This is a genomic window from Duganella zoogloeoides (genome assembly GCF_034479515.1).
Classification (GTDB): domain Bacteria; phylum Pseudomonadota; class Gammaproteobacteria; order Burkholderiales; family Burkholderiaceae_D; genus Rugamonas; species Rugamonas zoogloeoides.
In genome coordinates, this window is the sequence record NZ_CP140152.1 from 798,118 (window position 1) to 913,460 (window position 115,343).

General features: G+C 61.3%; 96 protein-coding genes, 1 tRNA gene and 1 pseudogene (2 of these 98 only partly in view). 40 read left to right on the forward strand and 58 right to left on the reverse strand.

All coding sequences use genetic code 11. The features are described from left to right. The 3 genes from SR858_RS03545 to SR858_RS03555 form a co-directional block, all read left to right on the forward strand. On the forward strand, window positions 1–635 hold the end of the coding sequence (locus tag SR858_RS03545) for an AAA family ATPase (RefSeq protein ID WP_019923115.1). It extends 1,006 nt beyond the left edge of the window; only the last 635 of its 1,641 coding nucleotides appear in the window; its start codon lies beyond the left edge, outside the window; the stop codon is at window positions 633–635. Then, a complete protein-coding gene (locus tag SR858_RS03550) occupies window positions 635–1,495 on the forward strand; it encodes a hypothetical protein (RefSeq protein ID WP_154819981.1) in 861 nt (286 codons plus the stop codon). The genes SR858_RS03545 and SR858_RS03550 overlap by 1 nt, the downstream gene beginning before the upstream one ends. Window positions 1,496–1,564: 69 nt before the next feature. Next, a complete protein-coding gene (locus SR858_RS03555; protein ID WP_322534404.1) occupies window positions 1,565–3,271 on the forward strand; it encodes an ATP-binding protein in 1,707 nt (568 codons plus the stop codon). Between the two features lie 284 nt (window positions 3,272–3,555). Here SR858_RS03555 and SR858_RS03560 read toward each other — a convergent pair whose 3' ends face one another. The 5 genes from SR858_RS03560 to SR858_RS27715 form a co-directional block, all read right to left on the reverse strand. Next, window positions 3,556–4,485, reverse strand: a complete 930-nt coding sequence (locus SR858_RS03560; protein WP_084670061.1) for a restriction endonuclease — start codon at window positions 4,483–4,485, stop codon at window positions 3,556–3,558. A 51-nt stretch (window positions 4,486–4,536) separates the two neighbouring features. Continuing rightward, the gene (locus SR858_RS03565; RefSeq protein ID WP_026637515.1) at window positions 4,537–5,670 is read right to left on the reverse strand and encodes a hypothetical protein; all 1,134 of its coding nucleotides are present in this window, start codon (window positions 5,668–5,670) and stop codon (window positions 4,537–4,539) included. Window positions 5,671–5,694: 24 nt separating this feature from the next. Then, the gene (locus tag SR858_RS03570; RefSeq protein WP_051120345.1) at window positions 5,695–7,629 is read right to left on the reverse strand and encodes a UvrD-helicase domain-containing protein; all 1,935 of its coding nucleotides are present in this window, start codon (window positions 7,627–7,629) and stop codon (window positions 5,695–5,697) included. Then, the gene (locus SR858_RS03575) at window positions 7,626–9,959 is read right to left on the reverse strand and encodes an ATP-dependent nuclease (RefSeq protein WP_026637514.1); all 2,334 of its coding nucleotides are present in this window, start codon (window positions 9,957–9,959) and stop codon (window positions 7,626–7,628) included. Before SR858_RS03575 ends, SR858_RS03570 begins: the two co-directional genes overlap by 4 nt. Window positions 9,960–10,327: 368 nt before the next feature. Beyond that, complete coding sequence (locus SR858_RS27715) at window positions 10,328–10,654, reverse strand: AbrB/MazE/SpoVT family DNA-binding domain-containing protein (RefSeq protein WP_407654686.1); 327 nt, start codon at window positions 10,652–10,654, stop codon at window positions 10,328–10,330. A gap of 380 nt (window positions 10,655–11,034) precedes the next feature. On the opposite strand from SR858_RS27715, the gene SR858_RS03580 reads away from it, so the two are divergent. From SR858_RS03580 to SR858_RS03590, 3 genes are all read left to right on the forward strand, one after another. After that, window positions 11,035–11,793, forward strand: a complete 759-nt coding sequence (locus SR858_RS03580; RefSeq protein WP_157094838.1) for an LEM-3-like GIY-YIG domain-containing protein — start codon at window positions 11,035–11,037, stop codon at window positions 11,791–11,793. Between the two features lie 219 nt (window positions 11,794–12,012). Next, window positions 12,013–12,672 (forward strand): hypothetical protein, encoded by a 660-nt coding sequence (locus SR858_RS03585; RefSeq protein WP_019923105.1) that lies wholly within the window; start codon window positions 12,013–12,015, stop codon window positions 12,670–12,672. A 200-nt stretch (window positions 12,673–12,872) separates the two neighbouring features. After that, window positions 12,873–13,721 carry a hypothetical protein gene (locus SR858_RS03590; protein ID WP_322534406.1) on the forward strand — a complete coding sequence of 283 codons (849 nt, stop codon included), beginning with the start codon at window positions 12,873–12,875 and terminating at the stop codon, window positions 13,719–13,721. 311 nt (window positions 13,722–14,032) lie between these two features. On the opposite strand, the gene SR858_RS03595 is transcribed toward SR858_RS03590, so the two are convergent. The 14 genes from SR858_RS03595 to SR858_RS03660 form a co-directional block, all read right to left on the reverse strand. Beyond that, window positions 14,033–14,296 carry a hypothetical protein gene (locus SR858_RS03595; RefSeq protein WP_154819979.1) on the reverse strand — a complete coding sequence of 88 codons (264 nt, stop codon included), beginning with the start codon at window positions 14,294–14,296 and terminating at the stop codon, window positions 14,033–14,035. A gap of 193 nt (window positions 14,297–14,489) precedes the next feature. Further along, window positions 14,490–15,569 carry a hypothetical protein gene (locus tag SR858_RS03600; RefSeq protein WP_019923103.1) on the reverse strand — a complete coding sequence of 360 codons (1,080 nt, stop codon included), beginning with the start codon at window positions 15,567–15,569 and terminating at the stop codon, window positions 14,490–14,492. Further along, complete coding sequence (locus SR858_RS03605; protein ID WP_019923102.1) at window positions 15,562–16,785, reverse strand: phage/plasmid replication domain-containing protein; 1,224 nt, start codon at window positions 16,783–16,785, stop codon at window positions 15,562–15,564. Before SR858_RS03605 ends, SR858_RS03600 begins: the two co-directional genes overlap by 8 nt. A 354-nt stretch (window positions 16,786–17,139) precedes the next feature. Beyond that, window positions 17,140–18,033 (reverse strand): AAA family ATPase, encoded by an 894-nt coding sequence (locus SR858_RS03610; RefSeq protein ID WP_084670059.1) that lies wholly within the window; start codon window positions 18,031–18,033, stop codon window positions 17,140–17,142. Window positions 18,034–18,101: 68 nt separating this feature from the next. Next, a complete protein-coding gene (locus tag SR858_RS03615) occupies window positions 18,102–18,458 on the reverse strand; it encodes a helix-turn-helix transcriptional regulator (protein WP_040377933.1) in 357 nt (118 codons plus the stop codon). A 203-nt stretch (window positions 18,459–18,661) separates the two neighbouring features. Then, on the reverse strand, window positions 18,662–19,843 hold the full coding sequence (locus tag SR858_RS03620; RefSeq protein WP_154819978.1) for a hypothetical protein: 1,182 nt from the start codon (window positions 19,841–19,843) through the stop codon (window positions 18,662–18,664). A 110-nt stretch (window positions 19,844–19,953) separates the two neighbouring features. After that, window positions 19,954–21,432 carry a ribonuclease G gene (rng, locus tag SR858_RS03625; protein WP_019923099.1) on the reverse strand — a complete coding sequence of 493 codons (1,479 nt, stop codon included), beginning with the start codon at window positions 21,430–21,432 and terminating at the stop codon, window positions 19,954–19,956. A 62-nt stretch (window positions 21,433–21,494) separates the two neighbouring features. Beyond that, a complete protein-coding gene (locus SR858_RS03630) occupies window positions 21,495–22,121 on the reverse strand; it encodes a Maf family protein (RefSeq protein ID WP_019923098.1) in 627 nt (208 codons plus the stop codon). 2 nt (window positions 22,122–22,123) lie between these two features. Further along, on the reverse strand, window positions 22,124–22,594 hold the full coding sequence (gene rlmH, locus SR858_RS03635) for a 23S rRNA (pseudouridine(1915)-N(3))-methyltransferase RlmH (RefSeq protein ID WP_019923097.1): 471 nt from the start codon (window positions 22,592–22,594) through the stop codon (window positions 22,124–22,126). 6 nt (window positions 22,595–22,600) lie between these two features. Beyond that, the gene (gene rsfS, locus SR858_RS03640; RefSeq protein WP_019923096.1) at window positions 22,601–23,284 is read right to left on the reverse strand and encodes a ribosome silencing factor; all 684 of its coding nucleotides are present in this window, start codon (window positions 23,282–23,284) and stop codon (window positions 22,601–22,603) included. After that, a complete protein-coding gene (locus SR858_RS03645) occupies window positions 23,284–23,955 on the reverse strand; it encodes a nicotinate-nucleotide adenylyltransferase (RefSeq protein WP_019923095.1) in 672 nt (223 codons plus the stop codon). Before SR858_RS03645 ends, rsfS begins: the two co-directional genes overlap by 1 nt. Continuing rightward, window positions 23,952–24,878, reverse strand: coding sequence for an oxygen-dependent coproporphyrinogen oxidase (hemF, locus tag SR858_RS03650; RefSeq protein WP_019923094.1), 927 nt, complete (start codon window positions 24,876–24,878; stop codon window positions 23,952–23,954). The genes SR858_RS03645 and hemF overlap by 4 nt, the downstream gene beginning before the upstream one ends. A gap of 2 nt (window positions 24,879–24,880) precedes the next feature. After that, on the reverse strand, window positions 24,881–26,158 hold the full coding sequence (purD, locus tag SR858_RS03655) for a phosphoribosylamine--glycine ligase (protein WP_019923093.1): 1,278 nt from the start codon (window positions 26,156–26,158) through the stop codon (window positions 24,881–24,883). 6 nt (window positions 26,159–26,164) lie between these two features. Then, on the reverse strand, window positions 26,165–26,890 hold the full coding sequence (locus SR858_RS03660) for a YebC/PmpR family DNA-binding transcriptional regulator (protein ID WP_019923092.1): 726 nt from the start codon (window positions 26,888–26,890) through the stop codon (window positions 26,165–26,167). Between the two features lie 200 nt (window positions 26,891–27,090). On the opposite strand from SR858_RS03660, the gene SR858_RS03665 reads away from it, so the two are divergent. The 5 genes from SR858_RS03665 (at window position 27,091) to SR858_RS03685 (ending at window position 31,843) form a co-directional block, all read left to right on the forward strand. Continuing rightward, complete coding sequence (locus SR858_RS03665) at window positions 27,091–29,613, forward strand: alkaline phosphatase D family protein (protein WP_040377932.1); 2,523 nt, start codon at window positions 27,091–27,093, stop codon at window positions 29,611–29,613. A 58-nt stretch (window positions 29,614–29,671) separates the two neighbouring features. Beyond that, a complete protein-coding gene (locus SR858_RS03670; protein ID WP_019923090.1) occupies window positions 29,672–30,058 on the forward strand; it encodes a methylglyoxal synthase in 387 nt (128 codons plus the stop codon). 39 nt (window positions 30,059–30,097) lie between these two features. Next, the gene (locus SR858_RS03675) at window positions 30,098–31,072 is read left to right on the forward strand and encodes a quinone oxidoreductase family protein (protein ID WP_019923089.1); all 975 of its coding nucleotides are present in this window, start codon (window positions 30,098–30,100) and stop codon (window positions 31,070–31,072) included. Next, window positions 31,069–31,560, forward strand: coding sequence for a DUF6328 family protein (locus SR858_RS03680; RefSeq protein ID WP_019923088.1), 492 nt, complete (start codon window positions 31,069–31,071; stop codon window positions 31,558–31,560). The genes SR858_RS03675 and SR858_RS03680 overlap by 4 nt, the downstream gene beginning before the upstream one ends. A 103-nt stretch (window positions 31,561–31,663) precedes the next feature. Further along, a complete protein-coding gene (locus SR858_RS03685; protein ID WP_019923087.1) occupies window positions 31,664–31,843 on the forward strand; it encodes a CsbD family protein in 180 nt (59 codons plus the stop codon). Window positions 31,844–31,932: 89 nt separating this feature from the next. Here the strand turns inward: SR858_RS03685 and SR858_RS03690 are convergent, their stop codons facing one another. Further along, window positions 31,933–32,619 carry a DUF4136 domain-containing protein gene (locus SR858_RS03690; protein ID WP_040377931.1) on the reverse strand — a complete coding sequence of 229 codons (687 nt, stop codon included), beginning with the start codon at window positions 32,617–32,619 and terminating at the stop codon, window positions 31,933–31,935. A gap of 209 nt (window positions 32,620–32,828) precedes the next feature. Here SR858_RS03690 and pepN point away from each other — a divergent pair, with 209 nt between their 5' ends. The 4 genes from pepN (at window position 32,829) to SR858_RS03710 (ending at window position 38,221) form a co-directional block, all read left to right on the forward strand. Continuing rightward, window positions 32,829–35,477, forward strand: a complete 2,649-nt coding sequence (gene pepN / locus SR858_RS03695; RefSeq protein WP_019923085.1) for an aminopeptidase N — start codon at window positions 32,829–32,831, stop codon at window positions 35,475–35,477. Between the two features lie 116 nt (window positions 35,478–35,593). Continuing rightward, complete coding sequence (locus SR858_RS03700; RefSeq protein WP_019923084.1) at window positions 35,594–36,595, forward strand: class 1 fructose-bisphosphatase; 1,002 nt, start codon at window positions 35,594–35,596, stop codon at window positions 36,593–36,595. Window positions 36,596–36,700: 105 nt separating this feature from the next. Further along, window positions 36,701–36,776: transfer RNA gene (locus tag SR858_RS03705), tRNA-Thr, on the forward strand. A gap of 194 nt (window positions 36,777–36,970) precedes the next feature. Next, on the forward strand, window positions 36,971–38,221 hold the full coding sequence (locus tag SR858_RS03710; RefSeq protein ID WP_019923083.1) for a tyrosine-type recombinase/integrase: 1,251 nt from the start codon (window positions 36,971–36,973) through the stop codon (window positions 38,219–38,221). Here the strand turns inward: SR858_RS03710 and SR858_RS03715 are convergent. Continuing rightward, window positions 38,169–38,489, reverse strand: coding sequence for a helix-turn-helix transcriptional regulator (locus SR858_RS03715; RefSeq protein ID WP_019923082.1), 321 nt, complete (start codon window positions 38,487–38,489; stop codon window positions 38,169–38,171). The two genes, SR858_RS03710 and SR858_RS03715, sit on opposite strands and share 53 nt — an antisense overlap. A gap of 404 nt (window positions 38,490–38,893) precedes the next feature. Here SR858_RS03715 and SR858_RS03720 point away from each other — a divergent pair, with 404 nt between their 5' ends. The 3 genes from SR858_RS03720 to SR858_RS03730 all read left to right on the forward strand — a co-directional run bounded on the left by SR858_RS03720 (window position 38,894) and on the right by SR858_RS03730 (window position 40,336). Beyond that, entirely contained in the window at window positions 38,894–39,016 is a 123-nt protein-coding gene (locus SR858_RS03720) for a hypothetical protein (RefSeq protein ID WP_322534412.1), read from the forward strand. Window positions 39,017–39,929: 913 nt separating this feature from the next. Beyond that, window positions 39,930–40,148, forward strand: coding sequence for a hypothetical protein (locus SR858_RS03725; RefSeq protein WP_322534413.1), 219 nt, complete (start codon window positions 39,930–39,932; stop codon window positions 40,146–40,148). Further along, window positions 40,109–40,336, forward strand: coding sequence for a hypothetical protein (locus SR858_RS03730; protein WP_154819977.1), 228 nt, complete (start codon window positions 40,109–40,111; stop codon window positions 40,334–40,336). The genes SR858_RS03725 and SR858_RS03730 overlap by 40 nt, the downstream gene beginning before the upstream one ends. Window positions 40,337–40,641: 305 nt before the next feature. Here SR858_RS03730 and SR858_RS03735 read toward each other — a convergent pair whose 3' ends face one another. Then, the gene (locus SR858_RS03735; RefSeq protein WP_084670057.1) at window positions 40,642–40,941 is read right to left on the reverse strand and encodes a Txe/YoeB family addiction module toxin; all 300 of its coding nucleotides are present in this window, start codon (window positions 40,939–40,941) and stop codon (window positions 40,642–40,644) included. Further along, window positions 40,904–41,191, reverse strand: coding sequence for a type II toxin-antitoxin system Phd/YefM family antitoxin (locus SR858_RS03740; protein WP_019923079.1), 288 nt, complete (start codon window positions 41,189–41,191; stop codon window positions 40,904–40,906). Before SR858_RS03740 ends, SR858_RS03735 begins: the two co-directional genes overlap by 38 nt. 261 nt (window positions 41,192–41,452) lie before the next feature. Here SR858_RS03740 and SR858_RS03745 point away from each other — a divergent pair. Further along, a pseudogene (locus tag SR858_RS03745) lies at window positions 41,453–41,977 on the forward strand (IS110 family transposase); the annotation flags it as partial. An 804-nt stretch (window positions 41,978–42,781) separates the two neighbouring features. Here SR858_RS03745 and SR858_RS03750 read toward each other — a convergent pair. Next, window positions 42,782–43,132, reverse strand: a complete 351-nt coding sequence (locus tag SR858_RS03750; RefSeq protein WP_322534415.1) for a transposase — start codon at window positions 43,130–43,132, stop codon at window positions 42,782–42,784. Between the two features lie 17 nt (window positions 43,133–43,149). On the opposite strand from SR858_RS03750, the gene SR858_RS03755 reads away from it, so the two are divergent. Beyond that, window positions 43,150–44,706, forward strand: coding sequence for a tetratricopeptide repeat-containing protein (locus SR858_RS03755; RefSeq protein ID WP_322534417.1), 1,557 nt, complete (start codon window positions 43,150–43,152; stop codon window positions 44,704–44,706). Window positions 44,707–44,813: 107 nt separating this feature from the next. Here SR858_RS03755 and SR858_RS03760 read toward each other — a convergent pair whose 3' ends face one another. From SR858_RS03760 to SR858_RS03785, 6 genes are all read right to left on the reverse strand, one after another. Next, a complete protein-coding gene (locus SR858_RS03760; RefSeq protein ID WP_051120344.1) occupies window positions 44,814–45,221 on the reverse strand; it encodes a TIR domain-containing protein in 408 nt (135 codons plus the stop codon). 625 nt (window positions 45,222–45,846) lie between these two features. Further along, window positions 45,847–46,710: a DUF4231 domain-containing protein gene (locus tag SR858_RS03765; RefSeq protein ID WP_051120343.1), complete on the reverse strand. Its 864-nt coding sequence runs from the start codon at window positions 46,708–46,710 to the stop codon at window positions 45,847–45,849. Continuing rightward, window positions 46,707–47,132: a TIR domain-containing protein gene (locus SR858_RS03770; protein WP_322534606.1), complete on the reverse strand. Its 426-nt coding sequence runs from the start codon at window positions 47,130–47,132 to the stop codon at window positions 46,707–46,709. Before SR858_RS03770 ends, SR858_RS03765 begins: the two co-directional genes overlap by 4 nt. Before the next feature lie 45 nt (window positions 47,133–47,177). Further along, window positions 47,178–48,215, reverse strand: a complete 1,038-nt coding sequence (locus SR858_RS03775) for a toll/interleukin-1 receptor domain-containing protein (RefSeq protein WP_084670053.1) — start codon at window positions 48,213–48,215, stop codon at window positions 47,178–47,180. 201 nt (window positions 48,216–48,416) lie between these two features. Then, entirely contained in the window at window positions 48,417–49,196 is a 780-nt protein-coding gene (locus tag SR858_RS03780; protein ID WP_051120342.1) for a DUF1883 domain-containing protein, read from the reverse strand. Window positions 49,197–49,922: 726 nt separating this feature from the next. Next, window positions 49,923–50,162, reverse strand: coding sequence for a hypothetical protein (locus tag SR858_RS03785; protein ID WP_154819975.1), 240 nt, complete (start codon window positions 50,160–50,162; stop codon window positions 49,923–49,925). Window positions 50,163–50,416: 254 nt separating this feature from the next. On the opposite strand from SR858_RS03785, the gene SR858_RS03790 reads away from it, so the two are divergent. After that, window positions 50,417–51,268, forward strand: coding sequence for an N-acyl homoserine lactonase family protein (locus tag SR858_RS03790; RefSeq protein WP_019923072.1), 852 nt, complete (start codon window positions 50,417–50,419; stop codon window positions 51,266–51,268). 1 nt (window position 51,269) lies between these two features. On the opposite strand, the gene SR858_RS03795 is transcribed toward SR858_RS03790, so the two are convergent. Both SR858_RS03795 and SR858_RS03800 read right to left on the reverse strand, forming a co-directional pair. Then, window positions 51,270–52,172 carry a LysR family transcriptional regulator gene (locus tag SR858_RS03795; protein ID WP_019923071.1) on the reverse strand — a complete coding sequence of 301 codons (903 nt, stop codon included), beginning with the start codon at window positions 52,170–52,172 and terminating at the stop codon, window positions 51,270–51,272. Between the two features lie 39 nt (window positions 52,173–52,211). Then, the gene (locus tag SR858_RS03800; protein WP_154819974.1) at window positions 52,212–52,799 is read right to left on the reverse strand and encodes a hypothetical protein; all 588 of its coding nucleotides are present in this window, start codon (window positions 52,797–52,799) and stop codon (window positions 52,212–52,214) included. A 72-nt stretch (window positions 52,800–52,871) separates the two neighbouring features. Here SR858_RS03800 and SR858_RS03805 point away from each other — a divergent pair, with 72 nt between their 5' ends. Then, window positions 52,872–53,909, forward strand: a complete 1,038-nt coding sequence (locus SR858_RS03805; RefSeq protein WP_019923069.1) for an alpha/beta hydrolase family protein — start codon at window positions 52,872–52,874, stop codon at window positions 53,907–53,909. A 13-nt stretch (window positions 53,910–53,922) separates the two neighbouring features. Here SR858_RS03805 and SR858_RS03810 read toward each other — a convergent pair whose 3' ends face one another. Beyond that, the gene (locus tag SR858_RS03810) at window positions 53,923–55,503 is read right to left on the reverse strand and encodes a methyl-accepting chemotaxis protein (protein WP_019923068.1); all 1,581 of its coding nucleotides are present in this window, start codon (window positions 55,501–55,503) and stop codon (window positions 53,923–53,925) included. Between the two features lie 153 nt (window positions 55,504–55,656). On the opposite strand from SR858_RS03810, the gene SR858_RS03815 reads away from it, so the two are divergent. After that, the gene (locus SR858_RS03815; protein WP_019923067.1) at window positions 55,657–58,704 is read left to right on the forward strand and encodes a sensor histidine kinase; all 3,048 of its coding nucleotides are present in this window, start codon (window positions 55,657–55,659) and stop codon (window positions 58,702–58,704) included. On the opposite strand, the gene SR858_RS03820 is transcribed toward SR858_RS03815, so the two are convergent. The 6 genes from SR858_RS03820 to SR858_RS03845 form a co-directional block, all read right to left on the reverse strand. Beyond that, window positions 58,693–60,849 (reverse strand): SWIM zinc finger family protein, encoded by a 2,157-nt coding sequence (locus SR858_RS03820; protein ID WP_019923066.1) that lies wholly within the window; start codon window positions 60,847–60,849, stop codon window positions 58,693–58,695. The genes SR858_RS03815 and SR858_RS03820 overlap by 12 nt on opposite strands. Continuing rightward, window positions 60,846–62,030, reverse strand: coding sequence for a VWA domain-containing protein (locus SR858_RS03825; protein WP_322534421.1), 1,185 nt, complete (start codon window positions 62,028–62,030; stop codon window positions 60,846–60,848). Before SR858_RS03825 ends, SR858_RS03820 begins: the two co-directional genes overlap by 4 nt. Beyond that, window positions 62,003–64,627 (reverse strand): DUF5682 family protein, encoded by a 2,625-nt coding sequence (locus SR858_RS03830; RefSeq protein ID WP_019923064.1) that lies wholly within the window; start codon window positions 64,625–64,627, stop codon window positions 62,003–62,005. Before SR858_RS03830 ends, SR858_RS03825 begins: the two co-directional genes overlap by 28 nt. Continuing rightward, window positions 64,618–65,715, reverse strand: a complete 1,098-nt coding sequence (locus tag SR858_RS03835) for an ATP-binding protein (protein ID WP_019923063.1) — start codon at window positions 65,713–65,715, stop codon at window positions 64,618–64,620. Before SR858_RS03835 ends, SR858_RS03830 begins: the two co-directional genes overlap by 10 nt. Window positions 65,716–65,727: 12 nt before the next feature. Next, window positions 65,728–69,504, reverse strand: a complete 3,777-nt coding sequence (locus SR858_RS03840; RefSeq protein WP_019923062.1) for a DUF4132 domain-containing protein — start codon at window positions 69,502–69,504, stop codon at window positions 65,728–65,730. A gap of 89 nt (window positions 69,505–69,593) precedes the next feature. Next, on the reverse strand, window positions 69,594–73,283 hold the full coding sequence (locus SR858_RS03845) for a DUF4132 domain-containing protein (RefSeq protein WP_084670049.1): 3,690 nt from the start codon (window positions 73,281–73,283) through the stop codon (window positions 69,594–69,596). A gap of 144 nt (window positions 73,284–73,427) precedes the next feature. On the opposite strand from SR858_RS03845, the gene SR858_RS03850 reads away from it, so the two are divergent. Continuing rightward, window positions 73,428–74,102, forward strand: coding sequence for a hypothetical protein (locus SR858_RS03850; protein ID WP_019923060.1), 675 nt, complete (start codon window positions 73,428–73,430; stop codon window positions 74,100–74,102). 29 nt (window positions 74,103–74,131) lie between these two features. On the opposite strand, the gene SR858_RS03855 is transcribed toward SR858_RS03850, so the two are convergent. Together SR858_RS03855 and SR858_RS03860 are read right to left on the reverse strand one after the other, a co-directional pair. Then, window positions 74,132–74,341, reverse strand: coding sequence for a hypothetical protein (locus SR858_RS03855; protein ID WP_019923059.1), 210 nt, complete (start codon window positions 74,339–74,341; stop codon window positions 74,132–74,134). Between the two features lie 59 nt (window positions 74,342–74,400). Beyond that, on the reverse strand, window positions 74,401–74,796 hold the full coding sequence (locus SR858_RS03860; protein WP_019923058.1) for a response regulator: 396 nt from the start codon (window positions 74,794–74,796) through the stop codon (window positions 74,401–74,403). A gap of 218 nt (window positions 74,797–75,014) precedes the next feature. On the opposite strand from SR858_RS03860, the gene msrA reads away from it, so the two are divergent. From msrA to SR858_RS03880, 4 genes are all read left to right on the forward strand, one after another. After that, window positions 75,015–75,515, forward strand: a complete 501-nt coding sequence (gene msrA, locus SR858_RS03865; RefSeq protein ID WP_040377982.1) for a peptide-methionine (S)-S-oxide reductase MsrA — start codon at window positions 75,015–75,017, stop codon at window positions 75,513–75,515. A 106-nt stretch (window positions 75,516–75,621) separates the two neighbouring features. After that, window positions 75,622–76,005 carry a DUF1842 domain-containing protein gene (locus SR858_RS03870; RefSeq protein ID WP_019923056.1) on the forward strand — a complete coding sequence of 128 codons (384 nt, stop codon included), beginning with the start codon at window positions 75,622–75,624 and terminating at the stop codon, window positions 76,003–76,005. Window positions 76,006–76,110: 105 nt separating this feature from the next. Beyond that, window positions 76,111–78,372 (forward strand): ATP-binding protein, encoded by a 2,262-nt coding sequence (locus SR858_RS03875; RefSeq protein WP_019923055.1) that lies wholly within the window; start codon window positions 76,111–76,113, stop codon window positions 78,370–78,372. A 13-nt stretch (window positions 78,373–78,385) separates the two neighbouring features. Beyond that, window positions 78,386–78,841: a response regulator gene (locus SR858_RS03880; RefSeq protein ID WP_019923054.1), complete on the forward strand. Its 456-nt coding sequence runs from the start codon at window positions 78,386–78,388 to the stop codon at window positions 78,839–78,841. Here the strand turns inward: SR858_RS03880 and SR858_RS03885 are convergent. After that, window positions 78,828–80,447, reverse strand: a complete 1,620-nt coding sequence (locus SR858_RS03885; protein ID WP_322534424.1) for a response regulator — start codon at window positions 80,445–80,447, stop codon at window positions 78,828–78,830. The genes SR858_RS03880 and SR858_RS03885 overlap by 14 nt on opposite strands. Window positions 80,448–80,607: 160 nt before the next feature. Between SR858_RS03885 and SR858_RS03890 the strand changes: the two genes are divergently transcribed. Continuing rightward, complete coding sequence (locus SR858_RS03890) at window positions 80,608–81,219, forward strand: biliverdin-producing heme oxygenase (protein ID WP_019923052.1); 612 nt, start codon at window positions 80,608–80,610, stop codon at window positions 81,217–81,219. Here SR858_RS03890 and SR858_RS03895 read toward each other — a convergent pair. Both SR858_RS03895 and SR858_RS03900 read right to left on the reverse strand, forming a co-directional pair. Beyond that, on the reverse strand, window positions 81,213–82,346 hold the full coding sequence (locus SR858_RS03895) for a branched-chain amino acid ABC transporter substrate-binding protein (RefSeq protein WP_019923051.1): 1,134 nt from the start codon (window positions 82,344–82,346) through the stop codon (window positions 81,213–81,215). The two genes, SR858_RS03890 and SR858_RS03895, sit on opposite strands and share 7 nt — an antisense overlap. A gap of 225 nt (window positions 82,347–82,571) precedes the next feature. Beyond that, entirely contained in the window at window positions 82,572–85,004 is a 2,433-nt protein-coding gene (locus SR858_RS03900) for a hypothetical protein (protein WP_020647636.1), read from the reverse strand. Window positions 85,005–85,183: 179 nt separating this feature from the next. Here SR858_RS03900 and SR858_RS03905 point away from each other — a divergent pair, with 179 nt between their 5' ends. From SR858_RS03905 to SR858_RS03925, 5 genes are all read left to right on the forward strand, one after another. Then, window positions 85,184–85,564 (forward strand): hypothetical protein, encoded by a 381-nt coding sequence (locus SR858_RS03905; protein ID WP_019923050.1) that lies wholly within the window; start codon window positions 85,184–85,186, stop codon window positions 85,562–85,564. A gap of 76 nt (window positions 85,565–85,640) precedes the next feature. Then, complete coding sequence (locus SR858_RS03910; protein WP_026637506.1) at window positions 85,641–88,070, forward strand: catalase; 2,430 nt, start codon at window positions 85,641–85,643, stop codon at window positions 88,068–88,070. 189 nt (window positions 88,071–88,259) lie between these two features. Beyond that, window positions 88,260–89,933, forward strand: a complete 1,674-nt coding sequence (locus tag SR858_RS03915) for an MFS transporter (protein ID WP_026637505.1) — start codon at window positions 88,260–88,262, stop codon at window positions 89,931–89,933. Window positions 89,934–89,948: 15 nt separating this feature from the next. Beyond that, window positions 89,949–91,127, forward strand: coding sequence for an HlyD family secretion protein (locus SR858_RS03920; protein ID WP_019923047.1), 1,179 nt, complete (start codon window positions 89,949–89,951; stop codon window positions 91,125–91,127). Further along, complete coding sequence (locus tag SR858_RS03925) at window positions 91,124–92,566, forward strand: efflux transporter outer membrane subunit (protein ID WP_322534426.1); 1,443 nt, start codon at window positions 91,124–91,126, stop codon at window positions 92,564–92,566. Before SR858_RS03920 ends, SR858_RS03925 begins: the two co-directional genes overlap by 4 nt. Window positions 92,567–92,627: 61 nt before the next feature. Here SR858_RS03925 and SR858_RS03930 read toward each other — a convergent pair whose 3' ends face one another. From SR858_RS03930 to SR858_RS03965, 8 genes are all read right to left on the reverse strand, one after another. Further along, entirely contained in the window at window positions 92,628–93,086 is a 459-nt protein-coding gene (locus SR858_RS03930) for an AraC family transcriptional regulator (protein ID WP_019923045.1), read from the reverse strand. Between the two features lie 10 nt (window positions 93,087–93,096). Next, window positions 93,097–96,237 (reverse strand): efflux RND transporter permease subunit, encoded by a 3,141-nt coding sequence (locus tag SR858_RS03935; protein WP_019923044.1) that lies wholly within the window; start codon window positions 96,235–96,237, stop codon window positions 93,097–93,099. Between the two features lie 8 nt (window positions 96,238–96,245). Next, a complete protein-coding gene (locus tag SR858_RS03940; protein WP_040377929.1) occupies window positions 96,246–97,409 on the reverse strand; it encodes an efflux RND transporter periplasmic adaptor subunit in 1,164 nt (387 codons plus the stop codon). 16 nt (window positions 97,410–97,425) lie between these two features. Continuing rightward, the gene (locus SR858_RS03945; protein WP_019923042.1) at window positions 97,426–98,991 is read right to left on the reverse strand and encodes a TolC family protein; all 1,566 of its coding nucleotides are present in this window, start codon (window positions 98,989–98,991) and stop codon (window positions 97,426–97,428) included. A gap of 20 nt (window positions 98,992–99,011) precedes the next feature. Beyond that, the gene (locus tag SR858_RS03950; protein WP_019923041.1) at window positions 99,012–99,698 is read right to left on the reverse strand and encodes a CerR family C-terminal domain-containing protein; all 687 of its coding nucleotides are present in this window, start codon (window positions 99,696–99,698) and stop codon (window positions 99,012–99,014) included. Between the two features lie 270 nt (window positions 99,699–99,968). After that, window positions 99,969–101,321, reverse strand: coding sequence for a hybrid sensor histidine kinase/response regulator (locus tag SR858_RS03955; RefSeq protein WP_019923040.1), 1,353 nt, complete (start codon window positions 101,319–101,321; stop codon window positions 99,969–99,971). 56 nt (window positions 101,322–101,377) lie between these two features. After that, window positions 101,378–102,124 carry a 2OG-Fe dioxygenase family protein gene (locus SR858_RS03960; RefSeq protein ID WP_019923039.1) on the reverse strand — a complete coding sequence of 249 codons (747 nt, stop codon included), beginning with the start codon at window positions 102,122–102,124 and terminating at the stop codon, window positions 101,378–101,380. 24 nt (window positions 102,125–102,148) lie between these two features. Beyond that, complete coding sequence (locus tag SR858_RS03965; protein ID WP_019923038.1) at window positions 102,149–102,634, reverse strand: MarR family winged helix-turn-helix transcriptional regulator; 486 nt, start codon at window positions 102,632–102,634, stop codon at window positions 102,149–102,151. Between the two features lie 118 nt (window positions 102,635–102,752). Between SR858_RS03965 and SR858_RS03970 the strand changes: the two genes are divergently transcribed. After that, window positions 102,753–103,880 (forward strand): HD domain-containing phosphohydrolase, encoded by a 1,128-nt coding sequence (locus SR858_RS03970; protein ID WP_019923037.1) that lies wholly within the window; start codon window positions 102,753–102,755, stop codon window positions 103,878–103,880. Window positions 103,881–103,883: 3 nt separating this feature from the next. Further along, window positions 103,884–104,942 (forward strand): CHASE domain-containing protein, encoded by a 1,059-nt coding sequence (locus SR858_RS03975; protein WP_019923036.1) that lies wholly within the window; start codon window positions 103,884–103,886, stop codon window positions 104,940–104,942. 4 nt (window positions 104,943–104,946) lie between these two features. Here the strand turns inward: SR858_RS03975 and SR858_RS03980 are convergent, their stop codons facing one another. Together SR858_RS03980 and SR858_RS03985 are read right to left on the reverse strand one after the other, a co-directional pair. After that, window positions 104,947–105,762, reverse strand: coding sequence for a sugar phosphate isomerase/epimerase family protein (locus tag SR858_RS03980; protein ID WP_019923035.1), 816 nt, complete (start codon window positions 105,760–105,762; stop codon window positions 104,947–104,949). Further along, window positions 105,762–106,601, reverse strand: a complete 840-nt coding sequence (locus SR858_RS03985; protein ID WP_019923034.1) for a phytanoyl-CoA dioxygenase family protein — start codon at window positions 106,599–106,601, stop codon at window positions 105,762–105,764. The genes SR858_RS03980 and SR858_RS03985 overlap by 1 nt, the downstream gene beginning before the upstream one ends. 109 nt (window positions 106,602–106,710) lie before the next feature. Here SR858_RS03985 and SR858_RS03990 point away from each other — a divergent pair, with 109 nt between their 5' ends. Then, window positions 106,711–107,643: a LysR family transcriptional regulator gene (locus tag SR858_RS03990; RefSeq protein ID WP_040377928.1), complete on the forward strand. Its 933-nt coding sequence runs from the start codon at window positions 106,711–106,713 to the stop codon at window positions 107,641–107,643. A gap of 82 nt (window positions 107,644–107,725) precedes the next feature. Then, window positions 107,726–108,850, forward strand: a complete 1,125-nt coding sequence (locus SR858_RS03995) for an acyltransferase family protein (protein ID WP_019923032.1) — start codon at window positions 107,726–107,728, stop codon at window positions 108,848–108,850. On the opposite strand, the gene SR858_RS04000 is transcribed toward SR858_RS03995, so the two are convergent. Further along, window positions 108,847–109,923 (reverse strand): M29 family metallopeptidase, encoded by a 1,077-nt coding sequence (locus SR858_RS04000; RefSeq protein ID WP_026637502.1) that lies wholly within the window; start codon window positions 109,921–109,923, stop codon window positions 108,847–108,849. The two genes, SR858_RS03995 and SR858_RS04000, sit on opposite strands and share 4 nt — an antisense overlap. Before the next feature lie 223 nt (window positions 109,924–110,146). On the opposite strand from SR858_RS04000, the gene SR858_RS04005 reads away from it, so the two are divergent. Together SR858_RS04005 and SR858_RS04010 are read left to right on the forward strand one after the other, a co-directional pair. After that, window positions 110,147–110,569, forward strand: a complete 423-nt coding sequence (locus tag SR858_RS04005) for a hypothetical protein (RefSeq protein WP_227012184.1) — start codon at window positions 110,147–110,149, stop codon at window positions 110,567–110,569. A gap of 77 nt (window positions 110,570–110,646) precedes the next feature. Further along, the gene (locus tag SR858_RS04010; protein ID WP_019923029.1) at window positions 110,647–111,015 is read left to right on the forward strand and encodes a hypothetical protein; all 369 of its coding nucleotides are present in this window, start codon (window positions 110,647–110,649) and stop codon (window positions 111,013–111,015) included. 12 nt (window positions 111,016–111,027) lie between these two features. Here SR858_RS04010 and SR858_RS04015 read toward each other — a convergent pair whose 3' ends face one another. The 3 genes from SR858_RS04015 to SR858_RS04025 all read right to left on the reverse strand — a co-directional run. Continuing rightward, window positions 111,028–113,211: a tetratricopeptide repeat-containing diguanylate cyclase gene (locus SR858_RS04015; RefSeq protein ID WP_019923028.1), complete on the reverse strand. Its 2,184-nt coding sequence runs from the start codon at window positions 113,209–113,211 to the stop codon at window positions 111,028–111,030. Window positions 113,212–113,345: 134 nt separating this feature from the next. Continuing rightward, window positions 113,346–115,160, reverse strand: coding sequence for an ABC transporter ATP-binding protein (locus SR858_RS04020; protein WP_019923027.1), 1,815 nt, complete (start codon window positions 115,158–115,160; stop codon window positions 113,346–113,348). After that, window positions 115,150–115,343, reverse strand: the end of a protein-coding gene (locus SR858_RS04025) for an ABC transporter ATP-binding protein (RefSeq protein ID WP_019923026.1). It continues 1,561 nt past the right edge of the window; only the last 194 of its 1,755 coding nucleotides appear in the window; its start codon lies off the right edge, out of view — the gene reads right to left on this strand; its stop codon occupies window positions 115,150–115,152. The genes SR858_RS04020 and SR858_RS04025 overlap by 11 nt, the downstream gene beginning before the upstream one ends.

A 115,343-nucleotide genomic window follows, 5' to 3' on the forward strand; every position in this document is an offset into this window, starting at 1 on the left:
GGTCCGACGGGATGGCAGGCTGGGAGACGTTGACGACCTGCAGCAAGGATTTGGTGGAACGCGTGAGCGATTGGATGCAGTCCTACGATAAGCTCGGCACGGGTTACGCGGTCGAACGCAAGACGTATCAAGAATTTGATCCCAGTCACCTTGTGCCTCAGCCTATCGGACCGATCCGTAAACGTGCACAGTTAGTGAATGATGCAGGCCTCGTGCTACACCCACAGGACGTAGGTGTTGGTATCTCTCAGGTCCTTCCCGTGGTTGTGGCCGCTCAGGACGGCTCAGCTAGCGTGGTGTGTATTGAGCAGCCGGAATTGCACATTCACCCGGCCGTTCAGGTCGGTCTGGGGGACCTATTCATCGACGGCGCTGTGAACCAAGGGCTGTCGTTTCTAATCGAGACGCACAGCGAGCATCTGATTCTGCGCCTACTCCGCCGCATCCGCGAAGGAGTTGAAGCTGGAGGCAAGGTTATTGATCAGCCTCTATCGCCAGCCATGATAGGTGTCTACTACCTAAGCAAGCGGAACGGGGCCGTGAAAATCGACGAAATTCCAGTAACCACGGACGGCGATTTCGCCAAGCCTTGGCCTCAAGGATTCTTCGACGAACGTGGCGCGGAGCTCTTTTGATGTTCAAGGAAATCGCTATAGACCCGGCTGCGGTCGCTGCTTCTTACCTTCAGTTTAACCACATTATCGATCGGTTTGGCGTTCCAGAAGGACGACTGATCGCTGCGTTCCCAAGCAAGTGGAAGCGCCTCGTTTATGAAGCTGCGAGCGCTCAATTGAAAGGACACTTGGATCTCAAACGGATTGAAGAACGGCTCCGTATTCTGCCGGCAACTGCCTTCCTAGCCCGAGAACGACCAGGGCAAGGATGTGCAGAGGATTGGGTAAGGGCTGCAATTGATGAACATCGTCGTCTGCCATTCGAAGCAGTTATCTCCGCTGCAGCGGTAGGTGAGGCGGGATTTCTGCAACCTGATGACGTTTCGACTGAACATCCGAGTTTTGTGACAAACCGACAGTGGCACGTAAAACGGGACGCCGTTTTGATGGCGAACTGTTGTGGGCCAGTTTTGTCCAGTTCGCTCCACGTCAAGCTCATCGATCCGCACTTCGACGCTCGCGCACCGCGCTTTAAGCGCCCTTTTTTAGAATTCATACGGCGGGCGCGGCCAGGCACGACCATCGACATTTTCCGCGGTGATCACATGGATCGAGTCTACTTCGTGACAGGCATCGAGCGGGTACTCAATGAATGGAAACCTTCGGACATTGTTATACGCCTATTCCTGCGGCCACAGGGTTCGATGCACAACCGCTTCATTATGAGCAGCGCAGGAGGTGTTTCGTTTCATATTGGCCTGGACGATGACGCCACCGGCGAACGGCCTGAAGATATCGTGACGATCCTGCAGGCGGACGTCTGGTCACGTGAATGGAACGCATACTCAGGTAACGACTTTGTAAAGCAGTTGAATCTCTAGATAAAGTGGGGAGTTGAAGGAATGGGAGCAAAGACTGCACGTTTCCAAGTCGATTCTCGGTTAGCTCGCTTGCTGAGCCAAGAATACCCGTCTACTGAAAAGGCGCTCAAGGAGTTAGTCGACAACGCGTGGGATGCGGACGCCGAGAACGTCCACATCTCGCTTCCAGCACCGATGACTGATGCGCCCATTGTCATCTCAGACGACGGCTCCGGCATGACACGGGCAGAGCTTGAATCGCACTACTTGGCTATCGCGAGGGACCGGCGCGACCATCGTGGTGAACGAACAGCTGGTAAGCAACGGTTGGTCAAGGGCCGAAAGGGCATCGGTAAGTTTGCCGGGCTGATGGCTGCCGCCGAGATGACGCTCGAGACCCGAGCGCGAGGAATGCTCAGTCGCTTTACGCTGCGTATGAAGGATCTTGCTGGTGTCGAGGATATTGAGCACCTGCCGATCCAAGTCGACACCGAGCTTTGCGACCCTGAATCGCACGGCACTACTATCACCTTGCACTCACTCCATGGTGAATTAGCGTTCCCAGACACTGCGAGAATGCGGCAGGTTTTGATCTTCGAATATGGACGCGCAATGGAGTTTGCGGTCTACGTCGATAAGAAGTTGCTGGGTGTCGACGATGTTGTCGGCACTTTCGCCAAGCAGACGCTGGCCGTCCCCGGCGTCGGCCCCGTTGAGCTCAGATTTGCAATTGCCGAAGAGCGGTCGGCACAACGGCAGGCTGGAATCGTCTTGCGCGTGGATGGCAAAGTCGTGGGTAAGCCATCATTCTTCGGGCTCGATGAGCGCGAGGACTTTCCGCAAAAGTTGAAGACCAAGCTATACGGCGAAATCGAAGCCGACGGCCTGCGTGACCATGTAACCGCAGGCTGGGATAGCGTGATCGAGAACAGCAGCCTCTTGTTGGCTATCACCGAGCAAGTCCAGCCCATATTAATCGCGGCTTTCAAAGAGCGATACAGCCGAGAAATTCAATTAGCACAAGCGCGTCTCAGTAGATCCATCAAAGACCGGCTTTCTGCCATGCCCGAGCATCGGCGCGAGTTCGCAGATAAAGCAGTGCGGCGTGTACTAGAGCGTTTTTACGGCGACGAACCCAGCAAGCTGGAGCAATACGTTCACGTTTTGCTCGACGCGATTGAGCACGCCGAGTACGGTGCGGTTTTGTCCCACATCCATGACGCATCTCAAAAAGATGTGGTGGCTATCTCGGCGGCGCTGGACGAGTTTGGTATGGCCGACATGGCCATGCTGGTCAGTCAGGCCAAAGCGCGCATGCAGTTCCTCGACGAGCTTGAAGCGCTCGCAAGGAATTCAGAAACGCGGGAGGTCGAGATGCACAAAGCCATCGAGCATAACCTGTGGATTTTGGGGCAGACTCTCACTTTCTTCCGCTCGAACCAGACGCTGAGGCGCACGGTGGAGGAGGCGCTGGGCCGCAAGTATGACGGCGCCAAGGCTTCAGAGCGCCCCGACTTGTTGCTGAACGAGGATCTAAATGGAACGTGTCTACTGATAGAGTTCAAGCGCCCATCGCATACTTTGAACCATGGTGACTATATCCAGGCCATCAGCTATCGACATGAGCTGTCTAAGCACATGACCAAGCCCATTCGGGTGCTGCTGATTGGAGGACGAAGGTCCTTGGACTTTCCGCACGGACAGCGTGAAGCTGAGGTTGAAGCATTGACTTTTTTCGATGTCATTGCGTCGGCACGGCGAGCCATCGATTGGCAACTTTCGGTCAGCCAATTTTGATGAATTCTGAAATCGATGATGGCCTGGGCCGGAGCCCCGCAACCTCGGACGGGCAGGAAAAATTCGTCCGTTAACAGGCCGTTATGTTGGTTTTCATTACCCATGCGTTGCCGCTCTTCATATCAAAAATTGTTGCTCATCCTTCAAAGCGGATAATAATGCTAACATTTGTTATTTAATATAATGATAGTGATACGCCACCATTATCGATAGTTAGTTGCAAAGTGCCATTTTGGAATTTACCAACCCTTCATTCGACCAAGCAGCTCCCGGCTTGAAGGCAGCTAGCTTTTCTTGAGTGGCAGAATAGCGCGGAGACGCCTGACGAAACCGAGAGTGTCATTTTGAATCGCTTCTCTGACATATAATTCGAGCGTCGGTATGGACCGTCTAAGGCCATTTTTTCTGAATTCATATTTAGGATCATCGCTGGTAGGAAAGAAAAGATTTTCTATTTGCGGATCAATCGAGATCACTCTATCTACCTTAGGCAGGTCTTTGAGCTCATCGTCTTGGTCTAGGTTGCCGTCAGTATCTAGTATTAGGATGCGTTTGCAATCTGGCAGCTTTGGCAGCGTGCTTGCTAAATGGATCGCATTGAGCTTACCTCCTGCCGTTACTACTATCCAGTTCTCGACGTCTAGCTCTCGCATGAATGCACCGATTATGTCAGCGTCTGTCGCCCCTTCAACATAGATCTCGACATTATGATGACTCGCTTCTTGCTCACTAATGGAATCTTGCGTTCTCAGAGGGGCGTAAATTAGCCCATACAAAGAAGCAAACATGAGTTTGTTGCGAAGGACCACTTTCCAGCCGACTAGCTCTGCCTGCTCGACATCTGCAGCGTCACACAGAATGACGTTCAATTCCTTACCGAGAGAAAGTGCATCACTGCATTCCTCCGAATAGCCTGACCAGGATATGAAAAAACCGCAGGTTCCGCTGAACTTGCCATCTACCTTACCGCGAAAACCATAGACCTCGGAAACAGGTAATGGTTTTGCATGCCACTTTGCCTCAACCAAATACCAGCGCCCATCAAAGTAAATTCCCCCGTCGATTTGTTCGCCCGGCTTTTTGAATGGACGTTTAGTCTGCAGGTCCTCTGCCTCAAAAGCATCGTAGAGATACCTCTCAAAGTCGTAACCGCGCTGTCGCTTTTGCTCTGCTGTGAGATGTGTTGCAGGATCTTTTAGTTCGTTAAGTGTCATATAGGTGTATTAGGACTGAAGTGGATAACAGGCGCTGTAGCAGAAGCGTGATCACTCAACCGGCATAGGGGGTGCACCGAGCTTGGCCCGCAGTTGCTGCTCAATCGCTACTCGTTCCGCTTTAAGATCGACGTACTCCGCAACTTGGACGCCGAATTCTTGGATCGCTTTCAAGGCTTGCCAAGTACGAAAATCATGGAATGGGTTAAGCCCCATTACGTTTCCAAGCTCTTGATTGGAAGAGCCTGCAGCACCCACAATTTTCATAAAGTCCGCGCGGGCAAAATCTTGATTCCAATCGCGGACGTACATCAGAAGTGCAGCCAGCGCAAGAACGCTCGAAACATTGATGACCTTGTTTGACGTCGTTAACTTTAGGGGTTTATAGTTTATCGCGATGAATCGGGCCAGTTCGCAAGTCTTTTCATACTCCTCCTCAAGCATTGATGGATCAAAAGCGGACCGGCCCTGAAAGCGGCGAGCAAGAGTGCCCATGCGACTGTACTCAAGAAAGAAAGGATTGGGTTTCTTGTGAAAGGCTTCCGAAAATGCCCTGTATTCGGGATGCCTCAAAAGCTGTTCTCTAGCTACAGCAGCCCGCCAGCTGAATTTAGGACTCGCAACTATCCCAAGAGTCAGCTCGACTTCTTTACCAGGTTTAGAGTAAAACTTTTCCCGATAAAGAGAATGCATCCACTTGGGAAAGCGCGGGTCGAGCGTAACGAGAAACATCGACTGAACCTTCTTGTTGAAGAACCACTCTCTCATGTCTCGAATCGACTTGTGGCTGAATAGCGCCAATTCGATACCCGTGCCAACGAGCTCTCGCACTGCCTTTGTAATTGGCGAGTTCGAATCCGAAAATGCAACCAGATTCTCGGGCACAGTATTGGCCTTTTCTGTACTGCCAAAATCGCAATGATCCCGATGTTTAGGGTTGTTGAAGCGGAAGCAGGGTTGACGCAAGGGATTCTTGCTAGCGGTTGAATATGCCGCCTTAACCAGTTCAGCACCCGTTACGAAGCAACATGGGCATTGGAGGTCCTGCCGTATAAATGCGCGCCATGTCTCTGGAATGGCCTCCGCAGCCGAAACACATTCGCCGAACAGAGTTGAGAGGCGCTTCAGAACCTGTTCAACGTCTTCTTCTTTTTCCGACGATATTGAATACGCAGTTAATGGCATGATTTTCCCTGTGGCAAAAGAAAGTTAGCTCCACCTAGAAGTTCCAGAAGATTCACTTAAAGACAGAGTCGCTTCAAGAAAGGCGTCGTCTACAATACTTTCTGGTGCAAAAAGTTCAGAGCGCTCGACGCAAGCCTTCGCTACCGCGATATTGTGGACGAACATAACAACAGCGAGGTCGCGTGTGGCACGTGAGCAGCAGACATAAAAGAGGCGTCTAGTGCGGTCAATTACGTTGTCCAGACCAGCCGCAATGTTTTCATCATCTGTATCTGACAGAGGCGCTATGCCGAAGTATTTTTCGTAGGAGAACAGCCGTTGACCTTGGCCTTCCGCATCATCGATTATGACTAGCACCCGCTCGAACTCTGCCCCCTTCACGCCTTGCTGGGTGGCATATGGCGAAAGATCTTCCAGGTAGTGATGGTAGGCGCCCAATTCCCCGATACGACAGTTTAGAAATGCCGTTACTGCTGGGACCTCAGGGTCATCATCGGCAGCGAGGGTCGCAGGATCAGCCTCCAAATATTTGGTCCATGATTCGTCGAGCAGCATTAACCCATTACGCGAAGCAAAGAGGAGCACATCTAGGAATGTCACATCACCCGACAGTACGAGGCGGGCAATTTCCTCTGTGGAGGTTTGCAGTGCCCTGAAAATATCGGGAGCGTTGCCACCCGCCAGTCCAGCCGAACTCAACTGGTGGCATTCAGCACGCAGTAAGCTCATCACCTCGAAGCCCTGATTATTCCTTACCGCGTTTGCCAAAGGTAGCAAGTAGGCTAGGAAAGGCTTTAGTGGCCATGAAGTGCCGTCCTTAAGTCCTTCCTTGATGCTGGAGGGGGCTCTGTCGTTTAACGCTGCGTACAAGTTGGGAAAGCCGAGTCGAGTTGCGGCCATGCGATGCACGACCACCAGTGCTCGGACGTCTGCTGCGCGATCTCCGCTCTCCCAACGCTCGTCATGGTTGGTCAGTCGCATCCATTTCCGAACCTTTGCAATCTTCGCTGAGCGGTCCTCGTCGACAGCAAGTAGGAAAATTCTCGCCGAACCTTCTAATGGAACCTGAACTCCATCGACGGACATCATCCGACCACGAGTCTGCACCAGTCCATCACCTAATTGGCGCACTGCGTTCACGACGCCAAGCACGCGCTGCGGGCATCTGAAGTTCTCCGGTTTCGTAATCCTTCGCCAATCATCGGGCGCATCAATCACGCCGGCACCATCCGCGTATATTTTCTGCATCGGGTCGCCAAAAAATCCTAGCGAGAATTCGACCGAGGTGGTCTCGGCTATGCCGCGCAAAGCGGCGACGATTTCCGGCCGGGTATCTTGACTCTCGTCGACGAACAGCACGGGGTAGCGACTTGCGATAATGTCGCGTAGCAGCTGGCTTTGGTCGATTAGCTTAACTGCTGCGGCAATGACGTCAGAGTGACCAAGAACACCACGTCCGAAGTCGCTGCCCGCACCATACTTGAAGTGTGTTTGGTCTTCTATAGTCTGAAGATGGCTCTGATAGCGGGCGATCTCTGCGAGTAGTTGAACGCGCGTGGCCGCACGAGTCCTAGGCTTGTCGTGATGTTCTTGTGCTTCGGCGATTTTTTCATGGATGCGTGCTATTACCCAGATTTTCAAGTCGCTTTGAAAAGGTCGCACTACCGACCACAAGAAACTGTGAATCGTCGATACGTGAAATAGCGGATCGTTCCCTACATCGCCCCAAATTTCATTGACTGCGACTTCCGTATAGGTGATACAGGCGATCCGCTGGCCGTGCGTCTTGAGTTCTTTTCTTCGCGTTTGTCCTAAATGGTCGAGTGCCTTCACAAGAGAGGTAGTCTTTCCTGAACCAGCACCAGCAACCATCACGAAGCTATGTGGGGGACGCTCGTCCAGACAGGCGCGCAGATCCAGATCTGCCTGCGTATCAGGCTGTCCGATACGCCGAGTCATGCTGCGGCATCCACATCGCCGGCGGCGACCTCTAAAGCGATAGGCGGTGAGGGTGCTACTTGTGCCTCAAGCCATACCAGACCCTCAGAGATGTAGCTCGGCACTTTCCATGCAGCGGGATCGTGGGCCAGCAACGCTAGCGCAAAGTCAGTTTTATGGAAATTCGCATTCTTGACCTTACGATACAGGCTCTCTGCGACTCCCTCGATGTTCAGCCGGTTGCACCCCTTGACGCGCAAACCAAGGTCTTTGCGGTCGGCATCCTGGCACCACGCCAAGTTTTCCAATGCAAAGGCTTCCTCTAAAGTTCTGCCGGTCCTGTTCTCTGTTGTCTCTTGCCAAGTCACCTCGATCGGTGTTTGGTAAGAGACGCGGACGAGTGCGTCACCGCCTTCAGCCCTCGGTTGGGTACGCTGATCGATAGTCGCAGCGAGCAAGTTGGCAATAGTGTGGCACCCTGGAAGCCATTTGATCAGCGTTTGATTCGACGTGAGAGCTCCTACTTCATGGACCATGCAAGCCTTGCGCCCACGTCGAACCGACTCGGCCTCTTCGGCTTCTTCTGTTGCGTTGGGAGCCGCGTTGGCGTAATCGTCATCGGCTGGCACCTCGTGTGGTAGCTGAGGAGCATCCGCACTTGGAGGAAACACGCTATCGATATCGGTCACAATCAGGGAAGTTAGGCCTAGAAAGTCGATAAGGCCTTTGAATCTATGGCCGAATGCGCCGCCGATCTCAAGAATGCTAAGGTATGTCGACTGCAGTTGCGGCGCAGCTTTTGCGATCATCTGAGGCATCAGAATCCGCTCAACATTTCCTTCCACCAGAATGGCCGCATCGGCAAAGAATATGTCGCAATGCGTTAGCCTTAGGTAGCGCTCAAGGAAGTCTCTGGTGCGGTCAGCAGGATCGCCCGGATCGTTGGCTATCTCGTAAAAGGCCGCCATACTGAGGACTTGAGACCGCTGCACGCCAGCATCAGCAGCGCGGCGGAAATACCGAATGGGCCGAAAGCCCCGCTCGAAGAGCACGTGCGGTGAATGTGTCGAAACAACCAACTGACTCGTGCAGTACGGGGCATCTTCCTTTGGCACTGCGAGTATATCCAGTACCTTCCGAATGAAGACCTGCTGTAGCTGAGCGTGCAGGTGTGCCTCCGGCTCCTCAATAAAGATCAGATGCAGAGGCGGACGGTTTTCCTCGATGTCCAACCATCTAGCATGAACGTCAAGCAGTTCGACGACCATATAGATCAGATTCTTGAAGCCAAGGCCGTTGTACCGATCCGGCAAGGTGGCTGTATTAACAGCTCTACCCGATGCCCCCACAGCGTAGTGGACACGAGCACCTTCATGACTGCTGAGGATCGTTGCGGGATTCAGCGCGGTCTTGATAAGAAGTCGAGGATTGTTGACGCCTGGATAGCCAAGGTGGGCAAGTCGTTCCAGCGTGGGTCCAAAGACTCGCTCCAAGTGATCGTTGAGCAACGTCTCGGACTGATACAGCGCACGTTGGGCTTCATGGTCCTCACCGCTCTTTTCAAGGTTTCGCTCGTAGAAACGACTCAAGCAACGGGATAGGTCTTCGGATCTGGCCCCTCCATTGGAATCGGACAGATGACGTTGGGCATGCAGACAGTCTACCTTCACTAGGCTGGCCAAGATGTCTTTACCACTGCGCCCTTTGTCTGGCATCAAGCGCAGAGGAGTGTAGCCTTCAGCGGAATTGAGATTGTCGTCGAACTGCGCACGGTCAAGAACGTAATAGCGTAACTCGAAATCTCGCCAAAGGCGATCGCCTGTAGCATCTGAAAGGAAGTCGCAAAGCGTGCGAGGTTGCGGGTCGTACCCAACTTCGTTCCCAGCAGGTGCCGCAGCAGGTTCTTGAGCTTGTCCTACAGGTTGCGCATTAGCGAGCCTGGCGCTCGCTCGCGTCTCTTGGAAGCTGGCTCTTAAAGCTGGCGCATCTAATGCGACGAGTTCCACTCGAACTCCAACTTGGCTGCCGTGCCACGCTAAGTTCGGTAACAGGTCAACAACCCGGTGAAGATCGGCTGCTTGGACGCCAAACCAAATATCGATGGAAATGGTTGGCAATTCGACGCCGTCGACTCCCTCACCAAATGCATTAATGGCATCCCAGCACTCGGAGCTGAAGTCATGAAGTGAGAATCGACTCCGAGAGGCGGCAGTGAACAATTGCAGGGCATGTGCCGCTGAAGTCTTGCCGCTATTGTTGGCTCCCACGAAGATGGAAATATCAGATGCTAGATCGATGCGGGCGTCTTTAAGGCGACGGAAGTTACGAATCCAGACGGTCTCGATGTGCATAATCTCGCTTTTCTCTGTGAGGAACGGCTAGTTCAACGATCTCTATCGATTTCAACGGTTGAAGGGCAGGGAAAACCAAGGCTGGCATCCAGGTCGATCACAAAATTGGTTGGAGATTCGTCAACGTCTACTCCTAGCCGTACGTGGCCAAGAGTCTAAGCATAACATCTTGCCCACGCGAAAAACTCACGAAATGTCACCTTTAGCAATTCGACAAAGGAATGTCTTATGCGCCTTAGCGATAGCGGATAAAGGACGGCTCGCGTCACCAAATAATCGGCATCACGCTCGGACAGAGTTGCTATACATTGCCATCGAATAAATTTATTACACCCGTTCTCCTTTTCTAGGTCCTGAAGTGAATCTTCTCACCACCTCGCATCTGGCTGCCTAATTTCCAGCGGCATTACTTGCCCTTCCGACATGTAGATGAGTCCGTTGCACGGCGTCAATCGGATGGTGCCGTCGTCCATTAGTCGGCAGGCAATCTCATCCCCAACCCGCAGTCCTGCCGCCTCTAAGATGGCCTTTGGTATGCGCAGCCCGCCGTCAGAGTTCCCCCAGCGCGTCAGTCTTGCCATAGTCGTCTCCAAGTGAAAGTATATACAAACCCTACACTGCGAAATTGGTTCGACCTGAGGGCGGCTGGCCTGCTGAAATGAGCCTCGAGCGCGGTAACGTTCGTTTAAGCGCATGTTGAGGTAGCAAACTTCAATGTTGGCCAGGCAGTCGACGTGGCGTAGACGACCATGACTAAATGATAGCCTTGCCTCGCCGCCCCTGACGCTTTGTGACGATGCCAGCGGTCAAGCTGGTGCCTATCCAGTCGATCAGTTCGGTTTCCGCCTCCAAGCGCCGCTTACTCCGTTGAAGTCGCTCTCATTCAGACGTAAACATCTCGTAATACCTCCATGACTGAGCTGTTGATACCCGCAACTCCAAGCCGCATTAAACGCAGCCTCAATAATATTGCCTAATAAACATATTGCCGATATGATTCAAGAGTGGTGCTGCTATGTTTCACTCGGCTGCCGCCTGCTTTCCGTGTTAACCATTCTTCCTTATACCAATGACCTTGAAGACATTTGAGCACCAGACCCGAACCCGGCTCGGATACTTTGTCTATCTGCTGGTGGACCCGCGTACTGGCGCCATCTTTTATGTCGGCAAAGGTGCTAAGAACAGGCCCTTTGATCACTTTAGGGCAACTAAGGGCGAGGGAAGCAAGGCCGAGATGATCAGGCGCATTCGCGCCGACAAGCTTGAGCCTGAGGTGCATGTATTGCGCCATGGCTTGTCAAGCTCCGAGATCGCCGAGGACGTCGAAGCCGCAGTCATAGATGCGATCGGACTGGAAAACCTTACCAATAGCTGTCGCGGAAAGGGTGTGGAAAAGGGGCGTGCGACTGTGACGGAACTGAACCAGCGTTTCTGTTCTCGTCCCGTCTCCATAAACACTATCAAGGAACCACTGATGAAAATCTGGATTAATCAGACCTATTCGCCAACGATGAATGCTCAGGAGCTATATGATGCGACGCGTCAGTACTGGTGCAACGTGGGCAAAGACAAGCGCACGCCGGATGCTGATGGAGCACTGATGTACCCTACCGTGGTCGCATTGGTGGGCAATGTGGTTGTAATGGCCTATCGCGTACAGGCTTGGTTTTCGGCGGGTAGCACGCTGTCGACTCGTAAATGGAGCGGTGACCCCAACCGCTGGGAGTTTGTCGGCAATGCGTTGCCAGACCATAGGTTAGTCGGCAAAAGGCTTGTAGACGACAACGGTAACAGCATTCGCGGGAACGCCCAGGGCTATGGCTATCTTAATTAGCGCCAGATATGACGAGTGCGCAAGCTCGCACACGTCAGCTTATCCACAGCCCAAAGGAGCCAGGGAGACTGATGCCATGCTGAGCCGAGGGGCCGGCTTCGGTCAAATACAGACGTTTTTCTCCATAAGGAAAAATGATTGGGTAGAGTTTGTTGCTAGAGCCTTGCTGACGAACTTCAGGTCTTGTGTGCTCACTTTCATGGTGAGGAGAAGCGGGCGTTGTTCTGGCTCGAAGTGTTCAAGGCGTTACGCAAAGTGCATGATATGAAGCGTTACGACAAGCCTTATTATTTATCGAAAAAAGCATCCGCAATGCACAGTATTTCCAAACAGATGGTCCCTATGCAGCCTCTGCTCGACCATCTGGCGAGCCACGCGTCCTGCATCCAAGTGGACTTCAACGATAAAGAGTGGCACACGCATTGGCGTATTCCGAACCGGCCGGGTTGGTATTTCTTCCATACCGATGCGCCGCTCGATGTGCTGCAGCGGCAAAATCTCTGGGCTAGGACGTATTTCAAAGCACGGGATAGGGCGGAGGCAAAAGTCAAAAATATCGATATTGCTTCCTATGCGTCTCGCTACAGCGAGGAGCTCGCCCCCTTTTGGAACATCAGTGAGGTCTATTCGGGAATGGCCTCTAATCTGCAGCAGCGGGCCAAAAGTCACACGTTCTCTGATCCTGGTACTGGATGTTTGGCATTGGCACGTTATGAGGAATTACGCGCCTACCAATGGACCTTCGGTTTTATTCTTCTAGACCGGTTCGATTCCTTAACCAATGTTTCGCTCTCGCCCGCTCAGAAGTACATGCTGCTGCGCTTTGGCGAACAAGCCTGGCGTAGCGCCAATGGGTGGCCCCTGTTGTGCAAGGACTGACTTGCTGTCGATATAGGTTGCCTTCTACCGTACAATGAAAAGCTGCGCCCTGCCTGAATCGAACATCTGTTCGCATGTGAGAAGAATACGTTGTTTATAGCGATGACTTAGTTTAAAGTAGGAATATTCACTGCGCCGCCTAGGCTACAGCACTATCGTTGTCGAAAGCTGTTATTTTTTAATTGGAAGAAGAGGCTAAGTTGACCGCATACGTAGTTATAGATAAATCGTACCTTCAAGGCGCATCCAGTAACGAAATATCCAATATGGCGTCTAGTCATGGTTTGCTGATGATTGAAGCATTACTCTATGAGCTTATAAAAGCAGAAAGCCCTAATAGGGCTAAACTTTTTTCCAAATTTCCCGCCAAGGAAAGGCCTTTCGAACTCGTACCTAACGCGGGAACGCTTTTTCGGAAAGAAATCTCTGAAAATAGGTCTTGCGGACTGCCAAGCGAGTATATTCGTCGCATCGACCACAGTACTACGCAACTATACCGCGATCCAAAATACGTTATTACGGAAAAACCTGAACTCGCCAATGCGCTCACTGTCCACAGGGAAGTTATTCAAGTGGATACGGATCAACTTGTCCTTATGATCGCTGATATTCCCAAGCTTTTTCCTGAATTGGCTTCAGTCCCGCCCGCAGATCGCCAGACCTTTCGTGAAGCCGCAGAGTTGAAGATTTGTAGTAATGTTGACTTCGTTCGAGCGCGTGCTACGAAGTTGGTCGTCGAGTCACCATACTTTGTCGGAAGCTCTCCTCCAACTGTTGATAAAACATGGATCACATTCAGATGGTTTCAGGTCAACGCGCTCTTTGCACTTGACCTCTGGTTTAAATATCCCCAGGGCCTAGAGTCCGTGGGGGGAGATAAACTTAAGGAGCGGTTGAGACACGATGCTCTTGATGCACAATATCTGATTCTCGGACTGCTAGAAGGCGCGTTTGCATGCAACGAGAATAAGCTTTGCAGATGGTGGGGCATGCTGAATCCGGAAGGCAAACTGTACCGTGTGCCACCACCATCGTTAGCCGTCGTGTAGGACGCCGACGTCGGACTGCAACAGTAAATCGAGCGTCCGCTTCGAGGTGGGGTCGCAGGTGAATGAACGCGTCCCGCAGTCGTCCCGTAACCCGTTCTCCTAACCAGACCATAAAGCGGGGGATCGATGTGAATCGCTGGTGGGTTCTCGATGCTAAACGGTGGTGGGTATGAGCAAAAATAGCCGTCCTGGCTGGTGCCCACATGTCATTTGCCACGAGCCTACGCGCGCCGACAATGCAGGGCAGGGCAAATTGCCGCTACAGCGCTACGGTCTGCTGTTTTGTAGCGCTGTAGCGGCACCCTCAAGGTTTAGTCATCCAGTTCGCCGTCAGCAATCGGGATCATACTGATACCCCTGCCGCGTTTTTCTGCTACAACCGCTACCGGAGGCGAGTAGTACTCGGTGCCGATGGCCCACGCCGGTACTTGCAGCACGTTCTCAGGCACGAAGATTTCGTCGGTGTCCACGGGGGGCGCCTTGGTAGGCAGGCCACCGCGAATATCTATGTTGACCTTGTCGCTGATAGACCTGGCGTACTTCCACAAGCTGGTGCGGCAGTAGTGGTTGTCCAAGTTCGCACCAGTCAACCACAAGTTGTACCGCTTGCGCTCCGTGTTCAGAGGAACTTCCGCATCATCATCTATCAGCCACCGCTACCTGCTCACACTAACCCGCCTCCACGAAAGCGGGGGCGGTTCAACTTTCCCACAGGTCGAGGTCGACGTGATTGTCGGCCTCGATCTCAGTTCTCTATAAAATTTCACACTAGACAGCGTTGTACTCCTGACTGAGCCTCGCTAGCAGCGCAGGCCATGCATCCGAGCAAAAGCAGGTAGAAACAGCCTTAACCTCAGGCGAGTAGTCGCCTGGATACTTGAGCTGTGCCGCAAGCGAATCAGGAAAATGCCACTGGTATTCAGTCCACTTCTTATTAATGTCGATTCCGGTTTGCGCGAGAATAACCTTCCGCGCATCCGTCCAACTCTTCTTTCTGCTCGCGTCAATGTTAGTGCGAACGAAAGCAAAACTGGAAAAAGTCGCGGAATCCTTTCCTCGCATGTAGTCGCGCAAGATGTGTTCGTTTCTCAATCCAAGCTGGTCCATGATCTGTTGGCTCGGCCCTGGGTACACACACCGAGGTCCGTCAAGTTGAAGGATTCCACGCACGACTTTATCAAAAACTCGGCCGTAGCGGTTCTCGTCATAGGCGTCCTTCCAACTCGCCACAGAATCCCACCCCTGTGTTTTGAGGTAGGGTTCGCTGAGGATTACATCGATCAGAACATAGCCCTCTACGAGGCGCGAGTCGACTGAAATTGCTGATCCGCGTGGATAAGAACCCACCTGATTTTCAGCCGCGTTCTTGGCATGGGAATAGTGAAATTCTCCCATCCGCGACTGACCACCCAATCCGATCAGCATGGCGTGCTGGTGAATCAGTTTCTTCAGCTGCGATGGGGAACTCCGACCCACACACGGCAGCATATAGGTAACGGTTGCCGCCGTGATTGTCACGTGATCGAGGGTGATTTCGTCGATCGCGGCCTTGGGTAGGCCAGCAGTAGCCAACGCAATTCGGACGAGTTCAAGCCCGACTTGGCCGGCAGCAAACACACTGGTTCCCATCGTAAAATCCGACAGGGAGAGCGCTTGGGGAATCACGACCTGAGCTGCCACGGCCGTCGCACGCTTTATTTCGTTCATGTCGGTCCAGATAGTCTTGAACACGGTCCCGGGGCGTTGATAAACCGTGCCAGGATCATCTTCCATGAAGTCCGGCACGCGAGCAGCGGACTCTGGGCCCAGAATTGTGAGGTCGACCAAGATCGATACCGACTTAGTCATGATGGCCGCCGTCTTCGTCTTCGTCTACATCTTGGTCGTAGTGGTACGGATCGACGTACAGCGAGCTGATGCCGCGCTGCCCCAGCTCTCTGGTTCGAGCCAGCCATTCCGCCTGCATATCGCGCGTGTAGAACAGCGACGGGTCGGCTTTGATTGCAGCCGGAACGGGCACGAAATTTTCCGCACGAAGGATCTCACCGAGTTCTACGGGAACCTCAATCGCGCGGGGAGAGGGGAGAAAAATGTCGATGCTGTACTCCTTCTTCAGCACGCGGCGATGACTCGCAAGCAGCTTTTCATCGCCCTTGAACACCTTCTTCAAGTCCACGCCGTGCTGCCAGAGTTCGACAGTAGACCGGTACGGCATGCGGACAGCATAAAGTTCTTCTTTGCTAAGCCAGCGGCTCATGAGTCCCTTCAAATCGTAGCCTTCCAACAGATTCAAAAACATGCAGGCGAGAGTCTTCGGGGAAAGCATGGATGGCGTAACTGGCTTGCCGCCAAAATGACGGCTCAAGTGCTTCAGGCGATACACGGCCTCGAAACGCAGCGTGTTTTCCGCGAGATAGATAAGCGCATCGGTATTCTCGCTTGCAGCAAGTCGGTGCTCGCGTTTCTTCTGCTTCAATTCCAGCGCCTTGAGGTACGCTTTCATTGAAGCCAACTGGGAATGCTGGTCGAAGTACACCGACTCGCCAGGGAAGATGCTGCATACCACACCGGCACGCAGGGCAGCAAACGCCAAGCCGTTGAGAACCGCCCCCGCGTCCAACCCATCTGGTATTTTCAGCATGGCTGGGGTATCGATCCTCGTGACTTCAACGAGCTCGCCCTGTCGGAATACCATTGGCTGCTGCAAGTAGCCGAATTCCAGCGGATACTGGCGCCGTACCGCATCCAGCATGGAAAAGGCCGTCATTACTGCGTTGTTGGAGGACACGATATTATGGTCCAGGTACTGCATCGAGTTACTGCCTTCTACCAGCAGCTTGCTACCCGATTTCACCGAGCGGACACGCAGCGGCATGTACTTGCCGGACTCCGATTTCAAATTGCCCTTTGCCCAGCTGGAGTTGTGCACAACGGCAGGGTCATCGCTAACCTGTGCGAATTTCTTGGGCAACTTTACGCCGGACACACCGTCAACACGCAGCCCCATGGTGTCGATCATTACGCAGTCCGTCATGTGCTGCAGGCCTTCGTTATCTTTCGTCATTTCTTTTCCTTTAGATGACCTCGCTATTTTTGAGCGATACTTCGCCTGCCGGCCATGGTATGGCAGCTCAGATATCGCTCAATGGAGATCGTTATAAACGGTATAAACAGTTATGCTCTAGGCATGGCAGATGGCAGTTGTATCAGTTGTCTGCACTAGTGACATGTAGATGTAGTTGCTATGTCTGCATATTGCTTACCACCGTCTGTAATGGTGTGTTTGTTGTCGTGTTGTATGGTATTACGCTAACCGGCCATCATTCCTCGCAAGCGGCAGCTAAAATTAATTCAAAGATGCCGCATATGTTGCAGGGTTGCGAGCGTATAGCACGCGCAACCATGCAACGTTTTGGCTTTACGATTCAGTCTCCGATGTTCGTTCACGAAGCTTTTTAAGCGTGCGGCTGACCGTAGATTTCGAGATGCCTAGTGCAAGTCCGATGTCCTCCATTGAGGTTCCATCGTCGCGCATCCTAAGCATTTCGATTTCATGCTGGGAAGGCATGAAGCCAGCCGGAACAATCTCAAAGTGCAATGACTCTCCTTCGTTCCAGACCGAGCACTCGTATTTCTGTCGTAGTTCAGGTAGATGATCACGTAGCTTCGTGTGCTCAATGCCGAATCGAGTGTCCTGCCGTTCCGTATTACTTTGCAGCGGGCTGAGTAAAATGGAATAGTCCAACAAGTCCTCGTGCATGCTGGATCCGCGCTGCTGACCATTCTTGCCGGTATGGTGAATGAGCAATACAGCGATGCCCCGCAAGCGCTTCTTAATGAGCCAGTTTTTTATCAGTGCCCATGATCCGCTATCTTCGCGACCACCGCTTGTCCATGCGGAGAGATTGTCGACGATAACGAGTTTCGCAGAATCAGGAATGAGTTCATCGATCCTACGTTGGCCCTCCTCATTATCAATTGAGCCGATTGGATCGCCTACAAAATCCCTGCTTATGATTTGTACATTCTTCTGAGCCAGTGCCTGGGACTCTGCGTCTGAGTTAAACGCATGCAGCAGCCTGAACCGTTCTTGCACACTGGCGGCACGCATTTCTCCATCAAGCAGTACGACGCCTGCGCCGATACCAATTCCCCAAGGGTGCAGCATCTTGCCAGCGGCAACGGAATAGGCAATGATCATTGCGAGCCATGATTTCCCGCCGCCCCGCGGACCGGCAATCAAGCCAATGGATTTTTCCAATATCATTCGTCCTAGAAGACTAGTTTCAGCCACCAGTGACAGCGCGAGCATGTCACCTAAGCTTATTAAGCCACGTCGAGTTGTGCAGTTCTTCCCCGTATTCACTTTCTTACTCCTGGTTATTCTTGAATATTGGTGACGTCGCTCAATGGCGCGGTAAGTAACGCTACAAAAAACTTGATGTCCACGCTAGTTTTGGTTCTGGACGCAAATACTCGCGCATCAATCCATGCTTGTAGTTCGACTTCGCTCCAAGCAACGGTCCGCGGCCCTATATTCACAGGCGGAGGAAGAACGCCATTTCGGACATCGTTCCAGATAGTCGAATTTGCTCGGCCAAGCTTCTCCCTGACCTGAGGGAGGCGTAGCATTCGGTCGCTAACTTTGGACCTTGCCCTGTGAATCAGTTCCATCATTTCAATGTTTAACGAGCCCTTCACCACTTCCCTCGTATGCTGCTCCAGCGGCGATTTCATTGCGTTCCTCATTTTTGAACTCCTGTCGGTTGCGAAAGATTCAGGCCCGAATCGAGTTGCTATTGTCTCGAATCGTCTGATGCTTCGCTTTTGTTAAGGATGCGGTTCTAAAGTGGTCGACAAAATGAAAAGCGCCCCTTGGAATTTGCAAAGGGGCGCAATTTGTGGTAGTGAATCTGGTAACGTTTTGATCTGCGTACGAGCTATCGGTTTGGTCTTTGTGTGTGAATCAATAGGCGATATCCACCATGTATCATCTGGTCTGCTTGCGCAATATAGTCTTCGATGCTTTCTTCAAAGACGCGCTTCCAGTTGTGAGAGTATCGGTTGCCAACACTGGGTCCTATAGTGATTTGGGATATCCGTCGAGTATCGTGTCCCCATTTGCTTAGCTCTGCCAGTATGACCAAAGCTTTAATGTACTTGCCACCTGAGCGAGAGCTGCCGTCGCTATCTTCGGTCTTAGGTAAGCTATTCTTAAATCGCTCATATAATGGCGCTGTGGCGAGACCTTTGGCTATAAGATCGCGATGGATTTCATTTAAGGCCTTTAATAAAAAATCCAGCTGGGTCACGATGGGGCCGAGTGCGTCGATTTGAACTGCGCGCCATACGGTTTTGAGATCGGCAACATCGCTTGTTGCGCTGGAGGCTCTGTTGAAATGCATATGATCAAACGCATCGCTTCCTGCGATGTCAAAGACTCCATATTCGCCAGATGCATCGTTCTCTGGCCAGTCGCTGCTCTTCAATTTCTCGCGGAGCGCTGATGCGAGGGTGCGAAGCGCTGATATTTGTCCCGCAGGTGGACTGCTACAGTCGATTGCAACCCAAATAATGCTCCATGTAGAGGTCGGGCTACTGTCAGGGAATGGAACATGCGGAGGACGGCGATATCCAAATAATGTCTCGTTAGAGAGAATGTGCCTATACCTGTCAAATTTTGGCGAGTACGGCGTCCAAGTACGCGAGTAGGGGGCTGAGCTTACTTCTTTTCGACGGTAATCTTCCGATACAGGGCGCTTCAGTGGGAAGAACCAGGAATCGCCACTGTTTGCGAACTTCGGTAGATTTGAGAGGGAAGGGGGGACCCAAGCAGCTAAGCCAAATCGTGCGGCACATGTTCCATCACTGTCCCTCTTTATCCCGGCTATATGTTGTCCCACTAGTTCACTGGCGAGGTCTAGATCCTCTTCGCCAGCGTGCATATCATAAGCGTCTCGATAGTCTTCGTTCATGCTGAGAAATATCCAAGCCCAGTCATCCGGGCCAAGATTTGGCTCGTCACCAACGAGTTCAAATGGAGCATCGTCGGGACCGAGCGGCAGTAGCAAACCTGCTCGAGCATCAACAAATTCCTCATTGTTTAACAAATTCGTGACCATCGTGGATATGCGCCGAATTAAAAGTCGGTTTATGTGTAGCTAGGCGTGTAGCTACAGCGGAATTTAAAATTATTCCTGGTGTAACCTGTTGAAATTAAAGAATAATATTTTCACATCAAAATGATGTCGTACTGCTCCTGGTGATAAGCCGTCTCCACCTGCAACGAAATCTTCTTGCCGATAAAATCGCCGAGCATGGCCAAATGCTGCGATTCCTCTTCCAGGAACATATCGACCACTTCCTGCGACGCCAGGATGCGGAATTCGCGCGGGTTGAACTGCTTCGCCTCGCGCAGCAGTTCGCGCAGGATCTCGTAGCAGATGGTGCGCGAGGTTTTGACCTGGCCCTTGCCGCTGCAGGCCGGGCACGGTTCGCACAGGATGTGGGCCAGCGATTCGCGGGTGCGCTTGCGCGTCATTTCCACCAGGCCCAGCGCCGAGAAGTTCGACACCGACACCTTGGTGCGGTCGCGCGCCAGCGCCTTCTTCAGCTCCGACAGCACGGCCGCGCGGTGCTCGGTGTTGTCCATGTCGATGAAGTCGAGGATGATGATGCCGCCCAGGTTGCGCAGGCGTAGCTGGCGGGCGATGGCGTGCGCGGCTTCCAGGTTGGTCTTGAAGATGGTGTCGGCAAAATTGCGGCCACCGACAAAACCGCCGGTGTTCACATCGATGGTGGTCATCGCCTCGGTCTGATCGACGATCAGGTAGCCGCCGGATTTCAAGTCCACGCGGCGGCCCAGTGCGCGCAGGATTTCTTCTTCCACGCCGTACAGGTCGAACAGCGGGCGTTCGCCCGTGTAGTGCTGCAAACGGGGCAGCACGCCGGGCGTGTAGGCCTGGCCGAATTCCTGCAGCATCAGGTGGTTCTCGCGCGAGTCGACCTGGATGGTGGCGGTGTGCTCGTGGACGAAGTCGCGCAGCACGCGCTGGGCCAGGCTCAAGTCCTGGTGCAGCAGCGTGGTGGCGGGCAGGGTGCGCGCACCGTGCGTGATCGCGCTCCAGGTCTTGCGCAGGTACTCGACGTCGGCGGCAATGTCGGCGTCGGACGCGTCCTCGGCCTGGGTGCGCACGATGTAGCCGCCTTTCTCGTCCGCAGGCAGCAGCTTTTGCAGGCGCGTGCGCAGCGCTTCGCGCTCGGATTCCTTCTCGATCTTTTGCGAGATGCCGATATGGTTATCCTGCGGCAGGTACACCAGCATGCGGCCCGCAATCGAAATTTGGGTGGACAGGCGCGCGCCCTTGGTGCCGATCGGGTCCTTGATCACTTGCACCGTCAGCACCTGGCCATCGAACAGGATTTTTTCAATCGGCGTGGGGATGGCGCCGGCGGTGGAACTGTTGGCGGCATCGTGCGGGCGCGCTTCCCAGATGTCGGCCACGTGCAGGAACGCCGCGCGTTCGAGGCCGATGTCGATGAAGGCCGACTGCATGCCGGGGAGGACGCGTACCACTTTGCCGGAATAGACATTGCCCGCCAGGCCGCGCGTGAGCGTGCGTTCGATGTGCAGTTCCTGCACCGCGCCCTGCAATATCAGGGCGACACGGGTCTCTTGCGGGGTGATGTTGATCAGGATGTCTTCGTTCATGTGTCTCCGCGGGCTGCGCTGGCTATTTGAACGACGATCATACACGCACGCCAGTGGGGCCGCTAGGGCAGCGGCAAACCCGCCTGGCGCAGCAGCTGCGCGGTTTCGTACAGGGGCAGGCCCATGATGCCGGAGTGGCTGCCGGCAATGTGTTCGATGAACTGCGCGGCCGGGCCCTGGATGCCGTAACCGCCGGCCTTGTCGTACGGTTCCTGGCTGGCGCAGTAGGCGGCAATCGCCGCCGGCGTCAGCACGCCGAAGCGCACTTCGGATACTTGCGTGACCTGCTCCTGGAAGCCGGCGCTGCACACGGCAATCGAGGTCAGTACCTGGTGGGTACGGCCCGACAGCTGTTCGAGCATGGCGGCAGCTTCCTGCGCGTTGGCGGGCTTGCCGAGGATCTGGCCGTCGATGGTGACGGTGGTGTCGGCGGTGAGCACGGGGCGCGGCGTGAGGTGGCGGCGCTTGAGCAGGTTGTGCGCGAACACGGCCTTTTCCAGCGCCACGCGCGCCACGTAAGCTAGCGGCGCCTCGCCGGGCAGCACTTCCTCGGTGACGTCGGCGCCGCGCGGGCCGTCGGCGCGCAGCAGCAGCAGTTCGAAGTCGATACCGACCTGGCGCAGCAGCTCGCGCCGGCGCGGACTCTTGGAAGCGAGATAAATCTTTTTATCAGCCGGCTTGGTTGTCATGATCAGACCCGGTGGTAGGGATGGTTTTGCGTGATGGTCCAGGCGCGGTACAGCTGCTCGGCCAGCAGCACGCGCACCATGCCGTGCGGCAGGGTCATGCTGGAGATGCGGATCAGGCCCTCGGCCCGCGCCTTGAGCGCAGGATCGAGGCCGTCGGCGCCGCCGATCAGGAAGGCCGTATCGCGGCCGTCCTGTTGCCAGGTTTCGAGCTGCTGCGACAGGCCCACCGAGGTGAGGTCCTTGCCGCGTTCGTCCAGCGCGATGATGCGCACCGATTTCGGCAACGCCGCTTCGATGCGCTCACGCTCGAGCGCCATCGCGGTGGCGGCAGTCTTGCTGCCCGAACGTTCGACCGGCTTGATTTCCTTGAGCACGATCTTCAGCTCGGGCGGCATGCGCTTGACGTATTCGGCGTAGCCGCTTTCGATCCAGGCCGGCATCTTGTGGCCGACCGCAGCGATGATCAGCTGCATACAGCGTTATTCCGCTGCCGGTTTCTTGATGCGCTTGATGACGGTCTTGGCCGGCGCTTCTTCGGCTTTTGGCTTGGCGGCCTTCGGCTTCGGCGTGGCTTTCAACGCTTTCACGGCGGCGACGGTCGCTTTTGGCTGGGCGACCTTGATCTTCTTGCCGGCTGGGACGGCGGCAGGCTTGGCGGCTTTCTTCTCGCCGGTAGCGGTAGCCTTGGCAGCGGCAGGCTTGCGCGCCGGGGTCTTTTTCTCGACCACGGGCGATGCATCGACCGCTTTTTTGCCGGCGGCCAGGTGGCTGCTGACTTTTTTCGGTGCTGCTTCTTCAGCTTCCACGGTACCCTTGCGCTTGGCAGCGCCCAGTTTGACCGGCTTGTCGCCCCAGATTTCTTCCAGGCGGTAGTAGGCGCGGATTGGCGCCTGCATGATGTGGACGATCATGTCGCCCAGGTCGACCAGCACCCATTCACCGGTGTCCTCGCCTTCCATGCCGTACACGTCGCCGCCGGCGGCTTTGACTTTATCGCGCACCGAAGCGGCCAGCGCCTTGGTCTGGCGGTTGGAGGTACCGGAGGCGATGGCGATGCGGTCGAACAGGCTGGTCAGGTGGGTCGTATCGAATACCGTGATGTCTTGTGCCTTGACGTCTTCGAGGGCGTCAACGACGAGGGCTTGCAATTTTTTGATGTCCATTAGCTTCTGTATAAATTATGTTGTTCAATATAGTCTAGCACTAGCGGCGGGATAAGCGAATTTGCCTGCTCCCCCCGTTGTAATGCCGCACGTATCTGAGTGGCGGAAATATCCACCGCGAAGTCTTGTGCCAGATACGTCAGACCGTGCGGCGTGTTGCGGATGTTGTCGGGCGTTCCCAGTCGACTGGAAAACGCCGCGGCGACGGCGGCTGGTAGCCCTGCGCCATCGATACTAAAACCTGGTCGCGCGGCCACGCAGATATGGGCGTGGTCGAACAGCGCTTGCCATTGGTGCCAGGTGTCGAGCCGCTGCAACTGGTCGGCTCCCATCAGAAAGGTTATCGAGGCCTGCGGCCCCAGTTCCGCGCGCACTGCGCGCAGCGTGTCGATGGTGTAGGTCGGCTGGCCGCGCGCGGCCCGCTCGATTTCCTGCATGTCCACCACCACCGGGAACGGTTGTTTTGCAAACGCCAGCGTCACCATCTCGGCGCGCTGTGCGGGCGTGGCCTTGAGCGTGGATTTTTGCCACGGCAAACCGGCAGGCACCACGCGCAATTGATCCACTTGCAGCAGCTGCGCGAAATGCGCGCCGAGCGCCACATGGCCAAGGTGAACCGGATCGTAGCTGCCGCCCAGCAGAGCGATCCGCTGTGCGTGCGGCCCGGTCACGCAGCCAGCCAGTCGCGATGCGGCAGGAAGTCGGTATACAGCGCCGCCTCGGGCGTGCCGTCCTGCGGCTCCCAGCGATAGCGCCACTTCACCACCGGCGGCATCGACATCAGGATCGCCTCGGTGCGGCCGCCGGACTGCAGGCCGAACAGGGTACCACGGTCGAACACCAGGTTGAACTCCACGTACCGGCCGCGCCGGTACGCCTGGAAGTCGCGTTCGCGCTCGCCGTATTCGCTGTCCTTGCGGCGCTCGAGGATCGGCAGGTAGGCCGCCAGGAAGGCGTCGCCCACGCTGCGCTCCATGGCGAAGCATTGCTCGAAACCGCTTTCGTTGACATCGTCAAAGAAGATGCCGCCCACGCCGCGCGCTTCCTGCCGGTGTTTCAGGTAAAAATACTCGTCGCACCATTTTTTGAAGCGCCCATGCAGGTCGGCGCCGAACGGCGCCAGCGCATCGTGGCAGGTCTGGTGGAAGTGCTTCGCATCTTCCACGAAACCGTAATACGGCGTCAGATCCATGCCGCCGCCGAACCACCAGACCGGCTCGCCTTCGTTGGTCGTGGTGCTGAAAAATCGCACATTCATGTGCACCGTGGGCGCATACGGATTGCGCGGGTGGATCACCAGCGACACGCCCATCGCCTGCCACGGCTGGCCGCCGAGGTGCGGGCGCAGCGCGCTGGCCGATGGCGGCAGTTTCGACCCCATCACGTGCGAAAAATTGACGCCGCCGCGCTCGATCACATTGCCTTCTTCGACCAGGCGCGAAATGCCGCCACCGCCCTCCGGCCGGTCCCACGCGTCGCGCAGGAAGGGCGTGCCGTCCACCGCTTCGAGCGCGCAGACGATGCGCTCTTGCAGGTCGAGCAGCCAGGCCTTGACGGCGGCGGTGTCGGGCGCGGCGGCGAGTGCAGCGGACATGATCAGTGCTTCAGGCCGCGCCAGCCGATATCGCGGCGGCACTGCATGCCGTCGAACGAGATCTGGTCGACCACGTCGTACGCCTGGCGCTGCGCCAGCTTGACGCTGTCACCCAGGCCGACGGAGCACAGCACGCGGCCACCGGTGACCACCAGTTGGTTGCCGGTCTCGCCACCGACTGCAGTGCCAGCGTGGAAGGTGACCGATTCCGGCGTTTCGGCCGGAATCGCGCTGATGACAGCGCCTTTCAATGGCGCATCCGGGTAGCCGGCAGCAGCGAGCACCACGCCCACGGCAGTGCGGCGGTCCCATTCCAGTTCGACCTGGTTCAGGGTGCCGTTGACTGCGTGTTCCATCACGGAGAGCAGGTCGGTTTTCAGGCGCGCCATGATCGGCTGGGTTTCCGGGTCGCCCATGCGGCAGTTGAATTCCAGCGTGCGCGGGTTGCCTTCGGCGTCGATCATCAGGCCGGCGTAGAGGAAGCCGGTGAACACGATGCCGTCGCGGGTCATGCCGGCGATGGTCGGGTTGATGATCTCGCGCATCACGCGCGCATGCATGGCCGGCGTGACGATCGGCGCTGGCGAATAAGCGCCCATGCCGCCCGTGTTCGGGCCTTCGTCGTGATCCTTGAGGCGCTTGTGGTCCTGGCTGGTGGCCAGCGGCAGCACGTTTTTACCGTCGCACATGACGATGAAGCTCGCTTCTTCGCCAGCGAGGAATTCTTCGATGACGATGCGCGCGCCGGCGTCGCCGAAGCGATTATCGGCCAGCATGTCGTCCACCGCGCGGTGCGCTTCTTCGAGCGACAGGGCAACGACCACGCCCTTGCCGGCAGCCAGGCCGTCAGCCTTGATGACGATCGGGGCGCCGTTGGCGTCGATATAGGCGTGCGCTTGCGCCACGTCCGAGAAGGTCTGGTATTTGGCAGTCGGAATGCCGTGGCGCTGCATGAACGCCTTGGCGAAGTCTTTCGACGACTCGAGCTGCGCCGCTTCCTTGGTGGGTCCGAAGATCTTCAGGCCACGGGCGCGGAACAGGTTGACGATGCCGCCGGCCAGCGGGGTTTCCGGGCCGACGACGGTCAGGCCGATGTGCTCTTTCTCGACGAAGTTCGCCAGCTCGTGCAGGTCGGTGATGTTGACATTGACCATGCGCGAGTCGTGCGCGGTGCCACCGTTGCCGGGGGCGACGTACACCATCTGGATGCGTTCGGACTGCGCCAGTTTCCAGGCCAGCGCGTGCTCACGGCCACCGGAGCCGACTACCAAAATTTTCATAAGTCCTCAGTCTTCAATCAGTGCGTTGGAATACACTTCCTGCACGTCGTCCAGGTTTTCCAGGGCGTCGAGCAGCTTTTGCATCTTGAGCGCGTCGTCGCCGGTAAAGACCGTCTCGGTGGCAGGCTTCATGATGATTTCGGCCACTTCGGCCTTGAACCCGGCCGCCTCCAGCGCATCTTTCACGCCGGCGAAGTCGTGCGGGCCGCACAGCACTTCGATACCGCCTTCGTCGTCGGTCAGCACGTCTTCGGCGCCGGCTTCCAGCGCCGCTTCCATCAGTGCGTCTTCGCTGGTGCCCGGGGCGAACAGGAACTGGCCGCAGTGCTTGAACATGAACGATACCGAGTTCTCGGTACCCATGTTGCCGCCGTTCTTGTTGAACGCGTGGCGTACTTCAGCCACGGTGCGCACGCGGTTGTCGGTCATGCAGTCCACGATGATGGCCGCGCCGCCGATGCCGTAGCCTTCGTAGCGTACTTCCTCGTAGCTGGCGCCGTCCTCGCCGCCGGTGCCGCGCGTGATCGCGCGTTGCACGTTATCTTTCGGCATATTGGCGTCGGCCGCCTTGTCGATGGCCAGGCGCAGGCGCGGGTTGGACGCGATGTCGCCGCCGCCCATGCGTGCGGCAACGGTGATTTCCTTGATCAGGCGCGTCCAGATCTTGCCCCGTTTTGCGTCGGTGGCAGCCTTTTTATGCTTGATGTTGGCCCATTTGCTGTGTCCAGCCATGTTCGGTCGTCCTTTGGCGGTAGATTTGAGGTATCCGGTGAGGGCGGTATTCTAGCACAAGACCCCTTGCCAAAACCGCCAGCGGGGGCGCGCCATTTCCGCTACCGTTTACTAGAGGCAACGCTCAAGTTCCTGTAGAGATGCTGTCATATACCGGTGTTAGCCTTTATTTTTTTATACTGTTGCAAAGGCGGAACGACATGGACAGAAGGCGGTTTTTGAAGTGGGGCGGTTTTATTACGGCGTCGGTAGCGACCGGCGCCGGCCTGGCCGGCTGCGGCGGCAGCGATAACACCGTCGTGGTGGGCGACACCGGCGCGCCGCTGGTTACGGGCGCCTGGAAATTCCCGCAAAGCGTGGCCTCGGGCGACCCGCGCGCCGACAGCATCCTGCTGTGGACGCGCGCCGTGCCGGCTGCCGCCGACAATGTCGCCGTCGCGCCTGCGGACCAGGACGGCGCGATCCGCCTGCTGGTAACCGCTGGCGACAACAGCGCCGCACTGGGCTCGAACGCCGTGCTGGCGGGCTCCCCGGTGGTGGACGTGCACCTGCCTTTGCTCGGCCAGTACGACAACACGGTGCGCCACAAGGTGACGGGCCTGGCGCCGGGCGCCGTCTATTACTACCAGTTCGTCGCCGGCGACAACCGCTCCAACGTGGGCCGCTTCAAGACTGCGCCAGCCGCCACCGCCGACGTCGCGCAACTGCAGTTCGTCTATATGACCTGCCAGGACTGGAGCGTGAACCACTGGGGCGCGATGACGTCGATCGCCGCCGAGCCGCTCGACTTCATTGTCCACTTGGGCGACTACATCTACGAGACCGTGGGCGACGATTTCCAGCTGGGCGCCGTGGAAAGCCGCCACGGCGCGCTGACGCTGCCCGACGGCGTGGCCAAGGCGGGATCGAACACAGCCAAGTACGCCAACACCCTGGCCGACTACCGCTACCTGTATAAACAGTACCGCACCGACCCGCGTTTGCAGGCGCTGCACGAGCGGTTTGCCTTCATCGCCGTATGGGACGACCACGAATTCACCGACGACGCCTGGCAGGACGCGCAAACCTACGACGGCAGCACCAATGCCGACGGCACCGACCTGCACCAGTCCAGCCGCCGCCGCAACGCCAACCAGGCGTGGTTCGAGTTCATGCCGGCCGACGTGTCGTTCGACGCGGCCGACAGCTCGTTCCAGAACATCCGCATCTACCGCGATTTCCAGTTCGGCAAACTGATGCAGCTGGTGATGACCGACCAGCGCCTGTACCGCTCCGACCATATCATTCCCGAGTCCAGCATCAATCCCGCTACCGGCAAACCGCTGGGGCGCATCGGCTCGCGCTACCTGGTGCCGCAGCAGACGCTGGCCGCTGTCGAAGCGCAAAAAATCGCCGGCGCCACCGCCGCAGGACAGGCGCCGCTGTCCGGTGTCTCCATCCTTGGCAACACCCAGCGCCAGTGGTGGATGGACAAGATGAAGGCCGCCACCAGCACCTGGAAGTTGTGGGGCAATGAAGTGTCGCTGCTGCGCATGGGGATGAACGGCATTGATGCGATTGCCACGCTGCTGGCCCTGAACGCCTTAACTGCCGTGGCCGCGCAGGTGGGTACCACGGCAGGCGCCACTGGCGGCAACGTGGCGCTGGCCGGCGCGATCGTCGCTGCAGCCATTGCCGGTGCGACTGCCGGAACCGCTCAAAATGGCGCGGTCGCCATCATGACGGCGGCCCTGTCCGGTGGTGCGGCGCAAGCGCAAGCGGCAGCGGGCGTTGGCGCTGGCTTGACCGCCGCCCAGGCAGGGCTGGCGGTGGCGGTATATGCGGCGGTGACCACGGCCGCCGCTGGCGGCGCTGTTACTGCTGCGCAGGCCGGCGCAGCGGCGCAGACCATCGCGTTCGGCTACATCAAGCAGGATGTGCAGGCCAATGGCGCCGCCTCGAGTTTCGTTGCCGCGTCGGGCAAGCAGGCGGCGCTGGCGCCGTTCTTCGCGCGCTTCCTGCTCAACTGCGACCAGTGGGACGGCTACAACGGCGAGCGCAAGGCGTTGATGGCCCACCTGAAGTCCAACAACATCGGCAACGTGGTGGCGCTCACCGGCGACATCCACGCCTTCTTTGCCGGCACCGTGAACGACGACTTCGACGCTGCCGGCGGCGGCACGCCGGTGATGGTCGATCTGGTTTCGGCCGGCATCAGCTCCGATTCGTTCTTCAGCTACCTGCGCGATGCAGCATCCGCGCTCGGCGACATCGGCACGCTGGTGTCGTACCCGCTGGCCATTCCCGTGCCGGGCGTGGGCACGGTGAGCCTGAACTTCAACCTGCTCGACTACACCATGGGCAAGGCCGCACCCACGCTGGCGCAACTGCTCGATCAATTGCGGGTGCAGCTGCGCGGCGCGCTGGCCGCGAAAGGCGTGGCGGAAGGCGTGCTGGAAGCGACCGTGACGGCGGTAATGGCCGGCCTGCAGGCCAGCAGCGACTTCAATACCAGCCTGCTGGCGCTGGCGCAGCAACTGGCGGCGCTCGGCAATAACGGCTGGATCAAGCACCTGAACACCGATGCGCAAGGCTACACGCTGGTCACGCTCACGCCGGGCCGACTGGTGGCGCAGTTCCGCCAGGTGAACAAGCTGGTGGGCACCAGTGCGCCGGCCACGCTGGTGGCGCGCACGACGACTGCCACCGTGACGGCGGGCGTGGCGGCAGTGGTCGTCGGCTAGCTGTCAAGAGGGCAATCCGGGCTGGTATCATCTGTAAATCATATAAACGGATGAGACCATGAAAACCCGTATTGCCCTGATTGCGCACGACAAGAAAAAAGATGACATGATCCTGCTGGCCGGCCAGTACCGCGCGTACCTCGCTACCTGCGACCTGGTGGCGACTGGCACCACCGGCGGGCGCCTGGCCAACGAGCTGGGACTGGCCGTGGACCGCAAGCATTCGGGCCCGTTCGGCGGCGACCTGCAAATCGGTTCGATGCTGGTGCAGGGCGAGATCGACTGCGTGATCTTCCTGCGCGATCCGATGACGCCGCAGCCGCACGAGCCGGACATCAACGCCCTGGTGCGCGCCTGCGACGTCCACAACACACCGTGCGCCACCAACGTCTCGTCGGCGCACCTGGTGCTGTCCCAATTGCAGCTGCGCGCTGCGACCGCGTAACGCGCGCTACACTGCCACCATTACATACTGGAGCAAACGATGACCAAGGCAATTCGTATTTCCCGCCACGGCGGCCCCGAAGTCATGGAACTGGTGGACGTGGACCTGCCGGCGCCGGCCCCCGGCGAGGCGCAAGTGCGCCACGAGGCCATCGGCCTCAATTTCATCGACGTCTATCACCGCACCGGCCTGTACCCGCAACCGCTGCCGGCCGGCCTGGGCATGGAAGGCGCCGGCGTGGTCGAGGCGGTGGGCGAGGGCGTGACCGAAGTGAAGGTGGGCGACCGCGTGGCCTATGCCGGCGGCCCGATCGGCGCGTACGCGCAGGCGCGCAATATGCCGGCGTCCAGGCTGCTGGTGCTGCCCGAGAACGTGGCGTTCGACACCGCTGCCGCCATGATGCTGCAAGGCCTCACGGTGCAGTACCTGTTGCACCGCACGGTCGCGCTCAAGGCCGGCGACACCATCGTGTTCCATGCCGCTGCCGGCGGCGTGGGCCTGATCGCCTGCCAGTGGGCCAAGGTGCTGGGCGTCACTTTGATCGGTACGGTGGGATCAAGCGAAAAAGCGGCGCTGGCCCTTGAACATGGCGCCGCCCACGTCATCAACTACAACACCGAGAATTTCACGGAACGGGTGCGCGAGATCACCGGCGGCAAGGGCGTGCGCGCCGTGTACGACTCGATCGGCAAGGACACCTTCATCGCCTCGCTCGACTGCCTGGCGCCGCTGGGCACCATGGTCAGCTTCGGCAACGCATCGGGCCCGGTGGAGTCGTTCGCGCTGGCCGAACTGGCCAAGCGCGGCTCGCTTTACGTGACGCGGCCGTCGATGGCGGCGTATCTCGCCACGCGTGAAGAACTGGAAGCGGCGGCGCGCTCGCTGTTCGGCGTGGTGACCAGCGGCGAAGTAAAAGTGGACGTGCGCCAGCGCTACGCCCTGGCCGACGTGGCCCAGGCTCACCGCGACCTGGAAGGGCGCAAGACCACGGGCTCGACCATCCTGCTGCCATGAGCCGCCAAATCTTCGACGAAAACGAAGGGCGCCATCGCCAGGAGGATGACGACGAGGACGACGGCGATTTTTCGGACATGCTCAGCGAAATGCGCATCCTGCTGCCGGGTGCGCAGATGCTGACGGCCTTCCTGATCATCCTGCCGTTCAACGGCGGCTTTGCGCGCATCGTCCATAGCGAAAAGCTGCTGTTCCTGGCCACCTTCGTGCTGTCGCTCACCAGCCTGGTGTTATTGAGCGCGCCGGCGGTGCAGCACCGCATGATGCGGCCCTTGAAGGACCGGGCCCGCTTCAAGCGCGTGGCCACCAAGCTGATGGTCAGCGGTTCGCTCACGCTGGCCATTGCGCTGGTGCTGGGTACCGATTTGGTGATCTCGGAGGTGTTTGGCGCCAAGGTGGGCATCATTACTTCCGGCCTGGTGGCGTTGTTGATACTGGTGGTCTGGTGGTGGATGCCGAGGTACCTGAAAAAGCATGCCGGCGTGTAGTCAAGGTTTTTGTACGCAAGCGTACAGACGGGTTTGCTAGCGGGAAGTATTCTGGTCTCAATGCAAAGCCATTCCGGCTGTTGCCCAGACCAGGAGTCACATCATGAACAAAGACCAAATCGAAGGCAAACTGAAAAACATCGGCGGCAAAATTCAAGAAGGCGTTGGCGACCTGATCGACAGCCCTGAGCAGGAAGCCAAAGGCCTGGCCAAGCAAGGCGAAGGCAAAGTCCAGGAAAAAGTGGGCGACCTGAAAGAAGCCGCTAAAATCGCTACCAAGTAATTGGTTGACGTAAAAGAAAAGCGCCTGTGTGCAGACACAGGCGCTTTTCTTTTGTCCGTCGTTCCCGCGCTGGCGGGAACGACTCAACCTCAATTTGCCTTGACGGCAGGCTGGCCAGCCACCACCGTATCGACCTTCGGATCGATGGTGATTTCCACCCGGCGCGGCACACCGCTCTGCCCCGGGAAGCCGGTGAACGCGCTTTGCACCAGCGCCGGCATCACGTGCGGCGTGGCAGCGACGTTGCTGGTGTTTTGCACCGTCACGTCATACAGCTTGCGGCCGCTGGTGGTGTTGATGGTCACGCGCAACTGGCGCTGGTACTGGTGGCGTATGCGTTCTTCCACGCCGAAACCGTTGTAGCGGAACGGATCGTAGAACGGGCTGTAGGCCCAGCGCGAATAGCCCCAGCCGTAGCGGCCATAGCCGGGACGGCCCCAGTACGGGCTGCCCCAAGGCGCGCCCATGAACGGATCTTCGCGGATCACGCGCACCGGCTGGTCGATGGTCAGGTATTTCATGCCGACCAGCAGGTTGGGCTGCTGGCCTTCGTCGGCCTGCTGGAAGCCCAGCTTGCTCAATTCATTACTCACCAGCACCTGGTAGCTGCGGAATTCCAGCGTATCGTCCACCCCGCGCGGCGCCTCGAAGGCATAGGTCTTGGCCTGCAGGTCTGTCGGCCAGGCGTTAAAAGCGGTAACGTCGCTGCGGATAGTGGTGGCGCAGCCGGTCAACAACATGACGGCGGCAGTCGCCAGGATGGCGAGATATCTCATGATAGGCCTCTTAAAAACGGAAAAACGCGGGAAAGACGGTATGTCCAGTACTACAGTTTACGTCGCACACACAGACTACGCACCATTATTACAGAATGTTACGGCGGCGTGGAAATCAGCAACTTTCGACCGGCCTTGAGGAAAATCAAGCGTCGGGCCGGCGCTGATATTGGTAAAATAGACTTTTGCCTAACGTCCAACACAATCCCATGCGCACCGATAGCAGCCCACTGACGATTTACCGCAAAGATTACACCCCTCCCGCCTTCCTGGTCGATACGGTTGAACTGGGCTTCGACCTGGACCCCAACCGCACCATCGTTGCCAACCGCATCACCATGCAGCGCAACCCGGCAGGTACGCACACTGATATCGTCCTGCACGGCGAGGAAATTGAGCTGGTGCAACTTCGGCTGAACGGCAAGGTGCTAGAAGCGGGCGAATACCAGATCGACGGCGTGCTGCTCACGATTAAAGACGCGCCCGAGCACGTGGTGCTGGAAATCGAAACCCTGTGCGCGCCGGTGGAAAACACCACCTTGTCCGGCTTGTATGTGTCGAACGGCAACTTCTTCACCCAGTGCGAAGCCGAAGGCTTCCGTCGCATCACGTATTTCCCCGACCGTCCGGACGTGATGGCCAGGTACACCGTGATGCTGCGCGCCGACAAGGCCATGTACCCGGTGCTGCTGTCGAACGGCAACCTGGTCGAAGAGGGCGACCTTGGCGACGGCCGCCACTATGCCAAGTGGGAAGACCCGTTCAAGAAGCCGTCGTACCTGTTCGCGCTGGTGGCAGCCAGGCTGGTGTGCCAGGAAGAGACCTACACCCTGAACTCGGGCCGCGACGTGCTGCTGCAAGTGTGGGTGGAGGACGGCAATCTCGACAAGACCGATTACGCCATGCAGTCGCTGAAAAACTCGATCCGCTGGGACGAAGAACGCTTCGGCCTCGAGCTCGACCTGGACCGCTTCATGATCGTTGCCGTGGGCGACTTCAACATGGGCGCGATGGAAAACAAGGGCCTCAATATCTTCAACACCAAGTTCGTGCTGGCCAACCCGCGCGTGGCCACCGACATCGATTATGCCGGCATCGAAGCGGTGGTGGGCCACGAGTACTTCCACAACTGGACCGGCAACCGCGTGACGTGCCGCGACTGGTTTCAGCTGTCGCTCAAGGAAGGCCTGACCGTGTTCCGCGACCAGGAATTTTCCGCCGACATGATCGGCAGCGACAGCGGCCGCGCCGTCACCCGCATCGACCAGGTGCGCACCTTGCGCCAGGCGCAGTTCCCGGAAGATGCCGGCCCGATGTCGCACCCGGTGCGTCCCGACTCGTTCGTCGAGATCAACAATTTTTACACCGTCACCGTGTACGAGAAGGGCGCTGAAGTCGTGCGCATGTACCAGACCCTGGTGGGCCGCGACGGCTTCCGCAAGGGCATGGACCTCTATTTTGAGCGCCACGACGGCCAGGCTGTCACCTGCGACGACTTCCGCGCCGCCATGGCCGATGCCAACGGCCGCGACCTGCGCCAGTTCGAACGCTGGTACAGCCAGGCCGGCACGCCGGTGGTTACCGCGCGCACCCGCTACGATGCCGTCAAGCGCAACTTCGACATCATCCTGAGCCAGCGCAGCAACCATCCCGACCAGCTGCCGTTCCACATTCCCGTGGCCGTGGGCCTGCTGGGCGAAGATGGCCGCGACCTGCCGCTCACGCTCGACGGCGGCACCCACGAGAAGGGCGCCACCACCGTGGTGCTGGAATTGACCGAACACGAGCAGATTTTCCGCTTCCGTAACATCGACGAGCGGCCCACGCCATCGATCCTGCGCGATTTTTCCGCGCCGGTGATCCTGGAATACGACTACACCGACGACGAACTGCTGCACCTGTTCCGCCACGACAGCGACCCGGTCAACCGCTGGGAAGCAGGCCAGCGCCTGGCCATGGCGCGCCTGCTCAAGCTCACCGCGCAGGTGGCAAGCAAGCATGACAAGCCGCTCAAGCTCGATACGACCTTCCTCGACGCCCAGCGCGCGCTGCTGATCGACGAGTCGCTCGATCCGGCCTTCCGCGAATTGGCCCTGATACTGCCATCCGAGGGCATCATCGCCGAGCAGATGGACGTGGTCGATCCGCACGCGATCCACACCGCGCGCCAGTTCATGCGCCGCACCATCGGCACCGAGCTGCGCGCCGAACTGCTGGCCCAGTACCACGCCAACCAGACCCCGGGCGAGTACAGCCCGGACGCACTGTCGGCCGGCAAGCGCGCGCTGAAAAACCTGTGCCTGTCGTACCTGCTGGTGGCGCCGGACGCTGTCACGCAGTCGCTGGCGCAGCACCAGTGCGAACAGGCCGGCAACATGACCGACCGCTTTGCCGCGCTGGTGGCGCTGATCCACAGCGGTCTTGATGCCAGCGCCTTCCTGCAACGCTTCTACGACGATTTCGCGGGCGAAGCGCTGGTGATCGACAAGTGGTTCGCCATGCAGGCCGCCACGCCGACCACCGACGTCGCCGCCGTGCGCAAGCTGATGGCGCACCCGGCTTTCACGCTGAAAAACCCGAACCGTGCGCGCAGCCTGCTGTTCAATTTCACCAACGCCAACCCGTCGCAGTTCCACGCGGCGGACGGCAGCGCCTACGCCTTCTGGGCCGAACACGTGATCAAGCTCGACGCGATCAACCCGCAAGTAGCCGCCCGCTTCGCGCGCAGCATGGACCGCTGGCGCCGTTACGCCCCGGCGTTGCAAGCGAAGATGAAAGCCGCGCTGGAACAGGTTGCCGCCCAAACCAAACTCTCGAACGACGTGCTGGAAGTGATCACCAAGGCACTCGCCAATTAAATTAAAGCCAGGCCCGCGCCCGTCGCTCCGTCATCCTCGCGCACGCAGGGATCCATAGAACGCCGGCGCAGCCCACATCATCAGCCAGTTTAGAAATTCCACATAAAAGGAAGCCCATGAAACGCATCAGCCTCACCCAATACCTGGTCGAAGAACAGCGCCAGAACAACTCCATCCCCGCCGAACTGCGCCTGCTGATCGAAGTGGTGGCCCGCGCCTGCAAGACCATCAGCCACGCCGTCGGCAAAGGCGCGCTGGGTGAAGTGCTGGGCACCGCCAGCACCGAGAACGTGCAAGGCGAAGTACAGAAAAAACTCGACATCATCTCCAACGAGATCCTGCTCGAAGCGAACGAGTGGGGCGGCCACCTGGCGGCGATGGCGTCGGAAGAAATGGAAACCATCCACAAGATCCCGAACCGCTATCCGAAAGGCGAATACCTGTTGACGTTCGACCCGCTGGACGGTTCGTCGAACATCGACGTCAACGTCTCGATCGGCACCATCTTCTCGGTGCTGAAAGCGCCGGAAGGCATGACCGAGCCGACCGAGCAGGACTTCCTGCAGCCAGGCAGCCGCCAGGTTGCCGCCGGCTACGCCGTGTACGGCCCGCAGACCATGCTGGTGCTCACCACCGGTAACGGCGTCAACTGCTTCACCCTGGACCGCGAGATGGGGTCGTGGGTACTGACCCAGCGCGACATGCAGATCCCGGCCAAGACCCGCGAATTCTCCATCAACGCCTCGAACGCGCGCCACTGGCACGCGCCGGTGCAGCGCTACGTCAATGAATTGCTGGCCGGCGAAACCGGTCCGCGCGCCTCGAACTTCAACATGCGCTGGGTAGCCTCGATGGTGGCCGACGTGCACCGCATCCTGAACCGCGGCGGCATCTTCATGTACCCGGCCGACACCCGCGACACCTCGATGCCCGGCAAGCTGCGCCTGATGTACGAAGCGAATCCGATGGCCTTCATCGTCGAGCAAGCTGGCGGCGTAGCTACCGACGGCCAGCAGCGCATCCTCGACATCCAGCCAACCAAGCTGCACCAGCGCGTACCAGTCTTCCTGGGCTCGCGCGAGGAAGTGGAAGTGGTGACCGGTTATCACAAGGGCTGATCGCCACTGATCCGTTGATAGCCAGGTTATTTTTGCACCACGGCCAAAATTTATTGGTTTTGGACTAGCGTGGTGCGAAGGTTCTTTGTTAGAATGCGGGTCGTCGCCGCTTTAGCTCAGTTGGTAGAGCAGTTCATTCGTAATGAAAAGGTCGCCAGTTCGATTCCGGCAAGCGGCACCAGAACTCAGCAGTAAAAAGTGTCAAGAAGTCTCGAAACCCGCCTCTCTCATAGGGAGCGCGGGTTTTTTGTTGTCTCGTGGTTTACCGGGGTGTAGCATGAAATCCAGGGTCCGTGAGGGACAAATTGGCGCTTGTCCCTCACGAAAAAAGTTGGTCCCTCAATCGGCGCCGCACCCGGAATGGGATTGAGCACCATGACACTCACCGACCTTTTTATCCGGAAACTCAAGCATTCCGGCAAACCCAGTGGCGACAAATACAGCGACGGCCGCGCGCTGTACCTGCTGGTCAAGGAGTCCAACAAGTACTGGCGGATGAACTACCGCTTCGATGGCCGGCACAAGACGCTGGCCCTTGGCATCTACCCCGAGGTATCGCTGGCCGAGGCGCGCGAATTATGCGCCGACGCCCGCAAGCTGCTGCGCGCCGGTGTCGATCCGCGGGCGCCGATCATCGATCCGTACGAGCAGCAGCGCCGCCAGGATGCGCAAAACACCTTTCGCGCACTGGCCCTCCTGTGGCTGGCGAAGATGGACGCCAGCCGCAGCACCGCCACCCAGGAGAAGGTGCTGGCGTGGCTGGAGCACGACGTCTTCCCGTACATCGGCAGCCTGCCCGTATCAAGCATCAAGCCGCGCGACGTGCTGGGCGTGGTGCAGCGGGTGGAGGCGCGCGGCGCCGTCGATTCGGCCCACCGCATCAAGCAGCTGTGCGGCCAGGTGCTGCGTCATGGCGTGGCGATCGGCTGGTCCGAGCGCGACGTGACGCCCGATTTGAAGGGCGCGCTGATCGCCGTCCCGCGCACCAATTTTGCCGCGATCACGGAGCCGAAGGAACTGGCGGTCCTGCTGCGCGCCATATACGCCTACAACGGCCATATCGTGGCCGTGTCGGCGTTAAAACTGGCGCCGCTGGTGTTTGTACGTCCGGGCGAATTGCGCGCCGCAGAATGGCGCGAATTCGATCTCGATGGCGCCGCGTGGCGCATCCCCGCCGCCAAGATGAAAATGCGCATGGAGCACATGGTGCCGCTGTCCACGCAGGCGCTGGAGATACTGCGCCAGCTGCGCCGCATCACGGGCCACGGCAAATACGTGTTCCCCAGCCTGCGCACCGAGCAGGCCTGCATGAGCGAGAACACCATCAACGCTGCCTTGCGCGGCATGGGCTTTGCGAAAGAGGTGATGACGGCGCACGGCTTCCGCGCCACGGCGCGCACGATCATGGACGAAGTACTGGGGGAGCGGGTGGACTTGATCGAGCACCAGCTGGCGCACCGCGTGATCGACCCGAATGGCCGCGCCTACAACCGCACCGCGCACCTGCCGGCACGCGCCGCGATGATGCAGCGCTGGGCCGATTACCTGGACAAGCTGCGCACCGGCGCCGACGTCATTCCTCTTCGCGCCGTTGCGGCTCCCGGCTCCGGTCCCGGTCCGCAGTAACCGCCATCTCCTTCGCTGCGCCTGGCCTTTGGCGCGGCGCAGCGTCATACGCCGGTCCGCGCTGGGCGATGCGCGCCTTGAGCCACTGCGCCACATCTTCCTGCAACCAGCCCACCCACCGCGCCGACAGCTTGACCGGGGCAGGGAAGGCGTGCAGCTTGATCTCGCGGTACAAGGTGGCGCGCGACAGCCCGCACAGCTGCAGCACCTCGCGGATGCGCAACATGCGCGTGGTGCCGGGCGGGCTATCGGTGTGGCTGGTGTTCATGCGGTGTCTCCTCGTCTCGGCAGGTCTAGCCACAAAGTAGGCCGCCGACTGCCAGCCGGGTTTGTCGCAGCGCCAGCTTGTAGCGACTTGCGCCGGAAAGATGGCGCACGCTTGAGCTTGCCCAATGCTGCGAAAAGGAAACTGGTGTTTTAACTTCCTGCCTGAATCTTTTACCTACGGCATCATCCGCCGACCCTCCCGCGCTGCGCCGGCACAGTCCGGCTGCAGATGCGCCTCAGTTCGCTAAGCCGTACTCATCCAGAACAACGCTGGGGCCGTCTCAGGCCCGCAGTAATAGTAATAATAAGAATAATAAGAAGAATAATAATATTATTATTATTATTATTTGATGAGCCCCGAAGCTGCGACGTGGCAAGACGACATTGCCGCGAGGCCGAGCCATCATGAGCGCGGACATTGGCCGTACGCACAGCATCGTCCACGTTGCCGATACGGGGCATGAGCAGGGCGGCGGCACCCAGTTGCTGACGGTGGGTGCGGTGCGTCGGCGGGCACGCGCAGCATGAACAACGTCGGCGCCGTCATGCAGCAGCGGTGCCGCACGCACCTGGCAGGTCGGCAGTTGGAGCCGGTTCAGTCCTCAATAATCTGAAATCCATGCCTGCGGATTTATCTGTTGCCTGAGTTTCGGTCAGAACCCTGCCAAAACCGCGCAAAAACCCGCTCAAACCGGCCAACCTACCGGACACTTTCGTGAATCAATCGACGCTGAGAGCCGGGCAGGATAGGTGAAGTAGGCCTACACGCGGGCGTGTATTCCTCCATCACAACTCCTTATTCGCACTTCGTGCTCAACGGAATCCTGCTCTGCGAGGCTGGGTAGCAGGAGTGGGGCAATGCTCAGCGCGTGTGCGACCGGATGCAGATTGTCACCGGCGCGGTGATCAGCATGTGCCGGTCAGCACCCATCGCGGCAAGCCGCGGTGACGGCAGCAACTTTCGGCACCTTGCCGCCTCAGGCTACCGCGTGACCAGTGCGGGCGATTTGCTTGAGCAGCGGCAAGCCCGCCACCTCTGCGGCTGATTCTCCCTGGCATTAACCTGATTTGCAGAGGACCGGTTCGTGTTAACGCGAAAATCGGGCGCAAAGCCAGTGCTGGCGCGGGTTTGCGGCCCAACCGGAGGTTGCGTGATGTGTGAGAGATTGGCAGGGGCGCGGGGAAGCCCCGCACCAGGCCAGGAAGACGGTTTCCAGAGGCTGGAATGCCCCTGCGGTATTTTCGGCAGGGCACGAACGGGCACAAATGGGCTACGCGCAGGCTACGAATGAGCTACGGATAGGCTACGGATGAGCTACGGATAGGCTACGGATGAGCTACGCATACCCAAGGCACATGACGAGGTGGCGCTCACCGACGGCGTGTACCTGCACCGGCGCCTGAAGGTTGACGGCCAGCCCGAATGTGCGGTCTGAAGCGCTTGACGGCCGAGGAACTGGCCATCGATATCGAGCGCCAGCCAGCGCAAGCGAAGCGCACCCTGGAGGCGTTGGTGGAGGCTGGCCTTGCGCAAACCCACGGCATCAAGCATGGCCGCACCTACACGCTTGCAGCCGGCGTTTATCAGGCTGAAGGAGCAATGCTGCTTTCACGCGGCAGATGGATTTTAGCAATCCCCAGCATGAGCAGCCGGTGCTGAGCTATGCCCGCCAGCATGGCGCGATTCGACGCGCCGAACTGATTGAACTTTGCCGTTTATCCGAGGGGCAAGCAAAAGCCCTGCTCAAGCGGATGAAAGTAAATGAACTGCTGTGGCTGGAAGGGGCGGGCCGCCCCGCCTCCTGCCGGCTCGTTCCCAAGGTAGGAATTGTGCCTAAACGGATGTAATCGGATGGCTTTGGATGGTTTTGGACGTCCAAATTTTCTATAGTCCCAATGAAATAAAAGGCTTAGCGATTTTAATGGATATTTATGCATTGGGAATTGGACGACGTCCGATGTCCATTTGTTGAGCTGTTAACCGCGATAGGCTGGTGCTATGTGGACGGTGACCTGGACTAACCCGCCAAGACCGGCCGCGCCAGTTTCGCCGAGGCGGTGCAGGAAGGCACGCTGCGCCGCCCGCAATACGCCCTCGATAGAGCCGGACGAGTGCAGAAAAAATGGCGCAGGATTACGCTGCGCCATTGTGCTTAACTGTAGTGGAAGCGGCAGGCGACGATGTGAAGCGTGCCTTCCAGCATGGCGTACACCAGACGGTGCTCTCGATCAATCCGCCGAGACCAAAGTCCCGTCAAATTTCCCTTGAGTGGCTCCGGCTTGCCGATGCCTTTGAAGGGATCGGATTTGCAGGCGTCAATCAGTTGATTGACCTTCTCGGCCAGCAGCGGATCGGTTTTCTGCCAGTGCAGATAGTCTTCCCAGCCATTGTCCGTAAATGATACTGCGGACTGTTTAGCTTGTTCTTTGTTGCTTGCCTTCTTGTTTTTCATGCCGGATCAGCTCCCGTTTTCGGGCCTTACCAGCTTTCAGCTGTTCCATGGACTCCAGCAGCCGGTTGGCGTTTTTCGGTGAACCGAGAAGATACAGCGTTTCCTCGATGCTATTGAAATCGGCTAGCGACAGCATCACTACGGCCTCACCGCTTTGACGGGTGATGATGGTAGGGCTGTGGTCGGTGCAAACGTCGTCCATCACAGCTTTAAGCCCGGCGCGTGCCTCGCTAAAAGTTAAGATGTTCATTTGATCTTTGCCTTTCTCGACCAGGGTTCGCGACCAGCGACGGGCTCCCCGGTCCTCCGTGTAATTCCTCGAGGGGAAATATGAGTGTCTTCCAGCTTGTTGCTGGGAGAGTGATACTGAGGATGACGCTAACGATAAAATAAGGCGGTGATTTCGCTGGCTACTCATTTCTCACCGTTTGGAAAACATTGTACGTATATCTGTACTACAAGTCAACGCGGTACGGATTTTTGTACAACAATGTACTTAGGCAATGGCACCATGAAGATTACAACGACCGGCACCGACTTGGCAAAGGCCTTTTTCAAGTTCACGGCGTAGATGCGCAGGGTAAAGCCGTGCTCAAGAAGAAAATCAAGCGTGACCAGCTCATCGCGTTCTTCACGAGCGTGGCGCCATGCCAATCGGGATGGAAGCTTATGGCAGCGCGGTATCAGGATGTCGAACAGTAGGCGGTGCTGGCGGTTCACCGGGTCAGGCAAGGCATGGTGACGGAGCGTAGAGCCCAGGCCAATCAGATCCGTGGTTTGTTAAGCGAATTTGGTCTGATTTTTCCAGGGAATTGCGCACATTCACAAGTCCGTGCCAGCGATGGTCGAGCATCCCGGCGATGCGTTGCCAGGCGCATTCCGTGCGCTGGTGCAGCGGATGCTTGACCATCTCAAGGAACTCGATCGCCAGGTTGGCGAACTGGAGCAGCAGATCCAGACATGGCACCGCGTCAGCGCACTGAGCCGCAAGCTGGAAAAAATACCGGTTGTTGGTACAATCACGGCCAGTGCATTAGGGAACCTCGAATTACCGCTGATCGCGGCTATGCACTGAGCATGTAGCGGCCCGAAGATCAGCGGCCCCGCCAGATCAAATTGATTTGGTGATGTATGGCGGTCCGGATCCGCCATTTTCTTGACAGTCCAGACGGACTTCGGGCGTCAGAACGCCACGACTCCGGCCTCCTTTAGATAGACAAACCGGCGGAAATTGTAGATTGCCGCTTTCCAGTTCAGATGCAGCGTGGCACGCCCCAAGCCAATTGAGCGCAGCGTGTTGCCGCCCAGTTGGACCAGACCCACAAAAACATGCCGGGCGCGCGCACGCGGTCAATCGGTGCGGCGGTGCATCGCTCCTGCGCCTCGGACAGTGCTTTGTCCCTGCTGCCTTTGCGCTGATGTGCATGCGCCAGCCTTTGCTCTTGAGCCGTGCTTCGCGCTCACCGTCGATCTAGCCTTTGTCGGCTTCGATGTCACGGCTGGTGTTGGCCAGATCGATCACCGCTTCGAAGTGCAGCGTGTCGTGTGCGCTGGCGGCGCTGACCTTGATCTTGATCTTGCGAATGGGTTTGTAACGCTTGTCGGCATTGGTCGAGACCTTGTCGCCGAAACAGGACTTGCCGTGCTTCCTGGCCCAGCGTGCCTCGACATCCTTCTAGCGTCGTTTTGCCAGCGACCAGTCGGCCGGCATGGCCTCGTCGGCGACGATTTCCTTGTCCTCCTTCCTGATCGACTGCTTTGGCGTGTGAGCGATGCTCGCGGCGGTCATTTGGCGCAACGTGCGATATAGCGATGCCGTGACAATTGACGGTTGACTGCATCAAACACGGTCGCGCTGGCGCCAACCTTGATCATTCGCTGCTTGAACGTCGAGATCGTGATCGCGGTCGGGAATCTGGCTGATTGTGCGCAGGCCGACAAATCTCTGGAAACTCAGCCGGTCAAGTAGCTGGAACTCCATCGGCTCGTCGCTGAGGTTGAACAGTTGCTGGATCAGCAGCACGCGCACCATCAGTTCAGTGGGAAACGGTGGACGACCGCCGCGCTGCCGGCTTGGCCGGGGCGCTGCATAATTGACCGATTGGGCAAGCGCAGCGAAGTTGACATGTTGGTCGAGGAGCCGCAGGTATCGCCAAGCTCGTTGAGCTTCGCTTCGCGTTCCTGGCAGCAAACAGGCTGTGTTTGATCATGGAAACCAGGTCAGAGTCGGTCCGCCAACATCATGCCAGAACTGGGGAGGCTTTTCGAGGTGCCTTGCAGAGAACTTCCAAGTACCATAAAAATGCGAAAATATATGCACAAATCGCTTTTTATCCATCGACAAGTACTGCCATTTTTTGTAGACTTGGTGATGAATTTTTTATTAATAAAATTCGATATCTATATTATTTAAAAATTACTAAATTAAAGGATCGAGTATTTATGAGTAAAAAATCAAATCCCTCTTCAAATGAAGGTGATCAGGATCTGAAGTTGTGCTTTGTGATTATGGGATTCGGAAAGAAAACTGATTATGATACAGGCAGGACTCTTGATTTAAATGCTACATACAATGAGATAATAAAGCCGGCTGCTACTGAAGCGATGTTTCGATGCATCCGTGCTGATGAGGTTATGCATTCTGGAATTATTGACTTGCCAATGTATGAGATGCTTCTCCGTGCAGATTTGGTTATTGCAGACATCTCTACGGGGAATGCGAATGCCATTTATGAACTTGGAGTTCGGCATGCTCTAAGGCCATTTTCTACAATAATAATGAAGGAAAGCAAAGGAAAAATTTATTTTGATCTAAATCATGTAAATACATTTACATATGATCATCTAGGTGAAGATATTGGAGCTAGCGAGGCTAGACGTGCTAAGGCGGAACTTAAATCTCTAATAGATGCCATAGTGGCGACGCCACGAGCTGACAGTCCTGTTTATACTTTTATTCCTCGTCTCATTCAGCCTAAGCTCTCTGATGAGCAATTTGAGGCTCTTGTTCAACAAACTGAAGATAATGAAGAGAATTTTTTCAATATTATTCAGGAGGCCGAAGCTGCACTTCGCGAAGATCGTTTCCCTGATGCGGTCCGAGGATTTTCCGCTGCTGTTGAGCTTAAACAAGGTGATCCATATTTGGTACAACAACTTGCTCTGGCTGTTTATAAAAGCCAAGAGCCGAGCAAAATAGCTGCATTGGTGAATGCTCTTAAAATAATATCAGAGCTCAATCCAAGTGATTCAAATGATCCGGAGACTTTGGGAATTGCCGGAGCGATTCATAAGCGATTATGGAAAATAACTTCTGATATAGCTGAGTTGGACTTGGCAATTTCGTTTTATGGTAGAGGTTTTGAAATACGAAGAGACTATTATACAGGTGAAAATTATGCGCTTTGCCTTAATTATAGAAGTGAATTAGAAACTGATGTTGCTGAGAAAATTTATTTTGAAATTGGAGCTAGGAAGGCTCGTGAGCAAATTCTTGAAATATTAAATGAGATAAAAAGTGGTCCAGATTTTTCTGAGCGGTCGGATAAGAAATGGATTTTCGCAACACTTGCTAATGTTCTATATGCCCTCGGAAAGGTGGATGAGGCAAAAGTCCGAGAGTCTCATTTTTATGCTGAGAAAGAAAACGGAAATTTGGCTCAATGGGAAATTGATACATATGAGTTAGGTAAAGCGGAAGTTTTTGAAACCGTTCTAAAGAAGAAGAAACGACAGAGAAATAGAAAAATAGGGGTGCAACGTTGATTGGTTTTAATTTTCCAAATCAATAAAAAGCGAGCAGTTAGTTTATTTTTGAAAATAAATATTCTATTTGTTTAAATAAGCTAAAGCTCGCCAGTTTGGGTGAATTTTTAAATATAATCTCTAACCGCTTGAATTATGCTAGAACCTTGCCAATTAACAATTACGTTTGAAGCTTCTTGTACTTTTAGAGGCATACGTTCTTGCCCCCAGGGTTTTATGCCAATAATGATCTTCCCTAGCCGCTTTGCTTCTCCGATTTCGTAATCAATCCATCCACTGTGGGCTGCGTACATGCCTGCGATTAGCAGTACTCCCTGAGCAGGGTTGATTTGCCTAGTAATTCCTTCACAGAGTCCTTTTGTTGTATTTTCTTTAAGTGCGTCAGTGCTAGGAATGCTGCAATTTTTCCAGCTAAAGTTTGGAGCTTCGTTGAACCACTTGACAATTGTTAAGTATGCGTCGTCGTACTTCCAGGCATGACTGATGAACAACATCCTTGTTTTTAAATCTGGCATTTTTACTCTTCCTTAAGTTTTGGAACCTTAGTGTATCATGGAGTATTGCCAAAAAAAATATGCATTTTAAGATCACGGTTTTCATTAATCATATTTTTCTGAAATTTCAAATCTAAGGATTATGAAACGTGTGTTTGTGCGCCATTTAAATAGTCGGGCCTGAACAAATCCTAACCGCTTGATTCTGCCGCCAAAAAAGCGAAAAACAGTAGCTGTGATTTGCAAGCTTTGGCTAAAATGGTGGCAATCCTTGCAAATTTCAGAGGCATGAATGAGAACGAAGCCAGCTGGATCACAAAGCGCAGACATGTTCCGCAAACGGCTGGATGAACTGGTCAACCTGCTGCATCCACTGGCACAACTGGCCACCCACATCCGTCACAACCGGGGCGTGCACCGCTCCGGCGCGCTTGTATAGAACCTCGTCGACAGCGATCGCCCGCAATCTAGTCTCTGTCTGAGGTGGTTTTCGAATTTTTCAGGCCGGACTCGGTATCGACGGGGACAACGTCGCGAGATCCCGGCGGAGTTCGGAAACTGGCCCAAACCCAACGGGGCGAGGAAAACTAAAACATTTAAACGCTGCATCTATAAATTTAAAGCTCTATTTTTCATGAAATCTTTTTCATTGGTCTTGTCTTGCAACCCACTGTGTATGCTCTCGCGAAAATGCATTTTCAGCATCTCCCACGAATTTTGAAAATTCATCTTCTCCCATGGGATTTCCGGATTGTTGTCTTATCAAGCTAATTTCATGTGCCGTTAAAGCATAGGAAATGGAAAGTTCTTGGAATTTCTTTGCTTGTATCCAGCTTAAAAGGCCAGCCGCTACGGTCACAAAAACATCAGTCGGCCAAAAAAGAGCTTTAGGAAAAGCAATCTTGGCAATCGCAAAACAAATAGCGAGCAATATCACCAGTATCAAAAAAGCGAAATAGCGCTTTACTTTTCTTTTATTAATTGCAGATTTAGAAGCATACCAAGATTGCTGTTCAACAATTCTATTTTCTCTGTAGAATCTCTGACGCTCATCAAGTGGGGTTTTTCGTAATCTTTCCATCTCATCAGAAACCTGTACATCAGCAAGATGGCTCACTAACAATCCAGCAACATCCTTGTTTTGTTCTAGAATCGATTTAAGTCTCAATTTAAAGTTATGCTGATCAGCAACATCTACTCCATTAAACGGCTCAGCACGACATACATATCGCCAAGTAATAGTTTTTACTGATTCAGCAACCGCTCGTGCTGAATACCAATGACGATCAGGACGTACGAAATAAAGATAAACAGCACACCCTAATGCGCCTAAAAGAACTATTGCTTGAAAAATAGCAAAGCCAGGCTCCGAAGAGTTCAATACAGAAATAGCGGATGCAATAGCTAACAGCGCCATATGCGAAAAGAACGCATAGAAAAAAGCATCTTGGGACTGCTTAGAAAGATCGGAAGCAGATTGATGCAAAGCCGGATAATCTTCCTGGTTCATTTATTTCTTTCATAATATAATTTCCAAATTCCGTCAACTACGTATTGTTTACTCCATCCTACGCGTGCATTAGCATTCCTAAGAACCACATCAGAATTCCTTTCCTGAGCCCAAGGCGTTACCGCAAGTATAGGTTTTCCATATTCCTTAGCTCCCATTATTTCTTCGCCAATCCATCTACTATGACTAGAATACATGCCACTCGGAATAAAAATAGCATGGGACTTGGCAATTTGATTATATATTGCATTTTTCAACATAACGATAATGGTAAAATTATGAATTGGGTCGTCTTTTGGAATAGAGTAATTTCGGAATTCCAGCAATGCCTGGCCGAAATTCCAATGTTCTTCAAAAACCCAGTTGGCCAGAGTTGAGTAGTGACTAGAATACGACCAAGAATGGCTAACAAAAACGTGAATCTAGCAAGTGCTAATGATTATGTCCTAAATTCTCTCAAAAATGTTTTAACTATTTTGTATTGATTTTTCCAATATATACATATCGTATCTTTCCAAGGCGTGCATTAGGATTTTTGGTAATTCACGCATGAGAAAAAAATCTTCCTCTGTATCAAAAAACTGCTCCAAGAATGGAGCGCGACCATTGAACATCACCAAATCGTGGAACTCCTTGAATAAATTTTTTCGGGCAGAAGAATTTTTATTATTCTGAAAGCGTGTAAGAATGGAATTGCCTTCTTCATATAACCAAGGCATTGAATCACGAAAAAAAGATAATCCAATTCTAATTCCCATGGCTGGATTTCTTGCGCTTAAAATCATCTCTTCCATCATGCCTGGATGAATGCGACGGCGGCTTTTTCTTCTGGGGCCGTCATTTCGCTCAATTCTTGATGGAAGATCCTGAAACATTATTTTGATTTCCTCAAAAAGCTTCGCAGATGAATTTTCAATTTCATCTAAATTATTTTTTTCAGAATCAGATGTGCCTGATAAATTTTTATTGGTTGAAATTAAAATTGCTTCAACTGTTTTTTTGAATTTTCCAACTTGAAACTTAATAGTATCTCTATCTGGTTCAGACCCTGGAATTCTGTTCACTAATTGGAAAACGAGTTTAGTTAACGATTCTTCATCATCCCCACAGTTTTGAAATTGCGCGAAGGGGCCGGTAGAAGCAGATTTTAACTCTACTCCTAAGGCAACCCCTAAAATTGGAGTGTCCAATTTCCCCTTAGCCATGCCCGCCTCAAATAAAATCCACGGCCTGTTAATACTGCGTTCTGTAAGCAAGCAGACGACGTCGGATGCGGCTTGAATACTCCGTATAATTTCAGGATACCATTCAATGCCATACTCAATTCCTTGATTGCCTCGCCTATCTGAAGTCCTAAAAGACTTAAGTACGCCGGCGCTAACGCTTTTTAACAAGTTGCTGAATGCTTCAGCTAGTTCAGCATCTCTTGTGTCATGACTAATAAAAACTAGCGGATTAACCGCTTTACCTGCCGAAGAATCAAGAACATTACTCTCTTGGATCATCTATTTCCTCATAATTTTTTATGGAAGAGTATGCCTTAAAATCACTTTATAATAAAGAGCGCCAAAGCCTAAAACAAATAATTTTGCCTTAAAAGAAGAATAATAATTTAGTGAATTAAAGATAAAATATTTTAAATAAAATAAAATAATAGTTATAGTAAATAATATTATTTTATATTGTGAAATTTCTGTGCCTCATAATTAAAGACTACCCGGCAGACGAGGCTGAAGTAATTCTGCGATCTCCCCAGCAATCTCTTCTATAGTGTGTGTAGCCGTGCTTCGAGCCACTTTGTCGGCCAATGATGGACTGAAATCCATTACCTGTTGCTTGGTAATGTTATGCCAAATCGGTAGTAAAACCTGCTCTCCTGACACTGTTCTTGTCACGATCCCATCCAGTTCATAATTTGTCCATCCTTTCTTTATGAAAGAAGGAGATAGGACTACAAGCCCGACTCGGCTGGTAGCCAGGCCTTTGTCGATCTTCTGGCGCAAACTATCCCCAATGCGTAACGTCATTTCGTCATACCAAACATTCAATCCGTGTGCGATTAAAGCACTAGCTAAGGGCCTTACGAATTCGTCCTTATCCTCCGATGAATGGGAAATAAAGACATCATGCGTCTCCCCGCCAGACTCAGCCGGCGTTGGGACATCATCACGCACAAGGCTTGGAATTTCCCTTAATGGTCTTTCTTGAATATCTGGCAGAACACCTGGTAAAACTCGTACAGAAGCCCTTGTAGTTCCATGTAATCCTTGCATATCAACTGCTACATACCAATGACCTGAGCTTGTAGTCTGCAGTCGTATTGGAGAACGTTTGGCCAATCCACCAATGTATCGATGCTGGCGCCCCGCCTTATAACTGGAAAAATCCGAACTCGTCATCAATCTCACGTTGGCACCACTAGTAAGTGTTACCTCAACAATTTCACCACGCTTGAGGTTTCCTAAGTCAAATTTCAAAAAATTCATACCGTCCTCAATGTATTCAAAATCGCCGGTTCATATAACAAAAACAAACGTCACTTGCTCCAATGCGGCTTCGCTGCACTGCTCGATCATCACGCAATACAGCAGCCGCCGCTTTAGCAGCCTTAGCTGAAGTCACGTTTAGTTGGAGCAACCTGAGAGTGCGTGCTGCCGGTGCTAGCCTTAGAACTTGCACTAGTAGAATTGCTGTGCGGAACCTTCGATGCACTATTTGCTGCTTTGGAACCCGCTACTTTGTTCGACATGTTTCACTCCGATAATGGGTGTTGCCGTGAAAGGGATGGTACGAGGAGATTGTAACTCAATTTCGCTGTGTTTTTGTACAGCCAAATATCTTCTTGTACATCTTGTGCCCGTACGCAGGGCACCCGTAACATAATTCTGGCCAAATATAGTTTATGTCACGCGATGTGAGCTAAAACGAAAAAATTTGAACTTCCCCCCTGCCCCCGAGTCCAACGCCCAAGCAGCTCGGAAATTGGCCGCGTTCAATTGCTCCAGAGCACGCCGGGAACCATACTGGCGAACAAGAGTCCGCATGAGGGACAAGCGAGGGACATTTGGTCTCTGGGAGAGGTGCGCCATAGCGGAATGTGATTCCGGCAAGCGCATGAGAAATGAGCAATAAATTGAGTCAAGACGTTAAAAAACCCGCTTTTTATACAGGAAGCGGGTTTTTAGACGTCTCGAAATACTCTCGTGGCTGATCTACACACGACTTTCTGGATCAGCCCGCCGTTCGGGTGGTTCGCCTTCCTCGAAGCCGGCGACGAATAGCATCAGCACGTCGCTGGCCACTTTTTCCTGTCCTGCTTCGAGCAAATCGTTGGCGATCTTGGTCAGATCGGCCGGGCTGGCAGCGGCATGCAGCGTGTCGATGGCATGTCTCGTCACCTTGCCAAGCTCGAACGCCAGTTCGGCGATCATGGTCTTTTCTGGGCTACTCATTCTTACTCTTTCGTTTTGGGCGCGGTGGTCCGCGTGGTGGGCTGTTGCAGGTTGATGCACCCGCTCGACTCAGCATAGCAGCTTGCCGTCCGGGTTCTTCACACCCTTCACACCCTTCACGCCCGTACCGCGCACTGTTTCCCCTGAAGCGACAGAGCGTCGCTGCACAGGTGGTTTATCCGGGACCGCGGCGCGGCGATACTGCCGCATCGGTTTCCGACACTTCCCCCTTACGCTTCTTCAGGAGAACAGACATGCAACGCTTACTTTCCGGACTCATCTTTTCCGCCCTCGCACTGTCCGCCACCGCGCCGTCGCAGGCCGCTGCGCCCGACGTCAAAATGTACCGGCTCGACTGCGGCCACATGACGCTGGGCGACAAAACGGTGTTCTCGGACGCCGGCCTGTACAAGGGGCAATCGCAGGACATCGTCATGTCGTGCTACCTGATCAAGCACGGGGAGGACTGGGTGCTGTGGGATGCCGGTTTGCCGAAAAAGTACCTGGCCGGTCCGGTCGTGGAAGGCACGTTTAAAACCAGGCTTGACCGCACGATCGTCGATCAGCTGGGCGACCTCGGCTTGCGCGCCGACGACATCGATTATGTCGCCGTGTCGCATGCGCACTTCGACCATTCCGGCCAGGTCAATGATTTTCCGAAGGCGACCCTGATCATCCAGCGCAGCGAACTCGAGGCCATGGCCGATACCGAAAACGCGACCGCGCATTACATGGACGCCGGCTTGTTCAGCGCCCACCTGGCAGGTAACAGGCGCGAACGCGTGCGGGTGATCGACGGCGATGTCGACCTGTTTGGCGACGGCACGCTCAAGACGATCCAGACCCCGGGCCACACCCCGGGGAGCATGGCGCTGTTGCTCAAGCTCGGCAACGCCGGCTACTACGTGCTGTCCGGCGACCAGTGGCATTTCACGGAAAACTATCGTCGTCAGCAAGTGCCCACCTGGAACTACGACCATCACCAGACCATTGGGTCCGGCAAAAAACTCGATGACGTGATCGCGGCTCATCACGCCACGCTGGTGATCCAGCACGAACCTGCCGACAATCGGAAACTGCCGACCTTGCCGCGTTTCCTCGACTGAGTTACCGCTGCAGCGTCGCCACCAGGTGGTCGAGCACTACCCGGGTTTTCGCCGTCATCTTGCGGCCCACCGGTATCAGGGCGTGGACCGGTGGCGCTGCGACGTCCGCCTGCGGCAGCACATGCACCAGGCGACCGCTGGCTACCAGCGGGGCGGCAAAGCCGTCGATCAGCTGCGCGACGCCGAAGTCGCAGGCCGCCGCTTCCACCAGCGTGTGACCGTCCGCCATGATCATCACGGGGGCGGGCGCCAGTTCGCGCTGCACGCCGTTGTCGTTCACGGACCAGCCATGCAGCTGCCCAGAGGTACTGCGAAACAGCACGGCGTCGTGCGCGTGCAGGTCGGCGACCGCGGTGATGGCAGGGCGCTGCTGCAAATACGCTGGCGAGGCGTACAGGCCCATGTGCAGGTCGCAGATCTTCCTCACGGTCATGTCGCTGTCGGCCGGAAGATGGCCGATCCGTACCACGAGATCCCAGCCGTCACCCACCGGGTCGGACCGGCGGTCGCTGAGCGACAGTTCCACGATCACCTTCGGATATCGCGCGCGCAGCGCACCGAGGGTGGGCAACACCACGCGTCCAAAGCCGGCAGGCAGGTCGACGCGCACGCGTCCCACCGGCTCTGCGCGATTGATCGCCAGCGCCTGTTCTGCGTCGCGCAGGTGCTCGAGCGCGGCGCGCGCGGCAGCCAGGTAGATCTGGCCATCCTCGGTGATGTGTACGGCGCGCGTGGTGCGCTGGAACAGCAGGGTGGCCAGGTGTTTTTCCAGCCGCTGGATGGCCTTGCCGACGCTCGATTTGTTGGTGCCCAGCCGCTCGGCGGCCAGCGTAAAGCTGCCTGTCTGCGCCACGGCGACGAACGCGGTGATGTCCTGCAGCGAGGCGCCGGTGATTTCCTGCATGGTGACTCCGGTGGCGACAAAAGGTCGCAGTCTGCCACACTAGTCAGGCAGGATGTAATTGAGCAGCACCAAGCACCAGAATATGGCGCCGCCAATGATCCACGCGTAATTGGCTGCAGTGAAGTGAGTGTTGCTATTGCCATCGGGATCGTCGCAACTGGCATTGATTTTTTCCTGCGCAGTCGTGTAGAGCAACAACAGGGGAGCCAGGATGATCAGTGACAGCGTGTCCGTATAAGGAGAGCCGATCTCACGATAGGCGAGGCGATCCAGGAGTTGCGAAGCAATCATCAACACCACGAGCTGCGTGGCATGCTTGCCGCTTTCCCATGCTTCCACTGCGGGTTTGTCACGTCCCAGGGCCTTCACTTCCCGGAACAGGGAGTGAACAAAAAAGACCGCAAAAAATGCTCGTGCTATCGGCCAGAGATCTTCCCTATCCTTATCGTGACTTGCCCATTGGCTCTTGTAGCAAGCCCAGTTCCTGTAATACCAGTACAAGCTGTAGAGTCCTAACGTTGCGACAAATAAGACGGAAAATTTTTTGATCGAGACAACATAAAATATCTGTCCGACCCGGGTTGCTGCGGCCGGATTCCGGTTGTCAGTAAGTGCTTCCTGATTCATGTAGCATCCAAAATAGTAATAGCCTTCTTCGTGAATACGCTAAGATTGCCAACAGGATATCATCTTGCATATATGAAATACACAGTCGATAAGCATTTCTTCAAATATTGCGCACAGGCCGCCTGCGCCAGCGTGCTGCTGGCCTGCACGGTACTGTGGGGCGCCGCAAGCACTGCTACCGCTGCCGTCAAGGAAGAACAGTTCGACTTCAAGACCTTCTCGTTCGCGCGGATCACCTTGCAGGACAGTGACAGCGCTCCGGTGCGCTACTACCTCTCCAAACCGGCGCACAAGGCGCCGCTGGTCCTGTATATCCAGGGTTCGGGCTGCGTTGCGCCATTCTCCGGGCTGGGCACGCCCAACCGGTACTCGAACATCTATTCGTGGATACCGCTCGCTGCCGACAAGCGCTACGCCGTCATGGCCGTCGAGAAGCCATTCCAGTCGGAAGAGCCACAGCAGGGTGATCCCGGTTCGGCAGTCGGCTGCGCCGGCGATTTCAATCGCCACTTTTCCTACGACACGTGGCTGGCCACGCTCAAGCAGGCGGTGCGCCACGCATTGGCACGGCCCGACGTCGACGCGCGGCGTGTGCTGGTGATCGGGATGTCGGAAGGCGCGCCCATGGCCGCCGGACTGGCGCGTGAACTGGCCGAGGTGACGGACGTGGTGCTGATCGCTGCCAACGGACCGACCCAGCTTTACGACTTCGCCGCCAACATCTATCGCTCGAACGCCAGCGACGAGGACAAGCTCAAACAGCTGCAGGAGCTGGACCGGACCTACGGTGCGATCGCCGCCGATCCGACGAGCACCAGCAAGTTCGCCTGGGGCCACCCGTACCTGCGCTGGAGCAGTTTCTTTGCGCAGTCCACGGCGGAGAACCTGGCCCACTCGAAGGCGCGCGTGTACCTGGCCAGCGGCATGCAGGACGACAGCGTGCCGATCCTGTCCACCGAAGTGCTGTACGCGCAGCTGCGCACCCAGGGCCGGGATGTGACGTTCCGCCGCATTCCATTGGCCGGACATCAGCTGGTGCCCGCAGGCCGGCCGGTGCCGGAGGCGCAGCCCGAATACGACGCCTTCATGGCGTGGTTCGAACGGCGCTGACGGACCAGGCGCCTTACTGCAGCAGGGCTACCTTGCGCTCGGCCTTGTCCAGGTGGAAGCGCAGCACCAGCTGCGCCAGCATGCTGGCCTGGTCCTGCATGCTGGCCGAGGCGGATGCCGCTTCTTCCACCAGCGCGGCATTCTGCTGGGTCACCGCGTCCATCTCGGTGATGGCCTGGTTGACATGGCCGATGCCGATGCTCTGTTCGTGCGAGGCGGCGGTGATCGCGGTCATGATGGTGGTCACGCGCGAGACGCTGGCCACGATCTGGTCCATGGTGGCGCCAGCTTCGGCCACCAGGTCGCTGCCCACCTTGATGCTGTCGACCGAGTCGCCGATCAGGGTCTTGATTTCCTTGGCGGCGGCCGCGCTGCGCTGCGCCAGGTTGCGCACTTCGCTGGCGACCACCGCGAAGCCGCGTCCCTGTTCGCCGGCGCGGGCCGCTTCCACGGCCGCGTTCAAGGCCAGGATATTGGTCTGGAACGCGATGCCATCGATCACGCTGATGATATCGACGATGCGCGTGGCCGAGCTGTTGATGGCGTCCATGGTCTGCACGACCCTGGCGACCACTTCGCCGCCCTTGCCGGCCACGCTGGCCGCCGAGATCACCATCTCGTTGGCTTGCTGGGCGTTGACGGCGTTCTGGTTGACCGTCGCGGTCAGCTCTTCCATCGAGGCGGCAGTCTGTTCGAGCGAGCTGGCTTGCGACTCGGTGCGGGCCGACAGGTCCATATTGCCGCTGGCGATTTCGGACGAGGCGAGGGCGATGGTGTCGGCGCTGCGGCGGATGTCGCCGATGGTGCTGGCGAGCTGGGTTTGCATGCTCTTCATGCCGAAGAAGATGCTGCTGTCGTCGCGTGCGTCGACATGGATCGGCACGCTGAAGTCGCCGCTGGCGATGCGGCCGGCCGCTTCGCGCACCAGCGCCGGTTCGCCGCCGATGGTTTGGCGCAGGCTCTGGTTGATGCGGGTGACGATAAAGCCCAGCAGCAGCGTCACGCCCAATAACACGCTGCCCGATTGCAGCAGTTCGGCCTTGAAGGCGCGGTCGATGTCGTCCATGTACACGCCGGTGATCAGGTCCCAGCCCCACGGGCCGTAGCGGTCCACGCGGCCGGTCTTCGGCAGCGGCTCCTTGCCGCCCGGGCGCGGCCACACGTAGCGCACATAGCCGGAACCGGCGGTGCTGGCGCCAGCGGCGGCGATTTCGCGGTACAGGTAATAGTTGTTGATGTCCTTGAAGCCGCTCATGTCTTTGCCGTTGTTTTGCGGCGCGAACGGATTCATCAGCGAGATCATGTCCTTGCTGGCGATGGCGGTGTAGCCGTCTTCGCCGAAACGCAGCGAACGCACAACGTCGATGGCGCGGCGCTGGGCTTCTTCTTTCGTGATCTGGCCTGCGGTGACCTGCGCATCAAAATGCTTGACGATGCTCAGGCCCACCTGGTTGACGTTGGTGAGATCCTTCTGGCGCTCCTCCATGCGCAGATCGCGCGTCTGGATCGCGCCGTGGACAAAAATGACAAAGATGCAGAGCAGACTCAGTATCAGGGGCAGCCATAGTTTTTGCTTGAACGATAAATTCTTCATTGATTATATTTTTTGTACATATTGAGGAAAAGTAATAGTAATTGAATATTTCTTGTTGGAAAAGTAATTTCCATGTGGAATTTATTAATTAGAGGGGGGATTCTAAATTCCCTGTCGGTCTATAATGCGTGGCCTCCCTCGTCACAACATCACATGGTTCCACTGTCCCTACGCGCACTGCGGCTGGCCGCTCGCCCCGTGCTGCTCCTGCTGGCGCTTGCGCCGGCCATCGGCTACACGACGCCGGCGCCATCGCCGCCGCGGGTCTTCGACAGAGCGCAGGTCGAAGTGCCGGTTGCGCCGTACCGGCAGAGCACCTTGCAGCATGTCGCCTGGCGCAAGCGCGATGGCGCGCCGTCGGCGGCGATCGCCATGGCCCAGGACAGCCGTGGCATGCTGTGGTTTGCCAATTACGAGGGCCTGCACCGGTTTGACGGTGTACGCTTCGACCGCGTCGATGCGGTCGATGGCAACAAACTGCTGGCAACCGATGTATCGGCGGTGGCCGCATATGGCGATGCGCTGTGGGTGGGCTACCGGTTCGGTGGCGCGAGCGTGTTCGAGCACGGCGCGGTAACGCACTACCGCGAGGAGCAAGGCCTGCCGGCGCGTACCACGCAGGAACTGGCCCGCACCCCGGACGGGGTGATGTGGGCGGCGACTTACGTCGGGGTGTTCCGCCGCGATGGCCAGCGGTGGGCCGCCATGGGCGCCGCCGAGGGCATCGCACCGGGCAATTTCAGCCATTTTACGGTGGCGCCCAATGGCGCCTTGCTGGCGTACGGGGATACGGGCCTGTACATCAGGCAGCCGGGCAGCCAGCGCTTCCGGCGCATATCGGGCACATCGAGTACAGCGGGCCTGCCCGCCATCGATAGCGGCGACCTTCGTCCCGACGGCACCATCCTGCTCAAGACCGAGCACCGGGCGTTGTTCATTTTCGATCCCGTCACCGAGGCGGTACGGCCATTGGCGCTGCCGCACTTTACCCGGCAACGGCTGGACGTCTTCCAGAAAATGGACGGCGGGTTATGGATCATGACCCCGCAGGGGTTGTACCAGGTCGATCCCTCGGATCTTGCCCGCAGCGCCTATGCGATTGAAGGCGGCTTCAGTGGCCGCAATATCCACGCCCAGTTCACTGACCGCGAAGGCAATACCTGGCTGACCACGGAAGGTGGCGTGGATCGTCTCAGCCACGGCCGCATCAACCGGCTGGAGTGGGGCGGCGTCCAGACCGCGTTCATGAGCGTACTGGCCGGCGCGCAAGGCGAGTTATGGGTGGGCAGCACGCCAGGCATCATCGGTTTCAACGATACCCTGTACCGGGTTGACCAGGATGGCCGCCGCTTTACCACGCCGATCCACAGCCCGACAGCCAGCGCCCGCGCACCCGATGGCAGCGCGTGGTTCGCGGCAGAGGGCGCGCTGTGGCAGGTTCGCGATGGCCGATATCGGCGCTGGTCATTGCCGAGCGGGCCGGCCAGCATGGCGGTGCAGGCGATGGCGATGGATGGCGACGGCACGTTGTGGCTCTCGATCATCGGTCACGGCATCCATACGTTCAAGGCGGGCGTGTGGGGGCGGCCGGCGGCGCCTGAATTGGCGGCGCGCACGGCGATCTCGCTGTATGCCGACGCACAGGGGCGGCTCTGGTTCGGCTATCCTGAAAACGCCATGGCGGTGCTGTCGGCCGATGGCGCGCTGCGCCAGCTGGGCGCCGGCGAGGGGCTGGCCGCCGGTAATATCCTCGCCATCAACAGCCGTGGCGATCACCTGTGGGTTGGCGGCGACCATGGCTTCGCACACTGGAACGGCAAGCGCTTCGCCATGTTGCGCGATGCGGGCAGCGCCGAATTGTTCGGCGTGTCGGGCATCGTGGAAAACGATGCTGGCGACTTGTGGTTGCATGGCGTGGGCGGACTGGCGCATATCCGTGCGCGCGACGTGGCTGCCGCGCTGGCGAACGGCGCTGCGACGGTGGCGGTGCCCATGGAGCGCTTCGATTACCTCGATGGCTATGGCGGCATCGCCACGCAGCTGCGCCCCATCCCCACGCTGGCGGAAAGCAGCGACGGCCATATCTGGTACGCGTCCAGCTCCTATGTCGGCTGGATCGATCCCCGCCACATCACCCATAATCCGCTGATGCCCACGCCGCAGGTGATCGGGCTGCGCGCGGAAGGCCGTTCCTACCCGCTCAATGGCGCTGCGCGCCTGCCCGCCGGTACCGAAAACATCGAACTCGATTTCACCGCCGCCGTGCTGACCATCCCCGAGCGCGCGCGCTTCCGCTACCGCCTGGTGGGGCTGGAAGATGGCTGGCGCGACGCCGGCACCCGGCGCCAGGCTTTTTATACCAACATGGGGCCGGGCGATTACCGCTTCGAGGTGCTGGCTTCGAACGAGGACGGCGTGTGGAGCACGCGGCCGGCCACGCTCGATGTGGCCATCTCCCCGACGTTCGTGCAGACGCTGTGGTTCAAGCTGCTGTGCGCATTGGTGCTGGCGCTGGCCGGCTATGGCCTGTTTCGCTGGCGCGTGCAGCTGGCGACGGCGCGCGTGGCCGAGCGCATGCAGGCGCGCCTCGACGAGCGCACCCGCATCGCCCGCACCCTGCACGACAGCTTCCTGCAAAGCGTGCAGGCGCTGATCATGCGGTTCGATCGCATCAAGCGTGGCCTCGCCATCAACGATCCGCTGCAGCGCGAAATCGACAACGCGCTCGATACCGCCGACGCGGTGCTGCTGGAAGGGCGCGAACAGGTGTGGGCGCTGCGCTCGGGCGACGACGCGCAACCGGGCTTGCATCGGGCGCTGGAAGAAGCGGCTGGCGCCTGCGGCCAGCAGTACGGCGTGACCGTGCATGTCGAGCAGCAGGGCAAGCCCGTGCCGCTGCCCGACAGTGTGCAGCACGAGGTGCATGCGATTGCGCTCGAGGCGCTGCACAACGCCTGCCGCCATTCCGGCGCGGCCACAGTGCACGTCGTGCTGCGCTATGCGGCGGATGGCGTGCAATTGCACGTGCTCGATGCCGGTTGTGGCATCGACGACCAGGTGCTGGCCAACGGTGCGCCGCACGGCCACTGGGGACTGGCCGGCATGCGCGAGCGCGCGCACCTGGTCAAAGCCGGCTTGCGCATCAGCCGCCGCGCTGGTGGCGGCACCGAGGTGCGCCTTGAGGTACCGCTAACCTCCTAGCTCGGCGCAGGTCAGACACAGGTAGAGCAGGGCGATGCCGCGCTCGGTGTCCGGCTGGTCGAGATAGCGCGCCAGCGCGTCCGCCAGCAGCTCGACGCCGCTTGCGCGCAGGCAGGCGCGCAGCGCGACCAGGCGCTGGCGGTCCGCCCCCGGCACATGCAGTCTGCCGCTCATGGCCTGGTTTTCCAGCAGTTGTTGCATGGCGCCGATCCAGCCGGCGTGGGTGGCGGTCTCGATGGATTCGGCGGGGATGTCGGCTGCCGTTGCGGCAGCCGGCCTGGCGCCGAACAGGCGCGCCAGCCGTTGCAGCAGCGGTGCGCTTCTGGCCGCACTGGCTGGCGCACCTTCATAGTCGAGCGAAACTGCGCGCAGCACGCCGGCCGTTTCGATTATCAATGTCAGCGGTTCGAGCCGGCCGCCCTGCAGGCTGCGCTCATAACGCGCCAGCACCGCGCGGATCGGCGCGCCGTTCGCGACCCAGTCCTCCAGGTTGCCGATGCGCTGATGGTGCACTGGGTCGCACGGCAGTTGCAGCGCCAGCGCCGCGCCGCTGCTGTCGCGCACGGTCCAGTCGAAGGTCTGGCGTGCTTCGTCGAGGCGGGGCGTATCGCAGCGCGCGGGCCTGAGCAGCACGCAGTCGAGCGTCTCCCCGCGCAGGCCGGCGCTGGCGCGCAGGGCATCGGCCAGAATATTCCAGTCGTCGTAGCCGGCGCTGGTCCAGCGCTCGTCATTGGCGCGCCAGGGTGGCTGCACGCTGGCGCGGGTCTCCATGCTCAGGCCCAGGCGCAAGTCGTCGGATACGCGCGCCTGTTCCAGCGTCAGCGCGCCACCGGCCAGCGTGGCCGCCGCGCCTGCGCCTTGCCACAGGCTGGCCGTGCTCCAGGCCAGTTCGCGGTTGAAGTGGCGGTCGGCGTGGTCGCGGCGCGCCAGCACCGCCTGCATCACGCCCTGCGCGGCGGGGTTCCAGAACGCGATACTCAAGCCGCGCGCGCCGCCGCGCTGCTCCCACCAGTGGGCGCCCAGCGGCAGCAGTTCCAGCGCCTGGTTGCCGTCAAAGCTGCGGCGCTCGCGGCCACGCAGCTCGCGCAGAAGGTCTCCCCGCGCAGGTTCCAGCGCGTGGGTGAGGGCGTAGATGCGGGTAGCCAGGCGGATCGCCTGACGCTCGTCGGCGCCCGCATCGCGCTCCACCAGCAAGCTGGCGGTGCCGGCCAGTGTGCGCAGCATGCCGGCCAGGCGCGGGAACGACTCCACCCGCGCCGACGTGGCCAGCGCGCGCAACTGGGCCGGCACGATCTCGCTCACGTGCGACCAGCCGTCCTCGAACGCGGCCAGCACCAGCGCGCGCAGGCGTTCGATGAAGAGTTGCTCGTCGGCGGACAGGCCGGCATCATCATCGAGCGCCGCAGCTGCGGCCGACCTGGACGGCGCCGGCCAGGCGATGGCGCGGCCCTGCTGGCGCCAGACGGCAGCCAGCGCCAGGACGTGCACCGCCGCGCGCGACGCGGCCGGCGCTTCCGACACCATGCCGGCGAAGCCGGCGCCGCCGATGTAGCGGCAGGTGATGTCGAGCGACGGCAGCGTGATCAGCAAGGTGCCGGCGGTGGCGGACAAGGTCACTGGATACTCCGCCGCGTGCAGAGCAGCTGCCTTGCGGGTGGCGGCCAGGCCGGCGGTCTTGAACACGGCGGCAGGCTCCAGCGCCGTTACTTCGGCCAGCAGGCGGCTCAAGGCGTCGATGGCGCTATCGCCCGCACTGGCAGCTGTCGGGTCATTGGCGGCACTGGCGCCGGCGTCCGCTGACGTTCCTGCCGGTGGCGCAACGGCAAGCGGTCCGCTGTCGGCGCCATCTGCTGCATTGGTCATATTGGAGGCACCGGGCTCCGGCGCGGCGTTACGCAGCCAGATGACGGCGGCCAGTATGTGCTTGCATACGCCGGGTGCGGGGCAGTCGCAGCTGGCGCGGGCCGGGCCGCCGGCGTCGATGCGCACCAGTTGTCCGTCCGCGCGCAGCAGGCGGGGCGCAGTTTCCCATGCCACCTTGCCCGCTTCCACGTCCTTGGCGGCACGGCGCACCAGGCCCGTGCTGCCCAGGGCGGCCAGGGTGTCGTCGTCGGTGTTGCGGTAAATATGGAGCCAGTCCGTCACGCCATCACCTCGGCCAGCCATTCGGCGAAATGGGCGGGGGTGAGTGCCGCCACCTCGGCGCCACGCCCGGCCAGGCGCTGCGCCATGGTGTGGTCGTACACCGGTCGCGCCGCTTCATCGAGCGCCGCCAGCCCCAGCACTTTTACGCGTGCTTCGGTCATGCGCTGCACGCTCGCCAGCAGCGGCCCCGGTAGCGCGCCTTCCTCGAAATCGCTGATCAGCGCGATCACTGTACGCTGCGGCGTGCGCACCAGCGTTTCGCAATACTGCATGGCGCGCCCGATGTCGGTGCCGCCGCCCAGTTGCACCGTGAGCAGCAACTGCACCGGGTCCGCCGCCAGGTGAGTGAGGTCCACCACGCTGGTATCGAACACCACCAGTTTTACATTGACAGTGGGCAGGCTGGAAAGGATGCCGGCCACCACCGCGCTGTACATCACCGAATCGAGCATCGATGCGCTCTGGTCCACGCACAGGATCACGTCCCACGGCAGGTGGCGCTTTACCCGCGCATTGAAGATCGGCCGCGCGATCAGCAGCCGGCCGCTGGCCAGGTCGTAGTGGCGCAGGTTGGCGGCGATGGTGGCGCGCCAGTCGAAGTTCTGCGCGCTGGGCATGTGCGAACGGCGAAACCGGTTGCGCCGGCCTACCAGTGCGTTGACGAACTGCGGCCGCAGGCGCCGCGTGATCTCCTCGACCACCTGGCGGATCACGTCCTGCACGGCGTCGCGCATCTGCGCGCTCATGCGTCCGCGCATTCCGAGCAGGGTACGCGCCAGCGCCTGGTTCGGCTCCAGCGACCGCAGCACGTCCGGGTCCTGCAGCAGTTCGGCCAACTGGTATTTTTCCACCGCGTGCTGCTGGATGCGCTCGAACACGTCCTGCGGGAACAGCGTGCGGGTGCGCTGCAACCAGTCCACCGCCCTGATCGCGCTGGGGTCGAGCGAGCCGCCGCTGCCCGGGGTGCGCAGCAGGCCGCGCCCCTGGTACTCGCGGCCGTACAGGTAGTCGAGCGCGTGGTCGATCTGCTGGTCGTGCGGATTCATGGCGGCGCTGTTGGGCTGGCCGGCGTAGCGGCCCAGGATCAGGCGCCAGCGGCGCAGCAGTTCGGGGTCGCTGCCGCTGTCGTTGTGCTGGTCGTTCATGGTGTCGGTCATGATGTGGCCTCGGTGGTCAGCCATGCAGCCAGCCCGTCGTGCGCCACGCTGGCGGCAAGTCGTGCTTGCAGCGCCACGCCGGCCAGCAGGTCGGCCTCGGTGGCGGCGTAGTGGGTTTCGGCCAGGGTCAGTTGCTGCGTACCGGCCAGCGCCTCGGCCAGGTGCGCCGTCTCCTGCGGCTTGAGCAGGGTGAATGCCTGGCGCAGGTCGGGCAGAAAGGCGATGAATGTCTGCTCGTCCCAGCCGGCCACGATGGCGCTCACCTGGGCGCGCAGGCCGGCCTGGGTGAGCAGCAGCTCCGGCGCCACCGCCATCAGGCCGGCCAAAGCGCGCACGGCGTCGCCGGGCAGGGCGCCGGGGCCGAAGCTCGCTTGCAGCATCGCCGCCAGTTCGGTATCGGTCCAGGCGCCGTCGATGAACAGCGTGGCGGCAGCGGCGCTGCGCACGCCGGGCGCGCCGTCGATGGCCGTGGTCAGCGCCTGCAACTGGCGTTGCCAGATGCTGGTATGGCGCGGCGCGGGCGCACTCGCTGCCGGGATGCCGGTCACCGTGATCCCGGCCGCCGGAGCGCTGACCGCCGGGTCGCCGGCCGCTGGACCGTCAGCCACTGGGATGCCGGCTGCTGGAGATTCAGCCGCCGGAGCGCCGGCCGCCGGATCGCCGGCCGCCGGATCGCCGGCCGCCGGATCATCTGCCAACTGGCGCAAGGCGCCGTGCAGCGTGCGCAGGGTGCGCAGGTGGCCGATGGCGGCCGCTTCGTCTTCCGGCTTGGCCTGCGCCAGTTGCGGTACCAGGTACAGCGCGGTGTTCCACGCTTGCAGCAGCAGTGCGCGCAGTTGCGGATGCTCCTGCAATCCCAGCGGCTCCCGTCCGCGCCAGAGCAGCAGCAGCCGGTGGCTGCACGTGATCACCGAGGCGGCGTTGCTGTCCTCGTCGAGCAGGTCGGCGACCAGTTGCAGCAGCGACGGCAGTTGCTGGTGCAGGCCGATCACGCAGGCGCGCGTGAGCAGGCTGACCGCCGCCGACGCCGAGCGGCCCTGGCCTTGCGCCGCCAGCGCGGCCTGGTCGCGGCGCAACCGCGCCATGGCGACCGCATGCAAGGTGGCGCCCAGCGGCGAATATTCGATCAGGCGCGCCTCCACCAGCGGGCTCCAGGCCACGCGCCACTCTTCCATCAGGAGTTCGAGCGAGCTGCCGCCGATGAAGTCCGGGCCCGATTGCCACCGCGCCAGGCCCGTGTCGAGATACGCCATCAGGTGCAGGAAGCGGCTGCGCGCACGGTGGCGGTCCTTGCGGTACAGGTCCAGGCGCACGGTGCGCGCGGTGCTGTCGCCGAGGTTGATGCGCATGTGCGCGGCTGTGCGGCGTGCGTCTTCAAGCAATGGCGGCGAGCCGGCCGACGGCGGAATGTCGCCTATTTTGCTGCCGCCGAGGTAGCGGTGGATGTCGGCCGCCATGCCGGTGGTGCCGTCGTCGATGGCGCCCTTGATGAAGCACGAACGTACGGCGTCGAGCAGGTCTTGCCGGCCCGGTCCCGCGTGGCCGCGCAGGTCGGCCAGGCGCACCGCCTGCACCACCGCTGCCTGCACGCCTGCCGTGGAAATCTGCTCGGAGAGTCCCAGTTCGCGGCTGATGCGCGCCAGGCCGGTGAGGCAATTGGCGGCCACGTCGGCCAGCAGCGGGCCGTCCGCGGTGGCGTTGGCGCTCTCCCACACGCGCTGGTAATACGCCGGCGACGGCATGCCGGAGGCGTAGCCGCTCAGGGCGTCGAGCCGGTCGAAGCTGTAGCGGATCAGCCAACTGCCCAGGCGCTTGCCAGCGCCGCTGTCTCTCACCGCTGGCGCCGTTTCCGGTGCATGCAGCATGCGTTGCAGCGCCGTCGTGTGAAAGCCGCCGGTCACCACCACGATCGGGCCATCGACCCTGGCGCGCCAGGCGCGCAGGTGCGCGGCCATGTGGCGTTCACGCGGCAGGCTGCCCTCGGCTTCCAGCACGGCCGGCTCGTAATCGTTGCGCGCCATGGCGCAGTAGGCGTGGACGTCGGCGAACAACTGTCGCCAGTCGCGCAGGGCGGCGCCGTCGCGCAGCTCGAACAGGTGGTCCCACAATTCGTCCTGGTCGCGGCAACCGGTGCGCGCGGCCAGCGCCTTCAGGTAATCGCTGTGGGCCAGGTAACGCTCCGACATCAGGTTGCCGATGTCCTCATCGTCGTCGCTGTCGTTGCGGTCGTAGCTGGCGTCGTCGGGGCGCCACGGGCAGTCGATAAAAGCCAGTTGCGCACCGGCCGCGCGGCCTTCGTGCAGCGCCACCCATTCCGGGCTGTAGTCGCAGAAAGGGTAGAACACCGAACGCGCCGCGTCGGGATCGTCCCTGCCGGTGGGCGCCGTGGCCTGGGCCAGGATCGCCACCGGCGGCCGGGTGGCGGCATCGAGCAGCAGCGGCAGCAGCGTGTCGAAGTCGTCCGGCCCCTCGATCAGCACGGCGGCGGGGCGCACTTCGCGGATCAGCGCCTGCACCGCCAGCGCGCAGGCCGGGCTGTGGTGGCGGATCGGTGCGAAATGGACGCCGTCGATCGATAGCGGCGCCAGCGCCGCCAGCGCGGGCGCCGGTGCTATGGCCACAGGCTGCGCGCGGCGTCGCAGAACGCCTTCCAGTTGCTGTCGCGCCGCGCCCGTTCGCGCGCCACGGTATCGAAATAATGCTGCACGCGTTTGAGGTCGTCGGCATTGTCCTTGAGGACCACGCCTTGCAACTGGTTGGCGATCTCGCGCGGCGTCAATTGGCCGTTGCCGAAATAGGTGGCCTCCAGCGCGGCGGCGTAGGCGACGTTGACCGCTTCGGCGGTGGACATCACTGTGTCCGGCGTCTTGATGGCCGTGCCTTCGCGCGTCTGACCGGCGCGCAGTTCCTGGAACGTGGTCACCAGGAGGGCGACGATGTCGCGCTCCACCCGCACCTGGGCGCCGAGGCCGGCGCCGTCCAGGTCGCGTTTCACCTGCTGCATCACCAGCTCCACCTCGAAGTCGTGATCGCGGATCGGCCGCACGGTCTCGAAATTGAAGCGGCGCTTGAGCGCGGACGACATCTCGTGCACGCCGCGGTCGCGAAGGTTGGCGGTGGCGATGACGTTGAAGCCGCGCTGCGCATGCACGCGCGCCTGCTCGCCCAGTTCCGGCACCATGATCTGCTTTTCCGACATCAGCGAAATCATCACGTCCTGGATCTCGGGCGGGCAACGCGTGATTTCCTCGAAGCGCACGATGCGCCCGGCCACCATGGCCTGGTACAGCGGCGACGGCACCATGGCGCGCAGGCTCGGGCCTTCGGCCAGCAGCAGCGCGTAGTTCCACGAATACTTGATGTGGTCTTCGGTGGTGCCGGCCGTGCCCTGGATGGTGAGCGCCGAATCGCCGCTGATGGCCGCACTGAGTAATTCCGAGAGCAGTGATTTGGCGGTGCCCGGCTCGCCCACCAGCATCAGGCCCTGGTGGCCCATCAAGGTGACGATGGCGCGGTCCACCAGCGGGTCGTCGCCGTAGAACTTGCGGCCCACGTCCAGCGCCGCATCGCCGAGGATGAAGCGGCGCACCGCGCGCGGGGACAGGCGCCAGCCAGCGGGACGCTGGTCTTTGTCGGCCGCGCGCAGGCGCTCGAGTTCTTCGCGATAGCGCAGTTCGGCGCTGGCGCGCAGTATGGTTGGTTCAGTCATTGCATTCCTTGGTTACCACGGCGTTTTCTTTTCCCAGTCCGGGTCGAAGCCGGTGCACGCGGCGGCCACCGCGAGGTAGTCGCCGTAGGCTTCGGCCAGCAGCACCGGCGGCACTTGCGCCAGTGGCACCGTGCTGTAGTCGTAGCGGTGCGCGCCTTGGCGGCGGAACGAGAGCGACTTGAGCACGGCGGTGATATTTTCCTCGGGCAGGCTATTGCCCGAAAATTCGATCACCACGGCCAGGCTGCTGGCCGCGAAGTCCTTGTGATAGTCGAAGAAAACGCCGCCGTCTTCCGCCGCGCCGCGCTGGTAGCCACGTTTGGCGAAGGCGCCGCGCAGGGTGAAACTGTCGGACAGCCAGCCCAGGCGGTCGTCGATTGTGTTGCCGTCGCTTTTTGTCGGCAGCGCATGCGTCATCTGCGCGAACAACGGCGTCAGCTTGTAGTCCTTGCAATGCGCGGTCCAGGCGGCAGCGGCGGCCGCCGGCAGCAGCGCGCCATGCGCCAGGCGTACCTGCGCCGCGTCATCGAGGTCGATGTCGTCGTCGTCGGCGTCGATCAGGCTGCCGTCCTCGGTGGGGCGGAAGCAGCGCGTGACCTCCAGGCCTGCGCCATCGACGGCTACTTCTTCCCACACCAGCTGCTGCACCAGGCGCCCGACCACCGGGTGGCGCAGCAGGTACTGGCGCCACTCGGCGGCGGGCCAGCGGCGGCCGGCGCACATGGCCTCGTACAGGCGGCTGGTCTGCATGTCCACCACCTGTTTCACTTCCTTCTTGCAGGCGGCGAACTGCTGTTTGGCTTCCTTGATGGCGTCCGCATCGTCGTCCTGGCGCGGCGCCGGCAGTGCGGCCACCGTTTTGCCTTCCTCGTTCCGCAGCACCGGCTTGAGGGCTGCGTCGAGCGAGACGGTAAATACGCGGCTGCCATATTGCAGCGCCATGCGGCCGCTGTCATCGAGGCCGCCGGTGGGCACAGTGCGGTCGGCCAGCTCGTCCTGGGTCCAGCCATTGCGGTCGGCGATGCGCTGCACCAGCATGCGCGCCTTTTCCTGCACCGACGCCGTGCGGTAACGGCGCGCGATACCGAGCGCGAACTGGATCACGGCGCCGTCGTTGGAGCCGCAGGCCGCCTCCAGCAGCGCTTCGACCTGGGCGCGGCGCTGGTAGTGGTCGCGCATGTACTGCTGGATGGCGCCCACCAGCTGTGCGCCCGGCACGCAGGCCACCAGCGCCAGCATGCCCTTCTCGTTGATGGCCGTGCCCAGGTACTCGCTCATTTTCTCGCGCTTGAGCTGGTCGTACAGCTGGGCGCGCATCTGTTCGAGGGTGAGCCTGGCCTGGCCCGCGTAAGCCTCGGGATAGCGCTTGACGGAGGCGAGATAGTTCTGGTAGTGCCGGTCCACACTGGCATCGACGTCGGCGTTGAGGTCTTCCAGCGGCGGACGCGCGGTGTCGCGCGCGATGAACTGGTGCAGCAGCAGCGTGCCCAGGGCGGCGGCCGACGGCCTGGATAACAGGCCCAGGTAGCGCTCCAGCAGGGCATTGCCACCCGGTTCCTTGAGCTTGCAGGCCAGGATCACCCACCAGCGGATGATCTCTGCCTCAACCGGTGTACCGTCGGCCCAGGTGCAGGCCGGCAGGCTGTCGAGATCGAGCCATGCCATGCTGGCCGGCGGCTTGGCCTTGAGGCCTTTGCGCGCCTGCGCCAGCAGTTTTTCCGGCGCCAGGTAGGTGGCGATATCCACGCCCAGTTGTTCGAGCGCGGTCATTATGGCGGCGCTGGCGGTTTCGCGGGTTTCCTTGTCGAGCGCTGCCTGCAGGGGCGGGATGCCGGCGCGGTAGTCGAGCGCGGCCAGCCAGCGTGCCGCTTCGATGCGCAGCTCCTGTTTACCCGATTGCAGGGCATCCACCACGCGCTTGCCGATGTCGGGCATGCGCGCCATGACCTGGCGGGCGGCTGCGCGGTGCGTCTTGCTGTCGCCCAGCGCCAGTTCCATCAGCGTGGGTACCCAGCGCGGCGGGATCACGGGGAAGGTGGCCAGCACCGCCAGCGTGCAGCCCACGTCGTGCGAGTAGCGGTCGAGATTGGACGGCGCCAGCCCGAGACCGATATCGATCAGCTCCGGATGCTCGGCAAACAGCGGCCACACGCGGTCGGCCGGCAGTTGATCGAGCAGGGCCGAGCCGCCGTGCGGCCGCAGCAGACTGGCGCCAAAGGCGCGGACGTCGCCGCCGCATTGACCCACCAGCGACATCAACTGGCGCAGATCCACCCGGCTCCGGTCCTGCCGCCGCAGCCAGTTCTGGAACAGCGGCCGGGTCCACAAGCCCCAGTAATTGAACCCGCTGTCGACGGTCAGACGCAGGACTTGCAGCAAGCCGAAGTCGGCGCGCGCCTCCAGGCGTCCGTTCAACTCCAGCGTGGCCATGAGATCGCGGTCGGCCAGCAGCGCGCGGGCCCGCTCGCCGCCCTTGCCGCCTTGGCCGCTTTGACCATTCGCGGCCAGGATCGCGTCGCGCAGCATGCCGTCGTCCAGCTTGCGGTAGCGGGCGTACTTTTCCTGCGCAAATTTGTAGGGATGGGTGCGGTCACGGTTGGCGGCAATTTCCTGTTCCGCGCCGGTGTGGTAGCGTTCGAGCAGTTCGAGCCGGTTCTGCCGCAGCAGCTCAAGGGCGTCCTCGCCCAGCACCTCGGTGGGCGGTGGCGGCAGCGGCGGCGGCTCCGGCAGCGACAGTTCGCCGGCATCGGTGGCTGCGCCTAGGCGCGACAGCGCCGCCTGGATCGCCTGCTGCACCGTTTTGCCGGCTTCCTGCGCCAGCGCCGCCTCCAGCACCGGCCGCGCGGCCTCGCCCTGGGTACGTGCCAGCAGGTCGGCGGCGTTGGCGCGTTCGCCGGTGCGGCCGCCAGCCAGCAGTTCGGCCAGCGCCGCCAGCGCGGCGGGTTGGGCGATGCTGTCCATCAGGGGGATGGCTGCTGCGCGCACGGTCTTGCTGTCGCCTGCGGCCATGGTGATGATGAGTGTCTCGAAGGCAGCCAACAGCGCCGGGTGGCTGCCCAGGCGCTTGAGCAGCTGGATGCGGCCGACCGCCGACAGCGTGCGGCCGGCCGCTGCCACCTCGGCGGGATGGGCCAGCATGTAGTCGTCGAGCAGGCCGGGCGCGAGCAGCGGCAGGTAGATACGGTCCTGGTGATAGCTTTCGATGCCGCTGCGCTCGAAAACGATCGACAGCACCGGTATTGCGCAGCGACTGTCGTCCGCCAGCAGGGCGGCCAGCAGCGCGACTGTCCATGCCGGTCGTAGTTCCGGCGTGATGTCGGACCTGCCGATGTTACGGGGGGCGGTGTTCCACAGCGCGTCGTTGAGCAGGGTTTGCAGCCAGTCGGGCAGACCGTCCATAGGGCGGCTCAGGTGCTGCGCCTGGCCGGCTGCCGCCAGCACCTGCCCCAGCCGCACCAGCATGGCGACCTGTTCCGGTTCGCCGGTCACGCGCTGGTACAGGCTGGCGCGCGCGCGCAGGCTGGCCGTGGCGGCCTCCGTTGCGCCGGCCTGCGATTGCGCGCGGCCGCCATACACCCAGCCGATCAAACCCGGATTGCCCAGCGCTTCGAACGGCAAGCCGCCGAGCGCCGCCAGTGCCGTCAGCACGGATGGATCGTCGCCGCTGGCGACGAAGTTGGCCGCCCGGGTGGTCAGCGTTTTGTCGGTCAGGTCCAGGCCGGCCAGGCCGCTGCGGATCAGGGCCAGGTCCGAACTCAGTGCAAGGCGTGCGGTGCCGAGGGCATCCATTATCTTTTTTAACATTGGCGAACAGGCAAATCAAACGAACCGCATGCTGACATGAATCCCCGTTTTCGGCAAATCGAGGTCGGCCCGGTTCACTCCCACCGCACCTTCTTTTGCCAGTCCGGATCGAAGCCCGCGCAAGCTGCCGCCACCGCGTGGTAGTCGGCCCAGACTTCGGCCAGCAGCGCCGGCGGCAACTGCCGCAGTGGTATCTCGCCACCGCCATAGCGGTGCTGACCCAGCTTGCGCACGCCCAGCGTTTTGAGCGCGGCCGGATCGTTTTCGCCGGACAGCGCACTGCCGCTGATCTGGATGCCCACGTACAGGCCGGCGCTCTCGAACTCCTTGTAATACTCGAAGAAAACCGGACCGTGCTCGGGCGGGGCGCTGCGGTAGCCGCGCCTGGTGAACGCGCTGCGCAGCTTGAAGCTGTCGGCGAGCCAGCCGAGGCGGTCGTCGATGACGCTGCCCTCCGGCACCGCCGCCACCGGCAGCGCGTGCGCCAGCTGCGCGAACAATGGCGTGACCTTGTAGTCTTTCAGGTGCGCGGCCCAGGCAGCGGCATCTGGTGCGTCGAGCAGCACGCGGTGCGCCAGGCGTATGCCGGCGCCCTCGGCGAGCGCAAACTCATTGTCGTCCACGTCGATCAGGCTGCCGTCCTCGGTGGGCCGGAAGGTACGTGCTGGCACCGTATCGGATGGCATCTGCTGCCACACCAGCCGCTGCGCCAGCCGGCCCACCAGCGCATGCTGTTGCAGGTAGGTGCGCCAGTCGGCTGCCGGCCACACGCGGCCGGTGCACATGGCTTCGTACAGGCGGCCGGTCTGCAAGGTCACTACCTGTTTCACTTCCTTCTTGCAGGCGCCCAGCAGCTGTTTGGCTTCCCTGGCCGCATCGGCATCGTCGTCCTGGCGCGGTACGGGCAGGGCGGCCATCACCTTGCCGTCGGCGTTGCGCAGCACGGGCTTGAGGTCGGCGTCGAGCGTGACCGTAAACTGGCGGCTGCCGAACGACAGCGCCAGCGTGCCGCTGTCATCGAGGCCGCCGGTGGGCACGGTGCGGTCGGCCAGCTGGTCGCGAGTCCAGCCGTTGCGGTCGGCGATGCGCTGCACCAGCGTGCGCGCTTTTTCCTGCACCGACGTCGTGCGGTGGCGCCGGGCCACGGCCAGCATCAGCTGGATCACGGCCGTGTCGTCGATGTTGCTGGCAGATTCCAGCAGTGATTCGATGATCGCGCGGCGCAGGTAGTGGTCGCGCATATAGTCCTGGATGATGCCCGCATACTCGCGGCCCGGTACGCCGGAGGTCAGCGCCAGCAAGCCTTTTTCGTAAATCGCGGTGCCGAAATAGCCGGCCAGCTTTTCGCGTTTGAGTTCTTCGTATACCTGCTCCGGCGTGGGCATATCCATGCCCCAGTTGTCGTAGTAGGCCTGGTAGTTTCGCAGTCGCTGGGCGACATTGGCTTCAGCCCACGTCATGGCTTCCTGCAGCGATGGCACCCGGGTGTCGTGACCGATGAACCGGTGCAGCAGCCAGCGGCCCAGCGTCGCGCGCGCTTCCGGCGCCAGCAGCGACAGATAGCGCTCCAGCAGGGGATTGCCGGCCGGTTCCTTGAGCTTGCACGCGAACACCACCCACCAGCGGATGATCTCGGCCGCCACCGGCGTGCCGTCGCGCCAGGCGCATGGCGGCAGGGCGTCGAGGTCGAGCCAGGCCAGGCCGGCGGGCAGCCTGGCCTTGAGGCCCTTGCGCGCCTTCGCCAGCAGCTTGTCGGGCGAGAGGTGGGTGGCGATGTCCTCGCCCAGCGCTTCGAGCGCACCGAGCATGGCGGCGCTGGCTGCTTCGCGGATTTCCTTGTTCAGCGCCGCCTGCAGCGCCGGTAGCGCAGCGCGGTCGCCGAGTGCGCCCAGCCAGCGCGCCGCTTCGATGCGCACTTCCTGCTGATTCGATCCCAGCGCTTCGCTCACGCGGGCGACGATGTCCGGCACCCGGGCCAGCGCCTGCTGGATGGCGGCGCGGTCGGTTTTGCCCGTGCCCAGCGCCAGTTCCAGCAGGCGTGGCAGCCAGCGCGCGGGCATGACCGGGAACGTGGCCAGCACGGACAGCGTGTTGACCACGCTCGGCGTATAAAAATACGTGGCCGGATCGAGCGGCGGCGCCAGCCCCAGGCCGATGTCGATCAGTTCCGTGCGTTCGGCGAACACCGGCCACACGCGGCCGGCCGGCAGCATCTGCTGCGGCGAGTGATCGTCGTTCCAGTACAGGCAGGTCAGCGGCAGGTGCAGGCCGTTGGCGCCGCTGGCGTCGATGATCGCCACCAGTTGGCGCAGATCGACCTGGGGCTGGTCCTGCTGCGCGAACCAGGCTCGGAACAACGGATGGCGCCAGATGCTGCCGCCTTCGCGCCGGGTGGCCGTCAGCCGGCGCAGCAATTGCGCCAGGCCGAAGTCGGCGCGCGCCGCCAGCAGGCCCCGGTAGTCGAGCACCGTGTCCACCGCCGGCATGGCCAGGGCGGCCAGCGGCGCCTGGCCATTGAGCGCTTGCACCGCCTGGCGCAGGTGCTCGCCGGTGACGGTGCTGTAAAGCGCCAGGGCGCGCTGGGAGTAGTCGGACTGGTACTCGCGGTCGCGGTTTTTTTCGATTTCCTCTGCCGCATCGAGGCGTGCCTGTGCCAGCAGCGCCGCGTGGTTGGCCTGCAGCAGCTCGGCCGCGTCGTCGGCCAGCACCTCGTGCGGGGCCGGCGGCAGCGGCGGGGGCGCCGGCAACTCCGGTGGCTGTGCCGTGGCGGCGGGTGTCAGGCGGCCCAGCGCGGCGCGGATCGCCTGCGCGGCGGCCTTGCCGGTGGTATCGGCCAGCGCCGCCTCCAGCTCGGCGCGGGCGGCGTCGCCATGCAGGCGTGCCAGCAGGTCGGCGGCGTGGCCCACTTCCGTACTGCGGCTGCTGCGCAGCATGGTGGCCAGCAAGGGGCGGAGCCGGTCGCGGTCGATGGCGTCGAGCATCTGCGCGGCGGCAGTGCGCACGACCTTGCTGCTGTCGAGGGCCTGCCGCAGCAGCAGTTCGGCGAACGGCGCCAGCAACGGCGGGTGGCTGCCCAGGCGCTTGACCAGCATGACCCGTCCTGCCACTGGCAGCGCGGGCGCCAGCGCCGCCACTTCGGCGACGTGGGCCAGCAGGTAGTCGTCCAGCGCACCGGGGGCCAGCAACTGGCGCAGTACCATGTCAGCGTGGTAGGGATGAAGTTCGCGCCGCTCGAACACGATCGGCAGCAGCAGCGTTTGGGGCTGGCCGTCGTCGGCCAGCAGCGCCGCTACCAAGGTGACGTTCCAGGCCGCGCGGTCCTCGGGGCCGCTGGTGCGGCGCTCCCAGTCGAACGTACCGCCAAGGGCGTCGTTGAGCAGGTATTGCAGCCACGCGGGCGTGGCCGGCGCCGTGCGCACAAGCAGTTGCAGCTGGTCGGCCGCTGCCAGTACCTTGCCCAGGCGGACCAGCATGGCTATGCAGGCCGGCTCCAGTGTTGTAGCGCGATACAGCTGGTGGCGGCCGCCAAGGCTGGCCTGCGATGCTTGATGGAAGCCGACTGGCGTACCGATCATCGCGTTCCCGGCGAGGTGGCCCGGGTAGCCAAGCGCAGCGCCGGCAGTGCCAGGTGTACCGGGCAGGGTCGCCAGGTGGGCCAGCACGGCCGCGTCGTCGCCGCTGGCGGCATACCGGGCGGCGCGCTGCGCCAGGCCGGTTTCTATCAGGTCCAGGCCGGTCAATCCGGCTTGCAATAATGTGAGCATTGACGTGGCATCAGGGTTGGTAGTTGCCTATTTTGCCATGCGGACCACGCGACTGGGGCGCGACGTTGCGCGCTCGACATTAAAAATCAGGTAAGATCATTTTGATAATGTCATTTAGGCATTCCCATTCGCCAGGAGACCCGCATGAATCGTACCGCCGCCATTGTGCCGTTGATCGTTGTTGCGCTGCTGGGCGCGTGCAAGAAGCGTGAGCCCGAGCCGGCACCGGCAGCCGAAGCGCCGGTCGCTGCGGCGCCGGCCGCCACCACGGCAACGCCACCGGCCGAGCAGACCGCGGAGCAGCAGGAACTGGCGCGCAAGCAGGCACTGCTGGCCTTCGCCACCCGGGAAGACAAGTTCATCAATGATCCGCGCGCGCAGTGGGCGGCCGAGGCCAAGGCCAGTTCGGTGTTTGGCGACAAGGACAAGAGCGTGTCCGACTCCAACAAGCCGCAAAGCGCGGTGGGGCCGGCCGATGGTCGCGACTGGACCAACGATAATATCGACAAGGGTTTTGATTGGCTGGAAACCACGTATGCCAACCCTGTCAACGCCACCGAGGTACGCGTGGTATTTACCGGCGGCCAGGGCGTGGAGGCGATCAACAAGGTGGAATTGCAGGATACCGACGCCAAATGGCACACGGTGTGGGAAGGACTGAGCGACGTCAAGAAGGAAGAAAACGGCAACCGTACCTGGTTCGTGCGTACTTTCGACAAGACCGCCTACAAGGCCAAGATCGTCAAGGTAACGTTCGCCAATAACTTGCAGCGTGATTACAAAACTGTGGACGCCGTGCAACTAGTGGGCGACCAATAGCTGGTTGCCCGGTAGTCAATCGCAGCTGGTTAATCATTGTAGTGCGGGTCTGCCCGCGCGGGCAGGCGGCGCCGGTCCGGTTCGTTGAGCACGCGCGCGATCACCGCCAGCGGCACGCCGGCGTCTTCCATGAAGGCGGCCGCTGCGGCCCGGCCCTCGGTTTTCAGCAGGTCGAGCCCGGCTTCGACCGCGATGGCCTTGCTGCGGTCTGGTCGTGACCCTGGTTCCGGGTTGTTCATGGTGCGTCCTGGGTCTGTTGGGGAATATGGGGTGACAATAGCATGAACCACGCGTGGCGTCAGGCGTGGCAGGGCTGGCAGGCGGCGGCAATGGTGCTGACGATTTCATCGAGGCTGGCCGGCTTGGTCAGGTGGTCGTTGAAACCGGCCGCGCGGGTGCGCTGGCGGGTGCCTTGGTCGCCCCAGGCCGAGAACGCCACGATCGCCACGTCGCGGAAATCCGGCCGGGCGCGCAGCGCGGCCGCCACCTGGAAACCGTCCAGGCCAGGCATGCCGAGGTCGAGCAGGATGACGTCGGGCGCAAATGCCTCGGCCGCCTGCAAACCTTCCTGGCCACCGTAGGCCACTGCGGTCTGGTAGCCGTAGAGGTCGGGCAACTCCGAAGCGACGTCGGCGGCTTGCGCGTTGTCATCGACGATCAGGACGCGTTTTCTAATAGAAGGGGACTGGTCCATGGCTGGCAATCGAAACGTTGGCTACCATCAAGGTCGCGGTCTTTCGGCTGGGTCCAGGCCGGAGAAGGGCTGCGCGCGGGGAGGTGGCACGCAAAGTGTGAAATTTTTCCTACAGGCAAATTATAAATCGAATTGCATTTCTGTGCCGGTAAACGGTTGATAAAAACCGCGTTGTCGCCACATAAGTGGCCTGACCAGATCAATGAAAAGGAATGATGATGAGCGCAACTGACAAGGCTGTCCTGGCTGGTGGCTGTTTCTGGGGCATGCAGGACCTGATCCGTAAAATGCCCGGCGTGGTCGCCACGCGGGTGGGTTACAGCGGCGGCGACGTGCCCAATGCCACCTACCGCAACCACGGCACCCATGCCGAGGCGATCGAGATCGAATTCGACCCGGCAGTCATTTCCTACCGCAAACTGCTGGAATTCTTTTTCCAGATTCACGACCCCAGCACTACCAACCGGCAAGGCAACGACCTCGGCACGAGTTATCGCTCTGCCATTTATTATGCTGATGAGCAACAGAAGGCAACCGCTCTCGACACCATCGCCGACGTCGATGCATCGGGCCTGTGGCCCGGCAAAGTGGTCACCGAACTGGCGCCGGCAGGTCCGTTCTGGGAAGCCGAGCCCGAACACCAGGATTACCTCGAGCGCATTCCCAACGGTTACACCTGCCATTACGTGCGGCCAGATTGGAAATTGCCCAAGCGCTAAATCTTTATAAATCAGTCACTTGCCGTTCGGAAGGTATCCGGAAGGACGGCAGTGGCGCTGGCGGTTACAGTTCGATCCTGTTTTGAGCACTCCAAAAGGAAAGAACATGAGCCAGCTATTCACTGCCGTCTACGATATCAGCAGCCCTATCGAAGGTCATCCCAATTTGCGCCTGAACCTGGTCGTCGATGGCCGCAACGACACCATCGTCGGTAATGCCCGGCTCGATGGCGAGCGCGAGATCACGGTACGCGGTCACCATGTCGAGATTGACGGCGAGCAACCAATGCAAGCGATATTGCTTGCAGGCACTCCACCAATTTTTGCTGGCGAAGAGCAACCCAGCGCGTTCCAGCTGCTGATGGTATTGCCTACCGCGTGGAAGGCGGGGCAGGTCTGTTACAAGATGAGCTTTGGCATGCACCAGCCACGCGTGCTGGAAATTCGCGACGGCGTGGCGCACGCGGTGTTGCCCGAGTATATGCATTGACCCCGACAATTCATGCGATAAAAAATAGACAAGCGGGCCGTACGGCGCGTCGGACGTTGATAAAAGTTGCTATCATGCGCTTTTGCTCAACCATGTACGTTCACCATGCCTGAGGCCACCTCCGCCGACATCGCCACCTGCGAAAGCGAGCCGATCCGCATACCCGGCGCGATTCAGCCGCACGGTTTCCTGCTGTCCCTCGATTTGTCGCACTTGCCGGACGCAGCGGACGCTTCGGTTGCACGCGTGGTGCAGGTCAGCGACAACCTGGCCGATTTCACCGGCATGGCGCCCGCCGCCGTGCTGGGCCGGCAGTTACGCGCCGTCATCGGGGCCGCCGCCGACCAGCTGGCGCCGCTGTTGCGACTGGACCAGGCGCGCGATCGCGCCAGCTTCCTGGCCACCGTGGGGCTCAGCGCCGATGGCCCGCAGTTCGACGTCCTGGCCCACGTGTGCGACGGCTTGCTCGTGCTCGAGTTCGAGCCGGCCGCTGGCAACCTCGAGGCCAGCCTGCACCGCTTGTACCCGGTGGTGGGTGACTTCCTCAACAAGATCAACGATGCCGATTCCATCGCCGACATGAGCCAGCTGGCGGTCAACGAGATCGCCGCGCTTACCGGTTTTGGCCGGGTGATGGTGTACAGCTTCGACAAGGACGGTCACGGCACCGTGTTGGCCGAGGCCCTGCAGGACGGCTACGAGGGCTATATGGGCCAGCGCTTTCCGGCCAGCGATATCCCGCGCCAGGCGCGCGAGCTGTACCTGCTCAACCGCATCCGCCTGATCCAGGACGCCAACTACACGCCGGCCGGGTTGCTGCCCGCCATGCATCCGTTCACCGGCCGCGCCACCGATTTATCGCTGGCATCGCTGCGCAGCGTCTCGCCCGTGCACCTGCAATACATGCGCAACATGGGCACACTGGCCTCGATGTCGATCTCGCTGGTGGTGGAGGGCAAGCTGTGGGGACTGCTGTCGTGCCACCATGCCACGCCGCGTCGCCTCAGCTACCACCAGCGCACCGTGTGCGAACAGCTGGGGCAAATCCTGGCGCTGCGCATCCGCAACCGCGCCGACGCCGACGAGCTGCAATTCCGGCTCGAAGTGCGGCGCGTGATGGTCAACCTGCTGGGCGGACTGACCCAGGGCACCGACTTCATCGAAAACCTGCGCAGCGTCATGCCGGAGCTGCTGCGCTTTGCGCGCGCCGGCGGCGTGGCCATCGTCATCGACGACCGCCTGATCAGCTTTGGCGATACGCCGGACGACAGCCAGATCCGCCAACTGGCCGGCTGGCTCAGCCTGCACTCGCACGAAGACCTGTTCCACAGCGCCCACCTGGGGGCCATTTATCCGCCCGCAGCTGCCTATGCGCATTGTGCCAGCGGCCTGCTGGCCATGCCGATTTCGCGCATCCACCAGCACTACCTGCTGTGGTTCCGGCCCGAGCACGTGTACACCATCGACTGGGCCGGCCGCCCGCAGGACAAGCGCGGTCCCGGAGCGCTGTCGCCGCGCACCAGCTTCGAGAGCTGGCGCGAAGCCGTGCACGGCACCAGCGCCCCCTGGCACGATGCCGAACTGGAACTGGCGCTGGAATTCCGCACCACCTTGCTTGGCATCGCGCTCGAACGCGCCGAGCAGATGGCCGACCTGGCCGAGGAGCTGGGCCGCGCCAACAAGGAGCTCGAAGCGTTTTCGTATTCGGTCTCGCACGACCTGCGCGCGCCGCTGCGCCATATCGTCGGTTTTTCCGACCTGCTGATGGAAACCGCCGGCAACGACAACCCCGAGCGGCGCCTGCGCTTTCTTACCAACATCAAGACCTCGGCCCGGCTGGCCGGCAAGCTGGTCGATGACTTGCTGAGTTTTTCACAGATGGGCAGGGCGGCGCTGCGGCCCGTGCGCATCCGCATGGGCGAGATGGTCAATGGCTGTATCGAGCGGCTGACCCCGGAATATGCGAGCCGGCGCGTGGAATGGCACGTCGATACCTTGCCGGATGTAATCGCCGATCCCGCATTCCTGCAGCTGGCGTTGTACAATCTGCTTTCGAATGCCGTGAAATTCACGGCGCAGAGCGATCCCGCCGTGATCCGTATTACCAGCGAGAAATTAAGCAACGAAGTCGTGTTCCATGTTGCCGACAACGGCGTCGGTTTCAATATGGAGTACGTGCACAAGTTGTTTGGCGTATTCCAGCGCCTGCATCGCATGGAGGATTTCAACGGTACCGGCATCGGCCTGGCCAATGTGCGCCGCATTGTCGAGCGCCATGGCGGCCGGGTCTGGGCCCGTTCCGTCCCCGGCGAGGGCGCGACTTTTTCGTTCAGCATTCCCGATACACCCCTACCTGATAAAGAATGACCGAGGTACCCGCATGCTAAAACCCATCCTGCTCGTCGAAGACAATCCGCACGACCTGGAACTGACCCTGATCGCGCTCGAGCGCAGCCAGCTGGCCAACGAAGTGATCGTGGTACGCGATGGGGCCGACGCGCTCGATTATCTGCACGTACGCGGCGCCTTTGCCGACCGCGACCATGGCAATCCGGCCGTGGTGCTGCTGGACCTGAAACTGCCGAAAGTGGATGGCCTGGAAGTGCTGGCCGAGATCCGCGACAATCCAACGCTCAAGAGCCTGCCGGTGGTGATGCTGACGTCGTCGCGCGAAGAGCAGGATCTGATCCGCAGCTACGAGCTGGGCGTGAATGCCTATGTGGTCAAACCGGTCGATTTCCAGGAGTTCGTGCGTGCCATTTCGGACCTCGGCATTTTCTGGGCGGTGCTCAACGAGCCGCCCCCAGGCTCGCAGCGCTACATCAAGCCGCAGTAATATCCGTGCCCGCGGCAGCGCGCTGGCGCAACAGCTGGCGGATGCGCGCGCTCAAGGTTTCCAGGGTATAAGGTTTGGCCAGCAGGTTGACGCCGTGCGGCAGTTTGCCGTCGTGCGCCAGCAAGCCCTCGGCGTAGCCCGAGGTAAACAGCACCTGGGCTTGCGGCTGATGGTGCTTGAGCAGCTCGGACAGCTCCAGGCTGGTCAGGCGCCCCGGCATGATCACATCGGTAAACAGCAGGTCGATGCGGGCGCCGCCTTCGAGCAAGCGGGCGGCATCGTCAGCATCCGGGCTGGACAGTACCTGGTAGCCCAGGTCGGCCAGCATGGCCACGGTGGCGTTGCGCACCGCTTCCTCGTCTTCCACCACCAAAATCGTTTCGGCGCCGCCGGTCACGGTTTCGGCATCGACCGCGTGGTCGGTTGCCGCCACGGCTTCGTTGCGCGGCAGGTAGATTTGCACGCACGTGCCTTCGCCCGGGCGGCTTTGCAGGGTAATCTCGCCACCCGACTGCTTGACGAAGCCATATGCCATCGACAGCCCCAGGCCCGTGCCCTGGCCGGTGGGCTTGGTGGTGAAGAACGGCTCGAAGGCGCGCTGCATCACCGCGTCGCTCATGCCCACGCCGGTATCGACAATTTCGATCAGCACATAGTCGGCGTGCGGTACATGCTCGCCGGCCGCGACATTGACCTTGTGCAGGCGCGCGGCGTCGGCGTCGAGATTGCGGGCGCGGATGGTCAGCGTGCCTTCGCCGTGCATGGCGTCGCGGGCATTGATGGCCAGGTTGAGGATCACGTTGTTGAGCTGGCCGACATCGACCTCGATATTCCACAGCTGCGGGGCGATGTCGGTAACCACCTTGGCGCGCGGGCCCAATACGTGGCCCAGCATGTCGTCCATGTCGGTGAGCATGGGCTTGAGATCGACCACCGCGCTTTGCAGCGGCTGGCGGCGGGCGAACGCCAGCAGGTGCGACGCGAGGCGGGCGCCGCGCTCCACGCCGGCCAGGGCGTTTTCCACCCGCACCATGCCCTGCGGACTGACCAGCCCCAGCATCTTGAGCAGGTGCAGGTTGCCGCTGATAATTTGCAGGACGTTGTTGAAGTCGTGCGCCACGCCGCCGGTGAGCTGGCCGATCGCTTCCATTTTTTGCGCCTGGTGCAGGGCGGCCTGGCTGGCGCGCAGTTCTTCCTCGCGCTGGCGCAATTCGATGAACGCCGCATCGCGCTGGCGGCGCGCGTGGTAGGCGGCGCAATGGTAGCGGATGCGCGCCTCGAGTTCGCGCGCCTCGGGCCACTTGACCAGGTAATCGTTGGCGCCCAGTGCGAACGCGCGCGCCTTGGTTTCCGCATCGTCTTCGGACGACAGCAGGATGATGGGGACGTGGGCGGTATCGGCATTGGCGCGCAGCATGCGGATGACATCGAAACCGTCGGCGCCGGGCATGCGCAGGTCCACCAGGACCACGTTGGCTTCGGTTTCCCGGCATAGCTCGACTGCGCGCTCGGCGTGCTGGTCGTAGCGCAGGCGGATTCCGGGCTGGCGGCTGAGATGGTCTCCGATCAGGTCTTGCGCGATGAGTTCGTCATCGATCAACAGCACGGAACAGTTCTGGGAAAGGTTGTCGCTCATGGGGCAAAATAAGACGTTGTTATCAGATTCTACCTCAGCGTCTCACCTGCCAAGGCGGCAATTCCTACGGTGTGCGCGTTGTTGCACGCCTGTGTAAAATCATTGCATCTTACAAAAAGGAGTTGAATTGTTGGAAACCAGGGATCAAGACGTGCTGGCCGCACTGCGCGCTGCCACCGCCGCACGCCATGCCGAGCTCGATGCGCACACGCCGCTGGCCGCGCCCGAGGTCGATCTGGCTGCCTATGGCGCGCACCTGCGCCTGCTCGAGCGCTGGCTGGCGCCCGTGCCGGGGTGGCTGGCCGCCTTCAACGATGGTCCGCAATTGCCCGATTACCTCGGTGCGATCCGTGCCGACCTGGCGCACAGTGCGCTGGCTTCGGCGGCGGCCAGCGATGAGTCGGTGACGCCGTCGCAGCTGCAGCAACTGCCGCCGTCGCTATCGCAGCCGCCTGCGCCTTGGCCGGCGCAGGCCAGTGCCGCCTACCGCTGGGGCGTGTGCTACGTGGTGGAAGGATCGCAACTGGGCGGGGCGGTGCTCTACAAGCGGCTGGCGGCCCGGCTGGCGCCGCATCCGCTCGATTACCTGCGCGGCAACGGTTCGCCCGGGCCGCGCTGGCAGCAGTTTCTGGCGGCGCTGCGCGCAAACGTGGTGGAACCCGCCCAGATCGAAGACGCCTGCGCCGGCGCGCGCGACGCCTTCGACCGGCTGATTGCGCTTAACCGCGCAATGGATCAGTAACTGCTCAGCGGCACCGGCTGGCCGCCCTTGAAGGTGTAGATGGTGACCGGCGATTCTTTCATGTCGCCGCGCGCATCGAACGCGTAGCTGCCGGCCACGCCCTGGTAGGTGCCGGCGCTGATCGCCGCGCCCACTTTTTGCGGATCGACCGAGGCCGACTTCTGCATACCCTGCGCGTACAGCATGGTGGCGTCGTAGTAGGCGGCCGCGTACACATCCGGGTCTTTCTTGAACCGGGCCTTGAAACGCGCCTTGAAGGCCGGACCGGCGCTGGCCTTGTCGAGCACGGCGCCGCCCTGCGAGCACAGCACGTTTTCACCGACCGACTCGCCGCCCAGCTTGCCCATTTCTGCGGTGCAGATGGTGTCGCCGCCCAGCAGCTTGGCGTTGATGCCCAACTGCTTCATCTGGCGCGCCATCGGTGCGGCCTGCGGCGCGTAGCCGCCGAAGAAGATCGCCTCGATCTTCTTGTTTTTCAGCTTGGTGAGGATGGCATTGAAATCGAAGGCGCGGTCGGTGGTGAATTCATGGCCGGCCACGGTCATGCCCGAGGCGCGCGCCTGTTTCTTGAATTCCTCTGCCACGCCCTGGCCGAAGGCAGTGCGGTCGTCGATGACGGCAACGTTTTTGAACTTGAGCACATTGGCCGCGTACAGCGCCATTTTCGAGCCCAGCTGGGTGTCGCTGGCGTTGACGCGGAACAGGCCCTTGTAGCCTTGCTGGGTAATCTTGGGATTGGTGGCCACGGTGGCCACCAGTGCGCCAGCGTCGTTGTAGGCGCGCGAGGCGGGAATGGTTACACCCGAGTTGTAGGGGCCGACGATGAAACGCACGCCGTTGTCGATCAGCTTTTGGGCGGCGGCCACGCCGGCCTTGGGATCGCCCTGGTCGTCCTCCGACAGCAGTTCGAACTTGAGTTTTTTGCCGGCCACGGTGATGGGCTTGGCATTGAGTTCCTCGACCGCCAGGCGGGCGCCGTTTTCATTATCCTTGCCCGAAAACGCCTGGGCGCCCGACAGCGGGCCGCTGTGGCCGATCTTGACGACTGTTTCCTGCGCTTGTACTGCAGTGGCTGCCAATACCGCCATGGCGGCTGCGGCGTACTTCACGTTGTCCTTCAAACCCATGCGAACTCCCGATGTCGATGATGATCGATGATTACTAATGCGAGCGCTGATTATCGCTAAATATTCGACATATTATCGTGCGAGTTGTGCCGTGTTCGCAGCGGTTTCGGGGCGGGAGCGGGGGCGGCCGGGCGGCAGCCCCGAATTTAATTCGGGTTGCACCGTGGCGAGGCGGGCGCGCACCGAATCTGCACCCGGCGCATCGCCGCTTGCTTGTGGCATCGCTTACGCGCCGATGCCACGCGTGCTGTCCGCTGCCGTCACCGCACCCACCCGGGCCACGGCAGGCGTGGCGGACTGGACGGCACGGGGCGTGTTGTTGCCCAGCGTAGGGTCGTTGATGTTGTAGGCGGCAATCGCTGCTGCCAGCGCCGGGTTGCCTTGCAGCGGATTGGCCTGCATGGCGGCAGCTTGTGCCGCTGCGGCCTGGGCCGCGCGCGCCTGCTGGGCGGCATCGGCCGCTGCCGCATTGGCTGCCGCCGAGTTGGCGGCGGCCGTGTCGGCCGCGCTGCTTTGCTGCGCCGCTGCTGCCGCTGCGGCGGTGGCAGCCGGTGAGTTGCCAGCCTGGGCCAGCACGGCGCGGGCAGCATCGGCTGCTGCGGCGGCTTCGGCGCTTTGCGCGGACAGGGCATCGGCCGCGCTTTGCGCCGCCTGGGCCTGGGCCAGCGCACTGGACGCGGCCGATGTCGCCGCAGCCAGGCTGGAGGCGGCCACTTGCGCCGCCTGCGCCTGCTGTTCTGGGCTGCCGGCATTGGCCGGGTTGTTGGCGGCAGCGGTGGCGGCGGCGTTCTGCGCCGCTTGCGCCTGGGCCGCCGCCTGCGTACTGGCGGCGGTGGCCGCGTTCAGGCCGGCAGCGGTCTGCTGGCGGGCAGCCTGGGCCTGGGCGCTGGTTTGAGCGGCCTCGGCAGCCGCCCGGGTCGCATCGGCCTCGTCGGCCTGCGCGGTGGTCTCGGCCGCCTGGTCCGCCTGCTGCGTTTGCTGCAGCTGGTTGGCCTGCTGGGCCTGATTGGCTTGCTGTGCCTGTGTGGCGGCCGATGTTTGCGTTGCTTGCTCGGTGGCTTGCTGCGCAGCCTGTGTCGCGGCCAGCTGCGATTGCAGCAAATTGGCCGATTGCAAATCCTGCTGCACTTGCGCGGCGTTGACGGTCTGCGCGTTCTGGCGCGCCTGCGCCAGCTGCGTATCGGCGACTTGCTGCTGGGCTTGCAGCGCCTGCTGCGCCAGTGCTTGTTGCGCTTGGCCGGCTTGTTGCGCCTGCAACGTATTGTCGGCTTGCAGACCTTGCTGGGCGCGGGCTGCTTGCTGGGCCTGGATCGTCTGCTGCGCCTGGGCTGCTTGTTGCGCCTGCAAGGTATTGTCCGCTTGCAGGTCTTGTTGGGCTTGGGCTGCCTGTTGCGCCTGCAAGGTGTTGTCGGCCTGCAGGTCTTGCTGGGCGCGGGCGAGCTGTTGCGCTTGTGTTGCTTGCTGCGCCTGTGCCGCCTGTTGCGCTTGCAGGGTGTTGTCGGCTTGCAGATCTTGCTGGGCCTGGGTGGCTTGCTGAGCTTGGGTTACCTGCTGCGCCTGTGCCGCCTGCTGTGCTTGCAAGGTGGCATCGGTTTGCAGATTTTGCTGCGCGTTCAGGTTTGCAGCCTCGGCCAGCGCTGCCTGTTGCAGCTCGGCATAGTTGATACCTTGCAGCGCCTGCTGTTGCGCCACGTTGGCAGCTTGGGTGGTTTGTTGTGCTTGCAGTGTCTGTTGCGCCTGTTGCGCCAGGTCGGCCTGCTGCGCTTGCAGCGCTTGGCTGTTCTGGGCGTTCTGGGCGGCGATGGCGGCCGAGGTCGAGGTGAACAAGGGATTGACGATCGGCGAGTCCGGTGCGGTGGCGGTGGGCGTGAGCGGCTGTTCGAGCGCCGCGCGCTGCGCAGCCAGGCGGTCGGCGGCGGTCTCGCTCAAGGGGTTTTGTGACAGCAGGTCGAGCTGGGCGCGGGCAAAGTCGAGGCGGGCGTTTTGCGCCTGGTCGGCCGGCGACAGCGCAGCCGTGTCGCCGGGCAGCAGCTGGCTGAACGAGGTGGTGGCCGTGGCGCTCAGTTGCTCGGCATATTCGGTGGCCAGGTTGCGGAAATTGGTCAGCGTGTCCTGCAAGGTGCTGGTGGTGTTCTGCTCGTTAGTAGTAAAAGCGGCGCGCAGGATTTCATTGTCGAGCGACAGGCCGCCGGTGGGATCGGACAGCAGCGCCGGCTGCAGCGTCACGCCAAGCCGGGCCAGGCTTTCCGCCCCGGTTTGCTGGCCTTGCACCTGCTGGTTGAGATTGTTCACCAGGTTGTTGAGCAGGGTGGAGCCCAATGGCTGCGACTGGTTGAAATCGACGCCCGGCAACAGGTTGAACGCATCCACCACCTGCTGGGTAGCGTCATTGAGCAGGGTGGCGCGCAGGGCGCCGTCCTGCGTGGCGCGGCTGCCCCCGGCTTGCAGTTGGGCGATTTGCTGCTGCGAGCGCGACACCGCCAGCAGGAAGCCGGCCACCGGCGACAGGTCGATGGTGACCGATGCCAACGGCGCATCGGTGGCCGAGCCGACCGCCTGGGTGGACGAGTTGACCGAATTGACTGCCGAGGTTTGCAGCGTTGGATTCACCGTCGGAAAATTGACCGGCGTGGTCAGCGTGGACGAGATGGGAAACATGGCGCGCTCCTGAGAGACAGTACGGGGAAAGTTTAGCATCCTCCAGTGCAGCCCGCTCGTCCGTGTGCCACCTCACATATGGCTACAGATGCGCTGATGGTTAGGTTCCGCACGGTCGCATGTCACAAATGAGCATATTGTCGTTCTTGCAGCTTCGCAAACTAACGAAAGGAACGATCATGGATAACAATACGCAAAACAAGATTGAGAACAAGATCGACAGCGCCCGTGACGGTATCACCAAGATCAACCGTGACGTCCGTGCCGATGCACATTCCACCATCGACCGCGTGGCCGACAAAGTGCCGCCAACCACTGACCGTTTGGCGCAAAGCGCGCACAACGGCGTTGACAAGGTTGCCGACACCGTCAACAGCGTCAACCAGAAATGGGATGGCACCGTCGAGCGCCTGTCCGCCGGCACCAAGCAACTGAGCGAAAACGCCAAGGTCTGGGCCGAATCGGGCCGCACCCAGGTGCGTTCGCATCCGGCACTGTCAGTACTGATTGCCGCCGCCGCCGGCTACGGCATCTCCAAGCTGTTGAGCTCGCGCAAATAAAACCAGGCTGCCCTGCCGGTCCTGCTGCCGGTGTGTCCGGCAGCCCGCGCGGGCGCCGTACACCAAGGGATATCCAATGAGCAATGCTAAGAAAGCACCGGCTTCCGTCATGGGAGCCGGTTCCGTTTTGAGTACCGTGTCAACACCATCATCCGCGCCGCCGCCAGGAAGTCTCGGTGGCGCGCCTCAAGAGGCAGCCTTGCTCGACAAGGTGGTTGGTGGCCAGGAAGCGGCTGCAGCCATGCCGTTCAATCCGAACAAGGCCGGTGAGCATGGCGATGCCGCGCGCACGCCGCAAGCGGGCGCTACCTGCCCGATGAAGCACCTGTTCGGTGGCGCCAGCACCACTACCGAGACCAACGCTTCGGCCAAGGTCGGCGACGGCATCCAGCCACAAGGCGTCAACCCGACCGTGGACCCGCTCGACCGCGTGCGCGTCGATGCGACCGGCCAGCGCCTGACCACCAACCAGGGCGTGCCGGTTGCCGACAACCAGAATTCGCTCAAGGTGGGCCTGCGCGGCCCGACCGCGATGGAAGACTTCATCCTGCGCGAAAAAATCACGCATTTCGACCACGAGCGCATTCCCGAACGCGTGGTGCACGCGCGCGGTTCGGCCGCCCACGGCTACTTCGAAAGTTACGATAACTATTCCGCGCTCACGCGGGCCGCGCCGTTCGCCGACAAGGGCAAACGCACGCCGGTGTTCGTGCGCTTCTCCACCGTGGCCGGTGAACGCGGTTCGGCCGACACCGTGCGCGATGTGCGCGGCTTTGCCGTCAAGTTCTACACGGAAGAGGGCAACTGGGACCTGGTCGGTAACAACATGCCCGTGTTCTTCATCCAGGATGCGATGAAGTTCCCGGACCTGATCCATGCCGTGAAACCGGAACCGCACAACGGCATCCCGCAGGCGGCCAGCGCACACGACACTTTCTGGGACTTCGTCACGCTGATGCCGGAATCGACCCACATGCTGATGTGGCACCTGTCCGACCGCGCCATCCCGCGCAGCTACCGCACCATGCAGGGCTTCGGCGTGCACACGTTCCGCCTGGTCAATGCCGAAGGCGCCTCGGTGTTCTGCAAATTCCATTGGAACCCGGTGGGCGGCACCCACTCGCTGGTGTGGGACGAAGCGGCCAAGATTGCCGGCGCCGACGCCGACTTCCACCGCCGCGACCTGTGGGAAGCGATCGAAGCGGGCAACTATCCCGAGTGGGAACTCGGTGTGCAGGTCTTCAGCGAAGAACAGGCCGAACAATTCCCGTTCGACGTGCTCGACGCGACCAAGATCGTGCCGGAAGAACTGGTGCCGGTCCAGCCCATCGGCAAGATGGTCCTGAACCGCAACCCCGATAACTTCTTCTCCGAGACCGAGCAGGTGGCATTCTGTACCGCGCACATCGTGCCGGGCATCGATTTTACGAACGACCCGCTGCTGCAAGGCCGCATCCATTCGTACGTCGACACCCAGATCAGCCGCCTCGGTGGTCCGAACTTCCACGAGCTGCCGATCAATGCTCCGGTGGCGCCCGTGCATAACAACCAGCGTGACGGCATGCACCGCCAGTCGATCAACCGTGGCCGCGTGGCGTACGAGCCGAACTCGCTGGCGGGCGGCTGCCCGTTCCAGGCCGGCATGGCCGGCTTTACCACGGCATTTTCCAGCATCGACCAGAAGCTGCAAAAGCCCGAGGACAAAGTGCGCGGCAAGCCGGAGCTGTTTGCCGACCACTACTCGCAGGCGCGCCTGTTCTGGATCAGCCAGACGCCGTCCGAACAAACCCACATCATCAATGCCTACCGCTTCGAATTGAGCCGGGTGACGGTGCCCGCGATCCGCGTGCGCCTGCTCTCGATGCTGGCCAATGTCGATCCGGTACTGGCCGAAGGCGTGGCGACGGGCCTGGGCCTGGACGTGCCGGCGCCGATGCCGCTGGCCACCAATGCTACCCCGCCGGAGTACGCGCCGTCACCAGCGCTGTCGCTGCTGGCGCGCCCCGGTTCGCTCGGTGTGACCGGCCGCAAGGTCGCGATTATTGCCTCCCATGGCGTCGATGCCGCCGGGGTGCAGGCCGTGTACGCGGACCTGTTGAAGGCTGGTGCGGTGCCGCGCGTGGTCGGTCCATACCTTGGCCAGCTGAAAGCGGCCGATGGCAGTGCGCTCGACGTGGAAATCTCGTTCGAGGCAGGTCCTGCCGTGCTGTACGATGCGGTGGTCATTGCCGACGGCGCGGGCAGCGCCAAGTCGCTGCAGGCGGAAGCCATCGCACTGGACTTCGTGCGCCAGCAGTACAACCACTGCAAACCGATCCTGGCCATCGGCGCTGGCGCCGACGTGCTGAAAAAACTTGGTGTGCAGGCCAAGCTGCCAAGCGGCCAGGGCGATCCGTCGCTGTGGATCGTCGATGCCGGCAGCGTGACGACGGCGCTGGCCGAGTTCAAGGCGGCACTGGGCGCGCACCGTAACTTCCAGCGTGAAGCCGAAGGTTCGATGGTGTAAGCGCGATTGGAACATGAGGCGCCGCCGCAGCGATGCGGCGGCGTTTTTTTTGTGCCTGGTTTTCTGTAAGCTCCCTCACTTCCGGGCAGTCGTCAAATCGCGTGCGCAGGCTCATCATAGTAATATGCAACATACTGGCTGTCGCAGTTCAGCTTACCCTGTCAAAAAATACTAAAAGAACTGGCCCCGATGGACGTTTACGCCCCTCAAGTCTGGCAACCGCATGAGCGCCCCACCTTGCCCGGGTCGCCGTCCAGCCCGCACCATTCCTTCCCGCGCCGCGTGGCGTTTTTCGTCATCGGCTTCATCGTCGCCATCACCGGCGGCCTCGGTAACGCACTGGTCATCGTCAACCTGCCGTACCTGCAAGGCTCGCTGGGCGTGTTCTCGGCTGAAATTCAATGGCTGCCGGCCGCCTACGTCATGGCCAACGTCTCCATGAACCTGCTGCTGGTGAAGTTCCGCCAGCAGTACGGGCTGCGGCTCTTTACCGAACTGTTTTTGGTGCTGTACGCGCTGGCGACGGTGGCCCACCTGTTCGTGCACGGGCTGGCGTCGGCAATTGCCGTGCGCGCGGCCCACGGCATGAGTGGCGCCGCGCTGACCACGCTGGGCCTGTACTACGTGCTGCAGGCGTTTCCCGCCCAGCACCGTGTGAAAGGCGTGGTGCTGGGGATCGGTTTCTCGCAACTGGCCACGCCCATGGCGCGGCTGTTTTCCACCAACCTGATGGAAATCGCCGAGTGGCGCGGCCTGTATTTTTTCGAACTGGGACTGGCGCTGCTGTCGCTCGGCTGCGTGCTGTACCTGAAACTGCCGCCGGGCGACCGTATCAGGGCGTTCGAGAAAATGGATTTCGTCACGTTCGGCCTGTTCGCGCCCGGCGTGGCGCTGCTGTCGGCCGTGCTGGCGCTGGGGCGCACCGTGTGGTGGTTCGAGTCGCGCTGGCTGGGCCTGTGCCTGGTGGGCGCCATCGTGCTCATTTCCGCCGCGCTGCTGATCGAGCATAACCGCGCGCGCCCGCTGATCAACACGCGCTGGCTCACCACCGGCAACATGACGCGCCTGGCCCTGTCGGTGCTGCTGATCCGCATCGTGCAGTCGGAGGCCAACGGCACCGTGGGCTTCCTGCAGACGCTGGGCCTCAATAACGACCAGATGCAGATGCTGTGGATCGTGGTGATGGCCGGCGCCGTGCTGGGCATGCTGGTGAGTGCGTGGACCATCACGCCGGCGCGTATTCCTGCGCAGCTGATGTTCTCGCTGGTGGTGATGGCGATCGGCGCCTACATGGATGCACACGCTACCAACCTCACGCGCCCGGCCGACATGTATATCAGCCAGTTCCTGCTGGGCTTTGGCGGCGCGTTCTTCATCGGTCCCACGTTCGTCTCGGGCTTCGGCGCGGTGGTGGCCGCGCCCAACAACCTGGTGAGCTTCTCGGTGATGTTCTCGATCACGCAGACGCTGGGCAGCCTGCTGGGCAGCGCCATCGTCGGCACGTTCCAGGTGGCACGCGAAAAATACCATTCCAGCCTGCTGACCGAACACCTCACGCTCCTGAACCCGCTGGTGGCCGCGCGCATCCAGAACGGCGGCGCGGCGCTCGGCGGCGTGGTGGGCGACCCGGCCGTGCGCAGCGCCCAGGGCGTGGCGTCGCTGGGGGCGGCGGCCACGCGCGAGGCCAATATCCTGGCCTACAACGACGTGTTCCTGATGGTGACCGTGATTGCGCTGCTCACGCTGGCGTGGATGCTGGCGCGCTACCTGTGGAGCATCTGCACGGTGTGCCCGCCGAGCCTGTTCCAGGGCGCCCAGACCGGCATCGCCGCCGTCTCCCTGACCAATTCCGAATCCCGATAATTTTTCGCAAACACCATGGCCGACCATACTCCCGACAATCCCCCGCCTTCCGACAAACATGTGGCCGAAGTAGCGGCCGCTGCCGCCACGGCCGCCGTGGCCAGCACCAGGGAAGAGCCGCCGCCGCACCGGCGCGCGCAGATCATCTCCACCATCGCCTTTGCCCTGATCGCGCTGATGGGCGTGCTGGTGGTGCTGTACGCGTGGCGGCTGCCGCCGTTCACCACGCCCATCGTCTCCACCGAGAATGCGCTGGTGCGTGGCCAGGTAACGCTGATCGGCACCCAGATCGCCGGCTATGTCACCGAGGTCAATGTGCAGGACTTCCAGTTCGTCAAAAAGGACGAACTGCTGGCCAAGATCGACGACCGTATCTACCAGCAGCGCTACGACCAGGCGCAGGCGCAGCTGGCCGCGCAAAAGGCCGCGCTGGCCAACTGGGAGCAGTCGCACCGCACGGCCGAAGCGGGCGTGGTGCTCAATCAGGCGGTGCTGGCCAATGCCCAGGCCCAGGCCATGAAGTCGCAGGCGGATTTGAAACGGGTGGACTCGCTGGCCGAAGACGGCTCGCTGTCGCTGCGCGAACAGGATGCCTCGCGCGCGGTGCAGGCGCAAACCGCCGCTGCCGTGGCGCAGGCACGCGCCAATCTCGACATCGCCAAGCAGCAGGTGCGCTCGGTCACCGTCAACAAGCAGTCGCTGGAAGCGGCCGTGGACAACGCCGCCGCCGCGCTCAAGGCCGCGAAGGTGGACCTGGAGAACACCCGCATCGTCGCGCCCGAAGACGGCCAGCTGGGCCAGGTCACGGTGCGCAAGGGCGCGTACGTCAACACCGGCGCCCAGTTGATGGGACTGGTGCCGCGCCAGTTGTGGGTCATCGCCAACTTGAAGGAAACCCAGATGAACCGCGTGCGCGTGGGCCAGAGCGTGACCTTCAAGGTCGATGCGCTCGACGGCGCGCAGCTGACCGGGCAGGTCGAGCGCATTTCGCCGGCCACCGGTTCGGAATTCTCGGTGCTGCCGGCCGATAACGCCACCGGCAATTACGTCAAGATCGCCCAGCGCATCCCGGTGCGCATCCGCATCGACGCCGGCCAGGCGCGCGCGCAGCGGCTGGCGCCCGGCATGTCGGTGATCGTCAGCATCGACACGTCGGCGGTGCTCAACGATGCCGACGAGGGAGGGCAGCCATGATGGGCAGCGTGATCAGGCTGACGGCGCTGGCGACTGCGCTGGCGCTGGCCGGCTGCGCGGCCACCGTGGCGCCGCCGCCGGCGTCAAACCTGCAAATGCCGGCGGCGTGGCGCACGCCCGCAGCGGGCCCGGGCCAGAACGCCGGCCCGGTGGAGCAGCAGTGGTGGCAGGCGTTCGGCGACCCGGTATTGAGCGCGCTGGTGACGCAGGCGCTCGCACACAATGGCGACGTGCGCGTGGCGCGCGCCCGCGTGGCGCAGTACCGCGCGCTGGTGGGCGTGGCGGCCGCCGGTCAACAGCCGGTGGTGTCGGCCGATACCACGCCCACGCGCGCGCGCCAGGTGTCCAGTGTTGGTACGCCGACTGTCACCAACGTCTACCAGGCTGAAGTCCAGGCCAGCTACGAGGTGGACCTGTGGGGCCGGCTGGCCGCCGCCACCGATGCCGCCACCGCCACGTACCAGGCGGAGCAGGCCAATGCCGACGCGGTGGCGTTATCGATTGCCGCCACCGTGGCCACCGGCTACCTGAATTTGCGCGGGCTCGATGCCCAGCTGGCGCTGACGGAAGCGACCCTCAAGCTGCGTGAACAATCGCGCGACCTGGCCAAGCGCCAGTTCGACGTCGGTTACAGTTCGCGCCTGGAGTGGCTGCAGGCGCAGGCCGAGTACCAGACCACGGCCGAGACGGTGCCGCAGTTGAAGCGCCAGATATTTGAACAGGAAAACGCATTGGCCATCCTTGCCGGCGGCAACCCGGGCCCGATTGCGCGCGGCGTGGAGTTGACGGCCTTGCAGTCGCCGCCGGTGCCGGAAGGCTTGCCGTCCGAGCTGCTGCGGCGCCGGCCCGACATCGCCCGCGCCGAGTACAACCTGGTGGCGATCAACGCCAACTTGCAGGCCACGCGCGACCAGCTGCTGCCATCGTTCAAGCTCACCGCCGTCGGCGGCATCCAGAGCCTCAAAATGCACGATTTTTTGAACGCCCCCACGCGGCTGTGGCATTTAACGGGTGCGCTGGCCGCGCCGATTTTCGATGGCGGCCGGGTGCAAAGCCAGACCGACTCGGTGGCTGCGCAGCGCGACCAGGTGATCGTCGCGTACGAAAGCGCGGTGCGCACCGCCTTTGCCGAAACCGACAACGGCCTGGACGCCATCGCCCGGTTGAAAGAACAGGCGGTGCAAAACGATGCGCGCCGGGCGACAGCGGCCGAAACCCTGCGTATCGCCCACAACCGCTACCGCAACGGCTACGCGTCGTACCTCGAAGAACTCGATGCCCAGCGCACGCTGTACAGCGCCGACGTGGGCAGCTTGCAACTACGCACGCGGATGTTGACGGCGTCGGTGGATTTGTATCGAGCGATGGGCGGCGGCTGGACCGCCGGCCCAACTTCGGGGTCAGTGCCGACATTCGGACAGGAGCTCATCCGTAAATAGTTGAGCCCGTGTCTGAATGTCGGCACTGACCCCAAAGTTCCCAAGGTTCCGACACCGAAGTTCAGGTGACGGGGATGCAGAGGTCGGCTTTGAAGATGCCGGTTGTGGGGTCGGGGACGCCGTCCGCGCTGTAGCGTTCGAAGCAGATGCCTTCGGCGGCAATGCCGGCGCTGTGCAGTTCTTTCATCAATTCGTCCCAGGCGGCCGGCATTTGCTGGGCGGTGCCTTCGAACGCGGCGACCGCGTACCGGCCGGCCGGGATCGACGATTCGATCGCGGGGGAGGCGATCGGGTAATCGGCGGCCACTTCCACGGCGGCGTCGTAGCGGGTTTCGCTCGGCGGCGTGGTGTCCGGGTTGTCCAGCGCCACGCCGTAGGTGGGACGGTCCAGCAGGTTGTAGGCTTTTTGCCATGGCGTGAACACCTCGCGCCAGAATTCGCCGATGCCGGGGCCGAACGGGCCCTTGTAGCGCAGGCCCGCCAGGCGTACTGCGGGCAACTCCTTGATGTCATATTCCATGATGTTCTCCTTAGGTGGTGGCCGGTTTGGGTTCCGGTCCCGGTCCCGGTTCCGGTTCCGGTACCGGTACCGGTTCCGGCTCGCGGCGTAATTTTCGCATCAAACGCTGCAACCAGTGTTCGAAATCGTCCACGTACGTGAACACCGCCGGCACTACCAGCAAACTCAACAAGGTCGAGGTGATCAGGCCACCGATGACCGTGATTGCCATCGGCGAGCGGAAGCTCGGGTCGGCGCCCCAGCCCAGCGCCAAGGGCATCATGCCGGCGCCCATGGCGATTGTCGTCATCAGGATCGGGCGGCTGCGCTTGTGGCAGGCATCGACCAAAGCGTCGAAGCTGTTCATGCCGGCCTGGCGCGCCAGGATCGCGTAGTCCACCAGCAGGATCGAGTTCTTGGTGACGATCCCCATCAGCATGATCAGTCCGATCATCGACGGCATCGACAGCGCCCGGCCCGTGATCAACAGCGCCACAAAAGCGCCGCCGATCGACAGCGGCAGCGCGGCCAGGATGGTGAGCGGCTGCATGAAGTCCTTGAACAGCAAGACCAGCACGCAGTAGATGCACAGCACGCCGATCAGCATGGCGGTGCCGAAGCTGCTGAACAGCGCGGCCATCTCCTGGGCGTCGCCCAGTTCCGCGATGTGGACCGACTTGGGCAGATTCTGCATGGTGGGCAGGGCGCGCGCTTCGGTGTTCACTTCGCCCAGCGTGCGCTTGCCCAGCTCCACCTCGAACGTCACGTTGCGGCTGCGATTCAAGCGGTTGATCTGCGCCGGGCCGCTTTCCATGGTGATGGTGGCCACTGTCGCCAGCAGCACCGGGCCGTTCTTGCCCGGCACCGTCAGGCGGCCGATGGCGTCAAGGTCAGCGCGCACGGCGTCGGGCAGCTTGACGCGGATCGGCACCTGGCGTTCGGGCAGGTTCATCTTGGTCAGATCGGTGTCGTAGTCGCCTGCCGTGGCCACGCGCACGGTCTGGCCGATGGCGTTGGCGGTTACACCGAGGTCGGCCGCCTTGGCGAAGTCCGGCGTGACGATGATCTCGGGGCGCACCAGCGACGCGGTGGAGCGCACATTGCCCACGCCCTGCAGCGTGCGCATTTCGCGCTCGACCTTTTGCGCGGTCTCGCGCAGCGCCACCGGATCGTCGCTGCGCAGCACCAACTGCATCTTGACGCCGCTGTCGGGCGGGCCGACCTTGAAGCGCGCACCGGGCACGTTGTTCAGCTGTTCGCGGATGTGTGCCTCCAGGTCGGCCATTGATTCCTTGCGGTCGGTGCGGTGCACGGTGGACAGCGTCAGTACCGCGCTGCGCGCCTCGGCGGCCGCGCCGGGGGCAAAGGCGTCGCCGCTCGAGCCGCCGCCAATCGAACTGAATACCGCCTTGATGCCCGGCACCTGCATCGCCGCCAGGCGCGCGCGCTCGGCTACCACGCGGGTTTCGGCCAGCGTGGAGCCAGGCGGCAGTTCCAGGTTGATCTGGGTTTGCGAGCGGTCGGCCGCCGGCACGAAGCCGGTGGGCAGCAAGCCTACCAGCGCAATCGAGCCGGCAAAGAACACCAGCGAAGCGATCGCGGTCTTGCCGCGATTGCGCAGGCACCACTGCATGGTGCGCATGTAGCGCGTCATGATCCAGCCGTCCTTTTCTTCCTTGTGCACGGCAGGTTTGAGCAGGTACGCGGCCATCATCGGCGTGAGCAACCGCGCCACGACCAGCGACGCCAGTACCGCGATCACGGCGGTCCAGCCGAACTGCTTGAAGAACAGGCCCGGCACGCCGCTCATGAACGCGGTGGGCAGGAACACGGCCACCAGCGCGAACGTGGTGGCGATCACCGCCATGCCGATTTCGTCGGCCGCTTCCAGCGCCGCTTCCATCGGCGTTTTGCCCATGCGCAGGTGGCGTTCGATGTTCTCGATTTCGACGATGGCGTCATCGACCAGCACGCCCACGACCAGCGCCAGCGACAGCAGGGTGACGATGTTGAGCGTATAGCCGAACAGCCAGATGCCGAGGAATGCCGGCATTACCGACAGCGGCAGCGCGGCGGCGGCCACCAGCGTGGCGCGCCAGTCGCGCAGGAACCACCATACGACCAGTACCGCCAGCAGCGCGCCTTCGTACAGCAGGTGCATTGAGCCATCGAAATCTTCTTCGACCGGAATCGCGTTGTCGATCACCTGTTGCAGCACCACTTTCGGGTTGTCGAGATTGAGCTGTTCGATGGCGGCGCGCGCGCCCCGGGCCACGGCCACTTCGCTGGCGCCCTTGGTGCGGAAAACTTCGAAACCCACCACTTCGCGTCCGTCCTGCATGGCGATTGCGCGCGGTTCCGACACGGTGTCGGTAATGGTGGCCACCTGGTCGAGGCGCACGCGGCGTCCGTCGGTCAGCGGCAGTTCGATGGCGGCCAGTTCGGCCGCGCTCTTGACGGTGGCAATCGTGCGCACCGACTGCTCGGCGCCGCTGACGTCGCCGCGTCCGCCCGGCGCTTCGCGCTGCACCAGCCGCAACTGGCGCGACACATCGAGCGCGGAGACGCGCAACGCCGCCATGCGGGCATCGTCGAGCTCCACCCGGATCTCGCGATAGACGCCACCCACGCGCTTGACCGCACCGAGTCCCGGCACCGCCAGCAGGCGCTTGGCCACCACGTTATCGACGAACCAGCTCAGCTCCTGCTGGTCCATTTTTTCGCCGGGGACGTTGGCCGCAGCGGCCGTAAAGGTCTGAACCACGCGGCCGGCGGTGGCTGCCTTGGTCACGGACGGATCGCGCAGCTCGGCCGGCATGTCGGCTTTGACGCGCGCCACCGCGTCGCGCACGTCGTTGACGGCGTCCGATATCGGCTTTTCCAGGATGAATTCGACGGTGGTGGTCGAGACGCCGTCGAGCACCGTCGAATAGATGTTTTTCACGCCCTGCAGCGTGGCCACCGAATCCTCGATCTTGCGCGTGACTTCGGTTTCCAGCTGCGCCGGCGCCGTGCCCTCCAGAGTGGCGGTGACGGTGACGATGGGCAGTTCGATGTCCGGGAAGTCCTGCACCGGGTTGGCCTTGTAGGCCATCAGGCCGGCCAGCGTGAGCAGCACGAACAACATGATTGCCGGGATCGGGTTCTTGATCGATAACGCGGAAAAGTTCATGGCGTTCCTTACTTGGAGGCAGTAGCGGCTTGTTCGGCCACCACGTGTACCAGGTCGCCGTCGTTGAGGAAGCCGGCGCCGCGTAACACCACCGGCGTATCGGCCTTCAGGCCGCCCACCACTTCGATGCGGTTGCCCAGGCGCCGGCCCGGCTGCACCTTCACCTGCGCCACGTGGTTGTCGGGTGTGAGGCGGAATACGAAGCTGAAGCCGTCGCGCACCACGATGGCCTGCTGCGGCACGGTCAGGGCCTCGGACGAACCCAGTTCGAATTTTCCGCTGGCGAACATGCCGGCCTTGAACGGCGCGTCTTTCGAGCCGGCGTTCTGCGGCAGGTCCACGTACACCAGCGCCGAGCGGGTTTGCAGGTCCACGGTCGGCGCGATCATGCGCACCTTGCCGGTGGTCTCGCTGCCGTTGGCTGCTTTCACCAGTGCGGTCGAGCCGGGCACGATGCTGCGCAGGTCCTGCGCCACCACCTCGGCGCGCCATTCGAGGCGGCCCTGGCGGATCATGCGGAACAGCTCCGTGCCCGGCGCCGACACCGCGCCCACGGTGGCCGTACGCGCCGAGATCACGCCGCTGTCGGGCGCGACCACCTTGGTGTATTTCAGGCGCAGCTGTTGCGTGGCCAGGGCCGCCTGGGCCGAGGCTATCCTGGCGTTGGCGGTTTGTTCGGCGGTGTTGTACTGGCTGATTTGCTGGGCGCTGAGCGCGCCGGAATCCTGGAGCGTGCGGGCGCGCGCGGCATTGGCCACGGCGTCGGCGGCATTGGCTTGCGCTTCGAGCAGGGCCGCTTTGGCCTGCGCCACGTCGGCGTTGACGGTGTCGGCCGAGAACACGGCCAGCACGTCGCCGGCCTTGACCACGTCGCCCACGTTGACACGCACTTCGGTCAGGCGCAAGCCGTTCGATTCGCTGCTCACGCTGGCCTCCTGCCAGGCGGCGACATTGCCGTTGGCAGTCAGCGTGATGGGCAGGCGCGCAGACGACGGTTTGACCACGGTGACGGTCAGCGCCGGCTTGGGCGCGGCGGCTTTTTTATCGTCGGCCGCTTGCGTGGCGGGCGAATAGAACGCCATGCCGGCGCCGGCAACCGCGAACACCGCCAGCAGGGCCAGCACGGTGGGCTTCAAATTCGCAGGCTTCAGAGTCGATTTCAGAGTTTTCATAAGTCCGTATCAGGTATCAGTTGGCAGCAGGGGAAGCGGGGGCGGCAGAGGCAGCAGGAGCAGTCCAGCCGCCGCCGGCGGCGCGGTACAGCGCCACCCAGGCGGCGTTGCGCTCGCGCGCCAGCGTGACCTGGTTCTGTTCGGCGGCCAGGCGGGTGCGGCGTGCGTCTTCCAGTTCGAACAGGCTGGCCATGCCGTTCTTGTAGCGCTGCTCCACCGCGTTGAAGTTGGTGCGGTAGCCTTGCGTGGCGGTGCCGGCATCCAGGGTGCGCTGCGCCGTGCTGTCGAGGTTGACCATGGCCTGCTCGACTTCGCTCACGGCCTGGCGCACGGTGGCGCGGTAGCTGACGACGGCGGCATCGTAGCGGGCGCCGGCGGCATCCTCGTTGGCACGGCGCCGGCCGGCGTCGAAAATCGGCACCGATACGGAGACCGGGCCGATAGTCCAGGTGTCGGTCTTGGTATTGACACCGCCGCTATGGAAATTGGCAATGCCGACCGCGCCGGAAATGGTCAGGCGCGGATAGCGCTGGGCGCGGGCGCTGCCAACCTCCGCGCTGGCGGCCGCCACTTCACGCTCGGCCGTAAAGACGTCGGGGCGCTGGGCCAGCGTTTGCGCTGGCAGTTCGGTGACCCCAAAGGCTGGCATCGTCGCCGGCACGCTGGCGCCGCCGCTACCGCCGGTATTGGCTCCAGCCGCAGCAACGACACCGGCACCAGCACCAGCACCAGCACCAGCACCAGCACCAGCACCAGCACCAGCAACACTAGCAGTATCAACAGCGGTACTAGCGGCACCAGAGGCATTAGCCACACCAGCGCCCGCATTTGCATCAGCCGCCAACCGGCGCCGCAACTCCGGCTCCTGCATCGCGGTCAGCGCCACTAGCGCCTTGACGTTGACGTCGCAGCTGGCGCGCTGGGCCAGGTAGCGGCTGTTGCCGTCGGCGGCGCTGGCGCGTGCCAGCGCGAGGTTGGCGGGCGACTCGAAGCCGGCGCCGGCGGACAGTTCCGTCAGGCGCGCGGTGTCGGCGCGCGAGGCGGCATCCTGCCTGGCCACGTCCAGCAATTGCTGGCAGGCGCGCAGGGCGAAATACTGGTTGGCGGTTTCCGCCGCCACCGATACGCGGGCGTCGTGCCAGCCGGCCTGCGCGCTCTGGTAGCGCGCTTGCGCGGCGTCGCGCGCGGCGCGGTTGGCGCCGAACAGGTCGATCTCCCACGAAGCCTGCAACGCTGCCTGCGACGTGGTGCCCATGGGCGTGAGCGACTGCTGGTTGGCGCGGCTGATGCTGCCCGCTGCATCTACGTTGGGCACCAGCGCGGCGCCGGCCGCCACCTGGTCGGCGCGCGACTGCGCAATGCGCGAGGCGGCCGACGACACGGTGGGACTGACCGCCTGCGCCGCGTCGATCAACTCGGCCAGCAGCGTGTCGGTCTGCTGGCGCCACCAGGTGGCGAGATTGGCGCGGCTGCCATTGTGGGGCAGGGGAGCCTGCCACTGCGCGGGCGCTTGCGCATCGACCTGCGGCGCCGGCGCCTTGACGGCGCAAGCTGACAACCCTGCAGCCATGGCGCACGCCATGGCAACCCGTAAAGTCCTGTTCATGCTGTCCTTTGTTGAAGTTTGTTTTTTTCGACCTGCACCAGCGCCTCGGCGTAATCGACCAGCTGTTCGGCCCATACCGCGAACGCGGCAGGCGACTCGACCAGTTGCGGCGAGACGGCGGCAATGACGTCGCGCGCGATCAGCAGCGTGACGCACATGCTCGGAATCGCGTGGGCCAGGCGTTGCAGGTCGTCGGTGACTTCCTGCGTGCCGAGGTGGCGACACAGCACCCGCAGCAGCGCCGCGTGTTCGGGCTTGATGTTGTTTTCGATCTCGCGCTGCCACAGGCCGGTGGGCTCGAGCATCTCGCGGTAGAACAGGCGCAGCAGCACGTCGGCGTCCTCGTGCTGCAACAGCGGCGCCAGCATCTGGTGGTAGTAGCCCTGCAGCGATTCGCGCAGCGTGAAGTGCGGCTGCTCGAAGGCGGCGACGTTGCCGCCGGGCGTGGTGCACATGAAGCCGAAGCAGGCCTGGTACAGGCCGGACTTGTCGCCGAAATAGTAGCTGATGGCAGCGACGTTGGCGCCGGCCGCCTGGGCGATTTCACGGGTGGAGGTCTTGGAAAAGCCCTGCTGGCCGAACAGGCGCATGGCCGCGTGCAGCAGCCGTTCACGCGACTGCTCGCCGTCCGAGCGCGGCTTGCGGGCGTCGTCGGCGGAAGAAGAGGTGGGTTTGGGATTCATGGCTGCGATTACAGCACATAATTCAAACGATTGATATAACTAAATCGATTGTTTAGTTTATTGAGCAGGCTCGTGCTGCACGGCACAATCAAATCCGTGATTATTTGCAGCCGGGCGTACGGGCAAAATACAGGCAAAAAAAATGCCCGCGACCTGTAAAGGTGGCGGGCTTAATTCCAATGTTCAGCGAACGGTTGGAGGAGACAGTTCCAATATATCCCCTTTTATGTTGCGCTGCAATACCGTAGAACTACCATGTACGAAATATATTTATCCCCGGCGCGGCAGCGCCAGGGTAAAGGTGCTGCCCTGGCCGAAGTCGCTCTTGAAGAACAGCGAGCCGCCGATCAGGTTGGCGAGGTTCTGGCACAGGTACAGCCCCAGGCCCGCGCCCTCGGCGTGGCGGGTGGACGTGGAATCGAGCTGCGAGAAGGCCTGGAACAGCTTGTTCTGGTCCTCTTCGCGGATGCCGGCGCCGCTATCGGCCACCGAGAATTCGATCATCTGCTGGCCTTCGCCCTGTCGTTGCGCGAGCGAGACACGCACCGACCCGGTCTCGGTGAACTTGATGGCGTTATTGCCAAGGTTGAGCAGGATTTGCGTGAGCGCGCGCTGGTCGGTTTCGAGCACGATCGGTTCGTCGGCAAGGTCGATCTCGAGCATGAGGTTCTTTTGCAGCGCCAGCGGACGCAGGGTGTCCACCACGTCGCGCACCAGGTTCTGGCACTGCACCTTCTGCACTTCGAGCGTGACCTTGCCCGCTTCGATCTTGGCCACATCGAGGATGTCGTTGATCAGCGAGAGCAGGTGGCGCGCACTGGTGCGGATGGTGTTGAGCTGCTTGTCCTGTTCCCCGGTCAGCGGGCCGGGGAGCTTCATCAGCAGCGCGCCGGTAAAGCCGATGATGGCGTTGAGCGGCGTGCGCAGCTCGTGCGACATATTGGCGATGAAGGCGGACTTCATGCGGCTCGCTTCGGCCAGTTCGAGGTTTTTCAGCGCGATTTCGCGGTTGATGGTTTCCAGCTCGCCGGCGTGGTTGGCCAGACGCATATTGAGCTCGATGACCTGCCGCTCGCGCGCTTGCAGTTCGCCATTGACCTGCACCGCCTGCTCGTAGGTGGAGATGAGCAGATCGAGGATTTGCTGGCGCTCGGCATTGATGAAGTGTTTTTGCTCGCCCAGGTACAGGGCGATGCCGATTTCCATGTTCTGGTTGCGGCGCAGCTTCTGGTTCATCAGCATGTGGCCGATGCGGTTGAGCAGGTAGTCTTCCGCGTAGGGCTTGCGGATGAAGTTGTCGGCGCCGCATTCGATGCCGCGGATGATGTCCTTGGGGTCCATCAGCGATGTGACCAGGATGACCGGGATATCGCGCAGTTCGGGGTCGGACTTGATGGCGCGGCACAGCGTGTAGCCGTCCATTTCGGGCATGACGATGTCGGACAGGACCAGGTGCGGCTTGCTTTCGCGGATGGCTTCGAGCGCCAGGCGGCCGTTGCCTGCCACGCGGGCACGATAGCGCATCGACTGGATCAGCCGGCGCAGACGCTCGGCCTGGGTAGGACTATCTTCGACGATCAGTATTTCGATTTCATCGGGCTGTATCTCATAGCTGGCGTCCACTGACCACCCTCCTGAATGCTTGAATTTTCTATTGTGACTATAGCGGATTTAGTCCGCTACAGGGGTTTTTCCTCGCCCTGGAACGCGCCGGCGCGCCAGGTGAGCACCAGCGTATCGCGGTGTCCGTAGACGTGCAGCGGCTGGATCGGCGTCGATTCGTGGATCACGGTGGCGTCGTCGAGCAGCAGCAAGGTCCAGGGTTCGGTCATGGTGAAACGCTTGCCGTTGGGGCCGTCGGCCTCGAATACGCGGGTCTCGCCACCCTTGACCTGGTCGCGCGCGACCAGGATCACGGCAACGAAATCGACGCCGTCGCGGTGCGCGCCTTCCGGCGTGGGGCGGCCGATACCGTCGGCGGTGTCGATGCGGAACTGGTGCGCTTCCACGTACCAGCGATCATCGGTATTGCGCGCCGTGCTGCACACCTGGCCAATGGCGGTAATCAGCGCCGGCCACGCCGGCTGCGCCACGGTGGCCGGCATCACCGGCTCGAACAGGCGGTGCATGCCACCGTGCAGGGCGTTGTATTCGAGCGGCTGCCAGTGTGCGCGATGCGTGGTTTGCGTCAGGCGAACACCTTCCTGCACGAAGCAGGAGTGGCGGCGGCGCCGGTAGCGGCCGCCGTCCTTGAGGTACTGATCGGGTTCGAGCGCGTTCCAGCTCGGGGCCAGGGCGTCGAGCGCGTCGCGTGGCACACCGGCCAGCGCGGCCACGTCCTGCGGCGACAGCAGCGCGTAGCCCTGGGTGCGCAGCGCTTCGGCCGCCTGCGCGCGCGGCGTGTAGATCGGGTTGAATGGCTTCATGGCGATATCGGTATGACGGTATATTTAGCCGGCGGCCATCAGGCTGGCGCGCAGGGTGTCGAGTTGCTGTTTCATGTCCACCACCTGCTCGACCGAGCAGCGCGTGGCTTGCAGGATGGACGGCGGCAGCTTGGCTGCCTGCGCGCGCAGCGCGTCGCCGCTTGCGGTGAGCTTGATGATCACTTGCCGCTCATCGACGGCAGCGCGGGTGCGGGTGAGCAGCTCGGCCGCTTCCATGCGCTTGAGCAGCGGCGTCAGCGTGGCCGAGTCGAGGAACAGCCGTTCGCCCACTTCGGACACGGTCTGCTCGTCCTTTTCCCACAGTACCAGCATCACCAGGTATTGCGAGTAGGTCAGGCCCAGGCCGCGCAGCAGCTTGCGGTAGATCTTGCTCATCGCCAGCGACGTCGAATACAGCGCGAAGCACAGTTGCTGGTCCAGTTGCGGCGCCTGGCCGGCGCCTGCAGCGTCTTCGGCAGGCGCGGGGATGGAGGAAGTTTTGGTATTCATGATCCCATTATGGGTAGTGCGCTATACAATTGCAAGCGATGGCCTGTAAATTGTCGTCACTGACAGGGTATGATGTGGTCATATGTTGCTAATAGCTAATTTTCAGGGAGTGCGGTAGATGAATGCCAAAAGAGCCATCGTGCTGATCGTTGACGAGGCTTCGGACAATCTGATCCAGATGAACAGCCTGTTGCAGGACCGTTACGAGGTCCGCCTGGCCAACAGCGGCCGCGCCGCGCTGATGGTGATGGAGCACGTGCCCCGGCCCGACCTGGTGGTGCTCGACGCCGCGCTGCCCGACATCGACGGCTACACCGTGTGCCAGCAGCTCAAATCGAGCCCCGACACGGCCGACATCCCGCTGATCTTCCTGCAGTCGGAACCCGACGAGGCGCGCGCCATTTGCGAGGGCGCGGTGGACATCATTCCCAAACCGTTCGTCGGCGAGGTGCTGCGTGCGCGGGTGGACACCCATTTGCAGCTGCGCCATGCGCGCGAGCTGCTCAAGCAGCAGCGCAACCTGCTCGAACACGTGGTGGAAGAAGTGACGGCGGAATTGAGCCAGATGCTCGACGCCATGATCTGGGCGCTGGCCTCGCTGGCCGAGACGCGCGAATACGAAACCGCCAATCACCTGCGCCGCGTGCAGCACTACGTCGTCGCGCTGGCGCGCCGCCTGCAGGGCAGCCCGCGTTTTGCCGAGGAACTGAGCGACGCCAACATCAAGTCGCTGTACAAGGCCGCGCCGCTGCACGACATCGGCAAGGTGTCGATCCCCGACGCCATCCTGCTCAAGCCCGGCGCGCTCACGCCGGCCGAGTTCTCGGTGATGAAAATGCACACCGTGTACGGCCGCGACGCCATCGTCAACGTCGAAAACCACCTGGGCTACACCAACACCTTCCTGCGCTACGCGCGCGAGATCACCTATTCGCACCAGGAAAAATACGACGGCACCGGCTACCCGGAAGGGCTGAAGGGCGACGCAATTCCCTTGGCCGCGCGGCTGATGGCGGTGGCTGACGTGTACGACGCGCTCATTTCCAAGCGCGTGTACAAGCCCGCGTTTACCCACGAAACCGCGATGGAAATGGTGCGCCAGGCCAGCGGCGAACATTTCGATCCCGACGTGGTCGATGCCATGCTGGCAGCCGAGGAAGAGTTCCGCGACATCGCCGAGCGTTACGCCGACAATGTGCAGGACCTCGAACACGGCATCGGTCCGCTGTTGTCGCAGCACCTGTAGGCCATGCAGCCCATGCGCGCGCGCGGTCTTGTCGTCCTTGCCATCGGGCTGGGCCTGACCGGCGCGCTCTGCTGGCTGGTACACGCCGACCAGCGCGCGCAGATGGAGACGCGCTTCCAGCGCGACACCGAGAAGGTCGCGCGCGATACCGAGGCGCGGCTGCAAACCTGTTTCGATGTCCTGCTCAGCCTGAAGGGCATGTACGCGCTCGACGACCGCATCGACCGCGCGCGCTTCCACCGCTTCAGTGCGGAGCTCAAGCTCGAGCGCCGCTATCCCGGATTCCAGGCAGTGCAGTTCGTGCGCGCCGTGCCTGCGGAACAGTTCGACGCCTTTGTGGCTGCCGTACGCGCCGATACCAGCGTGGACGCGGGCGGCTATCCGAACTTCCGCGTGCACCCGGTCACCCATGCGCCGGTCCACTACGTGATCGAGTACACGGCGCCGGTCAAAGGCAACGAGAGCGCGGTTGGCCTGGACCTGGCCGCGCTGCCGCCGCACCTGCGCGCGGTGACGCTGGCGCGCGACAGCGGCGGCATCGTCGCCACCGAGCCGATCACGCTGGTGCAGGATGTGACCGGCGAGCCGGGTTTCGTGGCGCGCGCGCCGGTGTACCGCAACGATGCCGTGGTCGATACCGAGGCCCGGCGTGGCGCGGCGCTGGTCGGTTTCGTCGCCATCGTGTTCCGGGTCAATGCGCTGATGCGCGAGGTGATCGATGGCGCGCTGCTCGAACACCTGCACGTGCGCATCGAGGACGGCGGCTACGTCAACAGCGCCATGGCGCCGCGCGCCGCTGGCGACAACCTGGGCAACCTGCTGTACGACAGCGCGGGCAAGGCCGCGCCGCAGGGAGCCGACAACGGCGGACTGGTGGCGGAAAAAGTGCTGGAGGTGGGCCAGCGGCGCTGGCTGCTGCGCTTCGAGGGCAAGCCCGGCGTGCGCTACGGCGGCGCGTCGGCGGCGGTGCTGGCGGTGGCGCTGGCCGGCGCGGTCATCAGCGCGCTGGCTGCCGCCATTGCGATGCTGCGACCCGCCCGCGTGGGCAGGGTGCAGCAGTAAAGATTTAGCAGTAGCGCTGGCGCAGCACGCCCAGCATCGCCACGTTCAACTCCCACGCATTCGATACCGCCGCTCCCGTATACGGCAAGGTCTGGGTGTACGGCACCGGGCCGAATTCCGGCGTGATGGTCAAACGCTCGGCGCCCGCTGCGCGGCGCAAGCGCACCACTTCGTCCCACCACGACAGGTGGGCGGCCAGTGCCGCGTGCGACTCGGGCGCGCGGAAGTCCCCCACCTGCGGCCCCTGTTCGTGGCCCACCCGTGCGTGGATGTGGCGCACGCGCGGCAGCGTTGCGGCAAGCGTCTGCGGCTGGTCGCCCAGCAGCGACTCGCACGCGCAGCACCAGTGCGACAGGTCTGCCGTCAGGTGCAGGTCGGGCAACTGGCGCAGGTAGGGCAGGGCCAGCGCCGGGTGTGCGCTCCAGCGGCTGCGGTGGGTCTCGTGGTAGATCGGCACGCCGTGCTCGCGCGCGATCGCCGCCGCCATCTCGAGCAGCTCGCAATTCTGCTCGAACGTGAAGTAATCCTTGCCGGTCTGCGAATTGACGTGCAGCGGGCGCGCCGCGCAGGCATTGTGCAGCAGCTCGGCCAGCGCCCCCCGGTGGGCCGCGAACTCCGGCACCAGCGCGGTTTCCCACTGGCCCACGATCAGCGCCAGGCCGGCAGCGGCAATGCGGCCGGTCCAGTCGTCGCGCGCGGCCGCGTCCAGTGGCAGAGAGAGCTCGATGCCGTCGAATCCTGCCGCTTTTACTCGCTCGATGAACACGTCGGCCGGCAGCTCGTTGTTGCCCCAGTGGGCGGCAAAAATCTGGACCTGCATCAGATGAAGCCCCGCACCGGCAGGCGCTCGTCGCGCTGGATCCAGTTCTGCGGCGAGTAGGCCGTGGCGCCGTCGGTCACGTGCAGCGTGTAGGCGTGGCGCGAGACGGCCGAACGGTTCGGCGCGCTGTAGTGCGGCAGCAGGCCGTGGAATACCACCAGGCTGCCGGCCTTGCACGGCAGCGGCACGGCGGTGCTGTTGTCGGGCCACGGCATGTCGCTGAGCTTTTCCATCCGTACCTGGTCGCCGTTGCGCAGGAAGCGTTCGCGCATCGGACCGCGGTGGCCGCCCGGTTCGGCCCACATGCAGCCGTTGTCGAGCGTGGCGTCTTCCAGTGCGAACCAGAACGTGGTCACGCTCACCGGGTCGGTGTCGAAATAGGTGGCGTCCTGGTGCCAGCGCACTTCGCCGCCGATGCCGGGCTGCTTGAAGATGTACATCGACTGCCATACCTTGGGGTCCGCCAGGCCGATGTCGCGGGCGACCGCATTCAGGCGCTCGTCGGCGGTAAACGCGCGGAAGGTAGGATCGAGATCGTGCATGGCGTGGCCGATCTTGTTGATCGACAGCGACTTGTCCTGTTTCAGCTGGCCGTCGGCGCCGAACGCTTCTTCTTCAAAAAAGCAGCGCACGGTGTTGTCCGAGCCGAGGAAGTAGTCGTCGGTGGTCTTTTCCTGCTCGATGGTGCTGAAAATGCCCGACTGCGCGCCCGGATCGAACTGGTTGACAATCTGCGCCGCGCGCTCGCGCAGCACGGCAATATCGGCGGCGCTTTTGAAATTCGGCACGACCAGGTAACCATCGCGTTGGTATTGCAGTTTTTGCGCGTCTGTCAACATGTTGCAGCTCCAGGCTCAATTAAGAAGATCAGCGATTGTAAGCGCGGCCGCTGGCCCCGACAACGATCAAAGCATTGACACATTGTCGCCAAAGTGGCGACAATCGGGCATGGACCAGTTACGCGCAATGGAGATTTTTGTGGAGGTGGCGCGCCAGCGCAGTTTTAGCGAGGCAGGCCGCCGGCTGGGGCTCACGCGCGCCATGGTCAGCAAGCACGTGCTGCAACTCGAAGACCAGCTACAGGCGCGCCTGCTGCACCGATCCACCCGCGAGGTGAGCCTGACCGACGCCGGCCAGGCCTACCTGGCGCCGTGCGCCGCCGCCGTGGCGCAGGCGCACGAGGCGGCGCGCGCAGTGGCCAGCGCTGGCGATGAACTGGCCGGGCCGCTGCGCATTCAGGCGCCGTCCAGCTTTGGCAGCGAGTGGCTGGCCGGTTCGGTGGCGCGCTTCAACCTGCTCCATCCGCAACTGGCGCCGTCGCTGCACGTCGATGATGCGCTGCTCGACCCGATCGAGCACGGGTTCGATCTGACGATACGGGTGGGCGGCATTCCGGATGTGCACGCGCTGGCGATGCGGCCGCTGGCGCCATGCCGCGCGGTGCTGTGCGCCAGCCCGGACTACCTGGAGCGCCACGGCACGCCGCGCACGCCGCACGACCTGCACGCGCACCGCTGCCTGCACTTTTCCCACCTGACGGCCGGCACGGCCTGGCATTTTGCGCGGGGCGAGCAAAGGGAGACGGTCCGGGTGCAGGCGGCGTTCACCGCCAACAATGGCCTGGTGCTGCACCAGGCGGCGCAGCAGGGGCTGGGCATCGTGTACCACACCACGTTCCTGGCCTGGCGCGCGCTGCAGGAGGGCACGCTGGTGCCGGTGCTGACCGACTGGGAACTGCCGCTCAACCACCTGTCCGCGCTGTACCCGGCCAGCCGCCAGCCGTCGCCCAAGGTGCGGGCGCTGATCGATCACCTGGTGGCCGAGTACCAGCCGGTGCCGCCGTGGGACTTGGGTAGAGTAAGACAGCCTGAAGTGACGTAATGACAACCGTCATTGTAAAAATACAATCAGGAAATCGAGATTCGAAGTAAAATGGTTGTATCCAAACCAACATCATTTCCGGATGACCAATTCTCCTGCTCCGCAGCATCCCGTTCCCACCATAAGCAAGATCGAAGAGCTCGAAAGCCTTCGGGGTCTCGCCGCATTGCTGGTGGTTTTTTTTCATCTTCCGAAATGGAACCCGGTACTCCATGTTGGGTTTATCGATAGTGGCTACCTGATGGTCCAACTGTTCTTCGTATTATCAGGATTTGTGATCTATAACGCGTATGCTACGAGAATTTCGTCCGGTATGGATTTGGTAAAATTCCAGTTCCTGCGATTTGGGCGGCTTTATCCGGTTCACTTTCTATTTTTAATGGCTTATCTGTCCATTGAAATTGCGAAGTATATTGCGGCCACCAAGTTTGGTGTTTCAGGCCCCAATGCCCGGCCATTCGAGGAAAATACCGTGCAGGCGCTGGTACAGCAAATATTCTTGCTTCAGGCCATCGGCCCGACTGGAAATGCCACCACATTCAATATCCCCGCCTGGTCTATCAGCACCGAGTTCTACACCTACCTGTTATTCGCACTGATTTTACTTTTTGCAAAAAAAGCCAAGGATATTGTGTTTCTTGTGATTGTGGTCGTGTCCCTGTTCATGCTCGCTTCAGGGCAAACTTTCGGTACTGTCGAGTTACTCCGATGCTTTGCCGGGTTTTTCCTTGGCTGTCTGACAGCCAAGCTGATGAATAAATTGACTTTCCAGGTTCCAGGCTATTGCGCGTACATCGTTATTTTAATAATCGGTATCTACTTGCAATTCAAGCCGCTGGGCAGCTACGATCTGTTTATTTACCTGCTCACTGTTTTGCTGATTCTTTCGCTGGTGCTGGCAAAAGATGGCCCGGCAAAAGAAATGTTGCGCGCGAAAGTGCTGATATGGCTCGGTTCCATTTCGTACGCCCTGTACATGTCGCACACGATCGTGATCTGGGTTGCCAACCAGGTATTCAGGTTTGTGTTGAAACGTCCGGAAATAATGATCGAGGGTAAAAGTTATCCGCAGTTATCCACCGTCGAGACCGGGGTCGCCATCGTGATCGTCATGGCAGCGGTCCTGGTGTTGTCGCAGATCGTCTACGTGGTGGTGGAAAAGCCGATGCGCGAGAAGTCCAGGCGCGTGGTGTTCCGTAAAGGCTAAACCCGCCAGGCGCCTGCCGCATAGACGGCGGTGCCATCGAGGTACACCCCCTCGGTCACCGCGAACACATCGACGTGATACCGCGCATCCTTGCGCTTGAACTGCGGTTTTGTATAAACGCCATGCTTGGCGCCCAGCGACAGGTGAATGCCGCACATGCGCTCGTAGGTGCCGATGTCGTCCACCATGCGGGTGCGCGAGAAGGCCCGGTTCATGCCGAAGCCCAGTTCGCGCAACCATACCTCGCCCTCGTGGGCGCGGATGATGGCCAGCATATTGTCGAATTCCGGCGTGCTGTTTTCCGTGCCTGTCACGCGGCCCTTTTCGATGATGACCGTGACCGGCACCGCCGGCTGGTTGACGTGGAACGAGGTGTCGCCGAACACGAAGATGCGCGCGCGGCCGTTGACGGCTTCGAGGTCGCGCGCCTCGGTAAACACTTCGCCGAGCGGGAACTGGCCGCCGATGTTGTTCATGCCGGTGTAGTCGCCGATATTGAGCTTGGCCGCTTCGAACGGCGAACCGAACACCAGTTGCGCGCCGTCGCCACTGTCGACCATGCCGTGGCTGGCGGCGTCGATGCGCGCTTTGAGGGCGTGGCCCACGCCGCGATAGTAGGCGGGGTCGTAGGCCAGCGACTCGATGTAGTGCAGTCCCTGCGCACCGGGCATGCGCGCCAGGTGCACATGCTCGATCACCTTCAGGCCGCGCTTGAACAGCTCGATGCGGATGCGGAAGGCTTCGAGCCGGAAGCTGGTCGATTGGACCAGCACCACCAGGTCGCCGGCGGCCAGCAGCGCAAACGCGGCCAGCACGTCCTCGGGAGCGACGGCGTCGAAGTCGATGAAGCGCGCATCGGGCACCACGCGCCGGTAGGCTTCGGTCAGCGCCAGATTGAGGTCGGTGCGGGTGTCGTGGACGATCAGGGCCGCGTGCGGCGGCGCGTGCCCGATGGCGATGGCCAGGGTGTCGCGCAGGTGGCGCTCGGCGGCATCGACTGCGGCGGCGGAAATGGTTGCGCAGTTGGCAAGTAAGCTGGCGCCAGGGCGGGCGGCGGGGGCAGGTGACGACATCGTGAAGGGGCTGGATTGATCGCTGGAGCGGGCATTATAGGCCACCGCAGCCGCCCGGATTCGCATGCGCGCCACGCCGCAAGCGTTTCTGCGGCCTTTCTCCCGCCTTTCTCCTTGTCTTGCGCCGTAACCGCGATATAAAATCAAGAATATAGCCTAACAGCAACTCCTTGGCGATCAGAACAGGATGTGTATGACCGTATTAATGGGACAGGATTTGCCGTTGGAACGACCCGATAGCGCCACCGCGCGGGCCGCCTTGTTCGTGCCCACCGCGAACATCAAGGACGATGTGCTCGACACCGTGCGCCGGGGCGCGGCGATTGTCGGTTTCGGCAACCATGACCGCACGCTCACGATTTATTACGAAAGCAACCGCTTCAATGAACCGAACCTGGTCAAGTGGGAGCAAAAGGCGCGCAAGGCGTTCGACCGCCTGGCCGACAACCTGCCCACAGTCTCCAAGATGATCAGCAAGCCGGAAAACTTCGAGCAGGTCGGCTACATCAACAGCAAGGGCATCCTGATCCGCCGCATGGAAAAACTGCGGCACTGGCTGGAGACGTCGGACGCGCTGGCGACCGCGCCCGAATCCGAAAACATTGTCTTTGCACCGCCGCCGCCACCGAAAAAAATCAATACCTGAACCTGGTTGTAGCGTGCGCTGCATCGGCACAACTCCTTGTATGCTAATGACAACAATCATTCTTCAAGGAGATACACATGAATATCACGACATTGGGTAAAACCGCCGGTGCGGTGCTGGTCATGGCCGCGCTGCTGGGCGGCTGCCAGAAGAAGGACGACACCGTCGGCGCCGGTCCGGCTGAAACCGCCGGCCGCAAGATCGACCAGGCCAGCGAGCGCGCCAGCGCCGAACTGAACCAGGCGTCGCGCGAAGCCGACCAGAAAATGACCGAAGCCGGCCACAAGATGGACCAGGCTGCCAAGGAAACCAGCGAAAAGCTCGACCGCGCAGCGGACACCGCTGGCGCCAAGCTCAATCAGGCAACCGATGCCGCCGGCCGCAAGCTGGAACAGGCCGGCGAAAACATGCAGCAAAAGGCCGCCGAGCGCGAAGCGACCAAGTAATTACCGCAACAATCAAAAGCCGGCGCGCCTGAACCGCACCACGTTGTCCTGCGACGGCGGCGGTGTCTCGGGCGCGCCACCCAGCACCACGCTCAGGTCCACGTAGCCGTCGCGCCACGCGCGTTCCAGGTCCTGTTCGATCGCCTCCATCGACGTGCGCTCGAAATGAGCAAACCCGCGCACACCGTAGGCGCGGTTGCGGCCGTGGGCCTTGGCCAGGTACAGCGCCATGTCCACCAGGTTCACCGCCCGCTCCCATGCCAGCGGCGTGGCGCCCGGCGCCAGCGGATACGGCGCAAATCCCACCGACACATTGACCGCGATCTCGTGCTCCTGGTACGTCACGCGCTGGGCCGAGATGCCTTGCAGGATGCGGCGCGCGATCTCGTCGAGGCCGTCGCGCGGCACGGCCGGCATGAAGGCCAGGAATTCTTCGCCCCCCCAGCGCACGATCATGTCAGTCTCGCGCAGCGCCACCCGCAGATTGGCGGCGATCTCCTTGAGCACGGCGTCGCCGGCGGCGTGGCCATAGCTGTCGTTGATATGCTTGAAGTGGTCGACGTCGAGCAGGAACAGCGCGCCCACCAGGTCGTCGCTGCGGTGCACGCGCTGCTCGGTTTGCGGCCAGCCCGCGTGCGCCGCTGTCGGCATGGGCGCCAGCGTGCGCATATAGTCCTGGAAGTGGCGGCGGTTGTAGAGCGACGTCAGCGGATCGAGCGTGGACTGGGCCTTGAGCTCGAGATTCTTTTCCTCGAGCCGGGCGTTGGTCTGGCGCACCTTGCGGTACAACAGGCCCACCACCGCCGACGCCAGCGCAAACACCAGCGCCAGCAGCCACCATACGCGCTGCTGCAGTTGGCGGTTGTCCAGTTCCGCCGTTTGCAACTGGTTTTCGCGGCTGAGCAGCTCGATCTGGCGTTCCTTCTTGTCGGTTTCGTATTTTTCCTGCAGCTCCAGCATCGACTTCTGGCGCTGGCGTTCGAACAGTTCGTCCGACAGCGCGCGCTCGCGGTGGTAGGCTTTCAGGGCGCCGGCCAGGTCGCCGGCGTTTTCCAGCGCCACGCCATATTCACGCAGCACCAGTTGCAGCTCCGGCTTGTTGTTTTCCTTTTCGTAGCGCTCCATGCCTGCTTCAAGCTGGCGCTTGCCTTCGGCGATACGGCCCATGGCCAGCAGCGCGTTGCCCAGGTTGACGCGGGCGGTGGCTTCGGTGGACGCGTCATTGTTGCGCTGGGTGACATGCAGCGCTTCCTGCGCATATTGGGCGGCGCGCGGATAGTCGCGCAGCTTGAGGTGAAGGTCGGCCAGGTTGACCAGCGTGGTGGTGGCCATGCGCTCGGCGCCCATCTTGCGCTCGATCTCCAGTTCCGCGCGCAGCGCCCGCATGGCGCGCTGCAGCTGGCCGGTATCGCTGGTGAGCCAGTATTCGGCGTTTTTGGCGATCGACATGCGGCCCGGCGAATTGAGCTTCACTGTTTCGGCCATCAGCTCGTCGAGGCTGGCGGCGGCCTGGTCGAACTCCTTCATTTGCACCAGCAGCCGGGTGAGCGCATTGAGCGCCGCCGCCAGCGTGGTGGGATCGCTGGTGACGCCGCGCGCGATTTCCACCGCCTGCTGCAGTTTGACCAGCGCAGCGGGAAAGTTGCCCTGCTCGGCGTAGGTCTGGCCGGCAGTGATGGTGGCCTGGGCGCGCACGGCAGCGTTGGTGGTGCGCATGGCCAGCTTTTCAGCCTCGAACGCCAGCTTGTGGGCGGCATCGACATCGGCGCGCGCAAACAGCACGTACACCTTGGTTAGCTGGGCCTTGGCGACGACCGCGTCGTCGTGCAGTTCGCGGCCCAGCGCGATGGCCTTTTCGGCGGCTGCCATGGCGTCTTCGTAGCGGCCCTGGCGCATGCGGCCGTCGGCTTCGATGGTGTGCAGGTCGGCTTGCAAGGCGCCCGGCCTGCCTTCCAGCTCGCGTGCGATCTGGTCGAGTGCAGCCAGGGCCTTTTCAGGCAGGAAGCGGCTTTGTTCGCGGATCTCGATCAGGCGCGCGCGCAGCGCCTCGTTGTCCGCCTGCGACTGGGTTTGCGCCGGCGCCGGCGCTGCCGCCAGGGCGGGGACTAGCGCCGACGCCAGGGCGCCAGCCCATGCTAGCGCCAGGACGCTGTTGCGCGCCTTGCTCGTCCGTACCCGATATCCAAATCCTGCCAACGCCGCCCCTTCGCATTTGTCCTGTTTAGCGAAATCAATTATAGGCGTATTGCAATCGAGAAATCAGCGTCCATCGCGCATTTGTGCGCGCAAAGACACACTATGGCGACGGCGCGCAACAGGTGGGCAGGTGCTCAACTGGTACTCAGTTGCTGCAGCAGGTACAGGCGCTGGTACAGGCCACCCTCGATCTGCATCAGCGCCTCGTGCGGGCCGGTCTCGGTGATGCGGCCGTGGTTGAGCACGATGATTCGATCGGCGTCGCGGATGGTGGACAGGCGATGGGCAATCGCGATCACCGTCACCTTGCCGCGCAATTCGTCGAGCGCCAGCTGCACCACCTGCTCGGTCTGCGAATCGATGTGCGACGTCGCTTCGTCGAGCAGCAGGATGCGCGGCTGGCCGGCCAGCGCGCGGGCGATGGCGATCAGCTGTTTCTGGCCCACGGCCAGGCGCGAGCCGCCTTCGCCCAGTTCGGTGTCGTAGCCGCGGTCGAGCGCCATGATGAAGTCGTGCGCGTGCGCGGCCCGCGCCGCCGTCTCGATCTGCGCCTGCGTGAGGCCGCGCCCCATGTCGATATTGTCGCGCGCGGACGCCGCCAGCAGGAACGGATCCTGCGGCACCAGGCCCACTTCGGCGCGGAAGCGTTCGTTGTCGATGTCGTCGAGCGCCACGCCGTGCAAGGTGATGCTGCCGTGCGGCGCGGGATAAAAGCGCAGCAGCAGCGAGAGCAGGGTGGACTTGCCGCTACCGGTATGGCCCACGATGCCGATGAAGGCGCCAGCGGGAATTTCCAGCGACAGGTCGTGCAGCACCGGCTGGCCCGGGTTGTAGGCGAAGTCCAGGTGGCGAATCGCCACCGCTGGCTGCGGCCCCGACGAGCTTTGGTCGGCAGCGGCAGCCTGGCCGATGGCGGCAGCAGTGTGTTCCTTGGCTTCCGCTTCGTCGAGCAGCGTGGCCACGCGCGCGCTGGCGACTACGGCCTGCTGCAACTGGCTGAACTGCATGGTGATCTGGATCAGCGGTTCGATCACGCGCGCCAGGTAGCTGATGAACGCATACAGCACGCCGACCTCGGTGGCGGTCATCTGGCGCTGGCCGAACACGAAGATGACGACCGCCAGCAGGATCACGTTGAACAGGTCGAGCGCGGGCCGCAGCAGCCAGGCGTTGGCGCGCAGCTCGGCCTGGCGCGCCGTGTAGTGGGCCTGGTTGGTGGCGGCAAAGCGGGCGCCGAAGCGCTGCTGCGCATTGTTCGCCTGCAGTACGCTCATGCCGCCGATCGACTCGGCCATCTGGCCGTTGATGTCGCTGCGCAGCGCGCGGGCGCGGGTGACGGCTGGCGCGCTCCAGCGCTGGTAAAGGAACACGATGACCAGCACCGCCGGCAGCAGCGCCAGCACCATGCCCATCAGGCGCACGTCGAGCCAGGCCATGGCGGCTATCGTCCCCACCAGCACGATGGTGCTGTCGAGGATCACGAACAGCACCTGGATATACAGGTTTTTCACCGCCTCGGTATCGTTGGTCACGCGCGAGACCAGCTGGCCGGTGATGGCGCGGTCAAAAAACGACATCGGCAGCAGCAGCACGTGGGTATACACCATTTCGCGCAGGCGCATCACCGAGCGCATGGCCAGGCCGGACAGGCGCACCAGTTGCAGGTAGCGCAGGCCGCTGGCGATCCAGCCGGACAGCAGCAGGCCGGCCAGCAGCAGGGCCATGCGCGGCCAGTCCAGGTGGTGCGGCAGCAGGTGTTCGTCGATCAGCGCCTTGCCCATGATGGGGCCCATCACTTCGAACAGCGCGGCCAACATCAGCCACAGCACGGCCCAGCCCAGATGGTGCTGGTCGGGGCGGGCGGCGCGCCGCAGGAGCGAGAAGGCCTGGCGTGTCTGGGCGCCGATCGAGGTGGTGTCGGGTGTGGTCAGCATGGAATCAGGCGGCATCGAGGGAAGCCTCCAGTTGTTGGTAGCGCCACTGGCTGGCATACCAGCCGTCCTGCGCCAGCAGTTGTTCGTGGCTGCCGGACTCGCTGATGCGGCCATCGCGCAGCACCAGGATCAGGTCGGCATTGACCACCGCGCTCAGGCGGTGGCTGGCAATGACTGCGCTGCGGCCGGCGCGCGCCT

Excerpts from the sequence above, each read along its gene's own strand:
- SR858_RS03880 (WP_019923054.1), top strand. The coding sequence starts at position 78,386 with ATGCTAAAACCCATCCTGCTCGTCGAAGACAATCCGCACGACCTGGAA.
- SR858_RS03800 (WP_154819974.1), bottom strand. The coding sequence starts at position 52,799 with ATGAATCAGGAAGCACTTACTGACAACCGGAATCCGGCCGCAGCAACC.
- SR858_RS03985 (WP_019923034.1), bottom strand. The coding sequence starts at position 106,601 with ATGTTGACAGACGCGCAAAAACTGCAATACCAACGCGATGGTTACCTG.
- SR858_RS03790 (WP_019923072.1), top strand. The coding sequence starts at position 50,417 with ATGCAACGCTTACTTTCCGGACTCATCTTTTCCGCCCTCGCACTGTCC.
- SR858_RS03775 (WP_084670053.1), bottom strand. The coding sequence starts at position 48,215 with ATGATCCAAGAGAGTAATGTTCTTGATTCTTCGGCAGGTAAAGCGGTT.
- SR858_RS03980 (WP_019923035.1), bottom strand. The coding sequence starts at position 105,762 with ATGCAGGTCCAGATTTTTGCCGCCCACTGGGGCAACAACGAGCTGCCG.
- SR858_RS03665 (WP_040377932.1), top strand. The coding sequence starts at position 27,091 with ATGGACAGAAGGCGGTTTTTGAAGTGGGGCGGTTTTATTACGGCGTCG.
- SR858_RS03765 (WP_051120343.1), bottom strand. The coding sequence starts at position 46,710 with ATGAACCAGGAAGATTATCCGGCTTTGCATCAATCTGCTTCCGATCTT.
- SR858_RS03895 (WP_019923051.1), bottom strand. The coding sequence starts at position 82,346 with ATGGGTTTGAAGGACAACGTGAAGTACGCCGCAGCCGCCATGGCGGTA.
- SR858_RS03740 (WP_019923079.1), bottom strand. The coding sequence starts at position 41,191 with ATGAACATCTTAACTTTTAGCGAGGCACGCGCCGGGCTTAAAGCTGTG.
- SR858_RS03875 (WP_019923055.1), top strand. The coding sequence starts at position 76,111 with ATGCCTGAGGCCACCTCCGCCGACATCGCCACCTGCGAAAGCGAGCCG.
- msrA (WP_040377982.1), top strand. The coding sequence starts at position 75,015 with ATGAGCGCAACTGACAAGGCTGTCCTGGCTGGTGGCTGTTTCTGGGGC.
- SR858_RS03755 (WP_322534417.1), top strand. The coding sequence starts at position 43,150 with ATGGAAACCAGGTCAGAGTCGGTCCGCCAACATCATGCCAGAACTGGG.
- SR858_RS03720 (WP_322534412.1), top strand. The coding sequence starts at position 38,894 with ATGAGCGCGGACATTGGCCGTACGCACAGCATCGTCCACGTTGCCGAT.
- SR858_RS03675 (WP_019923089.1), top strand. The coding sequence starts at position 30,098 with ATGACCAAGGCAATTCGTATTTCCCGCCACGGCGGCCCCGAAGTCATG.
- SR858_RS03785 (WP_154819975.1), bottom strand. The coding sequence starts at position 50,162 with ATGAGTAGCCCAGAAAAGACCATGATCGCCGAACTGGCGTTCGAGCTT.
- SR858_RS03950 (WP_019923041.1), bottom strand. The coding sequence starts at position 99,698 with ATGAATCCCAAACCCACCTCTTCTTCCGCCGACGACGCCCGCAAGCCG.
- SR858_RS03915 (WP_026637505.1), top strand. The coding sequence starts at position 88,260 with ATGGACGTTTACGCCCCTCAAGTCTGGCAACCGCATGAGCGCCCCACC.
- SR858_RS03620 (WP_154819978.1), bottom strand. The coding sequence starts at position 19,843 with ATGGTCACGAATTTGTTAAACAATGAGGAATTTGTTGATGCTCGAGCA.
- SR858_RS03905 (WP_019923050.1), top strand. The coding sequence starts at position 85,184 with ATGGATAACAATACGCAAAACAAGATTGAGAACAAGATCGACAGCGCC.
- SR858_RS03970 (WP_019923037.1), top strand. The coding sequence starts at position 102,753 with ATGAATGCCAAAAGAGCCATCGTGCTGATCGTTGACGAGGCTTCGGAC.
- SR858_RS03810 (WP_019923068.1), bottom strand. The coding sequence starts at position 55,503 with ATGAAGAATTTATCGTTCAAGCAAAAACTATGGCTGCCCCTGATACTG.
- SR858_RS03710 (WP_019923083.1), top strand. The coding sequence starts at position 36,971 with ATGACACTCACCGACCTTTTTATCCGGAAACTCAAGCATTCCGGCAAA.
- SR858_RS04020 (WP_019923027.1), bottom strand. The coding sequence starts at position 115,160 with ATGCCGCCTGATTCCATGCTGACCACACCCGACACCACCTCGATCGGC.
- SR858_RS04010 (WP_019923029.1), top strand. The coding sequence starts at position 110,647 with ATGAATATCACGACATTGGGTAAAACCGCCGGTGCGGTGCTGGTCATG.
- purD (WP_019923093.1), bottom strand. The coding sequence starts at position 26,158 with ATGAAAATTTTGGTAGTCGGCTCCGGTGGCCGTGAGCACGCGCTGGCC.
- pepN (WP_019923085.1), top strand. The coding sequence starts at position 32,829 with ATGCGCACCGATAGCAGCCCACTGACGATTTACCGCAAAGATTACACC.
- SR858_RS04000 (WP_026637502.1), bottom strand. The coding sequence starts at position 109,923 with ATGTCGTCACCTGCCCCCGCCGCCCGCCCTGGCGCCAGCTTACTTGCC.
- SR858_RS03700 (WP_019923084.1), top strand. The coding sequence starts at position 35,594 with ATGAAACGCATCAGCCTCACCCAATACCTGGTCGAAGAACAGCGCCAG.
- SR858_RS03680 (WP_019923088.1), top strand. The coding sequence starts at position 31,069 with ATGAGCCGCCAAATCTTCGACGAAAACGAAGGGCGCCATCGCCAGGAG.
- SR858_RS03860 (WP_019923058.1), bottom strand. The coding sequence starts at position 74,796 with ATGGACCAGTCCCCTTCTATTAGAAAACGCGTCCTGATCGTCGATGAC.
- SR858_RS03760 (WP_051120344.1), bottom strand. The coding sequence starts at position 45,221 with ATGCCAGATTTAAAAACAAGGATGTTGTTCATCAGTCATGCCTGGAAG.
- SR858_RS03660 (WP_019923092.1), bottom strand. The coding sequence starts at position 26,890 with ATGGCTGGACACAGCAAATGGGCCAACATCAAGCATAAAAAGGCTGCC.
- rng (WP_019923099.1), bottom strand. The coding sequence starts at position 21,432 with ATGAACGAAGACATCCTGATCAACATCACCCCGCAAGAGACCCGTGTC.
- SR858_RS03795 (WP_019923071.1), bottom strand. The coding sequence starts at position 52,172 with ATGCAGGAAATCACCGGCGCCTCGCTGCAGGACATCACCGCGTTCGTC.
- SR858_RS03930 (WP_019923045.1), bottom strand. The coding sequence starts at position 93,086 with ATGGAATATGACATCAAGGAGTTGCCCGCAGTACGCCTGGCGGGCCTG.
- SR858_RS03965 (WP_019923038.1), bottom strand. The coding sequence starts at position 102,634 with ATGAATACCAAAACTTCCTCCATCCCCGCGCCTGCCGAAGACGCTGCA.
- SR858_RS03920 (WP_019923047.1), top strand. The coding sequence starts at position 89,949 with ATGGCCGACCATACTCCCGACAATCCCCCGCCTTCCGACAAACATGTG.
- SR858_RS27715 (WP_407654686.1), bottom strand. The coding sequence starts at position 10,654 with ATGCGCTTAAACGAACGTTACCGCGCTCGAGGCTCATTTCAGCAGGCC.
- SR858_RS03560 (WP_084670061.1), bottom strand. The coding sequence starts at position 4,485 with ATGACACTTAACGAACTAAAAGATCCTGCAACACATCTCACAGCAGAG.
- SR858_RS03575 (WP_026637514.1), bottom strand. The coding sequence starts at position 9,959 with ATGCACATCGAGACCGTCTGGATTCGTAACTTCCGTCGCCTTAAAGAC.
- SR858_RS03925 (WP_322534426.1), top strand. The coding sequence starts at position 91,124 with ATGATGGGCAGCGTGATCAGGCTGACGGCGCTGGCGACTGCGCTGGCG.
- SR858_RS03825 (WP_322534421.1), bottom strand. The coding sequence starts at position 62,030 with ATGGCTGACCACCGAGGCCACATCATGACCGACACCATGAACGACCAG.
- SR858_RS03835 (WP_019923063.1), bottom strand. The coding sequence starts at position 65,715 with ATGACTGAACCAACCATACTGCGCGCCAGCGCCGAACTGCGCTATCGC.
- SR858_RS03940 (WP_040377929.1), bottom strand. The coding sequence starts at position 97,409 with ATGAAAACTCTGAAATCGACTCTGAAGCCTGCGAATTTGAAGCCCACC.
- SR858_RS03845 (WP_084670049.1), bottom strand. The coding sequence starts at position 73,283 with ATGCTCACATTATTGCAAGCCGGATTGACCGGCCTGGACCTGATAGAA.
- SR858_RS03600 (WP_019923103.1), bottom strand. The coding sequence starts at position 15,569 with ATGACTAAGTCGGTATCGATCTTGGTCGACCTCACAATTCTGGGCCCA.
- SR858_RS03855 (WP_019923059.1), bottom strand. The coding sequence starts at position 74,341 with ATGAACAACCCGGAACCAGGGTCACGACCAGACCGCAGCAAGGCCATC.
- SR858_RS03805 (WP_019923069.1), top strand. The coding sequence starts at position 52,872 with ATGAAATACACAGTCGATAAGCATTTCTTCAAATATTGCGCACAGGCC.
- SR858_RS03550 (WP_154819981.1), top strand. The coding sequence starts at position 635 with ATGTTCAAGGAAATCGCTATAGACCCGGCTGCGGTCGCTGCTTCTTAC.
- SR858_RS03945 (WP_019923042.1), bottom strand. The coding sequence starts at position 98,991 with ATGGCGTGCGCCATGGCTGCAGGGTTGTCAGCTTGCGCCGTCAAGGCG.
- SR858_RS03995 (WP_019923032.1), top strand. The coding sequence starts at position 107,726 with ATGACCAATTCTCCTGCTCCGCAGCATCCCGTTCCCACCATAAGCAAG.
- SR858_RS03815 (WP_019923067.1), top strand. The coding sequence starts at position 55,657 with ATGGTTCCACTGTCCCTACGCGCACTGCGGCTGGCCGCTCGCCCCGTG.
- SR858_RS03685 (WP_019923087.1), top strand. The coding sequence starts at position 31,664 with ATGAACAAAGACCAAATCGAAGGCAAACTGAAAAACATCGGCGGCAAA.
- SR858_RS03605 (WP_019923102.1), bottom strand. The coding sequence starts at position 16,785 with ATGACGAAAGATAACGAAGGCCTGCAGCACATGACGGACTGCGTAATG.
- SR858_RS03615 (WP_040377933.1), bottom strand. The coding sequence starts at position 18,458 with ATGAAATCGCCGCTGGAGCAGCATACGAGGGAAGTGGTGAAGGGCTCG.
- SR858_RS03960 (WP_019923039.1), bottom strand. The coding sequence starts at position 102,124 with ATGAAGCCATTCAACCCGATCTACACGCCGCGCGCGCAGGCGGCCGAA.
- SR858_RS03690 (WP_040377931.1), bottom strand. The coding sequence starts at position 32,619 with ATGAGATATCTCGCCATCCTGGCGACTGCCGCCGTCATGTTGTTGACC.
- SR858_RS03840 (WP_019923062.1), bottom strand. The coding sequence starts at position 69,504 with ATGGATGCCCTCGGCACCGCACGCCTTGCACTGAGTTCGGACCTGGCC.
- SR858_RS03870 (WP_019923056.1), top strand. The coding sequence starts at position 75,622 with ATGAGCCAGCTATTCACTGCCGTCTACGATATCAGCAGCCCTATCGAA.
- SR858_RS03670 (WP_019923090.1), top strand. The coding sequence starts at position 29,672 with ATGAAAACCCGTATTGCCCTGATTGCGCACGACAAGAAAAAAGATGAC.
- SR858_RS03900 (WP_020647636.1), bottom strand. The coding sequence starts at position 85,004 with ATGTTTCCCATCTCGTCCACGCTGACCACGCCGGTCAATTTTCCGACG.
- SR858_RS03780 (WP_051120342.1), bottom strand. The coding sequence starts at position 49,196 with ATGAATTTTTTGAAATTTGACTTAGGAAACCTCAAGCGTGGTGAAATT.
- SR858_RS03570 (WP_051120345.1), bottom strand. The coding sequence starts at position 7,629 with ATGACTCGGCGTATCGGACAGCCTGATACGCAGGCAGATCTGGATCTG.
- SR858_RS03730 (WP_154819977.1), top strand. The coding sequence starts at position 40,109 with ATGGATTTTAGCAATCCCCAGCATGAGCAGCCGGTGCTGAGCTATGCC.
- SR858_RS03975 (WP_019923036.1), top strand. The coding sequence starts at position 103,884 with ATGCAGCCCATGCGCGCGCGCGGTCTTGTCGTCCTTGCCATCGGGCTG.
- SR858_RS03990 (WP_040377928.1), top strand. The coding sequence starts at position 106,711 with ATGGACCAGTTACGCGCAATGGAGATTTTTGTGGAGGTGGCGCGCCAG.
- rlmH (WP_019923097.1), bottom strand. The coding sequence starts at position 22,594 with ATGCAGCTGATCATCGCTGCGGTCGGCCACAAGATGCCGGCCTGGATC.
- SR858_RS03935 (WP_019923044.1), bottom strand. The coding sequence starts at position 96,237 with ATGAACTTTTCCGCGTTATCGATCAAGAACCCGATCCCGGCAATCATG.
- SR858_RS03910 (WP_026637506.1), top strand. The coding sequence starts at position 85,641 with ATGAGCAATGCTAAGAAAGCACCGGCTTCCGTCATGGGAGCCGGTTCC.
- SR858_RS03630 (WP_019923098.1), bottom strand. The coding sequence starts at position 22,121 with ATGACAACCAAGCCGGCTGATAAAAAGATTTATCTCGCTTCCAAGAGT.
- rsfS (WP_019923096.1), bottom strand. The coding sequence starts at position 23,284 with ATGGACATCAAAAAATTGCAAGCCCTCGTCGTTGACGCCCTCGAAGAC.
- SR858_RS03715 (WP_019923082.1), bottom strand. The coding sequence starts at position 38,489 with ATGAACACCAGCCACACCGATAGCCCGCCCGGCACCACGCGCATGTTG.
- SR858_RS03850 (WP_019923060.1), top strand. The coding sequence starts at position 73,428 with ATGAATCGTACCGCCGCCATTGTGCCGTTGATCGTTGTTGCGCTGCTG.
- hemF (WP_019923094.1), bottom strand. The coding sequence starts at position 24,878 with ATGTCCGCTGCACTCGCCGCCGCGCCCGACACCGCCGCCGTCAAGGCC.
- SR858_RS03565 (WP_026637515.1), bottom strand. The coding sequence starts at position 5,670 with ATGCCATTAACTGCGTATTCAATATCGTCGGAAAAAGAAGAAGACGTT.
- SR858_RS03610 (WP_084670059.1), bottom strand. The coding sequence starts at position 18,033 with ATGCTCGCGCTGTCACTGGTGGCTGAAACTAGTCTTCTAGGACGAATG.
- SR858_RS03735 (WP_084670057.1), bottom strand. The coding sequence starts at position 40,941 with ATGAAAAACAAGAAGGCAAGCAACAAAGAACAAGCTAAACAGTCCGCA.